Below are 82336 nucleotides of genomic sequence, written 5' to 3'. Positions count from 1 at the left end.
CCGGCCCTACTACCCGCATTAGGATGTGACCCAGCTCCTATGGGTGGCATCACATCCACGCGGCCATTTCCACGGCCTCTACAGGGCTTCGGCGACACGTGAGCCCGGGGCAGATGAGCGGAACGGCTCACTTCCCACAGTTCAGGCGGGAGCATCCCCCAGCCCGGCGGACCCGACGGCAGTCATGCAGGGACAAAGAGCGTCACCGTCCGATCCACCCCGAATGCCGAAGTTCCGGGGCCGATGCGAGCGAGCGCGACGGCCTGACCAGCAGCGAACGCGAGGAGCCGGCCGCGTTGCGGCGGGTGAACCGCCGGCTGCAGGACGACATCGACATCCTCAAGCGGGCGACAGCGTTCTTCGCGTCGACCAGGATCTCCGGCTTCCGGCCGGCGCCGTAGCAGCGGACCATCCCGTAGAAAACGTCCGCACCATGCTCCTCGACCAGCCGGTGAAAGATCCGGGTGACCGTATGCCGCTGTTCGCGCGGCGTGTCCAGATCCACCCGCAGGCTCCCGTCGTGGTTCGGCATCCGAGAGCCAACGCGGAGTACGCAGGGTCGGCGACCTGTCTTCCCTGGCTCGTCGCCCGCACGGGATCGGAGCCCATCGGCGTCTTGCTGTATCGGCGGTACTTCACCGAGGCAGCGGAGATCCACCTGACGGCGGTTGCCCCGTCATGGCATCGGCGCGATGTCGGCAAGGCGCTCGCCGAGGAGGTCGTATCGGCCTCGGCACGGGCGGCTGCCGGTCGCCCCAGGCAAGATGCCGGGAGTGGCGCACCCGGATCGCGGCTACGCCAGAATCAGAGCGTTCTACCGGTCTGTTGACTTTCTCCCACCGGAGGAGACGAGTGGCGCCTGGCCGGGAATCCCACGCCTGATCATGGTGAAGTGGCTGGCGCTCCCGTCCTGACTCTGATCCAAACCACTGAACGTTCGCATCCGGACATGAGGCGGAGTCAAGCAGGGATGGTTCGTTCACTGGACGCAGTGCCCGGCGGGGCGACGGGTTGCCCGTCGCTCAGCTCGTCAAAGTGCCCTGGTGGAAGTACATACGCCACCCCGTTTCCGTCAGACGCCAAACGGAGCTCCGCCATGCTCGGCGCCCTCTGTCGTCGGCAAAGTACGTCAGGTGAACGATGCCCGGAGCGAGTACGACTCCTGACATCTCGCTGACCTTGACAGGAGACTCCAAAACCACCGAACCGGCACTCGTCACAGTGAGGATCGATGTCGCGTCCCAGCGGCGCCCAGACGCGCCGATCTCGGTGAACTCCGGGTCCAGAAGTTCCGAGACAAGGACTGTCGAAGCACGCACGTCAGGATCGAGAAGCCGCAACTCCGCCTCAATGGCCGCTTGAACAGCCAACTCACTCTCGTCTGCCATGCGCGAATCCTACGGATAACCCCGCATCCGGTACCCCGCATCCGTTCACAGCGAATAGTTCGCACCAAGACAGTGACACCGCAGAGCCGTCGTTTCTCGGGTTCCGGCTCAGCTTCTGTGGTGCGTTCATGTCGCGTAACTGGCTGCCGTCATCAAACGAGTCCTACTCACCGCCGGATCTCGCGGTCAGCGGCGGATGCGACGATCCCCCGGGCAAGTACGCGGCGCGCCCGGCCCCCGTCGACGGCGGCCCTTTCGAAGGGCGAAGCCGCATCGTCCAACTCGGCCAGGACGGCGCACCGCCCGCTCGCGCCCGTGTCCACGGCGGCTGGATCTACACATACGTCGGCACAGACACAACCAGCAAGACCTGAAGTGCCCCAGAACCCCGCCCTCACGGACCGCCACAGCTTGACGAAAGACATAGGGCACCCCCGGGCCGGGATGCCCTTGCAGCCGGGCTGTTGTCCTCAGCCCGATGACCGGCCGTGGCTTCGACGGCCTCGGGCGTGCGTGGGCAACTGGGTCTTGGCCGACTGTCAGTCGGCTTCAACGATGAGTGTCCGGTGCAGTGCGGCGAGGCCTTCGGTGTAGATGCCGTGGAACAGGGCGATGGCCTCGTCGTCGCTGATGGCGTTTGGAGTGAAGGTGCCCGACCACTCCACGCGGGCCACGTCCTGTCCGGGCATGTCGTGCACGGTGAGGGTGGAGAGGTATCCGGTGACAGGGAAGGGGGCCCGGAGGATGGAGTAACTGTACGTGCGGGCCCTGTCGTCGAAGGATTCGAGACGTTCGACGATGACGCCGCCGTCCTCGTTGGCGAGGGTGCGGACGCGTCCGCCCTCGCTGAGTTCGCTGGTGAGGATGTAGGGCAGCCAGTCGGGAAGTGAGTCGAAGCCGCCGATGAGCTGCCAGATGCGGTCAGGCGATACGGGAATGTCAATGGATGCGGTGGTTGTGGCCACGGGATTCTCCTGAGGAACTGAGTGATGGGGAAGGGATCAGGCGGCGGGTACAGGCGCGGAGTCGGCGATCAGCTTCTCCTCGCGCAGGGCCGTCCAGAAGGCGGCCGGGATCGTCTCGTCGAGAGCGGCGAGGTCTTCCGCGATGCGGCTGGGCTTCGTGGCGCCGGGGACCGCAGCGACCGTCGCCGGGTGAGCAAGGGAGAACTGCAGTGCGGCGGCCTTGACGCCGACCCCGTGTCGCTCGGCGAGGGCCTTGATCCGCTCCACCTTGTCGACGATGGCCGCGGGCGCCTTCTGGTACTCGAAGTGCGTTCCTCCGGCGAGGATTCCCGAGCTGTAAGGTCCGCCGACGACGATGTCCGTATCCTGGGCTGCGGCGGCCGGCAGCAGGCGCTGCAGGGCCCGGTCGTGGTCGAGGAGCGTGTAGCGGCCGGCGAGGAGGAAGGCGTCGGGCTTCGGCTCGTCGAGATCGAGGGTGAGTTCCAACGGTTCTACGCGATTGACGCCCAGGCCCCAGGCCTTGATGACGCCCTCCTCGCGCAGCTTCTGCAGGACGCGGAAGGCGCCCGTGCGGGCCGTCTCGTAGGCGGCCAGCCACTCGTCTCCGTAGAAGTCCTGCGCGACGTCGTGCACCCATACGATGTCGAGGCGGTCGGTCCTGAGGCGCTTGAGGCTGTCCTCGATGGAGCGCAGGGTGGCTTCGGCGGTGTAGTCGTTGACCATCTTGTTCGGACGGCCGTGCTCGAAGAGTCCGCCCTTCTCGCCGAGGTCACGGGTGGCGGGGTCCTCAATCTCGTCGAGGACGACGCGGCCGACCTTCGTGCTGAGGACGAACTCGTCGCGCGGGTGCTGTGACAGTACGTCGCCGAGCCGGATCTCGGAGAGACCCGCGCCGTAGAAGGGTGCGGTGTCGAAGTAGCGGATGCCCTGGTCCCAGGCGGCTTCGACGGTGGCCGCTGCCTCTGCGTCGGGGATGGCGCGGAACATGTTGCCGAGCGGGGCGGTGCCGAAACCGAGCGGACCGGGCAGGAGAGACTTGATGGTCATGGAATAGTCCTCTTGATGTGATTGCGGCGGATACACGAGCGAATGTGTGATCCGTCGGCCTTGCGTGTTCGAGGTTAGGATCCATGCATGAGACTGTCCAAGACTCACTTGGACTCACTTGAGTCCTTCGAGGTCACACATGCTTGACCTGCGACAACTCCGGTACTTCGTGGCCGTCGCCGAGGCCGAACACGTCGGCCGCGCTGCCGACCGGCTGCACATCTCCCAGTCGCCTCTCAGCCGGCAGATCGCCCAGCTTGAGAAGAACCTGGGCCTCACCCTCTTCGAGCGCAGCCAGCAGCGCATCCGGCTGACCTCCGACGGCCGTGTCTTCCTGACCGAGGCACGTGCCCTGCTGCGTCACGCGGACCGGCTGGAGAACCTCGGTCGACGACTCGGCCGCGGCGAGGAGGGCGGTTTGTGCATCGGATACGTAGCCGACGCCATGCACACGGGCGTCCTGCCCACCGCCCTTCGCGCGCTGCGTGAGGAACGCCCCGGTATTCACGTTGCGCTGTACGACCAGGATTCGGCCGAGCAGTTCGAGGGCCTGCGCCAGCGCAGTCTGGACATCGCGCTGGTGCGCACACCGCCGCCCGAGGACGACCCGGACCTGAAGGCAGCCCCTCTGCTGCAGGATCCGCTGCTGCTCGCGCTGCCCGCAGATCATCTCCTCGCTGGGCAGGAGGAGTTGACGCCCGATGCCCTGAACGGGCAGCCCTGGATCGCGGTGGGTGACTCACAGGACCCGGCCTGGCGTGACACGTTCGTCGCGTCGTGCGTGGCCGCCGGCTTCACGCCGGACATCCGCCTCGATGCAGCCGATCCGCTCACCGCACTGGGCCTGGTCGCCTCCGGTCTCGGCCTCGCGCTCGTCCAGATGAGCATGGTGCGTGGCACGACCGACGGCATCGTGGTGCGTGAACTTCCCTGGTACGGAGGGTCGGTGCATCTGTGGGCGGCCTGGCACCGAATCGATCTTCGCCCCGTGGTGGCCTCATTCCGCGAAACAGTCCTCGCGGAACGGGATGCCACCTGAGCGGAGGGGAACAGCTTCCGCTGCTGCAGAATGCCGCCGGATGGCTGCGACCTGACGGTTGGCTCCTGGGCACCACCAGCCATCGAGCCTGGACCGGCGCCGATGAGGACTGACTGGGCGGCGGGACTGCCATGTGGTGGAGCCACGTGGACGCCGCCACGAACCGGACCCGAATCGCTCAAGCCGGCCTGACGGTCGAGCAGGAAGACTTCATGCCCGAACGCGAGGGCGAGCACGCTCTGTTCTGGGCCCAACGCCACTGAGACTGTCGCTCCCTGCGTCCTTCCCACGCGACCTTGCCGCTCGGATCAGCGCCTGCCCCCGCGCATCCAAACGCGCCCGCCACAACTCCAAGCGCGTCAAGAATCGTGAAGAGCCCGCCGTACCGCCGCTCCCACCAACTCTCGGGCCCGCGGGTCAACCACGCACCGCTCGACGGTCATCGGGAGATGCTCCGGACTCCACATCGCAGGCATCTTCCCGCACAGCACCTCCCGGTCCGGCAACGGCTTGCGGCCCGGATACCGGAAGCGCCGGTCGCGCTGCGGCAGCAGCGGCTCAAGGCGGTCCCACGGCTCATCCGACACGATCCACGGCGACGCCCCCACACCGGACCGAACTCTCAACTCCCCTGCCAGACATGGCCATCAAGGCCGATCCACCTCATGGCGTCAGCCGTTGCAAGCCTCAGCGCACGAGCTCGGGATCTTCCTCCTTGGGCAGTTCGCGCATGCTTCGAAGCGGTGACAGGACGTACGGGAGGATGCTCAACGTCATACCGGCGGCACCGATCCACAATGTGGCTTTTGCTCCGAATGCGGAGCCCGAGACTCCCCCCAAAAGCCCGCCGAGCGGAATGCCGCCCCAGGACACGAACCGGGCTGTCGCGCTCATCCGACCCAAGAGCCGATCTGGTGTGAGGGCCTGTTGAAAGCTTGATTGAGCCACAAAGCGGATGACTCCACCCAGGGAGAGGGACGCGAGTCCGAGCGCAGCCACGTACACGCTCCAACCCGGATGCGCCAACGGCATCAGGACTGTCAGCGGACAGGTGACAAGTGGTGCGAGCCAGATGACCGGACCCTGCCCGACCCGCTTCGAGACCCTGGTTGCCGACAGCGCACCCAGCAGGGCACCACAGCCCATTCCCGACAGAATGAGGCCGATACCGAAGGAATCGAGGTTTATCTCCCTCTCCAAGAAGACCAGCAACATGGTTTGATACATGACCAGGAAGAGGTTGAATATCGCATCTCCCAGGATGATTGCACGCAGAGTGGGATGCCTGAGAACAAACTTCAATCCCTCTTTGATGTCTCGAAGCAGTCGAGGCTGCTCACTCGGCTCCGGCTTCTGTTCGCGTTTTCGGATACTGGTCGCGAGCAGACCCGACATCGCCATCCCGACCGAACTCACCAAAAGCGTTGCAGGGGCTCCGAGCCAGCCGACCAGCGGCCCTGCCATCCCCGGTCCGCCGATACTGGTTACCGAGCGTATCGCCGAGAGTTTCGAGTTTCCTTCAACGAGATTGCCGCGTCCCACCAGGTGCGGCAGATAGCTGACGTACGCGACATCGAAGAAGACTGTCAGCATTCCATGAACCAACGCGACTGCGTAGAGCCACCAGATCGTCAGAAGGTCCGACCACCACGCCACCGGTATCGTCAAGAGGGCCACCGCCCTCGCGAGATCAGTGCTGATCATCACTGATCGCTTCCGCATACGGTCCACCCACGCGCCTGCCGGTAGCCCGACCAGGAGTGAGCCGGCCGTGGTCATCGCGGTCAGTAATCCAACCTGAAACTCGTCAGAATTCAATGCCACGATTGCAACCAGAGGCAACGCCAGGAAAATGACGCGATCGCCCAGCTGGCCGAGCGCGGTGGCGGCAAACAAACGACCGAAGTCCGGATCACGTAGGATTCCGAGCCGGGAGGGTGTTGACATTCGAGTTACCTACTGTCGGCTTTGAAATTTCGCTCTACTGGCTTCAACTGGCTACGGCTGGTCGACTCCGAACTCGTAGGCCACTTCCCGGCGCACGTCCGGAATGACGATGTCGGCGGTTTCCACCGGACGTCCGTCGGTGTCGTAGATGGTTCGCTCGATCTGGAGCACCAGGTCCCCGACGCTGATCCCCAGTAGGTTCGCCTGTGCCTGGGTGGCACGAGCCGGGCGCGGCAGCTCGACCACGGTCTCGATGTCCACGCCGATGGAGCGCATGCGCTCGACCACCCCCTTTCCCGCGAGGGGGCCCGTCTCCGGCAGTACGATCGGCGTTCCGTCCGTGATGGCCATCGGCTCCCAGGATTCGGAGAGCTGGACGGGTTGCCCATCGGCGAGGAATTCGTAGTGCGTGTTGACGCAGAGGCCTCCGGGGCTGATGGCGAGCCTCTCGGCGATTGGCTCAGGGGCGGGGACGCGCGCCTGGCTGTGCGAATCCCAGGCGCCGGCCTTGCCCCGCTCCTTCATGCCGGCACGGGAGGGGGAGCCGCCCCGGCGTTCGCGGTGCCGCGAGCGGACCATCCGCAGGCGCTCGCGCGGCATGCGGACGTAGGTGCCCGAGCCGGCGCGTCCTTCGAGGAGGCCCCTGATGATCAAACCGTCCATGGCCCTCTGCATGACGTTGCGCCCGACCTCGTACTCCTCGGCGAGCTGCGCCCGGGACGGCAGGCGCTCCCCGATCTCCCACTCTCCCGCGAGAATCCGTGCGCGCAGCGCGTCGGCTACTGCAAGGTACGGCGCCTCTCGGGGCATTTGTGACCCTCCGGTTGCTCTGCTGCGCGGCAGCTGGTGATTCCAGGCGGCGTTGGCAAGCTACTGCACCAGGTGAAAGCTACTGGAGTAGAAATACGCTCGGTGCTCTAGCGGCTACGGAGGTCCGTATGACGCGAATCGGAATCGTGCCGCCCGCGCGGCTTACAACGGCTGACATCATGAGGCGGATCCGCCGTGATGGCCGTTTCTGGCAGGGGAGTTGAGCGTTCGGTCCGATGTGGGGACGTCGCCGTGGATCGTGTCGGATGAGCTGTGGGACCGCCTTGAGCCGCTGCTGCCGCAGCGACCGGCGCTTCCGGTATCCGGGCCGCAAGCCGTTGCCGGACCGGCGTTCCTGCTGACCGGCGGGAGACGCAACGACCTCACCCAGTTACTGCCGCTGCTCGACGCGATCCCGCCGGTTCGCGGCCGGGTCGGGCATCCCCGCCAGAAACCGGACTCCTTGTTCGCCGACCGCAGCTATGACCACGACATCTACCACGGCCAGGTCCACGCCCGCAGCATCGTGCCCGCGATCGCCCGCCGCGGCACCCGGCACAAATCCAGGATGGGCACCTACCGCTGGGTGATCGAATGGACCTTCGCCTGGCTGCACGGCTTCCGGCGCCTGCGGATCCGATGAGAACGGCGAGCCGACATCCACGAAGCATTCCTCAAACTCGCCTGCTGCCTCATCACTCATCGACAACTCGGTTCATCGTGTGAGTACTGCAACTGCGTCTGACGTGATATGCCGCAGCTCTATGGGCTGTGGCCTCGTCGTTTGTAGTGGCTGTGGCTGGCTTGGTGTTGTGGTCGGCGGCGCCAGTGGGACCGATGGAGAACGAAGTCGGTGGTGTGGTGGGCAGGCCGGGTGAGACGAGTGAGGCGAATGATCAGGTGTTGGAGTTTCGGGGACGCTGAGCGGGACGAGCCCGGCTGATCCGTGATCAGTTCATTGATGCGGTGGTCGAGATGTTGGCGGGTGACGGCGGTGTCGTTGCAGCGGGTCGCCATCACATGGAAGACATCCGGTCCCGGCTCGCACCACCGGCCGCGGTAGCCCCTCTGTCGTGGTCCAGCTGACCGGTGTGGCCTTGTTGGCGGCAGCAACGCGGGTCAGGCAGCACCTTTCGGTCCAGGCCGCCAGGATGTCGTCGGCGAAGTCGTCGACGAGCCGGACCCTCGATCGGCGGAGGGTCAAGAACAAATGAGTCCAGCGGTGCGGGACACGCGCTTACGCAGGCTCACTCACGTAAGCCCGCCATTCCCCTTCGGCGCAGGCACCCAGGCTGGTGATATGGCGCTCGCGCAGCCAGCGGTCGAGCCGCATCCACTCCCGGCAGGTGGCGAGCATGTCCGGGCCCGGACGTCCGGTCCCGGGCCTGCACTCCCCCGGTCTTGCAGGTAGGTGGCCTTCCTGCCCACGACGATGGCGACCGGACCACGACCGGGTAATGCACTTGCCAAGGGATTGGCCGGGAAACGCCGGCACAGGATGCAACGGGCAGAGGCACACGAGCGGGGCGGGCCCGAGCTGTGGGGATAGCAGTGGGTAACTGTTCGAGATGCGTGGGTGTCGGGGCGCTGTTTCGCTGATGAGGCCCGCTCTTCCCGACAGATCCAGGAGTGATCATGAGCGTTGCAGGTGAATCCGGCCGTGCCCAGCAGTTGCGTGCCAAGGCGCAGGAGATTAAAGACGAGGCCGCGCGCACCAAGGACCCGAAGGAGCGTGAGCGGCTTACGGACCGGGCCCGCCGACTGCAGGAGCAGAGCGAGCAGGAGAGCCGCGGCGGCAACCAGCACATGGACCCCATGTAGCCGGCCCCGCTACCCACGCCGGCCGGTGCCTCCAGCGCTCTGAGCGCCAGAGGCACCGGCCGGACCATGTGTCACTGCCGCTGCGGGCGCCCGTATTGTGCGCCAGGCAGCTCCTCACGCTGCCGGTCGTTGGCTCCAGCGGGCGGCGTATAAGCGGGACCGCGTAACGGTCAGGCCGACGTTGCGCACCTGCAGTGAACCGCCCCGCCCCCAGCGCCGCCGTGTCGACCGCACGCGCACTGCCCCATCCTCAGCAACTCAAAGCGGCCTGGCCTATTGGGCGGGGCCCTTCGCGTTTCCACGCCCGGCCTCAACGGCGGCCGGGCTGTGGGCAAGTGAGAATCGGTGAACGGGGTTATCCAAGACGGCTCCGACGCCGTGAGCACACCAGCCACAGCGAGATCATTCCACTGGATCTGATCCTTCCAGCAGATGAGGGTGGGTTCCGGCCGCGAAAGCGAGGATGTCACGGACCGCTTCGATCAGGCTCCCGAAATGACGGTGCACGCCATCCACCGCGACAGGAGTGTTGACCCCCCACACCGTCATGCCGGCCCGAAGCCCGGACCGCACTCCCGACGGGGCGTCCTCGATGACCAGGCAATGCCCCGGCTCGGCACCAAGGCGCTCGGCGGCCTGGAGATAGGGAATGGGCGACGGCTTGCCTTCCTCGACGGCGGCCGCGTCCACGATCAAGCCCGGGACCGGCAACCCGGTCCGGACGAACCGTCCGCGCACCCGGTGCTCATAGTTCGAGGTCACCAGCGCCCACGACCCGGGCGGCAGGCCGGACAAGAGCTCCGCCGCACCGTCAAACGCCGCATAGACACCGGACCGAACATCCTCGTCCTCCAGCTCGTGCAGCACGGCCAGGCACTCCTGCGGATCGCGATCCGCAGCGACCTCGGCAAAGGTCTCCAGGGGCCTCGTCCGCAGCGCCACCTGATAGACCCAATCAGGATCCAGCCCGTATCGCTCTGCCCACGTTCGCCAGACCCGGCGCTGATTGTCCACAGCGTCGATCAACGTCCCGTCGACATCGAACAGGACATACCTCTTGGGGCCGGTCTGGCCGAGTTCGCTGGTCACGCCATGATCATGCCATCGGGCCCCGACCCACAGTGGCGGGACAACCTCCAGCCGCTCACTGCCGTGGGGAGCGCTGTGGGTGACGAGCGTCCGTTCGGTTGTCATAATCAGGTCGTGCGCTACGAACTTTGGCATGCGGAGAAAGGGGACTTCACTCCGTGCGCCGAGGGAGTGGAAGGGTTCAGCTCGGGAGCCGCTTGACGATAGCGCCTCGTTGGTAAGCGTGTTCGAAGCGGACTCCTGGGAGCTCGCGATGACCCAGTACTACTCCACTCGGCGCAGGCGGCGGCTGTAGCGCTTGGGCCGGTGCGGATTCCCGGTCCGGCGCCCGGAGTCCCGGGGCACGGGTACCGGTCCGGCGGCGGAGGCGAGGTGGCCGGCGTCGGCGTAGGCCGCCAGATCCCCTGCCGAAACAACGAATTCCGCTCCAAGGATCGGGCCCATCCCCGGGAGGGATTCGATGATCTCGGCTTGCGGATGCGTCCGGAACGCCGTCTTCATCTGGTGGTCGGTCCGCTTGATCCGGTCGTCCAGCGCCAGGATCTGGCAGGCCAGGTCCGCGACGATCTGGGCGGCGACATCCTCGCCAGGCAGCGTGGTGTGCTGGGCCTCAGCGGCTTCCATCGCCGTGGCGGCCACGGCGTCCGCGCTGCGCACGCTGCGGTTGGCCAGCCATGTGGACAGCCGGCTCCGTCCGCGGCGACGGATGGCCTGCGGGGTCTGATAGCTGGTCAGAAGCACCAGCGCACCCTTGTGACTGGAGTAGTCGAAAGCCCGCTCCAGCGCGGGGAAGACGCCGGTGAGTACATCGCGCAGTCGATTGATCATCCGCACCCGGTCGGCGACCATGTCGGAGCGGTGCGCGGTCAGCAACGCAAGGTCTGCGGCCAGCTGGGCGGGCACGCCGATGGTGGTGAAGTCGCGGCGCTGGCGGGCGGTTTCGGCGGTGACGTAGGCGTCGCGGGCGTCGGTCTTGGCCTCGCCCCGATAGGCCCCGGACATGCGGTTGACGGTGCGGCCGGGCACGTAGACGGCTTGCTGCCCGTGGGCCGCGAGCAGTGTCGGCAGAAGTGCCGAGGTAGTGCCGGAGATGTCCACCGCCCAGCGGACCTCATACGCGAGGTCGAGGATCTCGCCGATTGCGGTCAGGATCGCCGACTCGTCATTGTCGATCTTCTTGGACCACAGCGTCGCTCCGGTCTCGTCCACCACCGCTCCCCGGTGGTGGCCCTTGCCTGCGTCGATGCCGGCCCATAACCGGCCCTGCCTGCTGATGTCCACGCTCGCTCCTCGTGCCGTGAGACTCGCTCGTCGGCCCGAGGAACACCCCGCCATCAGCTCCGTAAACAGCGACAAGATCGCAGATCCCAATCAGCAGCCAGGGTGCCCCGAAGGGCCGGGCGGCCACTCCTGGCGAGCCACTGAAGACAGCTTCACGTAAGCCACACCCGGCCCTCCCTGGCCATCCAACAACTTACGGAGCTTCGCGTGCGTGTCTACCCATCGTCGATCGATCTGTCCAGCCGCACGCTGCGATTCCTGAACCGACAACTCGCCGCCCGGCAGGGGGAGATCGGGGCGCGGTGGCGGCGCCTGCCGGTTGGCCGGGACACAGCCCCACGCACCGTTGTCGAGCTGGGTCCCCCAGCACGGAGGGCTCACTGCCCAGCTGCGATGACGGCACCCGATCAGTGGGTGCGGTGGTCGTACCCGTTCAACAAGCGCCGCTCCGGCAGGTCGTACCGCCGGACGAGGTACCCCCGTACGTTGGGACGAGGACCCGACCAAATCCGCAGACCAGCCGAAACGTGGCTCGTACCGGAAGGAGGTCTCATTGAGGACGTGGAGATTCGCTGCGAACTCTCAGCCCTGTTCAACGGTTGAGCTGTTCCAAGGTCCGCACTCCTCGGTGACGCCACCGCCATGGCACGCACCTGCGGCCTCCACCCCTGCCTCCACTGCTCACGGCACAGTGGAGGCATGAACCCAGACGACAGGAACATTCTGGCCCGGGCACGCGTGGCCACCAGGCTTCCGACCAAGAACCTGGACCGAGCGCGACGTTTCTACTCCGAGCAGCTCGGTCTGGAGCCCGTCGATGAACGGCCCGGTGGGCTGCTCTATCGGTGCGGAGGCGTGGACTTCGTACTGTTCCGATCGACGGGAGCCTCTTCCGGCACCTTCACCCAGATGGCGTGGGAAGTCGACGACATCGAAACGGTCGTGTCGGAACTCAAGCGGCGCGGCGTGGTGTTCGAGGAGGTCGACGTGCCCGGGTTTCGAACGAGGGGCGGGATCGCCGAGATCGACGGGAACTACCCGAGCAAGGGCGCGCGAGGTGAACGCGGCGCCTGGTTCCGTGACAGCGAAGGAAACCTGCTGGGCATCGGCGAGCCGGTCGTCTGAACAGAGCAGGACCGCCCTCGGGGCGCGGCGACGCCCCGTGTCGAGCGCTCTGCCGCGCCCGAGGAGGCCGAGGGGGCGGTGTGGAGCCGGCGCAGGGCGAGGCCGGCCCGGGCCAGCGAGGTCGGCCGTCGGCCCGTCGCCGTGCCGGTGTCCGCTACTCGATGACGAGCTCGACCGGGATATTGCCGCGGGTCGCGTTGGAGTAGGGGCAGACCTGGTGTGCCTGCTCGACCAGCTTGCGGCCGGTGGCCTCGTCGACGGTCTCGGGCAGCTCCACGCGCAGCGTGACCGCGAGACCGAAACCCTCACCCTGCTTGCCGATGCCGACCTCGCCGGTCACGGCGGCGTCGCTGACGTCGATCTTGGCCTGACGACCGACGAGGCCCAGAGCACTGGCGAAGCAGGCTGCGTAACCGGCGGCGAACAGCTGCTCCGGATTCGTGCCCTGGCCGCTGCCGCCCATCTCCACCGGGATGGCCAGCTGCAGATCCAGCTTGCCGTCGGGGGTAACGGCGCGGCCCTCGCGGCCGTGGGTGGCGGTGGCGACGGCGGTGTAGAGCGCTTCCATGGAAACCATTCCTCTCGAAAGTCATGTTCCAGCGGCGCTGTCCGGCCGCTTCCACAAGGAAAGCACACAATTAAATTGTGCACAACTGAATGGCACGCAGGAGCTATGCTGGATCCATGACCTCCATGCCCAGCCCGAGCCGCGAGGCCCCGTCCGAGGCCGACTACCTCCGGCTCGACCAGCAGATCTGCTTTTCCTTGAACGCCGCGTCACGCGCCTTCGGCAGCGTTTACCGCGTGCTCCTCAAGGACCTCGGGCTCACCTATCCCCAGTACCTGGTGATGCTGGCGCTCTGGGAGCACGGCGAGCTGCCGGTGAAGAAGCTGGGAGAACATCTTCGGCTCGACTCCGGCACGCTGTCGCCGCTGCTGAAACGGCTGGAGGCCGCGGGCCTGGTACGGCGCGAGCGCAGCGCCCAGGACGAGCGCTCGGTGCATATCCAACTCACGGACGAGGGCACGGCACTGCGCGAGCGGGCGCTGGCCGTGCCGCGCCGGATCGCGGCGGCAACCGGCTTCGACCTGGACGAGATCAGCAGCCTGCGGGCCCGCCTCAACCGGCTCACGGCAGCGCTGGACGCGGCAGCACTGGAGGAAAACCCGAGCTGCGCCGACGTGGCGTTCGAGAAGTAGCACCGAACGGAACCTCTCGAGCATGTGCGAGAGGCGGTCCGACGGACCATGGCCGGACAGCCCGTGTAGCCAGCCACCCGGGGCGTCGGCCGGCGGTGGTACCGGCCGGAGGCCTGCGGAGGTGAGGTCGTAAACGCACTGCTGCCTGATGAATCCGGGGTAGCACGCCCAGTCCGGGTTCGCAGGCTGACCGATCAGGAGAGGCAGAAGCTGCAGCGGATCGTGCGACGGGGCAGTACCAGCACGGTGCGGTTTCGGCGGGTGATGATGCTGCTGGCCTCGGCGGGCGGGAACACCGTCCCGGTGATCGCCCGGCTCGTCCAGGCGGACGAGAACACCGTCCGTGACGTCATACACCGGTTCGACGAGGTCGGGCCGGCCTGCCTGGACCCTCGGTGGGCGGAAGGCCGTCCCCGCCTGCTCGGCGATGACGACGAGGACTTCGTCATCCAGACGGCCACCACTCGCCCCACCAAGCCCTTTACCCGCTGGTCGATCCGGAAACTCGCCGACCACCTGCGGCGCAGCGCCGTCCGTCCGGTACGGATTGGTCGCGAGGACCTGCGCGGCCTGCTCGTCCGCCGCGGCATCACCTTTCAGCGCACCAAGACCTGGAAGGAGTCGAGTGGTCCGGACTTCGACGCCAAACTCGACCGGATCGAGTATGCGCTCCATGAGCGGTCCGGGCGGACCTTCGCCTTCGACGAGAGTTCGGGTCGCTCGGCATCCGCCCCATCGCCGGCTCCTGCTGGGCCGAGCAGGGCAGGCCCGAGCGGCTGCCGGCCACCTATCACCGCACGCATGGCACTACCTATTTCCACGGCTGCTACTCGGTCGGCGACGACACCGTGTAGGGCGTCAACCGGAAATCGCCTTCGGCGCGGCTGTCGCGTGGCGAAGTCATCCCTGCTCTCGGGGTGCGTCCAACGCCGCAGCCGCGAGGGACGCAGCAGGGCCTGTTGATGATGCGTCAATGACGGGACACCGGGCCTTGCGCGTCCCGGTGTCCCAGCGACGTCAGTCAGGCGATCTCGGCCCGCTGTTGTGGTGCGATGCAGGCGTCGTGCAGCAAGCGGAGGAAGCGGGTGTGCTGCTCGGGTTGCAGCAGCATGCTGCCGATACACCACATCATCGAGAAGGCCGCCTCCATATCCTTCGCCGAGGCGCTTGGTGACTGCCCGGGAGACCCGCGAGGCCGGAGCAGCCACCAGCCCGGACGGACAGCTGCCTCGTAACGGTGTGGGCCAAACCCGGCCGCAGTCAGAGGAGCAGGTGGAGCAGATGCGCGCAGGCTACCTGTTCGCTCGGGTGGCGGGCGATGACCTCATACCTGCCGCGTTCATACACACCGGTCTCCCACGCCCCGTCGGATGCCTGTCGCAAGAACAGAAAGTCCGTGGGGGTGGGGACCGGTTCGTGGACGCCCTCGATACGGTAGTAGCCGTCGGCCACTCCCGCCTCGCTCAGCACCGCGTGCAGTTCCCGGCGTTCCACACTGAGGCTACACGCCGGCGGGCGCGAGGTAGCTATGCTCCAGCAGCCACTTGACGTTCAGCCGCTGCCCCTGGCCCGGATCGAGGAAGACCGCGTCGAGCTTGATCTGCTGACCGCCCCCCGGCTGCTCGAACCACGGGGCGATACTGCCCTGCCACACCCAGAAAGGCTTGGCCACCTTGTAGACGCGGTAGTCGCAAGCGACGTCCGCTTCACGGGTGTTGAGGTTCTGCGGTGGCAGCGCGCGCTCTGCGTACGCGTCACCGGCGGGCGCCAGATAGCCGCCGTACTCAGAACCGAAGCGGTCCAGACGCTGGCCCGGGCGCAGCTTGGTCGGCTCCTTGTCGATCTGACCGTTGACCTGACCGAAGCCGTCGTTGGGCGGGTACTTCCAGCTGCCGGAATCGGCAGGACCTTCCCAGTACTTCTTCAGAAAGGCCTGCGGAGACAGGGCTCCGGTGCGCTTGTACCCCTCCAGGAGCGGGCCCACGGGGGCCAGTCGCCTGTTCGGAAGCCACTTGGGGCCGAGCCGGGCATCGTCGCGGAATTCACCTGTGCAGGGCTCGTGCCGGGCTACGGATGCGGGCGACCGGCCCTCCGGCTTCGCTGAAGCGCTCGCGGCTGGGGCCGTGACCAGCCCGGCAGTGATGCCAAGCACGGCAAGTACGTTGCGCATACGGTTCATTCAGAAGTCCCCTCAGGTGCTGACGATCAATCACGATGGCTGACGTAGAGTAACCTTTCACTTACTCAGAGCGTCTGCGCTATGCCGTTTTTGGACACGAATCAGCACGGCATCCCGGCCTGGTTCTGTTCGGGGCGTGCCGGATACTGCGACATCTGGTGCACCTGTGCACACCAAGAGACCTTTGTCCTGACGACGAAGGAGCTTGAAGAGCGCAACGGCCAGGAGCGCGGTCCAGCACTCCTGCAGAGCGATGCACCGGCCGGCCGCGGTGCGTCGCGGCAAGCTGCTGGAAAGGCCGTTGATACGGAGCTTCGTACGTCCCCGCGTTGCCGGCCCGCAATCGGCCACGTGCTGGGCTACGACGACGGCGTGGCCACCGGCGCAGCCGACGAGGCCCGGCTGCGGCCGGGCGAGAACGAGCACACCGTTATGTCGGCGAAGGCCTGGCGGCGGGGGTTGCCATGCACATCGGCCGACTGCCGGGATGCCCCTGCCGGCGCCGAAGCCGCCTACGATCGCGACGAGTCGGCCGAATTCGATGAAGACCGCATTGTGCTCTTGCTGCACTGCGGGTCGACAAGCCTCGGCTCCACGCCAGCGGCGGTGGCTCCGCGCCGCGAGGCAGTCCCTCGGTGCAGCGGAACTCGGCCCCGCGCGAGCGGTGTGACTTCCCAGGAGCCGCGACGTCCGGTACGTGACACCGAGGTGTCTCGGCGGTGGGACGTCCTCGACCAGCGTCGCCCCCAGCACCACAACCGCGTTCACCGTCCCCGAACAGCCCGAGCGCGGCAGGTCCCACAGCGACGCGGCCCCGAGGCCCGCACCGGTCACCCCACTTGAGCGCGGTCGGACGGGACATCCCCCGGCTGAGCGGCAAACTCCGTATTGGGCGCACCATCCGAGCCCAGCAGCGGGATTCAGGCGGTACGGGACGACTGGACTCCCGCGCCCGAGCACCGCTGGGCGCGATCAGTTGTCGAGTTCACACGGAGCTGGGGATGAACGCGTGCCGTGACCGGGCTTCTATGAAGGAAGTACATCGAGGCTCGGCTCCTGCACGTGGTGTGCGCACAGTGCGGGGTGCCGACGAAGGTGGACCGCCGACAGGATGGGCAGCACCGCCCTGCGGAGGCGGCCCGGGGCGGGTACTCCCCGGCCCGCACCGGCGCCCCGGGCCGGGGAGAGGTGAGAGAAGAGATGCGCTTCCCCAAGGAGAATGAGGTGTCAGCGGCGACGCCCGCTCCCCCATATCCGCTGGCCAAGGCGATTCTGGCCATCTAGGACCAGCTCAAGGCAGCACACCCCAGCGAGCCGTGCTTCTACCTGACCCTCCAGGGCACCCACGACGAGAGTCGCGGCAAGGGGCTGGGAATGGGCCTGCCGGCCGAGAGCCCCATGCGCATCGACGCCCACGCCGCTCCCGCCTACCTGAAATCCTCCAACCCCGCAACATCCCGCTGTACGAGAGCGTCGGATCCACCGCTCGTGACCAGGTCACCATCACGACCGGCCACACCGCCACGGTCATGTGGCGCCCGGGCCGCTGACCCAGCGGCCCGCCCAGCGGCGTCTCGCAATGCTTGCAATCTCGGGCTGCTGGAGGCCGAATGGGGGTTCAATACACCCCGACCATCATCTCGGTGCCAGTGTTCTCCACCAACGTCGGCCCGGCCTGCAGATCCAGCCGCCTGCGCGGCCGGAAGCCCGGGTCCCTCCCATCAGTGAGCCCACTTCACAAACCGGCATGGGGCGTCGCCATCGGCACGCAAGTCCATGCGGGGCGATCCGCGCCGGCAGTCGGTTACCCGCCCGCGCACGGAAACCACGCTAGTGCAGCCTCCAGGTGAACTTGCCGCCGCCCACCCACCGGACCACGTCCGGGTCATCGAGGTCGTGGACCGTGATGCCTGCGGCCAGGGCGGTGAAGAGCACGTCCGTCATCGATGTTGCCGCACTGACGACCTCCCCGTCGATCTCCACAAGGCGGAAGGGCGGATCACCTGGCTGTACTCCCAGCACGGTGATCCGAGGCGTCGAGGTACGAGGGCTCGCACTTTCGGTCATGCATAGATCCATTCCACGCCACGGTCGGCAATATGCCCTGCGGCAGGATGGGTAACGCGACTTCACATGACACCACCCCAGCGGCCGGACCGGCTGCCCGTCGGAAGGCGGACCCAGCAGTCCGCAATCGGACCCAACAGTGCGCGTCGAGACCCGCCGGCTGTTCACCTGTCCCGAAACGCCGGCGGGTCAGCGGGGCAGACCGGTCAGGGCGAGGACCTCGGTGCGCGATCGGGCGTCGGTGCAGCAGGCCCCGGAGGGCGGAGGTCATGGTGGTGGTGCCGGTGGCCTGGACGCCGCGCAGGGTCATGCAGGTGTGCTCGGCTTGGATCGCGTCGCCGAAGCCTTTGGGTTCCAGCTGGGCCTGGAGCCAGCCGGCGAATGGTTCGGTGAGGCGTTCTTGTACCTGGGGACGGCAGGCGGAGTGCTCCAGGATGCGGGCGAGTTTCGGCAGGTCCAGAATCCGCTGTCCGGGTGAAGCAGCCGATGTGGCGATGGCGACGAATGGCAGGAGATGGTGCTCGCAGACGGACCTCAGGGGGATGCTGCGGGCGAGGACCAGTTCGTCGTAGCCCTCGCCATTGAGGAAGGTGGCCAGGTCGAACGGGCGGGGGGTGAACACTTCAGCGTAGGCTCGGGCGATCCGGCCGGAGTGCCTCGTGGGCTCTCGGAATCGGTGCTGATACCCAGCGCCTCAAGGAGCTGCCCGGTCGCGAGTTCTGCGGCCGCAAGTCCACCCCCCTCCGAGTCATACACCACGCGCAGGGTGGCAGGCGGCGGTATCGAGTCAGGGAGGCGTCCGGGGCTATGTGCAAGGTGCCCACTCCTTTCGGTGAATGCCTCGCGCAAGCCTGGCCTCAGCGGGCGCCGAGCCGCTATCAAGATCACTCAAACGTCGCCGTTCAGTCTTTTCACAGTGAAATGAGGCATCCATGAATTTTTGTCGTTTCTGGACTGCTGTCGCTGCTGTCACTCTCGCAATCGCCAGTAGTGTCACGGCTTCCCCCGAGGCAGGCGCAGCGGCGGGGTGCCGCGGCAATGCCTGCGATGGGAAGAACCCACACACAACCCACTGTGACCAGGACGCGCGCTACCTCGGTGATCCGATCCGCCTGAGTGGCGGTCCGGCCGTCCGGCTACGGACGTCCGCGAAGTGCAGTGCCTCCTGGGTGCTCATCGAGAAGGGAGACCACGCATGGCAGGGACGGATCGAGATCCGCGGCGGTAGGTCGTACCACGTCAACGCCACCTCCTCCCGGCCTGCGTACTCCTTGATGGTCGGGAGCAGCCACGCGTACCGTGCCTGCAAGCTGGACGTCGACGGTGCCTGGATCTGCGGCCGCTGGTACTGAGTACACGTCAACTCCGCCACTCGGGTGTGAGGCAGTGGGTGCGGACAGGATGCCAAGCGCCCCGTCCCCGGCAGCTGCGGCAGCGCTGCCGTTTGCGCATGAGAAGCTTCTCACCAGGTGGTTGGGGCGTCGCGTAGCAGTTTGGTTCAGGCGGATCTGGAGGCTCCGTCTTCTTTGGATGCACTGGATGCACTCTTCGGTGCGGTAGCGCATCTGGACGCGGTGGTGTGCAGCGTTCGCGGCCGAACTGACCGCTGTCGACGGCATCACGGAGGCACTGAACAGCCTCACCACACCCGTCTGCGTCGCATCGAACGACGACCACCACGGCATCAGGCGAAACCTGGAGATCGCAGCGCTGAGCGACCACTTCGCGGGGCACATCTTCAGCGCCGGCGACGTCCCCCGAGGCAAGCCTGCTCCCGATCTCTTCCTGCACGCTGCCCGCTCCATGGGCGTGGACCGCGGGCGGTGCGCAGTGATCGAGGACAGCGCGTACGGAGTTCAGGCAGCCCGTGCCGCCGGAATGCGGGCCTTCGGCTACTGCGGCGGTCTCACACCGGCCTCGCGGCTGAAAGGACCGGGCACCACCGTGTTCGACGACATGCGCGAACTGCCTGAACTTCTGGCGACCGCTACCCACTGAACTGCTGCAGCGCCTCGCCCTCGACCATTGAGAAAACATGCCCATCTCGTAAATGAGCAGGTCATAGCCAGCATCAGTGCCGGAGATCGAAATGACCTCGACATGCAGGACACCGTTGCACAGCAGGCTCCTTCTCAGCACGTCACTCGACCGGGGTGTGCTGTTGGGATGCCGGCAGGCCACACGGCGGCGAGCCCTTCGGCGCGTCATGGAGGAGCCGGACCACCCTCCGGGGAAACTTTCGCCATGACCAACGCGATGAAGGCAGTCCTTGAGGGCGGCCCCGACGATCTTCCTGAGCGGATCGCTTCCATCACCACGCCCGGGCTCGACCTCAAGATCCCGTTCCGTGGTGGATACGAGCACTTCAAGGCCACGACGCGCCACGAGGAAACCGCCGAGGGCCAATTGCCCGTCTACGAATGGTGGGAGCGCACAGAAGTGCCAGGGTGAGAGGTGCGTAACTGACCTGAGGTTCTGTCCTGCCACAGCATGAGTGATTGAAGGCTGCCTGGCTGAGCCGGGATGCCGTCACCGGTCCCGGCCGTTAGCGGGCAGCCCGGCTCTCGTAAGCGCGAGTCGGCGCTCCGCGGAGTCTGCACAGACGCGTCTGCAGGCGAGCCGACCGCGATGCCGGTGTCAGTGCGGCCGGCGGTCCAGGCGCCGTCCGGTCAGCGCCGGCCCCCGTGGCGAGACGCCGAGTACTCGCCGAGCGGTGGGTCATATGCCTGCCCGTCCTCGGCGGCCACCGCATGGTGATCGCTGCCCCGCGGTGCCGCTCTCGGCAGTAGCACCGAACATGCGAGAGCTCCTGCCGACGAAGGCAGCAGGAGCTGAAATCAGTGCGCCAAGAACACATCGACAGCGCGCCCGGTTTGCCTCACTTGTCACCGCTCGCGTCAGCCCAAGGGTCCGGCGGTCCGGGCGGCCGGCACGAGCCCGCGGCAAACGGCCGGCCGACGGGCCTGGCCGACGGGTGGTGCGAGTCAGTGAGGCGCAGGGTGCGGACTGCGGACGGAGCTCGGCCAGGTAGAGCGCTTCGGCTTCCCAGCGGACACGGGTGTGCGCTTCATCGGCGATCTTCATGGTGAGTGCGCGGTCAGGGCGCCGTCGCCGGCCTCGTCGAACAGATGCCTGGCGAGTTCGGCCAGGTGCCGGGAAGGTACCCGGTCGGCCCGCGTGGCAGGGGTGGCTGTGCGTGCCACGACTCGTCATCGCCACACCGCACCCTGACAGGGGAAGGGCTCACCCGCACACCCCTTGCGGCAGTCGGCAGGAGTACCGACACGCTCGCCTGAGTGCAGTAACCCGGGGCGCGCAGCGAACCTCCCACCGCAAAGCTATGGACATACGCGCTCCCGCCGTCCCCTCGGTGAAAGACAAAGAAGGTTTTCCCGTGCGTCTGTACCGAATAGCGTTGTGGTTCACGGCTCCTGTGGCAGTTCATCTCATGGCGGCACCGCCCGGAGTGACGACGGCCGGTGCCGTCGGCGATACAACGCCGGAAGGCCCCCTTTCCGTATGGCGGGCCGAAGCAGTTCCGGATTCGGCCGTCGATTCCGCGCTGCCGTTCCCGGCCCTCGGAGCGAGGTCAGTCGCATTCCCCCGTGCAACACCTCGGCCCGCCATCGTGTTGCGTACACAGTGGCGGGCAGACGAGACCAAGCGCGACCCCCGTGCCCACTACGCGCAAGGGGTGACGGCGGTCTTCATCCATCACACCGACACCCCCAACGGCTACGACTGCGCCGACGTCCCGCGTACCCTGCGCAATCTGTATACGGGCCAGACCCGTGACCGGGGATGGGGAGACCTCGGCTACAACTTCCTCGTCGACAAATGCGGCACCATCTACGAAGGCCGCGCCGGCGGTACCGACCGCCCCGTCGTCGGCTCCCACACCCTGGGGTTCAACCAGGGCACCACGGGCATCGCGGCGATCGGCACCTTCGGACGAGGCACGCCCGTCCCGGCAGCCATGGAACACGCGATCGCAGCTCTCGCCGCCTGGAAGCTCGGTTTGAGCGGCATCGACCCCACCAGCAAGGTGCGGCTCACGTCCACGAACAACAAGAGCCGCTTCGCCAAGGGAACTTCGTCCGAATTCGACGCCATCTCGGGCCATCGCGACGGCTATGCCACCAATTGCCCGGGAGATGCACTGTTTGCGCGGCTCCCCGCGATCCGGAAGATCGCTGCCGGCCTCCAGGGCAGGTCCCCACGAGCACCCTCTGGTGCCGGCCTGCCCACGAGCTTGCGGAGCCTCCAACACGCCAGTCACTGACGACTCATCAGAACGCGCACGGCTACGGACGTGGACACGATGAAAGTCAATCGCAAGGGCCGGCGATAGCGGGGCCGTCGGCCCCGCAGGCGGTGACGGTCTTCAGGCGGATCGCAACAGCGCGGCGACGGGGCCCTTGGCCGGGTCGAGGACCGCGGCCGCGATCCGGTACTCCCCTGCCAGCGACGCCCACACCTCGTCGAGCAGTTCCTCGGGAGTCCGGGCCCCCGTGACGGCCACGGCGAAGGGCGGGGCGGTGGCGACGTCCACGCCGTTGGAGCGGTAGGTCGTCAGCAGCACCACGTCTCCCGGCTCCAGGTCCTTGACCGTCAGCGTCATGACGTTGGCGGAGGTCCGGGCTCCGCTGCTGGGACGGGCGGCGCCGAACACGGCGGTGTGCGGGCCCTCCTTGCTGAGCAGAGCGGTGATCCGGGAGGTGAGGATCGGCGGGTCGGGCTCATGTGCGAGGTCGCCGAGCGAGTCGGTGGCGGACGCCCCGGTGCGCAGCCGGTCCGCGACGGTGGACACCTGCTCACCGTTGCCGAACACCAGCCAGTCAGCGGTCGTCTGTGCCGCGACGTAGTGGCGCAGCACGTCGTGTGCGGACGCGGCCGTCGGGGCCACCACCAGTTCGTCACCCCGCGGCAGCAGCGTACGGTCGCGGGAGGCGGCGCTGCGGCCGGTGAGGAAGTAGCCGCCGTACACCTCGCCCGAGAGCGTGCGGGCGCAGAACACACCCCGCCCCGGGTAAGGGTTCTCGGTGAGCAGAGTGGTGAGGTCGGTCATGGTGCCACGTCCGTTCTTGCCGTCGTCGCGGTCGATGCCGCGGCGGCCGGGCCGGGTAGTCCGGCGGCCATTCCGATCTGTTGAGGTGTCAGCAGGGTGTGCAGAGGCACGTCCAGGCGGGCCAGCCGGTCCGCGGTGCCGTTGTGCCGGTCGACGATGACCCGGGCACCGACAACATGATGCCCCATCCCCTGCAGCAGCTCCGCGCAGCGTTCCAGGCCGACGCCGGTGCCCGCCATGTCGTCGACCAGGGCGGACGAACTGCCGGGCGGGAAAAGGGTGCTGAGCAGTCCGGCCACGCCGTATTCCTTCGGTCCGCGCCGCAGCGTGGCCCGGCACCGTCTTCGTCCAGCTTTCAGCGACCAACGCAGTGGCCCCGCCCGCTCAGTAGTAGTCGGCATCAGCGTGGACGCCCACTCCGATTGCCGGACCTCGGCGCGCGGGCCGAACTCCCCTACATGCGGCTTCAAGTCGAGCACCGGTGTCCCAGCCACTGCGTCAAGTCCACTGACATGAACATCCAGGCCGTCCACAGCTGCGATCCGACAACGCGAAACGGCAAGCCTGTTGGGACGCCGTCGACTACGTTGCGCAAAGATTCCGACCACGGCTCCGCCATCCCGTCCGGGAACAGGGCGAGCACCGGAGTCAATCTCCTGGCTGTCAACCTGATCGAAGAAGAACACCACTTCAACACCGGTGGCCGAGCGCTGCAGTTGGCCAGTCCGAGCACGGTAGTTGGCCGGCCGGACCGTCCCATGGCGCGGCTCCACTGCGGCTCGAAGCCCGGGTGGACGCCCGTCATGCCGCAACTGGCGTTCCACAGCTGTGCCGCGGCGAGGGCGTCGGCGAAGTGGCCGCGGACGGGCGGTAGGAGCGCTTCGGCCGGTCGTCCGTCCTGAACTGCAGATCGTCCAGGTCCAGTCGCCCGGACCTCGCGGCAAAGCTGCCGACCGTCACGGCGCGGCCCGCCCGCGCGGCCGACAGCAGCGGCGACAGCCACCGGGGCAACGCGAAGTGCCCGAGGCGATTGTCCCGAGCCTGAGCTCGTTGCCGTCCTCGGTCTCACGACGTAGCGGAGGTCCAGCTGAAGGTGCCGCACCCGCACGCCCGGGACACGGGAACGGATCGACACCATGGCGGCTTCGGCCTTCGCGGGATCCCGGCTGCCCAGAACAACCCTGACTCAGCTCCCGGCGAGCTGTTCCGCTACGAAGTACCCGATGCCCGCGTTGCCGCCCGTGACCAGAAGGGCGCTGCCATCGGCGCGCAGCAGCCGATCAACGTCCCACGGGTGGATCTGGGACAGGGAGGGCATGAGGCCGGCTCCTTTGCTCGGGATGACGGGATGGTCGCGAACAGCACCCACGCACCTCTCGGGCGCGCCCCCTGCTCCAACCCCTGCTCCAAGGTCGCGGCAGCCATCGGCAGATCACCTACGGCTCACCGCCAACTCCGGCAGACCACCGACAACGCGACCGAAGAAGCAGTCCATCCTTGTGGTTTTCTTCCAGCGGAGATGGTGCTCTCCCATCGCTCCGCATCCTCACGCCCGGGCTGCGGAGCGAAGGCGTGCGGCTGCGATGGACCGACTGCGTGCCGCGGTGACGGCTCCCACCGCCGGCATGGCCGACACGGCCAGGCCGATGGGTCCGTAGCCGCCATCGGACGACACCGCCATCACCACCACCTCGCCCGCGGACAGCGTGGTCCCCAACACGAAGCAGGCCAGGCCGCGCACGGGGGTTGAGGCGACCAAGCGCTGGGGCGCGACAGCCAGTACCCCGCCCGTCGCCACGCCCAGCACAGCCCCCACAGCGAGGGAACCCAGCACGGCGACGGATGCCAGCACGGGCTTCTCAAACGTGCTTCCCACCGGCCCCTGAATCAGCCGCGCCAGTCCGACCACCGCCCACAATGTGGCGCTCATCCCCGCTGGGATTGCTCCGGCTCGGATGCCGAACACCAGCCCACGCCGCACCACGGCGCCCGACGCCCCCATGTTTCTCTCCCCCAGTTCATGCGCCGAACTTCTGCTGCAACCCGACGCCCAGCCCCAGACGATGCGCGTCCGTGGGGCCGCGCCATTCTCGCAGGCCGACGGGAAGCGGTCGGTCAGTGTATCCAAGCGCACCGGCCTGTTCGTCGGTACCGGTGACAACACCGGAACCGGCCCAAGAGCGACAAGGGCCCGAACGCGATACTTGGCCACTGCGGCGCTCAGTGGCTCGTGGGGTCGGTTCGGAGCCCGAAGGCGCCGCCTTCGATGAGGATGAGTAAACCGATGGCGATCAGGGCGAGCGGCTGCAGGATGTGGCCCAGGCGGCTGAGGGCCTTGGCGATGACCGGGCGGGTGGCGAAGAGCTTCCCCGTGAAGCACCACACCGCAACCAGGACGAGGAACACCACGGCGTACACGCTCATCCCGCCGACGTCGGCGGTGGCGAACACCGGGATGCAGACGCCGATGTTGTCGCCTTCGTCGGCAGAAGTGACCGCGGACGGGCGCGGGCCCTCAGGGGCAGAGATCAGATGCCGCCCGACAGTGCCGCGCGTGCGGAGGCAAGGATCTCGTCGGACAAGGGCGATTCCTTGGTGGCGCGGGCGAGGACGAGTGCGTCGGCCATGGTGCAAAGTCGGGCGATGCCGTCCTCGTCATCGGTGGCCAGCCAGCGTGCGAATTCGCTCACCCCTTCGGCGTATGCGCGGTGGGCGTCATCGTCGCCGGGGTCACGTGCCATGTCTGCGGCGAGCGCGGCAGCGGGGCAGCCTGTTGCGGCGTTGTCGCGATGCCGGGCGGAGAGGTAGTAGTCGATCAGGGCCCGCTGAGCGGCATCGCGCTGTCCACCGTGCTCTTCGAGTTCAGCCGTGCGCAATCGCTTGTGTCGGCCCCCGGCCGGCCATGGTTGCAGCCCGCCGTGATCGCTCTGGTCATCGTCGCGGCCTTCATCAGCTGCTGTGTCGGCCTGCAGCGCGACCCCTAACCGCACCGGCTGCCCATCGCGGTCACTGCACCTGCGCCACCGGTTCCGGCTGATCGCGGGCGTCTCGGCAGCCGCCGGTCTCCTCGCCGCCGTCGTCGCCGGGCCCATCCTGGGCGTGGTGTCCGTCCCGGTCATCCCGCTGGCGTTCACGCTGACGCTGCCGGCGGCTGCCGCAGCGTTCACCATCAAGCTTCTGGGCACCTACCTCGCCTCTGTCGGCGTCCCCGTCGCGACGTCCTGCTACCGCGTGGCACGTGCGTTCGCGCGGGACACGCGCGGCACGGAAGCGCGCGGCACCCGTGGCCTGCCACTGGGGGCAGCCATGCTTCTCCCATGGCTCCGAGGCGTACGCCGCGCAAGAGGGCCATCCCCCGGAAGCAAAGACTTTGACTCTGAAGGAGACGCACCGATGGTTACCAGCGACCTTGTTCTCGTCACGGGAGCCGGTGGCGGCACGGGCGGCGTGAGCCGCATCGTCCTCGACTTGCTCCTGGCCCAGGCAGTGCCGGTGCGCGCGATGGTGCACCGCAACGACCATCGCGCGGATGAGCTGCGCGCACTCGGCGCCGAGGTGGTCGTCGGCGACCTCACCCGGCCCGCCGATGTCGCGGCTGCCCTCGACGGTGCCGGCCGAATGTACTTCAGCATGAGTGTGTCGCCGGACTACTTGCTGGCGGCGACCGTGGTGGCCACCGTCGCACGCGAACGCGGCGAACTCGACTGCCTGGTGGACATCTCGCAGATGACGGTGTCCCAGATGACCGCCACCAGTACTACCGAGTCGCACCAGCAGCGGCTGCACTGGCTCTCCGAGCAGGTGCTGAACTGGTCGGGCCTGCCAGTGGTACACGTACGGCCCACGATGTTCCTCGACAACCCGCTCTTCACCACGCTCGCCGCGCACTCGATCCGGGAGAACGGCACGCTCGCCCTGCCGTTCGGCACCGGCCGCACGTCACCCGTTTCGGCGGACGACGTGGCACGGGTGGTCGTGACCGTGCTTCGCGACCCGGCCCCACACCTGGGTCACGTCTACGAGCTGACCGGGCCGCGCTCGATGGACATGAACGGCGTAGCAGAGGAGTTCTCCCGGGGGCTGGGCCGCCCGGTGTCCTATGCGGACGTCCCGCTGGACCAGTGGACGGCTGCGGTGCTCTCAAAAGCAGGACTTTCGCCGCACACCGAGCAGCACATCGAGACCATGGCCCGATTGCACCAGGAGAACCGTTACGACCGCGCGACCCACGACGTCGAACGCATCACCGGTCAACCGGCGCAGACGATCGAGTCGTTCGTGGCCGCGCGCCGGGACCTCTACCTCGACTGAGCCGACCCGACGAATTCCCCGAACACCCCGCAAAGAAAGGTGGGGCCCCATGACAGAGGCGAGCGAGCACTCCGGAGCGTACTCGCGCAGGCTCGGGTGGAGATCGCACGGATCCGAGCACGGGAGGATCGGGCTGCCAAGCGCCGCTGACGACGAGCGATTCACCCACACAAGCCTTCCCTACCACCGACGTTGAGCCCACTACCACGCGCGGGGACAGGAACCGTTGGACTCGCAGGCGGCAGGTGCAGGTGTCGAGGTTCCGGATCGGTTGGTCACGGTCTGCGTCGCCGCTCAACGTTCCTCGTTCCGGAGGGTGGGAAGGCCGAGGTCGACCGTAGCGCCGTTGTGGGATCTCCGGTCGATCCGGGCATGCTTGTCGTTGGCCCCGGCCAGGCTGGTCTGTACGCCCTCGACCTGGCCGAGCCAGCCTTCACATTCGGCTTCGGCGATGCGCGCGACGAGGTTGTCGCGGATCTCCACGGTACGGAACCGCTGAGCCGGGCCGGGCCGGTGCATCGAGCAGCGCAGGCAGGCTTCTCTGAACTAACGGAATGCCACCGTGGTGTGTGCTGGCTCCGGGAGGACTCGCGTCAGCCAGTCGGCGATGTCAGTGACGACTGCCGGATCCACGTGTTGCGCCGGTGCGTACTCCGCAGGCGTCGACGGGCCGGTGCCGGGGAAGAACAGATGGTTGTCGGGGTCGTAGACGCGGATCGCCACGTCCGGGCGACCGGCGAGGCCGGCCTCCCACCGTGCCAGGTCGTCGGCGACGGTCACTTGGTAGTCACGGCCGCCCTGGAGAATGAACATTGGCTTGTCCAGGGCCGCCGCGACGTCGACTGGGTCGTAGTCGCGCAGGTCCAGCCAGTACGGGGCAGCTATGCCGAGCGGCAGCTCGCTGGTCGGCGTCGACGAGGAGAGGTCGGGACTGTCCACCATCCTCGCCTGCCTGGTGAACGCCTCGATGGCGGGCTCGGCCAGGGCGGCCGTCTCGGGATGCGACGCGAGGTAGCGGACCACCCGGACGGCGGCCCAGTGCATCGGCTGCGCTTCGCCAGCCAGGAGGACCAGCCCCGCAACGGACAACTCGGCGGCCGCCACGCGCGGGGCCACGGTGGCGCCCATGCTATGGCCCAGGACGAAGACCATGGCGGGGTCCACAGCCGGGTGCTGCCGGAGCAAGTGGACGGCCGCGATCGCGTGCGGCAGGTACTCATCGGCCATAGTGAAGTCGCGAACCTTTGCAATCTCGCTCCGATGGGCGTGCGTAACTTTGTCGAACCGCAGTACCGTCACGCCGCGGCTCGCCAGCCCCCAAGCGAGATCCTTGCCCAGCTTGTTCCGCCCCATCGTCATATCGCGGTCGAACGGTCCCCCACCGCCGAGCAGCACGACAGCGGGCCGAGGCCCCGACCGCCGCGGCAGGCTCAGTGTGCCAGGCACCGCGAGTGGACCCGAGCCGACTGTCACGTCTTGCTCATCGAACTTCTCGGGGTCCGCGTAGTCGGGCGGCTCCCATGGTTCGACGGCAGGCACGACCTGGAGGTTGACGAGCCGGCCCGCGTCGTCGACCGACACCACCACCGTCAGCTTCTGGCGCTCGCATGTCACGGGAATCTTCACAGCGACCACCCCCGCCCCAGCCGGCTCGCTCACGGGTACACCGGTGGAGGAGATCGGGCCGTACTGGCCGAACGCGGCTGCCCAGCCGACCCGGAGCGCATCGGCCGTGACTTTTGCGCGCAGTGGCGGCGCGAACAGGTCGCGGATATCCGCGAAGCGTCCCTTCTGCGCCATGTCGAGGACAGCTATGCCTGTCGGCACCGGCTCGGTTCGCATCGTCAATGCCCCCACATCTACTGTTCTTAAGTTTGAGAACGGTATCACGAGTGAGATAGTAGGGCGGTGGACACTCTGGAACTGCTTGCACATCCCGTACGGCTGCGGATCGCGCACGCCATGCGCGGCGGGCGGACGCTGACGACCTCCCAGCTGTGCGCCCGGATGCCCGACGTCTCGAAGGCCACCGTGTACCGGCACGTCGGCCTGCTCGCCGACGGGGGTGTCCTGGAGGTGGAGGGCGAGCAGCGGGTGCGTGGTGCTGTGGAACGCCGGTACCGGCTGCGTCAGGAGCGGGCGGTGATCGACGCCGACACGGTCGCGTCGGTGCCGCTGGAGGACCACCGCCGTGTGTTCGCCGTGGCGATGGCCGCCCTGCTCGCCGAGTTCAACGCCTACCTCGACCGAGATCACGCCGACCCGATGGCCGACTCCGTGGGCTATCGGCAGCATGCGCTTTGGCTCAGCCAGGACGAGCTTGCCGAGATGATCAGCGAGTTGCGCAGCGTGATCGTGCCCCGGCTGAAAAATGAGCCCGCGCCGGACCGTGCGCAGTACCTGCTCAGCCCGATTCTGTTCCCGATCGAGGAAGGCGCCGTCTGACGGGATGGGCCATGGGGCGGGCTCCTGGGTGCCGTTGGCGCGGGCGGCGATCTGGGGGAAGGCGGGCAGACCGAGGTGGAGCACCGTTGACCTGCGTTCCTGCTGGGCGTCGAGTGGGGTGAGCTTCCCCTCTGCGCCGGCGAGGCTGACTTTGAGTCCTTCGACCTCGCCGAGCCAGCCCTCGCGCGCGGCTTCGGAAGTACGGGCGATGAGGTTGTCGCGGATTGGGAAGAGATGCTGTCCTGGACAGCAACGAGTTGTTTCTCGTCGCACTCCAGCCATCCTCTGACCGAGACGTAGATACCCATCAGCATGTCCTCTCTCATCGAACCCGGATATGGCGGTCAGGCTGTCCTGCGGCAGGGCGTCGATCCCCGTGTGGCGGCCGGCGGCTGACGTCGGCGGCGTAGGCGGCCCAGTCTCCTGATGCGGCTCGCTGCCATTTGACGGCGACAGTGATGTGGATGCCGAGAGTGCGGGCGAGGACCGCGGCGGACAGTTCGGTGGCGAGTTGAAACAGGGCAGACGGTCACGGGGCTGCCGATCCCGCTTCTCATAGGTGCGCTTCCGGCGGCGGCCGGGTCACCGGCGCCCCAAGTGCGAGCGGGCCGCACCCCGCCCGCCGGTCGTACCGCCCGCGCCCGGCTTGCTGCCACCGTCCTGGGCCGCAACCGGTCACCAGCAGCCCGAAGGTGTCGCAGGCACCGACTGGCCACAGACCCTCGGCCTGTACGGCCTGCTCGGACAGGTGGCGAGCAGCCCGGTGGTCACCCTCAACCGTGCGGTCGCGGCGGCGACGGCGCGGCCGCAGGGCTCGCGCTGTTCGACGATCGACACCGGCAGCGGCCCGCTCGTCGACCACCACCGCGTGCGCGCCGTGCGGGCGCACCTGCTGGAGCCGGCGGGCGACATCCCGTCCGCACTCGTCCATTGACGTGCCGCGGCGACCCGGACCACCAGCGCGCCCGGTGCAGGGCCTCACCCGTCGTCAAGGTCAAGCAGCGCATCGCCCCCGTGCCGCCTCAGAGCCGCCGCTTGGGATCCAGCAACTGTTCCCGCAACGCGGTGAGCTGGTGCGAGGACTCCACCGCCCGGGTCTCGTCGAGCGTGGCCAGCGCGAGCAGTAGGGCGTCCGCGACGAGCAGCCCCGTCAGCGACTCCGCTGTGATCCCGGTCGGGGTGTGCGGCGCGGTCAGGACCGCCTCGACACGGTCCGCATACGCCTCCCCCAGCTCGTCCGTCACCAGTACGACCTTGGCGCCGACCGCACGGGCCCGCTCCATCATGACGGTCAGCTCCACCAGCCGGCGCCCCGGCTGGAAAATCACCACGCTGTCGCCCTGCCCCAGAGCCAGCAGCTGGTCCGCGAGGGCGAAGCCCGTTTCGGAGACGAAGCGGGCCCGGCGGCCGATCCGGCCGAGCGCCAACGCCAGGTGGCGGGCGCCTGGTTCAGAGGCGGCGATTCCGTAACAGAACACCTCGTGCGCCTCGGCGAGGGCGGTCACCGAGCGCTTCAATGCCTCCGGTTCGGTGAGGCGCCTGGTGTGGTCGATGCGGTCCTGCGCCTCGTCGAAGACATCGGTCCAGATGGACTCCAGATCCCGGCCCACATGCGCGATGCGCTGCTTGAGGCGCTCCTCGGGGGCGACGGCAGCGGTGAAGTCGTTGGCCAGCTCGCGCTTCAGGGCGGGCAGCCCCGCGTATCCGAGGCGTTGCAGGGCTCGTACGACGGTGGCGTTGCTGGTGGAGCTGGCTGCCCCCAGCTCCTGGGCGCTGGCGAAGAGCAACTGCTCGACGGGGGCGCTGACCAAGTGCTGCGCGACGGCTCGTTCAGATGCAGACAGACCCTCCCATTGATCACGAATCGCGGCGCGCAGCCGAGTCACTCCGGTCCCGTTCTCTGGAATTTCCATTACAACCATTGACTTCCGTGTGACCGACGTTACTGTTCCTGGGCAGTACGTTCCAAAGGGAACGCGTCTTGAAATCGACGTTACAGGATTCCCGTGATCCTTCGGCGCCGTTCGGAGTGCGTTCCAGAGCGAGGAGAAGCATGGCACCCCGTCCCACGGACCCCGGCCACTCCCGGGTCCTCCCGGTCATCGAGATCTCCGGCAGCCCGCTGCAGCGCGGGCGCCAGTACGGCGAGGCCGTGCGGCCCCAACTGCACGCCGCGCTCGGCTACTACGAGGAGGCCTTCGGTCAGTCCGCCGGGCTCGCCTGGGACCGGGTCACCGCCCGAGCCTCCCACTGGCTGGAGCCGGTACGCGACTACGCACCCCACCTCGTCGACGAGATGCAGGGCATCGCGGACGGTGCCGGGGTCGGCCTGCTGGACGTCCTCGCCCTGAACGCCCGCGGCGAGGTCATCTACGACAAGTCCTTCGCGCAGATGGAAGCCGACGGCCGGGCGAGCGAGGAAGAGCCCGCCGAGGGCTGCACCTCCTTCGCCGTCCACGGCGAGGCCAGCGGCGACGGGCACGTCTACGCCGGGCAGAACTGGGACTGGCGGGCCGGCGTCGCCGACACCGTCGTCATGATCAGGATCGTCCAGCCTCCCAAGCCGACCCTGATCATGCAGGTCGAGGCCGGACAGATCGGCCGGCAGGGCGCCAACTCCGCCGGGCTCGCCTTCAATGCCAACGGCCTCGGCGGCCGGTTCAACGATGCGATCGGGCTGCCCCAGACCGTCGTACGCCGAAGTGTCCTGGACCAGAACAACATCACCGACGCCCTCGACGTGCTCTGCCGCACCCGGGCCCATATCGCCAGCAACGCCCTGCTCACCTGTCGCGAGGGCTTCGCCATCGACCTGGAGACCACCCCGGCCGGGCACGGCTGGATGTATCCGACCGATGGCCTGCTGGTGCACGGCAACCACTACCAGGCAGGCATTCCCGCCCCGCTGGCCGCCGCCGGCTACCGGCCCATGTCGTCCGATTCCCTGGTCCGTGTCCCGCGCGCCGCGGAAGGACTGAAGGCGCTGCGCGGCTCCACCGGCCCCGACGAGTCGCGCAAGATCATCCGTCAGGCGATGTCGGATCACCTCGGCCACCCCGAATCCCTCTGCACCCACCCCGATCCGCGCCGGCCGGTGATCGAGCAGTGGACCACCCTCGTCTCCTCCCTGGCCGACCTCACCTCCGGTGACTACCACGTGACCGCGGGCACCCCCTGCGACCGCGAGTACCAGCACCTGCCCTGGAACCTCTACGACGGCCCGTACGGCCAGAACTGACAGGAATTCAGTGATGACCCACACCTCTTCAAGAAGGACGGCCCTGGCCGCGGGCCTTGTCGCGGCGACGATCGTCGCGGCCGCAGGCTGTAGCGGAGCCACCCAGAACACCGCGGGCGGCGCCGGGGCCGCCGACGCCGCCACGCTCGACCTCACCCCGACCACCACCCCGGCCACGGGCGAACTCACCAACGCCAACTGGCTCCTGGAGGACGAGCCGGACTCGCTCGACCTGGACACTCAGGGCTCCAGCGCGGGCCGCGTCGTCCTCACCAACGTCTGCGAGCGGCTGTACCAGCTCCAGCCGGACATGTCGACGAAGCCCTTCCTCGCCGAGAAGGCCGAAACCCCGGACGACAAAACCCTCGTACTGACCCTGCGCTCCGATGTCACCTTCCATGACGGCACCCCGATGACCGCCGACGACGTGCTGTGGAGCCTGAAGCGGCACGCCGACCCGGACATGGAACAGGGCGACGAGTTCGGCAACATCGCCGCGATGAAGAAGACCGGCGACCGCCGGATCACGATCACCTTCAAGGCGCCGGACGCCATGTTCTTCAAGGCACTTGCCGGTGACGCGGGCATCGTCTGGAACAAGGAGCAGGTCGAGAAGTCGGGCAAGGACTTCGGTACGCCGGGACAACCCGACGCCTGCACCGGCCCGTACAGACTGAGCAGTTGGAAGTCCGGCGACTCGATCACTATCGAGCGCTACGACACCTACTGGGGCAAGAGGCCTCTGACGAAGCAGGTCACCTTCCGCTGGGCCGCCGACAGCGCCCTCGTCAACGCCCTGACGACCGGCGCGGCCGACGGCGCGTACGCCGAATCACCCAACACCGCGGCGGCCCTCCGGGGCAAGAAGGGCATCGAGCAGCACTACGGTCCCTCCACCGCCTCCCTCGTCCTCATCCCGACCGGACGCGGCGGACTCAAGGACCCGAAGATCCGCCGAGCGCTCTCGCTCGCGCTGGACCGCAAGGGCATCGCCGCATCCGGCTACGGCGGCATGGTTCAGGCCTGGGGCACCCCGGTCGGCTCCGGCGCCTGGGGCTACGAGAAGCCCGTCTTCGAGGCCGCCCAGAAGGCCGTCGCCTACGCCCCCGCGGACCCGACCGCCGAGGATCTCGCCGCGGCCAAGAACCTGGTCAAGGAGGCGGGCACCGATCGCACCGAGCCGGTCGTGATCGGTACGGACGCCAGTCAGGGCCGTACCGTCGTCGCCAATGCCGTGCGCGCCGCGCTCCAGCGGATCGGCCTCAAGGGGCAGATCAAGACCGTGCCGACCTCGCAGTTCGAGCAGTTCTACAGCGATCCGCAGGCCCGCGCGGACATCGATGTGCTGGTCGGTGACTGGTACATCTCCAAGGCCGATCCGATGGGCTTCTACGACAACGCGCTCTCCGGCTCCTCCAACAACTGGGTCGGCTTCAAGGACGCCGCGTACGACGCCAAGGTGAAGAAGGCGCTCGCCACGCTCGACGACGCCGAGCGCGCGAAGCTCACGGTCGACATCCAGAAGACGTTCACCGACGCCGCCGTCTGGATCTCGGTCGCCCAAGTGCCGTCCGTCCTCGTCCTCAACGAGAAACTGACCGGGCCGCCCGCCTCCATGGCCTACCTCTACTACCCGTGGGCCGCCGAACTCGGCTCGAAGAAGGGCTGATTGCGCGTGCTCGCCCGGATCTCCCGGCGTCTGGCCGGACTGCTGGCCACACTCCTCGCCGCCTCCTTCGTCATCTTCGCCGCCGTGTACGCGGCACCCGGCGACCCCGCCGTCTTCCTTGCCGGGGGCCGCGACAAGCTCACCCCGGAAAAGCTGGAACTGGTCCGGGCCCAGTACCACCTCGACGAGCCCCTCGTCGTGCAGTACGGGCGCTGGCTCGGCGACTGTCTCCAGCTCGACCTCGGCCGCTCCTTCAAGTACAGCGACCAGGTCGCCGATCTGCTGGCCGCCCGCTTCCCGACGACGCTCGCCCTCGTGGCGTACGCGACCGTGCTCTTCGCCGTCCTCGGGGTCGGCGCCGGCGTGCTCGCCGCCGTCCGCCGCGGCACCTGGATCGATTCGGCGGTCGTCGGCGGCACGACCCTGGCTGCCTCCGTTCCCTCCTTCGTCTCCGCCATCGCCCTGGTCGCGGTCTTCGGTGTCCAGCTCGGCTGGTTCCCGGTGACCGGCAGCGGCGAGGGATTCGCGGACACCGTGCACCATCTGACGCTGCCCGCCCTGTCCCTGGCGCTCGGCGCGCTCGCCCTGATCAGCCGTGTGACCAGGCAGTCGATGGTCGACGCGGGCGCGGCCGACCATGTCGAGGTCGCCCGCGCGTCCGGTATCCGCGAGCGGGAGATCGTGGTCCGGCACGTCCTGCGCAACGCGCTCGGCCCGATCGTCACCATGTGCGGTCTCGTCATGGCGGGCATGCTGGCCGGCACGGTCGTTGTGGAGACCGCCTTCGGAATCAGCGGCATCGGCTCGCTGCTCGTCGGCGCGATCAACACCCACGACTTCCCCGTCGCGCAGGCCGTACTCCTGCTCATGGTCACCGGATACATCGTCGTGACCACCCTCGTCGACCTGGTGCACCCCCTGCTCGACCCGCGGGTGAAGGAGGCCACCGCATGAGCGCGCTCACCCTTGATCGCGTCAGGCCGAAGACCGGCAAGGACCGGCGCCCGGTGGGTGTCGTGATCGCCGGCGGGACGCTCGTCATGGTCGTCCTGGCGGCGCTCCTCGCACCGCTTCTCGCGCCGTACGCCCCCGATGCCATCGACCTCTCCGCGTCGCTGGCCGGCACAGGTCCGGAGCATCTGCTCGGCACCGACTCCTCCGGACAGGACCTGCTCTCGCGGGTGCTGTACGGGGCCCGCACCAGCCTTGTCGCCCCGATCCTCCTGCTGGCCATCGCCGCTGTCCTCGGCGTCACCCTCGGCACACTCGCCGCATGGCGCGGCGGCTGGGTCGACACGGTGGTCTCCCGGCTCACCGACGTCATGTACGCCTTTCCGGGGCTGCTGTTCACCGTTCTGATCATTGCCGTCTTCGGCGCCGGAATGACGACCTCCGTGCTCGCGCTCGGTCTCGCCTACACACCGACCGTCGCCAAATACACCCGCTCGGTGGCGCTCTCCGAATGCCGCAAGCCCTACATCGACGCCTACAGCGTCCAGGGCATGGGCGGAGCCCGGATCTGCGCCCGCTATCTCGTCCCCAACCTCGGCCGGTCGATCATCGGCTATCTGGTGGTGCTGTTCGGCGAGGCTCTGATGTCCCTGGCCACGCTCTCCTATTTGGGCTTCGGCGCCCAGCCGCCCAGCTCCGACTGGGGTCTGATGGTGCAGGAGGGGCAGGCTGCCGTCGTCCAGGGCGCGCTCCTGCCGGCCCTGGTGCCCGGTGTCGCCATCGCCCTCGTCGTGGTGTCCTTCAACGTCGTCGGGGTCTGGGCCGCCGACCGACTCGGCAGCAGGAGGTAGCCGCATGCTCCTCGACATCGAGAACCTCACCCTCGAACTCCCCGGCACCGCCCGGCCCATCCTCAACCGTGTCTCCCTACAGGTGGCGAGTGGCGAAGTGGTCGGCCTGGTCGGCGAGTCCGGATCGGGCAAGTCGACGACCGCCAAAGCGGCGCTGCGTACGCTCCCCGACAAAACGGCCGTCTCCGGTTCGATACGCGTCGACGGCGCGGACGTCCTCGCGCTCACCGGTGAAGCCCTGCGCCGGCACCGGGCCCGTACGGTCGCGATGGTCCACCAGGACCCGCGCTCCGCTCTCAACCCGGTCCGCCGCATCGGCGACTTCCTGGTCGAACGGCTGGCGGGGACCGGACTCGACAGGAAGGCGGCCCGCACCCGGGCTGTCGAACTCCTCGACACGGTCGGCCTCCCCGACCCGGAACGACGGTCCCGCCAACGCCCGCACGAGCTCTCCGGCGGCATGCTCCAGCGCGTCGTGATCGCGGGCGCTCTGGCCGTCGAGCCCAGGCTGCTGCTCGCCGACGAAGCGACCAGCGCCCTGGACGTCACCACCCAGGCCGAGATCCTCGCCCTCCTGCGCACCCTGCGGGCCGATCGGAGCCTGGGCCTTCTGTTCATCACGCACGATCTCCAACTGGCCGCCGCGTACTGCGACCGGGTGTACGTGATGTACGCGGGCCGGGTCGTCGAGGAGCAGCCCGCCGGGGTCCTCTTCGACCGGCCCCGCCACCCGTACACGAAGGGACTGCTGGCCTGCTCCCCCACGCTTGGGGAGGGGCGGCGGGAGATCCGCCCGATCCCGGGGCGCCCGCCCTCGCTGGCGGACGCGTTCGGCGGCTGCGAGTTCGCCGACCGCTGCCCGGACGCCGAACCGGAGTGTTCGACCTGGCGGCCCGAGCCGGTGCCGCTGGACGGCGAGGGCGCCGCGACCTGCCGCCGCCTGCCCGTGCTGACGGGCCCGGGCACGGAGAAGAGGAGTGACCGATGACCACCGCAATGCCGGCGGCCGCACCACTGCTGGCCGTGGACGGACTGCACAAGACATACGGGCTGCCCGGCGGAGGCCGCCTCACCGCCGCAGACGGCATCACCTTCACCGTCCCGGCGGGCGGCTCACTCGGAATCGTCGGCGAGTCCGGGTCCGGCAAGACAACCGTGGCCCGGATGCTGGTAGGTCTCGTACGCCCCGACGCGGGCACCGTCTCCGTCTCCGGGCGGCCCCGCGCGCTGCGCACCCCGCGCGGCCGGGAGGCCCGGTTGGCACGGGCCCGGGAGATCCAGATGGTCTTCCAGGATCCATATGTCTCCCTGGACCCCCGGCTCACCGCCCGCCAGTGCCTGACCACACCCCTGCGCCTGCACGGCCGGGAGGAGACCGTGGCCGATGGGCTGCTCGACCAGGTGGGGCTCGGCGTCCGGGAGGCGGAGGCCAGGCCACACGGTCTCTCCGGCGGCCAGCGGCAGCGGCTGGCCATCGCACGGGCGCTGGCGGTAGGCCCGAAGGTGCTGGTCCTCGACGAGGCAGTGGCCGCGCTGGACGTCTCGATCCAAGCGCAGATCCTTCAGCTCCTGAGCGAGATCCGCCGGGACACCGGGGTGGCCCTGGTCTTCGTCAGCCACGACCTGGCGGTCGTCCACCACATCACGGACGAGGTCTTGGTGATGCGCCGCGGCACGGTGGTGGAGCAAGGACCGACGGCCGGGGTGCTGGCCGGTCCGCAGGACCCGTACACCCGGCTGCTGCTGGCCTCGGTGCCACGAGCCGGCTGGGATCCGGCGGATGCGGTCACTGCCCGGGCCGCCGTGGCCTGAGCCACTGAACCAACTCAGCGGATGACGTGGGACCAGCCGGATACGCCGTCACCGCCCGTACGGCTACGGATCGGCCGCACAGCCACACCACTCGACCGTGCCGCCGTCACCGGACTCCACACGGTCCTCGGGGCCTGACTACGGCTGAACAGGCCCTGACTCGTCGGTACCCGCATGACAGTGAAAGGGGGACCTGCCGGCAGCAGGAACTCAGCCCAGTAGCGGATGATGTAGGGCTCCTCACGCCCCATCCCCGTCGAAAGGGATGCGTCATCTTCGACCGACATCCGGTCATACCTGTACGGGGAGCGATGCGCCCGAAGCCACGGGCGCTCTGCTCAGGCCTGGCCTCGCTCGTCAACGGCACCGACGACACCTCGGCCGTACCGGCCTGCCCGACGGCGGCCGGAGCATCAGGTGCTGGATCCGGTCGCCGGTAGCTGGGCGGGAAGAGGAGGGTGTGCCCGTAACCACATATTCGAATAAACATGGCATTTACATGTGCCCGCGTACGACTCCCCCGGGACCTGCGCGACGCCCGGCTCGCCCTTGAACCGGAGCCGTGCCGCCTACGAGCAGTGCGCAAAGACGCGTGGTCGACTGAGTCGGCACCTGGCTGGGAGTCCGAGAAGCAACTGCGCTCCAGCTACCGGTCGGGCAAGGACGACAGCCCGGCTACACGGAGGAACAGGGCCGCTGAGGTCGCCCGCTTCCAGGCGCGGCTGCTGAAGCTCAGCATCACCGTGCCCACACCCCCGTACTCGGCGATGGACAGGAGCAGGAGTGTCGGCACTCATGCCGACACCCGCTTCTGCCGGGATATGCGCTCCCCCAGCGGGCCGGAGCGATCAGAGCGGGATGCAGTTGCCGTCCGTGCTCCGTAAGCTGGTGAACGGCGCCGGGCCGGCCGGACTTCACGCCCGCCGGCTACGCGCAGCAATTCCGTGGAGCAATCGCGGCGGCCACCGATATCGACAGCTGACCTTGCCATTCGGCGTCACGCCGGGCGCCGGACCAACTGCTCAGCGACGCATCGCTACTGATGCCCCTGACGTGGAGCCATTCATGACCACACCGCGGGACCTGTTGATCGCCGCCATGGACATGGCGGCCAGTCGTCCTCTGGAACGAGGCGATCTGTCGCTTGCGCTCGCGGGAGCCGAGGTGATCGACCTCCTGGGTGCCCAGGCCATCAGACTGGACGGCGATCAGATCGTGCCGAGCCACCCGCCGGCCATAGCTGATCGCTTGTTGGACGAGGCCGCGTCGTCGCTCATCCGAGAAGCGCCGTACGAGTCGCTCGAAGACTGGCTGTGGCGCAGAGGTCGCGGTCTGTCCTCGGCCTATCTGGCCGCCCTTGAGGCGGAAGGGCAGCTCACCCGGCCACACCGCCCCCGCTGGATGCCTTCCCGGGCCAGTCGGACGGTGTTGGTCGATTCGCCCGCTCGCCGCGAGGCGGCTGACCGCTGGACATCGGATGAGCCCATCCTCGCCGCCCTTGCAGCGGCCGTCGGAATCCGCGACAAGCCAACTGGTGACTCCCCTGGCGTGGCCGACGACGCGGTGGCGACGGTGCTCGCCGCCGTCGATGACGCGTTGAGGGATCTGGAGTTCCAACGGCAACGGCGAGCCCTCGACGAGGCGGCCTTCGACAACATCTGGCGAGGCGAATGACGAAGGCGCACCCGGTGTCGCCGGCCCTGTGGCCTCTCTTCGATGCCGCCGTCGAGGTCCGGATACAGGCTCCGGACGGCGCCCGGACGTATCACGTCAGTAGGCGGCACCCGCCGGTCCAGCTCATGCGACACCAGCAGCTCAGCGATCTGCCCACCATGTGCTCCGCGTGCCGAAGTACGAGGAACAACTCCTCCGCGGCGGGGAAACCGGTCGAAAACCGGGTCCTCACCAGCCTCGTACAGCTCCCGCAGCCGTAGCACCAACGGTCCTCTCGGCCGCATCCAACGGTCGGACTGCCGTCTTCGGGAAGGACCCGCTCGAACTCGGTGTCCTCGGCCGTCGGCTTGCTGCTCGGCCGATCGTCTGCCCAGTAACATCCCCGGATGCGAACCATCGAGACGCTGGTCCCGGGCGCCGCGCGGGCCGACACAGCCGGCCTGCGTAAGCTCGACGCGGACGAACTCGCGCGGTACGTGGCCGATTCGGCGCACCCGTGGTGGCGCCGCAGGGCCTGTGCGGTCGCACTGGCCGGGCGCGTGCCGGAGCGGCGTGTCGCCGACTTGGCGGCGCGCGTCCGTGATCCCGGTGACGTGGGCGAAGTACGCATAGCGCTCCTGGACCTCCTCGCAGGCCGAGCGGAACTCCTGCCCTGGCTGCAGCACGAGGACCGCCGGCATGAGCGTTCGTTCGGCGTGCCCGAAGCGATCCTCAAGGCGCGCGGCTCGCTCGGCGACCGCTCGGCCGCGGGTGAATTGGCAACACTCGCGGCCTCTCCCTGGCCGCGCAGCCGGGTGGTCGGCGAGGCCGGGCTGGACGCGCTGGTCGCCCGGTACGGGGTCGAGGCGGTCGTGCGCGACATCGGCGTCGCACGGCCCGAGGACCGCGCCTTCCGCGTCCGTATGCAGCACCGCGCCGGGCAGGACGTGACCCACACGCTCGCGGACCCCGACCGGGAAGTCGCGTACCTCGCCCAGTCGCTCCTGACCGACCCGAAGCGGCTCCGCTGCTACCTCGACGAAGCCCCGCCGACCGAGGCGAAGTTGTGGGCCGCATACGCGCTGCACCGGCTCACTGATGACGCCGCCGAGACCCGGGCGATCTACGACAGGCTGGGGCGTCCCCGGGTCGAGGTCGCCGGTCTGGACGGCGAACTCCGCAGCGCGATCCTGCACGAGTACGCACGCGGCTGCGAGCGGCAGAGCGATCCGCGGTGGCGGGTCGAGGCCCTCTGCACCGAACCGCCCGTCCGCCCCGACGAGGAAACGCAGCTCCGCCGGGCAACGGCCACGCTCGCCACGGCGGCCTCGCACCGAAGCCCCCGGTCTCCTGCGGCGAGGACAACCGACAGGGCGGCGGCACGTACCACGTGATCAGGTGCGGCGAGCGCGAGCTCTTCATCAGCACGCTCGGACGGTTCGCCACCGGGGACGACGCCGGTCTTGTCGCCCGCCAGGCCCTCGAAGCGGCCGGCTTCCGTTGGATCGACGAAACCACCGGCGCGATCCGGGTCACCGATCTCTGCGTGTACTACTTCGGCGAACGCGAACCCCTCGGAGTCGGCGCCCTGTTGTTCTACTGGCAGGACTAGCGACTCTCCTGAGGTCCGGTGTTCGGCAGTCCCGCATCAGATCGGCGACGGGCTCCCGGAGCGGGGAGAGCGGACAGGGAGATCTGCTGCCGTCGGCCCGTCGTCGTGGCGGTCGGTGAGGTGCAATCGTTGTGGTCAGATGTCGGAGGCCGGCAGCGGGGCTGGGGTGCTCGGGGCGGGAACGATTCTCAAGGGCGTGAGTCGTGTTCGGTGGCACGAACTGCGGCATGCCTACGGGTCCGCTGCCGGTGTTCCCGGCATGCTGGCGCGGATCGCCCGGGGCGACGCCGGGACGAGTGAGGTCGCCCTGAGCGATCTCGCGCCATGGATCGGTGAACTGGCCGTCTTCGACGCAACGGTCGCCGCCGTGCCCTTTCTGTGGGAGCTTGCGGTCACCGACACCGTTGCATGCCGGACCGGCGTGATCGAGTTGTTGCAGGCAGTCCTTGAGCATGCCAACCCTCCACAGGCAGAGGTGCAGCTGCAGGCCCACCGGACCGTGCTGCTCGGCCGGCTCACGGCCGACCTGCCCACACGGGATGCTGACCCTGCTGTGAGGACAGCCGCCCAGGGCCTCCTGGACGCCATCGACCACCACAGGTGCGGTACGTGCCGCCCGGCGTGAAGCCGGGCGTGCCTGCGGATCGGCGTGGGTCATCTGTTCTGGTTCAGAGAAGCCACCAGGCCAAACTGATGGCACCGGTCCACAGAGGCTGCGGCAGCCCTGCTTCCAGGCCCTCCGGAAGCATCGGCTGAGCGGCAGCGGGCAGTCCCCGGCGGCGCAGAGCAGGGCACCCCGAGACATACCACGGCCGGTGAAGCGCGGGCTTCACCGGCCGTGGTATGTCTGTGGGCGCGGCGCGGGACGGTCAGGCCCGGGTGGCGCAGATGGTGTTGTACGGCCTGCCCGGGCTCGGGAACAGGTCCATGGGACGGTCGGTCCCCGACGGACACTCCTCGGCCGTCTTGGTCAGGCCGAGCACCTTGCTCACGCCGCTGCCCCCGCCGCCGCAGGCGACTTCCTCGGCCGAGTCGTCCACGCAGTCGCCCTTCACCAACTGCCCGCCGCCGGCGCCGGCATCACCGGGGTGGTCGCCGGACAGATTGCGGCCGCAGATGGTCTTGCTGGGGATACCGTCACTGGCGTCGCCGGAGCCGAGGGAGAATTTCACCGAGATGATCGCATCCGTCCCGGGCGGGCACTGAACGGAATCGGTGAAGATGGCACCGTCCTTGACTTCGAGAGCCTTGATCGTCGCCTTGGGGTCGTCGCAGTCGAGGCCCTGGTAACCGTCCTTCGACTCGCTGTGGTCGGGCCCGGCACAGTCACCGGCCTTCCAGTCCCTGGCCTCGTGGTCATCACTGGATGACTGGCTGCAGGCAGTGGTGGCCCCCACGACAAGTGCGAGAAGCAGTACCGCCTTCGAGCAACCGAGGAAAGTCGTACGAGGGCTGCCCGGCGGTAAGGAAACGCTGCTGCTCCAGGGTCGCGTGCTGCCGTGAACGCTCATGCTGCTCCTTGGGTATGTGGCGTGGCCCGCACGGCACTCGGCTCGGCCCGCACGGTGGCTCGCGCGCGTGAGGACGACAGGAGGGAGCGCTGCGGTTCCTGGGCTGTGCCGGTTGGCCCGGTTGCCGATACGGATCCTGCACCGGTTGGCACCCTGTTGCATGTACGGATGGTGCTCCGGTCGCACTCCGCAAATGCGTTGCTCCGCCGTGCAGACAGGCGCGAGACCCAGAGCATGTTCGAGCACGATGGGCCTGCCCGGATACCACAGGACACCCTCGGCCCCGTGCGTGCTGTGGCTGCGCAAAAAAGCAGGTTGTCCTGCCCCGTGACGGGACAGGACAACCTGCTCGGGCAGTAGCGGGCCGGTCAGGCCTTGACCTCGGCCCCGGATACCTCGGAAGCGGCGTGCTGCGAAACGGCGGACTCCGGCTGTGCACCTGCCCTCACGGGGATGAGGGAAGCAACGACCGCAGCCGCGAGACCCACGCCGCAGCCGATCAGCATGGCGATGCGGAAGCCGTCCTCGGAAGGGAGGGCATATCCGCCGAAGTCGGTGGTCAACTGGGCCAGGACCACACCGATCACGGCGGCCGAAACCGAGCTGCCGATCGAACGCATCAGTGTGTTGAAGCTGTTGGCGGAGGCGGTCTCCGACTGGGGCACCGCACCCATGATGAGGGCCGGCATCGCGCCGTAGGCGAAGCCGACGCCTGTGTTGCAGACGATGGTCACCACCAGCAGGCTCCAGGTGGAGCCAGAGCTGATGAGCGGCACGGAGATGCCATAGCCGACGGCAATGACCAGGCTGCCCACAGCCAGGGTGACCTTGGGGCCCTTGGCGGCAGAGAGCTTGGCACCGATCGGCGACATGACCATCATCATCAGGCCCGCCGGCGCCATCCACAGGCCCATGGCGAGCATCGACTGACCCAGGCCGTAGCCGGTGGCCTTGGGCAGCTGGAGCAGCTGGGGCACGACCAGGGACTGGGCGTACATCGCGAACCCGACCAGGATCGAGGCCGCGTTGGTCGTCAGTACCTGGGGCCGGGCGGTCACCCGCAGGTCGACCAGCGGATCGCTGAGGCGCAGCTCCCACCAGCCCCAGGCCAGCAGCACGATGACAGCGGCGGCGAACAGACCGAGTGTGGTGCCGCTCCCCCAGCCCCAGTCGGCGCCCTTGGAGACGGCGAGCAGCATGCAGACCAGCGCGCTGCCCAGGCCGATGGCACCGAGCAGGTCGAAGCTGCCCGAGACGTTGTTCTCGCGGTCCCCGGGCACGAAGATCCAGATCAGGGTGCCGACGGCCAGGGCGAGGGCGGCGACCACCCAGAACAACACGCGCCAGCTGGCGTTCTCGGCGATCGCGGCGGAGAAGGGCAGACCGAGCGCGCCGCCCACCCCCATGGATGCACTCATGATCGCGATGGACGAGCCGAGCTTCTCCGGCGGCACAACGTCGCGCAGGAGGCTGATGCCCAGGGGTACTACGCCCATGCCCAGGCCCTGCAGACCGCGACCGGCGATCATCGGGATGACGGAGGAGGACACGGCGCAGACCACTGAGCCCGCGATAAGTGGGATCAGGGAGGACAGCAGCATGCGCCGCTTGCCGTACATGTCGCCGAGGCGCCCGGCGACGGGCGTCGCCACGGCGGCTGCCAGCAGCGTGGCAGTGATCACCCATGAGGCGTTCGACACGGAGGTGTCGAACAGCTTCGGCAGTTCCGCGATCAGCGGCACTACCAGAGTCTGCGTGATCGCGGCCACGATGCCCGCGAAGGCGAGGATGCCGACAACACCGCCTGAGCGGGCTGCGGGCTGGGGACTGTCCACGGGGTACTCCCTCTTGCTCTTCGGGGCCACGGCGAGATGCACCATGCAATCGATGTGCACCATACACTGAATGTGCATCATGCACTTTGCATGCATCATGCATACAATCTGTGATATATCTACTGGAAGGTGACCTTCCCGAAGGGAAGGCAAGCCCGCAGCCGAAGGAAACCTTGCGTGGACATGCCCCTTGACCGGATCGAGTTCGAGACCATGCTTCTCGGCCGGCACATGAATCTGCGCACCTACCGGGGCAACAAGCGACTCGACCGCAGCGCCTACATTCTCCTCAGCCGCATCCAGGCCGAGGGCCCGCTGTCCATCAGCCAGCTCAGCGACGCTTTCGGCCTGGACACCTCCACCCTCAACCGGCAGACCGCCGCCATGTTGCGAGCCGGCGTCGTCGAGCGCATCCCCGACCCCGAGGGAGGCATCGCCCGAAAGTTCGCCATCACCGCCGAAGGCAAGCGCCGCCTGGACAGCGACCGGGCCGAGAACGTGAACGGCCTGGCCCACGTGCTGGCCAACTGGACACCCGAGGAAGCAGCCCAGCTCGCAGACTGCCTCGGGCGGCTCAACCGCGACATCGAACGCCTCGACGGCCGCCCCTGGCCCCGCGACTGAACCCGCCCCCGTCCCTGATCGAAGACTGAAGGATGACGCAGGCGGCAGTGCGGGCGTGAAATGACGAGGCCACCCCGGCTCACCAGGTCGAGAACCATTAACGGATCTATCGGGATGAGCCGGTTGCCGGCTCGCAGGGTTCCCTGACCCCGGCCCAGCAGGTGATCGTGCATTGTCTGTACTCCCGGCACAGTGACGGCCTGGTCCGCCAGCGCCACCTCGAACAGATCCTGGAGTCGAGCGAGCCGTGGGTTGTCCCGTTCGTCGTGCAATTGGCCGGCGAGTACGTTCTGGAGATCCTTGAGGCGATCGGACAGGGGCTTCCCGGGCTCGCTGTCCCGGGCTCGGACCAGCGCAGGCTCTACGGTGAATTCATCGCGCGGAACCCTGCTTTCTTCGTACGCACGGAGCGGCGCGTGGTCAGCTACTGGTCGTGCTATTACCGCTGGAAGTACGGACCGTTCGGGACATACCCGGGGTGTGCCCTGCTGGACGCGTTCCGGGCGGCCGCATCGGAACTGGCGGGCACACAGTGGCCGCGCCACACTCCGCCCTCACTGGCGGTGAGCGACTTCCGGTCACCCCTTCACACAGCCCCAGCACTGCGTTCATACCGCCGTGGGGTGACATCAGAACTCGTGCCGTCCGGGCAAGTCACCGCTCAGCGGGAGTCGAAAGCCGAGGTCGCGCAGCATCCCGGTGACCAGGAAGCCCGCAACTCCCAGGCCCATCAAGGCCAGTGAGGCCCCGCTCGCCCATACGCCGAGTACTTCATGACCCCGGCCTGTCCCTGCCGCCACCGCCGGGCGGCAGGGTATTGACCCCGCCGCGCACGGCTGGGTCTGGGGTCACGCGGGGAGGGTGTCGACGGTGGGGACGACGGTGCCGAACAGGTCGGTGATGGCGGTCAGGGCGGCGGCCTGGAGGGTAACGGCGGGCAGGACGGCGCCGTCGGGGGTGGTGAGGGCGCGAGTGGCGGTGGTCTCGGCGACGACGGTGGGGCGGTAGCCGAGGTTGAAGGCGCCCTGGGATGTGTAGTTGACGCACATGTGGGTCATGAAGCCGCCAATGACCAGGTCCTTGCCGCTGCCCGGGGCGGCGCCCAGGTCGGTCAGGGTCTTCTCCAGTTCGGTGAGGTGGAAGGAGTTGGGGAACTGCTTGACCACGACCGCCTCGCCGTCCGCCGGGGCGACTTCGTCGCTGATGGCGCCGATGTGGGCGTGGATGTCGTAGGGGGTGTTCTCGCCGCCGTCGTTGATGATGTGGATGACCGGGGTGCCCGCGGCGCGGGCGCGCTCCAGCAGGCGGGCGCCGGCTGCGAGGGCTTCCTCTGCGCCTTCCAGGGCCATGACGCCGGTGCGGTAGGTGTTCTGGAAGTCGATCATGACCAGGATCGAGTCGCTCAGTCTGGGCGGCTGGTTGTCCAGGCCGATGACGTCGCGCAGGGTCGTGGAGGGCTGGTCCGTGCTCATCAGGTGCCTTTCGTTGGGGGAATGAGGCATGGCGGAGCTGCCTGCCTTGCCTGCGTACTGGGGGATATCGGTGCGTGGAGGGGGTCAGGTGGTCTGGGTGCGGAAGCGGCGGCGGTAGGCCGCCGGGGTGGTGGCGAGCTGCCGCTTGAACGCCCGGTGCAGGGTCTCCGCCGAGCCGAGCCCGGCCGCGGCCGCGACCTGGTCGAGCGGGCCGTCGGTGGTCTCCAGCAGGCGACGGGCCACCTCGACCCGGGCGGCTTCGACGTAGGCGGCGGGACTGGCGCCGGTCTCCTGTTTGAAGACACGGGCGAAGTGCCGCTCGCTCAGGCACATCCGGGCCGCCAGCACCTCCGCGGGCAGGTCCTCGTCAAGGTGGTCGGCGATCCACAGCCGCAGCTCGTCGATGTCACGGCGAGCGGAGGCGGGCCGACTGAGTGGCACGGAGAACTGGCTCTGCCCACCCTGCCGCTTGAGGTACATCACCAGCTGCCGGGCCACCGCCAGGGCGACGTCCTCGCCCTGGTCCTCGGCCACCAGGGCAAGCGCGAGGTCCAGGCAGGCGCTGATCCCGGCGCCCGTCCACAGCCGACCGCGGTCGGTGCGGACGAAGATCGGATCCGGGTCGACCGTGACGGCCGGATGGTCGGCGGCGAGCTGGGCGGCGGTCGACCAGTGCGTGGTCGCCGTCCTCCCGTCCAGCAGCCCGGCCGCCGCCAGCACGTGCGCACCCACACACACCGACGCGACCCGCCGGGCGTGCGGGGCGGTCTCCTTCACCCATGCCACGACATCGGTGTCGATCCGGGCCAGGGGGCCGTCGTCAGTCATGTCGACCGCGCCGGGCACCAGCAGCGTGTCCACTTGCCCGCCGACCTCATCGAAGGCCAGATCGGCCAGCAGTCGCACACCCGCCGACGTCCGCACCTCGCCGGCAGCCGGCCCGGCGAGGCGGACCTGGTACCCGGCGCGGCCCACGGTCTCCCGGTTGGCCAGCGCGAAGACCTCGGCCGGGCCGGTGACGTCGAGGAGATCGACATCGGGGAAGACCGCGATGACGACACGGTGCGAAAGGGGCATGCACCCATCCTCACCGCGACCACCCATGACCGCAATGACGGCTAACTGTCACATCCAGACATGCGGCCGAGCCCCCGGCGCCGACGTTCCCGCATACGACGGGAGCAGCCTTGCCCTCCGCCAGGGCGAATTGATCGTGCTGGTCCGGGAGAACCGCTCGGGCGAGACCAGACTGTCGGCCCTGCTCACCCGGCTACGCGTCGCCGCGTCGCCGACAGCGGCACGGTGACCACCGAGGCGTTGCGGCGTTCACCGGCATCCCATGCCTGCGCACGATCCGGCACGGGTTCTCGGGCATCGGTTCCGCTCGTTCTCCGGCCGGCAACCACCACGCCGCCCTCGTCCCGCCGACCGCCTGCTCCTCACCGGACAGCGGACCTGCCCAAAAAGCCCCTGCCAGGGCCTGACCCTCTACCAACAAGGCACAGCGCAGTGCGCATTCGACCGCGGGCCCGGAAAGGGGAATCGGCTGCCTGGCCATACGGCTGGGCGGTTCCTGGGCGGCCGGGATGTGGGGCGGTGTCTGCCGCGCCGTTGTCACGTTGTCCGCCCAGGTCGCCGGGTCCTGCTGAGGGCTGCTGCGCACGGTGGGGCTGTTCCGGCTGGGCTGGCAGTGGCGCGCCGTCCGGCTTTCGTACGGCGTGGCAGGTGTGTGGGTTGTCGGGCGTTGGTCGGGTGTGGGCATCCCGTGCCGGGGTGTCCCGGCCGGGGTACGCAGACCGGAACCCCGGCCCGATACCGGCGGGCCGGGGTTCTGTGTCAGGCGGTGAATCGATCACCGGCCTTTGTAGTGGTGCTCGATCACCGGCCGCCTCCTTCGCCGCCGCCGAAGCCGCCTCCTTCGCCGCCGCCGAAGCCGCCTTCGTCGCCGCCGCCGTAGCCGCCACCGTCGTGGTGGCGCTCGATCACTCGGAAGCTGCCCACGACTCCGTCGCGGACCTTCACGCCGCCCCGGACACGGCCCGGGAAGACGCCGTCGCTGGAGCTCCAGGGACCGACGGTCGCCAGCGGGGCGCCGTTGTCGCAGGTCGCCCCGCGGAAGACCTCGACGGTCCTGCGGCTGTCGTTGCGGATGTTGAGGCTCCTGGAACCGAGGCCGCTGACCACGGTGACGCAGCCGCCCGCTTCGGCGGTGTAGGTGCGCTCGTTGATCTGGATCCGGCCCTCGTAGTGGCGCCGGTCGCCGTGGCCCCTGTCGTTGCCCCGGTCCTCATTGCCCCTGCCTTCATTGCCCCTGCCCTCGTCGCCCTTGCCGGCGTCGCCGCCATTGAGGGCCGAAACGGGGGCGGTGGCCTGCTGGACGACCGGGGCTGCCTGGGCCGGCTCGGAGGAGGCGGCCGAGGCGTAGGTGATGCCGGTGGCGGCCAGGGCCGCGGCGGCCGCGAGAGCGGCGGTAACGACGGTGGAACGCGTAACCATGTCACTTCTCCTGTCTCAGAGAGGTCGGCTGATCAGCCGGCCCGTGATTGAACGTACTTACGGTCCCGATAGCTGTCATATCGGACACGTTGAAGGGTTGGCGCCGGGCCGCCGATCGGGGTACACAAGACACCCATATGCTATTTCTAGATAATCTGATTAGACGTCAATTATCTTTATAGATAGGTAAGTTGATGTGCCGTTAGCCCATCCAGGCGACTTCCTGATGCTCGCTCACCCCTAATGCCAGCGTGTCTTTGTTGACAAGGACCGGGTCGGAGGTGCACACCGTCGTCCTGAATGCCCGTCAATCATGGTCCCGCCCGTCCTGACCTGCGGTGACGGCCCGTACAGCCGTTGGATGGCCCCGGCGCGCAACCGATCGAGGCGGACGGACACCCTGCGGCCCGGCCACGGCACAGCAGGCTCGCCCGTGCCTACGACGTGGCCAGTAAGCGGGCGCAGCCAGCACGCAGCGAGCCCCACCCTCTGACGCCGGCGATGCCGTCGCCATGCGACGGGTTCTGGTGAGTACGAGCCCGAGAACCCACGAACCCGAGCACTTCCCCCACACCGAAGTGGCACCATCCCCTCCTGGAAGTCCTGGACAGCATCCAGACCGCGCATGCAGCCACTCCCCGCTACCGACGGCCCCGGCAACGCGCTGGGCTGGTTCGACGCACTCCAGACCCGGGCAAATCGAGAACCACATCGCGGCACGGACAGGCACGACCTACCGGGCCACGGCCGAACCGGGCGGCGAGCACGGCTCACACACTCACGGTCGGACCACCGACAACGGGAAGACTGGGCCGAAGCGCCACCGACCACGACGCAGCAGCGGGCCGGCCGACTGGTCCAGTACGGCTCTCCACGACCGTCTCGACCTCCCCACAGAACAGCCTCCCGACCACGAACGACAGCAAGGCGCAGTCCGACAACACGGACCACTGTCAGGGCAACCGCGACGGAGACGCGAACAGCCACACACGCCAGGTGCTGTCGTCGGCCGCCCCACTCGTCGGATACCTCACCGCTGACTCCGAGGCCCTCGTTGACTCCGTCCAGCGGGTGGCTGGCCGGATGTGGGTGCCGAGACGCCTGATCACAATCGTCGACAGTTCGGCGGTGAGGCCCTGGAAGGACGGTGTTTGCGGGCCGGCCGCGCGGATGCCGAGGCAGTGGACCCGCCGCATCAATTGCTTGGAAAGCCGCCGTGGGTGCCGCGGTGCTGTCCTTACGAGCAGCTGCCGACGGTATCCCTCTCCTGGTGCAGCCCGGCCAGCACCTCGCAGATCCTCAACGGCTCTGATGCCGCGCCGAGTGTCGGCTTACGACCCTGGCTCCCCAGCCGCGTGCGCTCAAACGTTCTCGGTTGTTGGGCCACTCGGCGCGCCGGGGTCAGCAGCGAAGTCCGACGATGCCCCAGCCACGGCGGTCGGCTTCCACGACGACTTCGCCCCACCCCACGAGGAACTCGGCGAACGATTCAAAGTCGCAGATCCAGCCCCTCGGTACTGCGGCGTGCTCTGCGAACGGCTCCCGCAGGGTGTCGAGTTCAGGCTGCGCCTGAGCCCAGGAACGACTGATCGTGGAGACATCGCCCGGTGAGCACCACAACAGCTGTTCCACGCCCCAGGGACACTCCTGCGCGGGTATGTCTTTGACGTCCTCCCCAGCCACATACGCAAGACCCTGCCAGAACAACAGAGACGCAAAGTGGTCCAAAGCGGTGCGCAGGCCTGGATCAGCGAAGTCCCGGACGTCTTCCCACCGCTCACCTGCCCAGAAATGCGGCTTGTAGGAGCCGAGGGTATTGCGGAAGGCGTACCTGCCGTACCAGCCGGCATCTGCCGCTGAAGGCCAGATCCACCCCGCCTCGTCGAGGCCACCCGATGACTCGTCCCCGAACGCAGCCTCGTGCAACAGATCGCCCCGCCGGCTCGCCGGTGCTGCCTCGACCCGCTCCCAGTCGACGATCAGAACTTCGATATCCACTCCCATTTCCACAAGGATAGGCCCGGCCGTGCCGAAGGTGAGGAGGTGGATGGCAGCGGGCACGGGTCAATAGGCCATTCAAACCAACGCAACTGGGGAGCCGGGTCCGTAAGCCGACCAGGTCATCGGCGATCGGCTGGTACGGCCCGTCAGCCTCCCAGGAACGGGAAGGCAAACTCGGTCACCGACCGCCTCGGCCACCGCGCCGGCCCTCTGCCCGCTACCTGCTCTCGTTCCGCGCGTCCTGTTCGGGAAGGACTGTCCGCCGGGGCTTTCGGGCCACTACGCCTCCCCGCGCCCGCCACCCGCCCTTTGCCGCCATCGCTCGGCTGCAACGCTGTTCTCCCGGGCGACCCAGCAGTCGAAATCCTCCACCGGATAAGCCGGGTCGACCGGCTTGAGCCGAATCTGTTCCCGCTGATCCATCCAGCAGATCTCGAAGTCGGCCACAGTCCCCTCGGCCGGCCACCGGGCGGGGTCGCGCCTCGGCAGAAGGACGACATCGACGAACCTGCCCACAGAAAGGCCTGGATCAACGAAGATCCCGATGGCACCGGGCTACGGCGCCGCCACATTCGCTGGCGGCGTCCTGCGATGTGGGGCCGCTTGGGGGTGCTCCGCGTGATCGGCAGCCAGCCGCGGGAGCCGTCAGCCCCTGATGTGCGCGCCCCCTGGGAGGTCAGCCGGTCGGGTCGAGGCACTCCGCCAGGAAGCCTCGCAACCCCGACCAGGCCCGCTCGGCGGATCGGGCGCTGTACGCGATCCCCAGCTCGGGCCGGTTCGCGCGTTCCGCCATGAAGGAGTGCGCGGTCTGGCCGAATGCGTGGAACTGCCAGTCGGCCCCGGATTCGGTGAGTTCCGCCGCCAGCGCGACGACGTCTTCCGGTCGCGCGAACGGGTCGTCCCAGCCGTGGTACACCGCAACCTTGCAGTCGATCTTCCGCGGAGTCCGTCCGGGCGGCGGGGTCAGCATGCCGTGGAAGGCGGCGACCCCGGTGACGGGTGCCCCCGTCCGGGCCATGTCGAGCATGCACAGTCCACCGAAGCAGAACCCGATGGCCGCGATGCGGGCGGCATCCACCTCGGGCAGCCCCGCGACGGTGGCGACCACGGCGGACAGCCGGTCCGCCAACATGTCACGGTCCTCCAGGAACGGCCGCATCAGAGCGTCGAGCTCCTGCCGTGTGGTGCCGCTGACACCCTTCCCGAAGAGATCCATGACGAACGCCTGGTATCCCCAGGGCAGTACGCGTTCGGACATCTCCGCCAGTACGTCGCTGCGGCCCTCTGCCCCGTGGCACACCATGACCGTCGGTACGGGACCGGCCGATGCGGCGTCGCGTACGAGGATCCCCTCCAAGGAGTCGGACCCGTGTCGGTAGGCAACTGTCTTGCGGGACGCCTCGATCTTCGGCACGGCAGACATCCTAGGGGAAGGCCTCCCATCGGAAAATGGGGCGTCGGTCGCTCGCAGCCAGGTCGGCATACCGCAGTGGGCGTACGCCGAAGCCCTCACCGGTCGTGGTGAGAGCCTCGGAGTACCACCGTCGGGACGCGGACCAGAGGCCGGCGTCGGACGCCCCTGGAGAGGGGGCCCGGTCCGGACTCGTCGGTCAGCCGACGTTCACATCGATGCAGGCGTAGAAGGCGTTGGCGGTGTCCGCGATGTTCCAGACCGCGAGGACCTTCTGCTTGCCCGTCAGGCCGCCGAAGTTCACCTGGTGGGTGACCGTGGCACCGGGCTGCGCACCGTTGTCATTGAACTCGGCGATCTTCTGCCCGCCGGCGAAGTACTGCCATGTGCTTGTGGCGTGCCGGGCTGTCAGAACCCATTGGAAGGACGTGGTCCGGCTCACCGGGGTGACTTTCCATCCCTTGGAGTCGTCATCGAGTTCGGCGAACCGGCTGTTGCCACCGCTACAGCTGGTCAGCCCCTTGGGACCTTCCACGCTCTGCGGCTCGTACTTGATGTCTCCGCAGCTCACGGTCCCGGCGGCACACTGAGCCTGGCGACTCAAAGGTGACGAGATGTATCCGTGGGCGCTGGCAGAACCGGCCGGAAGGCTCAGGGCCAGTACGGGTGCGAGTAAGGCACCGATGGCTGCGGCTGTCTTCCTTTTCGCGTGCATGCTTCTCCTTCACATGAGGCGTCGCTGCACACGTTCGGGCTGTGGGGGCCCGGCAGTGGCAGGCCGGCCTCTCCAGTGTGGGGGCCAAGAGGCGCGAAGGGCACGGCAAGATCCGCCACCGCGTACGCCGTGAAGTTGCAGGCGTCCGGAGGGCGGCCTTGCACTTGGACTAGACCATACCTATCGACGCGTCCACGTCAAGGGCGCCGACTTCAGCCCGAGTTGGCGACAGAAGCGATTTTCGGACGGGCCTCGACGGGCCCAACCACGCATATTCTCGGGGTTCACGCCAAGATCGCATGCGACAGGAGAGATCATGACCGCACGTCCCCCGGTTCCGCCATTCACGCGCGAGTCGGCGATCGAGAAGGTCCGGCTGGCCGAGGACGGCTGGAACTCCCGGACGCCCGAGAAGGTGGCACTCGCCTACACCGAGGACTCCCGGTGGCGAAATCGCGCGGAATGGGTCACCGGACGCGATGAAATCGTCGCCTTCCTGGCCCGGAAATGGGCCAAGGAGCTCGACTACCGGCTCATCAAGGAGCTCTGGGCATTCGACGGCAACCGGATCGCGGTGCGGTTCGCGTACGAATGGCATGACGACTCGGGCAACTGGTACCGCTCGTACGGCAACGAGAACTGGGAGTTCGACGCGAACGGGCTCATGAGTGCGCGGCACGCGTCCATCAATGACGCACCCATCCGGGAATCCGACCGGAAGTACCACTGGCCGCTGGGCCGCCGGCCGGACGGTCACCCCGGACTGAGCGATCTCGCCCTCTGACGCGCCGACCCGGCGGGGACAGCCGGCCGCGGGCGGCAGGAAGGGGCGTCCTTTGCGGGATATGCGCGCGCCCCATCGGGTGCCCCTTCCCGCCGGAGTGACGCGTTTCAGCCGGCGTCCGGAGCCGGGACGAGGCCGTCCTCGACCAGACCCGCCAGGACCGCCACACCCAGGGCCTGCACCGCGGACTGCGGGCGGACCATCACGGTGAACTCCTTGATCAGGCCCGCCTCGTCGAACTGCAGCAGGTCGATGCCATGGATCTGCTTGCCGTTCACGTTCGCCCGGAAGAGCAGGATCTCGGACGGGGCCTGCGCCCCGTCCGTGCTGGTCTCGGCCGATCCGTCGAAGCGGCCGACGTAGCGGAAGTCCTCGAACGTACGCAGCAGGACCCCGAACAGCCCAAGCACCATGGGTCGCCCCTCGAACGGAGTGAACTTCACCGGGCTGTAGAAGCGAACGTCCTCGGTGAACAGACCGTCCAGTGCGGCGAGATCGCGCTTCTCGACAGCGGCGCGGAAACGGTCCGCGGTCTCGGCAGACATCATTGACCTCCATGCTCAATAATCTGACTATTCACTTTCATGAGTATCATGAAGGGGCAGACAGCTAAAGGGAAGGGTGGTCCGGGCCGTGGCCTTGCGACATGCGGTGCTGGCGGCACTGCTGGACGGGGAGTACAGCGGGTATCAGCTGGCCAAGGCGTTCGATGTCGGCGTGGCGAACTTCTGGCACGCACTGCCTCAGCAGCTGTACGCCGAACTGGCCAAGCTGGAGAAGGACGGGCTGGTCGCAGGCCGGCAGGTGGTACAGGAGACCCGTCCCAACAAGCGGCTGTTCCATGTCACCGACGCCGGGCTCGCCGAGCTGGAGCAATTCGCCGCGGCCAGTGCGAAGCCGGGGTTCATCCGCGATGACCTGGTCGTCAAGGTCCAGGCGGTCGATCGCATCGGCACCGGTCCGGTCATCGATCAACTGGACGAACGGGCGGCTGCCGCCTCGGCCAAGGTCGAGCTCTTCGGCACGTTGCTGCGGCAGCTGCGCGGCGAGATGAACGAGGACGAGTTTCTGCTCAGGGGCGAGCGGATCGGACCGTATCTGACCTGTCTGCGGGGTCTCGCCTTCGAGGAGGAGAACAGGGACTGGTGCCTCCGGATCGCCGCGCTGCTGCGCCGACGGCAGGCTGTTGCGATGAAGGGCGATGGCGCCTGACCAGTACCAGGCTGTTCTGATCCCCTCGCTTGTCCGTCGTTACGTCGGTGGACGGCGCACTCCCCGGCGTCACCGTGCCGGAATCACGGCGCCGTCGTTGCCACACCGCGAGAATCCGTACAGCGGCACAGACCGTGCCCGCCCCGACGAGCAGGAATAGCATGGCCTCCCACGCCACTCCCCCGCCCGGCCGAACCGCATCCACCGGCCGCGACGACTTCCACCCCGATCTGCCCGACCACGACAACGGCCCTGGCGGCGCCGTCGGCAGCGAAGTCCCGCTGCACGCCCGGCTCCACCACATCCGTGCCGATGCGCTCGACGGTGACACCGCACAGACGGGCGGCATGCGGCGGTTCGCCGCGATCAGCGGAAGCAGGGTCGGCTCGCGGCGCATCTGGATGGGGCAGACTCATGTGGCGGCGCGGACCGCTTCGTCGAATCATCACCACGGCGCCTCGGAGACGGCGATCCATGTGGTGAAGGGGCACCCGGAGTTCGTGTTCCTCGACGATTCGAGCGGTGCACCCGAGGAGGTACGGATCCGCACCTCGCCCGGTGACTACATCTTCGTACCGCCGTTCGTTCCGCACCGCGAGGAGAATCCGAGCGCCGACGAAGAGGCGGTGGTGGTGATCGCCCGCAGCACCCAGGAGGCGATCGTCTTCAATCTGCCCGAGCTGTACGTGCTGGGGGACGAGCCCGACGCCAACTGACGGGCCAAAGGACTGACAGGATCAACGCGGCTCCCCTCCGGGACGTTTGGCGCAGATCCCGGGGCCGTCTCGGGGCCCACCCTGATTCAGCGGGCCCCCTCGCATCGCACGGTGGAGGCCTGAACCACTCCAGCCGCCATCGACGACCCGCAGCATCCGTCGACGACCGGGAGCGCTTCACCGCGGCGCTCTTCACCGGCGGACTGCTGCGGCACGTGTTCACGTTGCCGCCCGAGCATGTGACGGAGCGGATCGTGACCGCGCTCACCCGACTTGGCCGATGGTTCAGCCCGGCTGATGGACGAACCGGACGGTGAGCGCGACCGTGGCCGGGCCCTTGATCATGCCGCCCTTGTTCCATGTGAGCCCGTAGTCGGCGCGGTCCACGTCGATCTCCGCGCTCAGTGTGACCGCGGTCGGGGTGGACTCAGTGGTACGGGCCGAGAAGGCGAGCGGCCGGGCTTTGCCCACGACGGTGAGCAGGCCTGTGACGTCCGCGCGGCCTTCGGCATCGGGGATGACACTGTCCGCGGTGAACTCGAGCGACGGAAACCGGTCCGTGTCGAAGAAGTCGGGCGCCCGCAGGTGTGCGTCGCGCTTGGCGTTGCCGGTGTCGAGGGAGGCCGCACCCAAGGTGACGGAGCCCCGTGCCGACCCGTCGGCACTGACTTCGCCTTCGCCACTGACATCGTTGAAAGCGCCCTTGACCGTGACGAGACCCCAAATCGTCTTGTGCCGCAGAGCGACGGTCGTACCGGCCCTGTCGAGTATCCAGCGTCCCGCGGCGACGGCATCCGGGCCTGTCGAGCGGGTGGTGTCAGAGGGGTTGGGCATACGAATCACAGCTCTCTCGGTCGGTCGAGTCGTGCAGTGCCGGTGCGTCGACAGCACATGCTTGAAGCATAAACCTAACGCTGGCGATTAGGTAGCCAGCGAGATATTTACGCCTTCGCGTACTCTTGAACGAAGATCACCGCACGTCGGAAGGGTGGGGAGGGCGGGCCCATGGCACACAGCGCACGGCCGGAGAGTGCCGAGGGCTGTCCCAAGGCGGAGGACGCGGCACTTCTGCTGCAGTGGCACACCATGCACAGCGGTGTGCGGCGCTTGAACGAACAGCTCCTCGCGGACGTGGAACGGGCCTCGCACTCGGCGTCCTCGTCGCTCCAGGTCCTCTGGTACCTGCTGACGGTGCCGGATCACGCCGCCCCGATGAACCAGCTCTCCCAGCTGATGGGATTCTCCACCGCCGGGACCACCAAGGTCGTCGACCGGCTCAGCGAGGCGGGCCTGCTGGAGCGGCGGGCCTCGCGGTCCGACCGCCGGGTCACCTATGCCGCCCTGACTCCCGCCGGGCTGTCCGCCGCCGCCGACGCCTCGTCGGCGCTGGCCGCCGCCCTGCGTCGTCGCGTGGCGGCGGCCGGAGTCGGTACGGAGCGTTTCGCCGCCCTCGCGGCGGGCATCGCCCTGCTCGACCCGGCTCCGGGGCCTTGCACGGCCGGCCCCGGGCCGGAACTCCCCGGCGTCTGAGCAGATACCGGGCCGAGCCTCTCTCAGTGGCGCATCACCACCCCGTCACACCGTCGATGCGCTCGCGCAGCAGGTCGGCGTGGCCGATGTGGCGCGCGTACTCCCCGATCATGTGGACGTGGACCAGGCGCAATGAGTACACCTCGTCGGCATGGGTGAAGGTGTCGTCCAACGAGGCATCGGCGACGATCTCGTCCGCGAGCCGGCATTCCTCGACGAGACGCGCGTAGTCCTCGGCCGCGCGGGCCGGGTCCAGGTCCTCGAAGTCCGCGTCCTTGCCCTTCCCGGGGTCGTACATGGGGTCCAGCGTCTGACCGGCGAACCGCTGCCGGAACCAGACGCGTTCGACCTTCGCCATATGGCGGATCAATCCGAGGAGTGTGAGGTTCGACGGCGATACCGTCTGTTCGGCGAGCTGCTCGCCGGTCAGACCGGCGCACTTGTGCAACAGACTGCTGCGGAACCATGCAAGATAGCCGGTGAGCATCTCCCGCTCACCGGCTACGAGTGAACCGGGTGTGCGCTTCACATCAGGTGCTGTCCATGTCATCCCATGATCTTGCCTCGTACGCGCCGGATCGGGACAGGGTTTTCACATGCCGTCGGTGGGCTCGGTCGACCAGGTGGTCGTGGTGGATGCGGTGATGCCGGCGGCCACCCCGAGCACCAGGAACAGAACGAGCAGCCCCTTCCCCGCTCCACTCATGATCAGCGGCCGCGTGGCGGAACGTACTTGCTGCTGCGGTACGGAGAGCTCGTCGTCACCGAAGAAGCCCTTGGGGTACGCCGGGGTGAGCATCAGGAAGTATGCGAAGAAGCGCATCTCGTAGCGGAGTACGGCGGCCGTGGCCTCGAAGAGGGGGCGGGGCATACGCCCCAGGATCAGGGTGATCAGCCACCAGACGACCGATACTGCCCACCAACCGGACATGGCGAGGCTCTGCACGACCGCCGCCGGAATCATCAGGATCAGGCGGAAGAAGACGGCCGGCCGATTGAGGTCCGTGGGCCGGACTTCGATCTGGACCGGGTAGTCCGGAGGCGGGGCCAGGGCGAACGGCGGATAGCGGTCCACGAGCAGCATGCCGCTCGCGCCGACCCGCACGCGGTAGCCGAGATATCCGGCGAGGAAGCGGAAGACCGGTTCGGGCAGCCGTCCCAGGACCAGCGCTGCGAACCAGCCCGCGATGACGGTCACCACAGCGGCGATGTACAGGAAGAACAGCACGATGAAGTGCGGGATCAGCAGGAGCAGTCGTACGAGAACGGTCAGCCGGCGCTGTCGCGGCGGCTCGATGATGTCCAGCACCGGCTGCCACTCGCCGGTGGTCCACGCCCTCGGGCCCGGACTCCACTGCGCGTCGGCCATGTCGCTCCTCGTCGGCGAGTGATCCGTACGCCATCGGCGCACAACGACGTCACCCCACGTTGGGCCGGAGGGGAGCGGCACGCAATCGGCCACGGGCCGATCGGGTATCGCGGTCCAGGTCCAGGAGCTCCTGCGGAACTCGGGACCTGGACCGGCTGCCCTGCTGGGCGAGCAGACACAAGAACAGGCCCGCGAGAACCGTCTTCGCGGGCCTGCACGCGCCGGCTCAGGCGCTCCCGACAGTCCTGCCGCGTGCGGCCGGCCGGTCCTCCCCGGCGGGTTCGAGGAGGTTTCTGCGCAGTGCGGCCACCAATTTCTCGTCAGTTCCCAGGAGTTCGGCGGCGTAGTCACGGACGGAGCCGTGGGCCGCGGCGAGATCCGCCAGGAAGAACCGCATGACGTCGGCGGGCGCCCGGCCGTACCCGGGCCAGACCGGGTCCTGGTCGGCGTGGTCCGCCCGCCAGTCGGCCAGGAGCCGTTCGGTGGCGAGCTCGGTGAGGGTGAAGTCGGCGACGATGTCCTCCTCGGCCACACCGAGCAGGGACAGAACGAGTGCGGCAAGCAGCCCGGTGCGGTCCTTGCCCGATGCGCAGTGGAAGACGACGGGTCCGCTGCCCTCGGCCGCGAGCACGTCCAGGGCGCGGCGGAGCTCGGCGACACCGTCGTGGGCGACCTCCGCGTACCGGTCGGCCAGGAAGCGTCCGGTCTCCACATCCGGGCCCAGTGCTGCCTGGTCGTAGGGCCGGTGCTCGATGCTGAGGTGGTGGTAGCGCAGTCCCGGGGCGTCGGGTACTCGGCCCTTGGCGACGATCTCCCAGTCGTAGCGCAGGTCGATGACCGTGCGGACGCCCAGGGTCAGGAAGCGGTCCCAGTCCTCGCCGCGGAGCTTGCCCAGCGAGTCGGATCGATAGAGCCTCCCCCAGCGGACCGTGCGGCCGCCGTCCCCCCGATATCCGCCTACGTCCCGGAAGTTGTGCAGTCGCTCGAACGCTATATGTCTGTTCACGATGCAGAACTCTAGAGTGGCGTCGCCGTGCATGTCGGCGCGGTGCCGGTGCTCGGCCGTGGCCGGCTCGCCGCGCCGTACTGGCTGCGAGTCGGCGCCTTCGGCGGGGCCGAGCCGAGAATGCAGGCGTGTCTACTCCTGCCCTCCCCACCGGACGCGATCCACGGGGCGAATGGGCCCTACTGCTTCTGTCGGCCGCTTCCGGGGCTGCCGACGCGTTCGTCTTCATCTGTGTCGGCCAGGTCTTCGCCGGGGTGATGACCGGGAATCTGGTGCTGCTGGGCGCTTCCGCCGCAGGTGTCGGGGAGCACGGGGTGGCCCTGCGTGTGATCACCGCGCTGCTTTCGTACGGCTTCGGGGTCATGTGCGGCGCGTGGATGAGCGAGCGGTTGCGGTGGCCTCTGCCGGTGATGCTGCTGATCGAGGTGGTACTGCTCGCGGCGGGGGCCGTGCTGTGGGCGCTGGATCTGATCACCTCCGACGGTGACCGGCTCGGGCTGCTGGTGCTCATTGCCATGGCCATGGGGATTCAGGGCCGTATCCGCGCGACGCCCACCAATTACTTCACAGGCACGCTCACGTCTCTCGTCAGCCGCGTGACGCTGCGGTCGCGGAACCAGGGGGACTGCTGGGTGGCCGGTCGGCTGATCGCGGTCGTGGCGGGGGCGGCAGTGACCGCGCTGGCGGTTCGGTTCTGGCCGGGCGCCGCAGCTGTGGCGGCCGTGGTGCCGGCAGTGGGTGCACTGTTGGTCGAGTCGGTCCCCAGGAGACTGTCCCGGGGCTGACCACGCCCGGGTAAGCGGAAGCCCCGGCCGGATCGGGGGAATCCAGCCGGGGCAGCTCAGATGTGGGCGCGATGCGCGACATCCACACATAGGTGAACGATAAACCATCGCGCCCCGTTCCCAAGAATCCGCACCCCGGACTGTGATTCACGGCACGGATTCGGGTCTTCCGGTGGTACGGATCAGCCTCCGGCGGTTGCCTGGCTGCCGTAGCGGCGATTGAACTGTTCGATACGGCCGGCCGTGTCCAGCACCTGCTTCGTCCCGGTATAGAACGGGTGGCTCGCCGACGAGGTCTCCACGTCGATGACGGGGTAACTCCGGCCGTCCTCCCACGTCACCTGCTCATCCGCGTTCGCGGTCGAGCGGGTCAGGAACGCAGCCCCCGCGGCACGGTCACGGAAGACCACCGGACGGGAGACGGGGTGAATACGGGGCTTCATGCGCATTCCTTCCTTACTGCTGCGGGGGGATGGATGGGGTCGAGGGGCCCGACAGGGTGCAGCGGTCAGCGTTCCTCGCGGAAGAGGACGTGCTGCCCCACTACGGGGTCGAACTTGCGCAGGACCAGCCGGTCGGGATTGTTCCGGCGACTCTTGCGCGTCACGTAGCTCTGCCCCGTTCCGGCTGTCGACCGGAGCGTCACGACGGGTCGGGTCTCACTGCGCGCCATGGGCGCCTCCACTCTCTTGCGTCGACCCCACTCCACACTGATGGGAATGGGTATCGTTTTCGTTCTGGTGCTGTAACACGAGAGGGTCCAGCCGCATTCCCGTCCGCACATCGCTTCGCGCCCCCACCCGCGGCGGGGGTTCTCCCGCATATGCCCCGCTCCGGCCGGGCGCGCCACACAGGAACGGCGCGCGCGGGCGCGCAACCGTCTGCGCGCGCCGGGTGACTTGCGTCAACGTCCGTCGACAGTAAGGCTGTTCGACGGGCCGGAGCCCTGCGCAGCCTGTGGCATATGCCAGAAGCAACAACGCATCGAGTGTTGCCAAATCCCTTACGGGCTCCCGCAGCCTGTGCAACAGTCGTCTACGGTCCACCTTTCAGACCTGGTCGTGCCGCGCCTGTATCGGAGTACGAGATGCCGTCCCATCTGTTCGCGGACCGCCCCACCCCACAGCCACCCGAACGCGATGCCGTCGATGCGTTGATCAACCGGACCCGTCGGCTGCGTGGCGATGTGGATGCCGTTCGGCGGGACGCGGTACTGATCGACGAGGAAGACCCGCAGATGCGCTGGCAGCGCGCGCTCTGTGATCTGGCGGTCCATCATCTCGACGATCTCGGCGCACATCTGGGACAGCTCAGGGAGGGCCTTCCGTCGGATCCTCCGGAACAGCCCACGGGGACTTCGACGCAGGACGCCGCGGAGGAGACCTTCGACGAGCCGCAGCCCGGTTCGCTGATCGGCCGGGTGGGCAGCGCCGAGTGGAATCTGCTGACCGACGAGGTCACCTGGTCCGAGGAGCTGTTCCAGATCTTCGGCAGGTCCCCCGACGCGGGACCTCTTTCGCTGGACGACCTCCCATCCATGCTCCTCCCCGAGGATCAGCCCCTGCTCACCACTCTGGTGACGGGCTGTCTGGTCGACGGAAAGCCGATCGACGGCGAGTTTCGCATCCTGCGGACCGACGGCCGGATGCGCACGCTCCACATGATGGGCGAACCCGTCCTCGACGCGGACGGGTGCACGGCCTCCATGTGGGCGGTCCTGCGCGATGTCAGCGAACTGCGGCGCAGCCAGCAGGTGGTGCGCACGACCCATGACTCGCTGCGGCACCGTCAGCACATGGCGCGGACCGAGCACCGGATGGCGGTCGAGCTTCAGGAGGCCGTGCTTCCCCCGTGGCGGGGCTCGCTGCGGCTTCCTTCGCAGGGAGCGGTCGCACTGGACATCGCGGCCCACTACCTTCCGTCGGAGTCGAGCTCCCTGATCGGCGGTGACTGGTACGACGCGCTGGAACTGCCGGACGGCAGGACCGTCCTCACGGTCGGCGATCTGACCGGCCATGGCATCCAGGCCACCTCGGCCATGGCGATGCTGCTGGGCGCGCTGCGCGGGATGGCCATGGCCGGCATCGAGCCGGGGGCCTTGATGGGGCATCTCAATCAGTTACTGGAATCCTCCGTCCAACCCGCTCTCGGCAGTGCGGTGTGCTGCCGTTTCGATCCGGCCACCGGCACCCTCGTCTGGGCGCAGGCGGGGCACCCCGCACCGCTGCTGTTCCGCGACGGAGAGGGGCGCCCGCTGCTGCCACCGGACGGCGTCCTGCTCGGCGCGGCTTCCGGGGTCGCGTACGAGCAGGACGAAGTACACCTGCTGCCCGGCGATGTGCTGGTACTGCACACCGACGGGCTGAACCGTCACAGCGACCGGAGTGCGGGCCCGGACGCGCTGCTTGCTCTCGCGCCGCACTTCGCACAGGCCCGTACGGCACAGGAGTGCGTACGGACGGTCGTCGCGGAGTTCGGTGGCACCGAGCGCCTGGACGACGCGTGTGTGCTGATCGCCCGCATCGGGGCGTAGGGCACAGCGACACGCGCGCAGTGACACGGACACGCGGAACACCGGACACGGCGCAGTACGCAGGAGGGCGAGCCGCCTACGGGTGCCAGTGCTCGGACAGCCGGTGGCCGGACTGTGGTTGGCTGGACAGGTGATGGTCTGGGCGGCGCCTTCATCGCGGCGCCCGCATGTCAGATCTCCGACGAGCGCCTTGGCCGCTTGATGATGGAGCTCTGCGGCAGGGCGAGCTTGATCTCCTCGCGCAGGTCCTCGATCCTCGCGTAACCCGCGAACTGGCCCGTCAGCCGGTACATCTCACGCAGCCGGTCCCAGGTGCGGTGCGAGGAGGTCTCCCCCATCGTCACCAGGGCGAGCCGCGCATAGCGGTCGGCCTGCTCGGGATCGTCGGCGATGAAGCACGCCGAGGCGAGTGAGATGTAGTCGAAGATCTTGGACCGCTGGCGTCCGTTGGCCCGAAGCTCCAGTGCCTGCTTGGCGTGGCGCTGAGCCACGACCGCCGCCGACGGGTCGTGTTCGGCGAGCGTACGGAACGCCAGGGCCTGCATGCCGTGCAGATCCGCCTCGTCGAACAGCTGCATCCAACTGGGCGGCGGCACATCGCTCTTGTCCGATACGAAGAGCTCCTCGGCCATGCCGAGGGTGCGGCGCATGGCCTGGCCGCGGCCCATGGACGCCTGTGCCCATGCCTCGATGGTGTGCAGCATGGCCTGAGTTCTCGGCAGCACCATGTCTCCGGAGCCGGACTTGGCGAGCTTCATCAGGTCCAGGGCGTCGTCGGGACGGCCCAGGTGGACCATCTGACGGGCCGCCCTGGAGAGCGCCTCGCCCGCGCGCGGGCGGTCGCCGCCCTCGCGCGCCGCATGGGCGGCGATGACGAAGTACTTCTGGGCCGTTGGTTCGAGGCCGATGTCGTGGGACATCCATCCCGCGAGTACGGCGAGATTGGCCGCGACGCCCCAGAGACGGCGCTGCAGATGTTCGGGGTGGCGGAAGGTGAGCATGCCGCCCACCTCGTTGAGCTGGCCCACCACAGCCTTGCGCTGGAGTCCGCCGCCCCGGGACGCGTCCCAGGCGCGGAACACCTCGACGGACCGTTCGAGCGCCTCGATCTCCTCCGACCCGATGGGCGCGGCCTCGTACCGGTCGAAACCGGCTGGGTCCGCATGCAGAGGGTCGTCGATCCTTGGGGCATCGGCCGCCAGCACAGGGTCGGTGTGCAGCCAGTCGTGCATGGGGCCGGTGATGGTCGATCCTGCGGCGAGCGCGGCGCCCGCGCTCACCAAGCCGCGTCGGTTGAGCATGAGGTCCATTCCCGTGAATTCGGTGAGGACCGCTGCCGTCCGCTCGGGCGCCCACGGCAGTCCGTCGGGATTGTGCTGCTTCCCGACCTCCCGCTGTTTCCCCACACGCCCGCGTCGGCCGAACCCGAGGTCCTCGATGGTCACGACACGACCGAGCCGCTCGGTGAACAGGGCAGCCAGCACTTTGGGCACGGGATCGCGGGGGGACTCCCCCATGTCGATCCAACGCCTCACCCGCGAGGTGTCGGTGGCCAACTGCGGGTGGCCCATGGCCGCCGCCTGCCGGTTCACCATTCTCGCGAGTTCGCCCTTGGACCAGCCGGCAAGGCCGAACAGGTCGGACAGACGGGTGTTGGGTTCTCCGGTCACGTCAAGCCCCCAGGTTCTCGGCTGTGTTGACAGTAACCCCCTGTCAGATGCGTTGCGACTATTCGCCAGGGTTCGCCAGGGTGCGCCAGATGGTCTGCCACCCGCGGTCCGGTGTCAGGTAGGAAAGCGCCACCCCGCCCGGCAGCCCTAGGTACTCCCCAGGGTGCCGAACGGCCGCCGGCCGGGGCGGTGCACGCAACTTGTCGGCGCACGAAGGGATCTGTCTCGCCCATGTACACAGCATCGTCCTCCGTGACCGCCCCGCCCCGGCCGCTTCGTCCTCTGGGGGCGGGCGGCGGGCCGTACCTCGCTCCGCATGCCGCTCCGTCGGCACCCGGCACAGTTCGACCGCGGCGGCCGGCGGGGCTGGGCGGCCCGCCGCTCAGCGGGCGACTGGACCTGTCCGGCCCGCAGGGCGCCCAGCTGAGGATGGCGATCGCCTCGGTGCACCGGATCTGCCCGGAGTTCAACCCGGTGCAGGTGCTGCGCCGCAGCGGCCGTTCGGTACTCCTTGTCGGCACCACCGGCCGCACCACCGCGGTCGCCAAGTGTTTACTGGACCACTCCCCCGCGTGGTCGGAGCGGTTCCGTCACGAAATAGCTGCATATCGTGCGTTCGTCCGGCATCGCCCGCCGGTGCGGGTGCCTCGGCTCATCGCGGCCGATCCGGAGAACTGCACTCTGGTGATCGAGCGGATGCCCGGCCGGGTGGCGGCGCTGACCCGGCATCCCTCGGAGGCGCCGCCCCGTGCCGATGTGCGGGCCGCGCTCGGCGCGATCAGCCGGGTCAACGCCTGGCGGCCTGCTCCGGGTCTCTTCGACGCGCCGCTGGACTACGCCTCGCGAATCGCCCGCTATCACGAGCTGGGGCTGTTCACCGACCGCGATCTGGGCGATCTGCAGAAGCTGCTGCACGGTCTGGCGCATGCGGGCGGCCGTCAGGGGATGGGGCAGTTCTGTCACGGTGACGCGCTGCTGTCCAACATCCTGCTGTCGCCCACAGGTCCGGTGCTGGTGGACTGGGAGCACGCGGGCTGGTACCTGCCGGGCTACGACCTGGCGACGCTCTGGGCGGTCCTGGGCGACGCACCGGCGGCGCGGCGTCAGATCAGCCAGCTGGCGCAGGCTACGGGGCCTGCGGCGCGGGATGCGTTCCTGGTGAACCTGATGCTGGTGCTGACGCGGGAGATCCGTACGTACGAGACGGCTGTCCAGCGGGCCATGCGGGAGCCGGTGCCGCCGGGCGCCGGTCAGGACCGGCCGGGTGCGCTCTCGTCGAGCGAGGAGCAGCGGCTGCTGCTGCGCCGGCTCCACGACGACTGCGCGATGGCCCGCCGGGCCGTGCGTGCCGCGGTCGGCACTCGCTGACCCTGCCCCGGGGGACGCGCGCTGCGGGTCCGGTGCCGACACACCGGGCCCGCAGCGCACAGTTGTACGCACCGGCCCCACGTCTCAAGATCCTGCGGGGCCGGTGCTTCCTCAGTGCTCGCGCACGATGTCCACGTCGGATGCCTTCACAAAGGCGACCCGGTGGCCGATCTGCACCGTCACGTACTTCTCCTTGCCGCGGAAGTACGAATGGTCGAGCGGGTACGAGGCGTCGATCGTCGGGGCGTAGAAGAAGCCCGTGGGCGCCTCACCGCCGCCGGGGTAGGACTGGCCGGCCTTGATGGTGTATTGCAGCGGCGAGCCCACCCGCTGGTCCGCGAAGTCCGCGGGGTACTCGGACTTCTCGGGGTATGCCACCCCGTACACCGGCACCTCCGTACGGCCCGCCTTCGGCTTGACCACGTAGCCGGAGGTGGGTGTGGTGGTCCGCGTGTGGGCCGGGGTCTGGAACCAGGCCTTCTGGCCGTACCACCAGATCGCCGTCCAGCCGGGGGCGTGGTCCGCGACGACAGCCTGCTGGGTGGCGCTGATCTTGCTGCCCCAGTCGGCGGCGCAGTTCGTGCCGGGCGAGCCGTCGGTGTGCAGGCCGGGGTCGGAGAAGAGCGGTGCGTCGGTGGACGGTTCGGTGTGGAGCGGGACGGCGCTGGAGCCCTGGACCGGCAGGTCGACGCCCTTTTCGCAGTCGCGGAACGCCTGCTGGTTCTTCTTGAAGTCCGGGTTGACGGTGATGAGTTCGCTGCTCCTGGGGGCGGTCGGCACGGTGGGCTTGCCGAGCAGCGCCATGAAGTGGTTCCAGTCCCAGTACGTGCCCGGGTCCCAGTGCATGCTCTTGGTGCCGGACGCGCTGGTGGGCGGCACACCGTCGTGGCCGATGATGTGCTGACGGTCGAGCGGGATGTCGTACTTGGCGGCGAGGTAGCGCACCAGCTTGGCGGTCGAGCGGTACATCTCGGGGGTGTACCACTTGGCGCCCTCGACGGCGACGCCCTCCTGCTCGATGCCGATGGAGTGGCTGTTGACGTACCAGTTGCCCGCCTGCCAGGCGACGTCCTTGCCCTTGACCATCTGAGTGACATGGCCGTCGCCCGAGCGCACCACGTAGTGGGCGGAGGTCTGCTTCAGCGGGTTCTGGAAGATCTTCAGGGTGGTGTCGAAGTCTTCCTCGGTGTCATGCAGAACAATGAATCTGATCTTGTTGGTGTGCGGCCGGTCCGAGGTGTCGTAGTTCCCGTACGTCTCCTTGTCGGCCGGATCACCCGTCTGCTGGTAGGCCGCCGGTACCCAGTCGCATTCGAGGCCGCGCGGGCATTCCGGCCGCACCCCGTCCGCACCGGCCTGCGCCGCGGGACTGAGCAGCGCCATGCTCAGTGCGCCGACCGTGGTCAACGCGAGTGCGAGTCCGGTCCTCTGCTTGGACGTCATGACAACCCTTCTTGGAGCCGTGCGTGATGGAGCCGTGCGTGATCCGATCTCACTGTTCCGCTGTGCGCGCACACTCTCTGACCTGAGGTGATAGCGCGTCAAGAGTTCAGTGGGGGTCATGAGTCGAGCCAGTGGACCAGACCACTGGCAGGGCGCCTGACCTGCGGTCGGAAAGAAGCAACTGGTTGCTGACAGCGTCTCGTTACCTGGGTTTTACGGAGCGGCCGGCCGACCGGCGGCATGCGCTCGCATGTCACCAACGAGCGCACTTTTTGTGTGACTAATCCCGGATGTGCGTGCCCCGAACGGCCGAAGGGTAGTGCTCGCGCGGACACGACCGGTCCGTGCGACGTACGCATGGAGATCTCGGAAAGGCCGGACGCACATGGCACAGCCCTTCACCCTGCCGGACTTCTACGTTCCGTATCCGGCGCGGCTCAACGTCCATGTCGAGGAGGCACGACAGCACACCAAGAAGTGGGCGCGCAGCATAGGGATGCTGGAGGGTTCGGGTATCTGGGAGGAGAAGGACCTCGATTCCCATGACTACGCGCTGCTGTGCGCGTACACCCACCCCGACTGCTCGTCCGAGGCGCTTTCGCTGGTCACCGACTGGTATGTGTGGGTCTTCTTCTTCGACGACCATTTCCTGGAGCTGTTCAAACGCACCCCCGACCGTGAGGGCGGCAAACGGTATCTGGACCGGTTGCCCGCGTTCATGCCGATGGACCGTGGGGCTCAGCTGCCGGAGCCGACGAATCCGGTCGAGGCGGGGCTGGCCGATCTGTGGGCGCGGACGGTGCCGAGCATGTCCGACGCCTGGCGGGTCCGGTTCGCCCAGGCGACGAAGAACCTGCTCAACGAGTCACTGTGGGAGCTCGCCAACATCAACGAGGGACGTATCGCGAACCCCGTCGAGTACATCGAGATGCGCCGCAAGGTGGGCGGCGCCCCGTGGTCGGCGGGTCTCGTGGAGTACGCGGCGGGCGCGGAGGTCCCCGATTCGGTGGCCGGCGAGCGTGCGCTGCAGGTGCTGCGGGATGCCTTCTCCGACGGCGTACATCTGCGCAACGACCTCTTCTCGTACCAGCGGGAGGTCGAGGACGAGGGGGAGAACAGCAATGGTGTGCTGGTCCTTGAGCACTTCCTCGGCTGTTCCACGCAGGAGGCCGCCGATGCGGTGAACGATCTGCTGACGTCGCGGCTGCAGCAGTTCGAGAACACGGCGCTCACCGAACTCGGTCCGCTCTGCGCGGAGAAGGGGCTTGACCCGGCGGACACGGCGGCGGTTCTGGCGTACGTCAAGGGGCTGCAGGACTGGCAGTCGGGCGGTCATGAGTGGCACATGCGCTCCAGCCGCTACATGAACGACGGCGGTGCCGGTGAGGCCCGGCTCGGCTTCGGTATGGCCGCGGCGTCGGTCCGGTTCACTCCCCGCTCGGAAACGGCCCGGCTGCGCAGCCACACCCATGTGCCGTACCAGCATGTCGGCCCGTCCCTGCTGCCCGACTTCGAGCTGCCGTTCGGTACGACGCTCAGCCCGCATCTGGACGGGGCGCGGGTACGGATCGTCGACTGGGCGAACCGTATGGGAATCCTGGAGGCACAACCAGAGGTGCCGGGATCACACATCTGGGACGAGGAGCGGCTCGTCGCGATCGACCTGCCACTGTGTGCGGCGGGGCTGCACCCGGATGCGACACCGGAGGAGCTGGATCTGTCCTCGCAGTGGCTGACGTGGGGGACGTACGGCGACGACTGGTTCCCGGTGGTGCACGGGCGGGCGCGCGACCTGGCGGGGGCCAAGCTCGCCAATGAGCGTCTGTCGCTGTTCATGCCCCTGGACGGGTCCGGGACGCCCGAGCCGGTCAATGCTCTGGAGCGCGCTCTGGCCGATCTCTGGGCGAAGACCTCCGCCGCGATGGACGCGAGCGGGCGCCGTGCCTTCCGGACGGCGGTCGAGGACATGACCGCGAGCTGGGTGTGGGAACTGGCGAACCAGGTGCAGAACCGTATTCCGGACCCGGTGGACTACATCGAGATGCGACGGAAGACCTTCGGCTCGGATCTCACGATGAGTCTGTGCCGGCTGGGGCACGGCAGGAAGGTACCGGAGGAGATCTACCACAGCGGTCCGCTGCGCTCGCTGGAGAACGCGGCGTCGGACTACGCGTGTCTGCTCAACGACCTGTTCTCGTACCAGAAGGAGATCGAGTACGAGGGCGAGGTGCACAATGGCGTCCTGGTGGTGCAGAACTTCTTCGGGGTGGACTATCCGACCGGGGTGGCTATCGTGCACGACCTGATGAAATCGCGGCTGCGGCAGTTTCTGCACGTCGCCGAGCAGGAACTGCCAGTGCTGTACGACGACTTCGAACTGGACTCGGAGGCCAGAGAGATCCTGGCCGGGTACGTGCAGGAGCTCAAGCACTGGATCGCGGGCATCCTGATCTGGCACCGGGGCTGCCGGCGCTACCGTGAGCAGGATCTGCGGCGGGGCACCGGCACCCCGTGGCACCTCAGCGGTCCCACGGGGCTCGGTGTCTCGGCGGCGCGGGTGACCGCGCTGTTCGCTCAGGCCTCGGCCACCAGCGTGTAGCGTCCGCCCGCCCGTGCCTTGAAGACCTTCTCGCCGCCCGCGAACAGCGAGCTGCGGACGGTCACTTCGCGGCTGCGGCTCGCCGTGATCACCACACGGCGGGCCTGCCCCGCGGCCCACTCGATATCGACGGTGAAACCGCCCCGGGCGCGCAGTCCGCGTACCGATCCGTCCGGCCAGCTCGCCGGGAGTGCCGGGAGGATCTCGACGGAGTCGTGCTGGCTCTGCAGCAGCATCTCGGCGATGCCGGAGGTTGCACCGAAGTTGCCGTCGATCTGGAACGGCGGGTGGGTGTCCCAGAGGTTGGGCAGGGTGGAGTTCTTCAGCTGTTCGGCGAGCATCTTGTGGGCGTGGTTGCCGTCGCGCAGCCGCGCCCAGAAGTTGATCTTCCATGCCTTGGACCAGCCGGTGCCGCCGTCGCCGCGTGCTCCGAGGGAGACCTTGGCGGCCTCGGCCCACTCGGTGCCCGGTTCGATCTGCCGGCCGGGGTGCAGAGCGAAGAGGTGCGAGACATGTCGGTGATCGTCGGCCGGGTCGTCGCGGTCGGTCTTCCACTCCTGGAGCTGGCCCCAGGAGCCGATCCGCAGTCCGGGGTCGAGCCGGTCGAGGGCCGTCTCCAGGCGGCTGCGGAAAGCGGGGGCGTCGCCGAGAGTGCGGGCGGCCTCCAGGGTGTTGGTGAGGAGGTCGTGGACGATCTGCTGGGACATCGCGGCACCGGCGGTGAAGTCGCCGTGCTCGGGAGAGTAGCTGGGGGTGACGACGAGCAGTCCGTCGCGAGGGTCGATGCGCAGATTGGCCAGCCAGAATTCGGCGGCCTCCTTCATCGCCGGGTAGGCGGTGGAGCGCAGGTAGTCGGTGGAGCCGCTGAACCGGTAGTGCTCGTACATCTGCTGGGTGAGCCAGGCGGCGGCCTCCGGGAACCAGAAGGCGGTGGACCAGTCGTGGACCCCGGTGAAGCCGTACGGGTTGGTCTCGTTGTGCACCACCCAGCCGGCGGTCCCGAACATCTCCTTCGCCGTCTTCCGGCCGGGGGCGCGCATCGCCTCGATGTAGCGGTCGTACGGTGCGGTGGTCTCGGCGAGGTTGGTGACCTCGGCGAGCCAGTAGTTCATCTGCAGATTGATGTTGCTGTGGTAGTCGGCGGACCACGGCGGGGTGGTGGAGTTGTTCCAGACGCCCTGGAGGTTGGCGGGCAGCGAGCCGGCCCGTGAGGAGGCGATCAGGAGGTAGCGGCCGTACTGGAAGAACAGCGCCTCCAGGGCACGGTCGGCGGGGCTCGTACCGTCCGTGTACTGGGCGAGCAGCTGATCGGTGGGCAGGTCGGGCAGTTGCTGGCCGATGTCGAGGGCGACCCGGTCGAAGAGGGCGCGGTGGTCGCGTACGTGGGTGTCGCGGACCTTCTCGTACGAGGACCGGGCGGCAACGTCCACAGCGGCGGTGACCGCCCTGTGCGGGTCGTCGCCGCGGTAGGAGGGGTAGTGGTCGGCGTAGTCGGTGGCTGCGGCGAGGGCGAACCAGGCGCTGTCGGCGCCGGTCACGGTGAGGGTGCCGTCCGCACCGGCGGTGACGGTGCCGCCGCTGGTCCGGATGCGGATCTGGGCCTCGAAGCGCAGGCCGTTGTCCTTCAGCGCGCCACGTACGGTGAGCCGGTCCTTGTCGGCGGTGGCGGTGTAGTCACTGCGGGGTGAGGTGTAGCGCAGGGTGAAGGACACCTGTCCCGGACGGTCCGCGGCGAGGCGCCCCGCAATGACCTTGCCCGGGTGGGAGACGAAGAACTCCCGTGTGTGGACGGCCTCTTGATGGGTGTACGTGACGGAGGCGAGAGCGCTTCGCAGATCGAGTGTGCGTCGGTAGGAGGCGTCGGGGGCGGCCGGGACGTTCGGCAGGTCCAGCCGCAGGTCGCCGAAGACCTGGTAGGCGCCGTAGCCGCGGCGTGCCTGGCCGAGCTCGGCGGCAACGGCATCCGGGCCGAGAGCGCCCTGGCTGTCGAGGCGTTGCTGTACGTCGGCGAGGGCCCCGGGCCTGGGGGCGGTCCAGTTCCCGAAGTCGTAGCCCTCGGCGGAACCGGGGCCCCCGGTCCACAACGTCTTCTCGTTGAAGGTGAGCCGCTCGGAGGCCAGTGTTCCGTACACGCTCGCGCCGAGGGCGCCGCTTCCGATGGGCAGCGACTCGCGCTCCCAGTCCGCAGCCGGGGTGTTGTACCGGAGCGTCGGTTCCGCCGATCCCTTCGAGTGGGCGGAGCCTTTCGCCTCCTTTGATTCATCGGAGGTACTGGCGGCCGACGCCGTACCGGAAAGGGCAGGGATTCCCAGCGCCAAAACGCCGGTTGCGCCAATCGCTGTCTTCACTGTGGTGCGTCGCGTCATCCCGGATGTCATGCGGCCGACGGTAAAGGTCCGACGACTGACCCGACAAGGCATATGACAAAGCGGCCCCTTGGACAGAGGCCGCAAACACTTGGACAGATGGGTGATGTGTGCGTCCCGCAGCCGCCCGATGCGTAGGGGCGGCCGACGGAAGGGACGTTTCAGCCCTGCGGGAAGAGCTTTCAGCCCTGCTGGAAGAGCTCGGCGGGCAGGGGCTTCAGCAGGGTGTACAGATCGTCGGTGATCGGCCGGTCCCAGCTGGCGATGGTGACGAGCACGCCGTCGCTGCGGTCGAACTGGACGCAGGAGATCCGGCTCTCGGAGAGCTTGACGCGGCGGACGATCAGCAGGTTGTCGCCCTGCATCACGGGCATGTCCTCGGTGCCGGTGACCTCGACCGGCTCGTCGTTCTCGAGCGCGAGCAACAGCTGGGCGACCTCGAACGGAACCTGGCCCTCCTCGGTCTCGCGGGCGGGCGAGCCCTCCGGGAGATTGCCGATGATCATCGCGGGGCCGCGGCCGCCGAAAAGGTCGTAGCGCAGAAAGACGCCCTGACAGCTCCCGTCGGGCGCGGGCAGCAGGCCGGCGCCGAGGTTTCCGGGCCAGTCGCCCGGGTCCATGGCCAGGACGTCGAAGTCGGGGCCCGCGGGTGTGGCGGCGCTACGGCGGCGGAGGAAGGACATGCAGACATGTTACGTGTCCGGGCTCACGTTGCGGAGCCGGGTCTGCACCGGCCGGGGCGCGGCCGGGTCCGCCGCGCGGGCCCCATCGGCCCGACGGCCGCGCTGCGGCGGGTCTGCGGCTCGGACTCCGGCCCTACCCCTGGCCGGATTCCGCGGCCAGCGCCTCCAGCACGTCGACGGCCTCGGCGGCCCGGTCATGCGGAACGAACAGGTGGTCGTGGTGGAAGCCGGCCACCACATTGCAGCTCAGCCCGGCATCGGTGAGCGCCAGGGACACTGCGGCGGTGAGCCCCACCGCGTCCAGGGCGGAGTGGACACGGAGGGTGATCCAGCCCGCCACGTAGTCGTATCGCAGCCCGGCCGAGACGGCCTCCGCCTCCGGCAGCACCAGGGTGAGCCCTTCGGGCTCGGCGACCGTGACGACCGGGTTGACGCCCTCGGGCATCAGACCGTCGGGCGTGGTGGTGAAGACGTAGCGGCCCGGGTGCAGCTCCGGCCGCATGCCGCTCAGCAGGGTTCGAAGGTCGCGCTCGCCTGTCACGATCACCACGCTACGTGGTGCGGTGGCGCTCGTGGTGGCGTGCGACCCGGGCGCGGTTTCCGCAGGACGGCTTGCACCACTCCTGGCGGGGGTGCTCCTTGATGAAGTAGCGCACGCAGCGAGGGGCGTGGCAGGCGCGCAGGGCTGTGCGGTCCGGTCCGGAGAGGAAGCCGATGGCCGCGCGGGCGAGTGCGGCGGGCAGAGCGTTCCGTTCCGCCGCTGCGCCGGTCGGGTGGTCATGGGCGACGGGGTCTTGGTCCGGCGCCCAGTCGAGGCGTGGCACGGTCGGGACTGCGGCAGCGGCGGCATTGAGGCGGCGGAGCGCCTCCTCGAAGGGCAGCAGCCGTCCGGCATCGGCGGGGCTCGGCTCGCCAGGGCGGACGGCGTGGGCGAAGAGCGCCCGAACGGCGGCGCGCAGCGACCGTACGGCTTCGAGGCTCTGTTCGTCGGCCGCCCAGGTTTCGCCGTCCGACGCGTCGCCGAGAAGACCGCGCCGCTCGTGCACCCAGTGGGTCAGCCCGTCCGGGGTATCGAGGTCGTCGGCGACACCACCCCGCCCGTCGTGGCGGATGGTGAGGGCGAGGTCGAGTGCAAGCCGGATGTCGGACACAGTGCTAATGGTATCTCCGGCTCGGACCGTTACCTACAGCGGAGAGCGCCGAGCGGAGCGCGGCGGACTTCCTGGCCCGGGGTGCGCAGGCCAGGGCCGAGTCGCTGCTCGGGCGGCAGAGCGGCCCGCTCGGCGACCTCGCGAAGCGCGACGCGGCGGTACGGGAATCGCCGGCGCTCCTGGAGCGGGAGCCGGATCTCGTACCGCCGGGCTGGACGCTGCACACGGTGCGTCCGCAGAGTGTGGAGTTCTGACAGGGCGACAAGCAGCGCAGGCACACACGACTCAACTACCGTGCGACTGACGACGGTTGGGCGCGCGAGCTGCTGTGGCCCTGAACAGAGGCGTCGGGCGTCCGAGGCTCAGGTGAGGTCGAACTCGCCGTCGCGGGCGTTCACCACGAAGGCGCGCCATTCGGCCGGGGTGAAGATCAGCGACGGGTTGCCGGGTTTTCCGGCGTTGCGCATCGCGATGAATCCCTCAACAAAGGCGATCTGGACGTCGCCCGCGCCCTGACTGCCCGAACGCCAGTCCGCGTTGCTGAGATCGAGGTCCGGCTTGTCCCAGCCCGCAAAGGGCTGCCGGCTGGTGGTGCTCTCCGCCACGTCCGCTCCTCCCGCTTGTCGTCCCGGGCCAAAGACTAGCCATCGTCGGCGGCCTGGGACAGGCCGCGGGTCGGGCTTCCTCCGGTCCGGGACGGCCTGCGGTCACCGGGTGGGAGGTTCGGCTCCGACCAGCCACATGGAGAAGAACTGCGCCCCGCCGCCGTACGCATGACCGAGTGCCTTTCGCGCCCCCGCCACCTGGTGCTCGCCCGCCTGTCCCCGTACCTGCAGCGCAGCTTCGGCGAAGCGGATCATGCCGGAGGCGCCGATGGGATTGGTGGAGAGCACTCCGCCCGAGGGATTCACGGGCAGATCTCCGTCGAGTTCGGTGACGCCGGACTCGGTGAGCTTCCAGCCCTCGCCCTCGTCGGCGAAGCCGAGGTTCTCCAGCCACATCGGCTCGTACCAGGAGAACGGCACGTACATCTCGACGGCGTCGATCTCCCTTCGGGGGTCGCCGATCCCCGCCTGCCGGTACACATCGGCGGCGCAGTCCTTGCCTGCCTGCGGCGAGACGAAGTCCTTGCCGGCGAAGAGCGTCGGTTCGCTGCGCATCGCGCCGCCGTGCACCCAGGCGGGCGGATGCGGCGAACGGTCCGCGCCGGCACGGTCGGTGAGGATCATCGCGCAGGCCCCGTCGGAGGACGGGCAGGTCTCCGAGTAGCGGATCGGGTCCCAGAGCATCGGTGCGGACTGAACCTTCTCCAGGGTGATGTCCGGGTCATGGATGTGCGCGTACGGATTCTTGAGCGCGTTGCGGCGGTCCTTGTACGCGACGAGGGAGCCGACCGTGTCGGGGGCCCCGGTGCGGCGCATGTATGCCCGGACGTGCGGGGCGAAGAAGCCGCCGGCTCCGGCCAGCAGCGGTTGCTGGAACGGGATGGGCAGTGAGAGGCCCCACATGGCGTTGGACTCGGACTGCTTCTCGAAGGCGAGTGTGAGGACGGTGCGGTGCACCCGTGCGGAGACCAGGTTGGCGGCGACGAGTGCGGTGGAGCCGCCGACCGAGCCCGCGGTGTGCACCCGGAGCATCGGTTTGCCGACCGCGCCGAGGGCGTCGGCGAGATAGAGCTCCGGCATCATCAGGCCCTCGAAGAAGTCGGGGGCCTTGCCGATGACGACGGCGTCGATGTCCGCCCAGGTGAGTCCGGCGTCGTCCAGCGCGCGGACGGCGGCCTCGCGGACGAGTCCGGCGATGGAGACGTCCCGGCGGGCGGAGACATGCTTGGTCTGGCCGATGCCGACGACGGCCACGGGCTCCTTAGACATGAGCACTCTCCCCTTCGAGGACGGCGACCAGGTTCTGTTGCAGACAGGGCCCGGAGGTGGCGTGGGCGAGTGCCCGGTCGGACTCGCCGCGGTGGATGCGGGCCGCGGCCTCGCCGAGGCGGATCAGCCCGGCGACCATGACGGGGTTGGCGGCGAGCGCACCTCCGGACGGGTTGACGGTGACGCTGTCATCGAGCCCGAGCGCCTTGCGCAGCACCACCTCCTGGGAGGTGAACGGGGCGTGCAACTCGGCGGTGTCCACGGGCCGTTCGAAGACCCCGGCGCGTGTCGCGGCGAGCCGGGTGGACGGCGATTCGGTCAGTGCGCGGGCCCCGAGGCTGTGGGCCTCGATGCGGTGGTCGATACCGCGGATCCAGGCGGGTCGAGGGCACAGGGCCCGCGCGGTGTCGTCGGCGGCGAGGATCACGGCGGCCGCGCCGTCACCGACCGGTGGGCAGTCGCCGGTCCGCAGCGGCTGTACGACGTATTCGCCGGCCGGAACCGGGCCACTGAGCTGGGCGTGCGGGTTGTCCGCGGCGGCGGCGCGGCTGCGGGTGGCGATCGCTGCGAGGGCGGCCTCGTCGGTGTCACCCGCGTCGATCAGCGCCTGCGCCTGCAGTGCGGCGAGTGCGACGGAGTCCGGCCAGAGCGGGCCGACGTAGTACGGGTCGAGCTGGCGGGTGAGGACGTCACGCACCTCACCGGGCGAGGACTTTCCGTAGGCGTAGACGAGCGCGGTGTCGGCCTCGCCCGTCTGGATCTTCACCCAGGCCTCGTACAGAGCCCAGGCGCCGTCCATCTCCACATGGGACTCGGAGATCGGCGGGTACGCGCCGACGCCGTCGAGCGCCATGGTGAAGGAGAAGGCGCGGCCCGCGAGGTAGTCGCTGGATCCGGAGCAGGTGAAGCCGATGTCGCCGGCCCTGAGACCGGTCGCGTCCAGGACCTGATGGAGGACGGGCATCAGCATCTCGACTTCGGAGAGTTCGTCGGTGCGCCTCAGGTGGTCCGTCTGAGCGAAGGTGACGATCGCTACGTCTCGCATCTACAGCAGCTCCTTGTACGCGTCGTAGCCGGCGTCCGGCTCCCCGGTCGGCCGGTAGTGATCGGGGTGACGCCCGCCCTCGGTCCAGACGGGTTCGACCCGCAGGCCCATGCGCACCTGGTCGTACGGGATACCGCCGATCCGCGCATGCAGTGCGAGGTCCGCGCCGTCGAGTGCGATGTGCGCGTAGACGTACGGGACTTCGATATCGAGGTTCTTGGCCTTGATGTTGACGATGCAATACGTGGTCACGGTGCCGCGCGGGCCGACCTCGACCTGTTCCGCGGTGGCGACACCGCAGGTGGGGCAGGCGCCGCGGGGCGGTACGTAGACCTTGGTGCAGGACGGGCAGCGCTCGCCGACGATGCGCTGCTCGGAGAGTGCGCTGATGTACGCGCCCTGGGCGCGGCCGGGGGTGTACCGGTAGTCGAGGCGGGCCGGGGTGACGATGCCGTGGACGGGGTCGGTGAACTCACCGCTGTGCGGGGCCGGTTGACCGGCCTTACCGCCGTACGGTTCGAAGCAGGCGATGTCTGTGATGGCGCCGGTCCGTTCGGGGGCCCAGCGGATCCGTACCCGCATGCCGGTGCGGACGGCCTCCGGGCCGGGCGCGGCGAGGACATGCAGCAGGGCCGTGTCGGCGCCGTCGAGCCGGACGAGCACCCAGGCGAAGGGGATACCGAGGGGCTGGTCGGGGCGCGGGGCGGGGTTCCAGGCCCAGGTGGTGACGGTGCCGGTGGCGGCGACCTCGGTCAGTTCGCGGATCTCCTCCGCGGTGACGGGGTCGTACTCGACGGGTGGGACAAGGACCTTTCCCTCGCTGGTACGGACGCCGAGGACGGTGCGTTCGCGCAGCCCGGTGAGGAAGGCGCTCTGCACCGGTCCGAGGGAGCGGGTGAAGGGGAATTCGACCACCAGCGGTGCGCTGAGGATGTCGGACACGGTTGGCCTCCTTGGCTCAGGCACGCCGGTAGACGGGCGGGCGCTTCTCGGCGAAGGCACGGGCGCCTTCCTTGGCGTCGTCGGTGGCGAAGACGGGCCAGCCGCGTTTCAGCTCCGCGGCGAGGCCCTCGGTCTCGGTCAGCTCGGCGGTCTCGTACACGGAGGCCTTGACGGCTTCGACGGCGAGCGGTCCGCAGGCGTTGATCTGCTCGGCGACGGCAAGGGCCTGCTCCAGCGCGGTGCCGTCGGGGACGACCCGGCCGATCAGCCCGATGCGAGCCGCCTCCTCGGCGCTGTACGGCCGTCCGGTGAGGAGCATTTCGAGCGCGTGGGTACGGGCGATCTGGCGCGGCAGCCGTACCGTCGACCCCCCGATGGGGAAGAGGCCGCGCTTGACCTCGAAGAGCCCGAAGGTGGCGCTCGCCCCGGCGATACGTATGTCGGTGCCCTGCAGGATCTCGGTGCCGCCGGCCACGCAGTGGCCCTCGACGGCGGCGATGACCGGTTTTCGGGGGCGGTGGTGGCGCAGCATCGCCTTCCAGTGCAGATCGGGATCGGCGGTCATCCGGTCGCGGTACTGCTCGCCCTCCATCCCCTTGCCCGCCAGGGCTTTGAGGTCCATGCCGGCGCAGAAGCAGCCGCCCGCGCCGGTGAGGACGACCGAGCGGACGGTGTCGTCCTCGTCCGCCGCCAGCCAGCCGTCGTACAGACCGACCAGCATCGGCAGCGAGAGGGCGTTCTTCGCCTCCGGCCTGTTCAAGGTGAGCACCAGCGTGGCGCCCTCGCGCTGCGCGGTGAGGTGTTCCGTACCACCCATTGCCTGCCTCCCGTCTCAAGACCTAGAACAGGTTGCAGTAGGTGGGGGTCCAGTTCAATAGTTTTCTGACAGTCAGTCAGATTTCTTCGACGGCACCCCTTCCCACTTGCGCCTCCCGGCGCTCTAATGACCGCCGAGCCAGTCAGCATCCGGGGTCAGGAGGAACGGTGGAGTACAACCTTGCCGACCTGTTCGAGTCGGTCGTCGACGCGGTCCCGGAACGCGAGGCGCTCGTCTACCTCGACCATCCCGGCACGGGCGCGGAGCGCCGGCTGACGTACGCGGAGCTGGACGCGGCCGCCAACCGCATCGCCCACCATCTGATCGAGGCGGGCATCGCCCCCGGCGAGCATCTGGGGCTGCACCTCTACAACGGAGTCGAGTACCTCCAGACAGTGCTGGCGTGCCTCAAGGCCCGCATTGTCCCCGTCAATGTCAACTACCGTTACGTGGAAGAGGAGTTGGCTTATCTCTACCGTGACGCGGATCTGGCGGCGCTGACCTTCGACGCCGAGTTCGACGAACGGGTCGCGGCCGCCGCGCCGAAGGCCCCGACCCTCCGTCATCTGATCAAGGTGGGGGCGTCGGTGGCGGGTGTACGCGGTCCGGACGCGGTGGCGTTCACGGACGCCGAGGCGGCCGGGAGCCCGGAGCGCGGCTTCCCACCGCGTTCGGCCGACGACCAGTTCATCATCTACACCGGTGGCACGACCGGAATGCCCAAGGGTGTGATGTGGCGTCAGGAGGACCTCTTCTTCTCCGGCCTCGGCGGCGGTGCGCCGACCGGTGAGCCGGTGAAGACCCCGCAGGAGCTGGCCGAGCGGGTGGCCGCGGGCGGCGACGGAATCACCTTCTTCCCCACTCCCCCGCTGATGCACGGCACCTCGACGCTCACCGCGTTCATCGGTTTCAACTTCGGGCAGCGGGTCGTGATCCACCGCAAGTTCGTGCCCCAGGAGGTGCTCCGTACGATCGAGAAGGAGAAGGTCACCAGCGTGTCCCTGGTGGGCGATGCGATGCTGCGGCCGTTGATCGACGCATTGAAGGGCCCACTGAAGGGCACCGACTGTTCGTCGATGTTCTCCATCTCCAGCTCGGGCGCGATCATGTCGGACTCGGTGCGCGCGGAGTTCCAGGCACTGGTGCCCACGGTGATGCTGCTGAACAACTTCGGCTCGTCGGAGTCCGGTTTCAACGGCACGGCGACGGCGGATTCGGGCCCGGAGAAGGGGTTCCGGCTCCAGGTCAACTCCCGTACAGCGGTGGTCGATCCGGCGACGTGCGAGCCGGTTGCCCCGGGCGAGCCGGGGCGGATCGCCCAGCGCGGCCATGTGCCGCTCGGGTACTACAACGACCCGCAGAAGACCGCGGAGACGTTCTTCCGCCGGGGCGACGAGCACTGGGTCCTGCTCGGCGACATGGCGACCGTCGACGCGGACGGCATCGTCACGGTCCTCGGCCGGGGCTCGCAGTGCATCAACACCGGGGGCGAGAAGGTGTACCCCGAGGAGGTCGAGCAGGCGCTGAAAGCCCATCCGGATGTGTACGACGCACTGGTCGCCGGGGTGCCCGACGAACGGTGGGGAAACCATGTCGCGGCGGTGGTGCAGCTGCGCGAAGGGGCGGCCGAGCCCTCGCTCGACGACGTCCAGGCACACTGCAGGACCCGTCTGGCCGGCTACAAGATCCCCCGCCGGCTGGTGATCACCCCGCAGATCCAGCGCTCACCGAGCGGCAAGGCCGACTACCGGTGGGCCCGCTCGGTCGTCGCGCCCCGGCGCGGACCCGAGGACTGAGACCGGAGACCTGGAGCCGAGGACCGAAAGTCACCCCGGCCCGGATCACCCGAGTGCACCGTCGCGCGTCCGCCCCGGACACCGGGCCGCAGACCCCGGAGTAAGCCATTCGGGCACGCCCTGTACCCATCCGCTCACTTTATGTGGCAATAGGGGGAAATCGCCCATAGCTTCGGCTCATGAGGAAACGACACATCAAGAGCCTTGTCGCGGTCGCGGTCGTCTCGGCCGCGGGAATCGGCGCGGTCGCGGTCATTCAGTCCGCCTCCGCCACCGACACCGCCACCGCCACGAGCCCGCGTGTGGTGCACCCCGGCGAGTCGATCCAGAAGGCGGTGAACGCCGCCAAGCCGGGTGACACGGTCGTCGTCCTGCCCGGCACGTACCGGGAGACCGTCCTGATCGACAAGCCGGACCTGACCCTGCGCGGCCTCGGCGGCCGCACCGTCATCAAGCCCCCGGCGAAGAGCACGAAGACCGCCGACGCCTGTGCGAAGGCCGGCAGCGGAGTCTGCGTCCTGGGTAAAAAGGGCCGGACCGTCGACGGCGTGAGCATCGACTCGCTCACCGTCTCCGGATTCAAGAAGAACGGCATCTGGGCCTCCTGGACGGACCGGCTGACCGTCCGGCGGGTGACCTCCGAGCACAACGGCGTCTGGGGCATCGCCCAGGAGCGCTCCACCCGCGGCCGTTTCATGGGCAACACCGCCCGTGCCAACGGCGACGCGGGCATCTTCGTCGCGAACACTGTCAACGAGGAGGGCGGCGCCACCGACACCCGCGGCACCGAGCTCCAGGACAACTCACTGACGGACAACCGGATCGGGTTCACCGCCAGGCGCGTCAGAAACCTGTCGGTCCACGACAACACCCTCACCGGCAACTGCAGCGGTGTGTTCGTCGTGGGCGACGAGGGCAGGCCGCAGGCCGGAGCCATGACGATCCAGTCCAACCAGATCACCGACAACAACAAGTCCTGCGCCAAGACCGAACGGCTGCCCGCCATCCAGGGTT

General features: G+C 68.5%; 83 protein-coding genes and 11 pseudogenes (1 of these 94 cut by a window edge). 39 read left to right on the top strand and 55 right to left on the bottom strand.

Features of this window, described 5'->3' with window-relative positions; genetic code table 11:
* Positions 1–202 precede the first annotated feature (202 nt).
* Positions 203–505 carry a hypothetical protein gene (locus ACGFU7_RS18525; RefSeq protein ID WP_393697066.1) on the bottom strand — a complete coding sequence of 101 codons (303 nt, stop codon included), beginning with the start codon at positions 503–505 and terminating at the stop codon, positions 203–205.
* On the opposite strand from ACGFU7_RS18525, the gene ACGFU7_RS18520 reads away from it, so the two are divergent.
* Positions 434–829, top strand: a complete 396-nt coding sequence (locus ACGFU7_RS18520; RefSeq protein ID WP_393697050.1) for a GNAT family N-acetyltransferase — start codon at positions 434–436, stop codon at positions 827–829. The genes ACGFU7_RS18525 and ACGFU7_RS18520 overlap by 72 nt on opposite strands.
* A 193-nt stretch (positions 830–1022) precedes the next feature.
* Here ACGFU7_RS18520 and ACGFU7_RS18515 read toward each other — a convergent pair whose 3' ends face one another.
* Positions 1023–1388, bottom strand: a complete 366-nt coding sequence (locus tag ACGFU7_RS18515; protein WP_393697048.1) for a DUF4440 domain-containing protein — start codon at positions 1386–1388, stop codon at positions 1023–1025.
* A 128-nt stretch (positions 1389–1516) separates the two neighbouring features.
* Between ACGFU7_RS18515 and ACGFU7_RS18510 the strand changes: the two genes are divergently transcribed.
* Positions 1517–1762: a hypothetical protein gene (locus ACGFU7_RS18510; RefSeq protein WP_393697046.1), complete on the top strand. Its 246-nt coding sequence runs from the start codon at positions 1517–1519 to the stop codon at positions 1760–1762.
* 165 nt (positions 1763–1927) lie between these two features.
* On the opposite strand, the gene ACGFU7_RS18505 is transcribed toward ACGFU7_RS18510, so the two are convergent.
* Positions 1928–2353 carry an SRPBCC family protein gene (locus ACGFU7_RS18505; protein WP_393697044.1) on the bottom strand — a complete coding sequence of 142 codons (426 nt, stop codon included), beginning with the start codon at positions 2351–2353 and terminating at the stop codon, positions 1928–1930.
* Between the two features lie 36 nt (positions 2354–2389).
* Positions 2390–3400 carry an aldo/keto reductase gene (locus ACGFU7_RS18500; RefSeq protein ID WP_393697042.1) on the bottom strand — a complete coding sequence of 337 codons (1011 nt, stop codon included), beginning with the start codon at positions 3398–3400 and terminating at the stop codon, positions 2390–2392.
* A 139-nt stretch (positions 3401–3539) separates the two neighbouring features.
* Here ACGFU7_RS18500 and ACGFU7_RS18495 point away from each other — a divergent pair, with 139 nt between their 5' ends.
* Positions 3540–4439 carry a LysR substrate-binding domain-containing protein gene (locus ACGFU7_RS18495; RefSeq protein WP_393697040.1) on the top strand — a complete coding sequence of 300 codons (900 nt, stop codon included), beginning with the start codon at positions 3540–3542 and terminating at the stop codon, positions 4437–4439.
* 475 nt (positions 4440–4914) lie between these two features.
* On the opposite strand, the pseudogene ACGFU7_RS18490 reads toward ACGFU7_RS18495, so the two are convergent.
* From ACGFU7_RS18490 to ACGFU7_RS18480, 3 genes and pseudogenes are all read right to left on the bottom strand, one after another.
* A pseudogene (locus tag ACGFU7_RS18490) lies at positions 4915–5077 on the bottom strand (IS5/IS1182 family transposase); the annotation flags it as partial.
* 49 nt (positions 5078–5126) lie between these two features.
* Positions 5127–6386 carry an MFS transporter gene (locus ACGFU7_RS18485; RefSeq protein WP_393697038.1) on the bottom strand — a complete coding sequence of 420 codons (1260 nt, stop codon included), beginning with the start codon at positions 6384–6386 and terminating at the stop codon, positions 5127–5129.
* 51 nt (positions 6387–6437) lie between these two features.
* Entirely contained in the window at positions 6438–7196 is a 759-nt protein-coding gene (locus ACGFU7_RS18480) for a GntR family transcriptional regulator (RefSeq protein WP_393697036.1), read from the bottom strand.
* 349 nt (positions 7197–7545) lie between these two features.
* Between ACGFU7_RS18480 and ACGFU7_RS18475 the strand changes: the two are divergent.
* Together ACGFU7_RS18475 and ACGFU7_RS18470 are read left to right on the top strand one after the other, a co-directional pair.
* Positions 7546–7941: pseudogene (locus tag ACGFU7_RS18475) on the top strand (transposase); the annotation flags it as partial.
* Between the two features lie 890 nt (positions 7942–8831).
* Complete coding sequence (locus ACGFU7_RS18470; RefSeq protein ID WP_393697034.1) at positions 8832–9017, top strand: DUF6381 family protein; 186 nt, start codon at positions 8832–8834, stop codon at positions 9015–9017.
* Between the two features lie 402 nt (positions 9018–9419).
* On the opposite strand, the gene ACGFU7_RS18465 is transcribed toward ACGFU7_RS18470, so the two are convergent.
* On the bottom strand, positions 9420–10106 hold the full coding sequence (locus ACGFU7_RS18465; protein WP_393697032.1) for an HAD family hydrolase: 687 nt from the start codon (positions 10104–10106) through the stop codon (positions 9420–9422).
* Positions 10107–10376: 270 nt separating this feature from the next.
* Positions 10377–11381, bottom strand: a pseudogene (locus ACGFU7_RS18460) (IS110 family transposase); the annotation flags it as partial.
* 213 nt (positions 11382–11594) lie between these two features.
* Here ACGFU7_RS18460 and ACGFU7_RS18455 point away from each other — a divergent pair.
* Positions 11595–11714 (top strand): annotated as a pseudogene (locus ACGFU7_RS18455) (IS5/IS1182 family transposase); the annotation flags it as partial.
* Between the two features lie 372 nt (positions 11715–12086).
* Positions 12087–12512, top strand: a complete 426-nt coding sequence (locus ACGFU7_RS18450) for a VOC family protein (RefSeq protein ID WP_393697030.1) — start codon at positions 12087–12089, stop codon at positions 12510–12512.
* Between the two features lie 154 nt (positions 12513–12666).
* On the opposite strand, the gene ACGFU7_RS18445 is transcribed toward ACGFU7_RS18450, so the two are convergent.
* The gene (locus tag ACGFU7_RS18445; RefSeq protein WP_383964266.1) at positions 12667–13080 is read right to left on the bottom strand and encodes an organic hydroperoxide resistance protein; all 414 of its coding nucleotides are present in this window, start codon (positions 13078–13080) and stop codon (positions 12667–12669) included.
* A gap of 116 nt (positions 13081–13196) precedes the next feature.
* Here ACGFU7_RS18445 and ACGFU7_RS18440 point away from each other — a divergent pair, with 116 nt between their 5' ends.
* Positions 13197–13712, top strand: coding sequence for a MarR family winged helix-turn-helix transcriptional regulator (locus ACGFU7_RS18440; protein ID WP_393697028.1), 516 nt, complete (start codon positions 13197–13199; stop codon positions 13710–13712).
* A 264-nt stretch (positions 13713–13976) separates the two neighbouring features.
* A pseudogene (locus tag ACGFU7_RS18435) lies at positions 13977–14557 on the top strand (helix-turn-helix domain-containing protein); the annotation flags it as partial.
* A 176-nt stretch (positions 14558–14733) separates the two neighbouring features.
* Here ACGFU7_RS18435 and ACGFU7_RS18430 read toward each other — a convergent pair.
* From ACGFU7_RS18430 to folE, 5 genes and pseudogenes are all read right to left on the bottom strand, one after another.
* Positions 14734–14862 carry a hypothetical protein gene (locus tag ACGFU7_RS18430; protein WP_393697026.1) on the bottom strand — a complete coding sequence of 43 codons (129 nt, stop codon included), beginning with the start codon at positions 14860–14862 and terminating at the stop codon, positions 14734–14736.
* Positions 14863–14972: 110 nt separating this feature from the next.
* Positions 14973–15206, bottom strand: a complete 234-nt coding sequence (locus ACGFU7_RS18425) for a hypothetical protein (protein WP_393697024.1) — start codon at positions 15204–15206, stop codon at positions 14973–14975.
* A 7-nt stretch (positions 15207–15213) separates the two neighbouring features.
* On the bottom strand, positions 15214–15891 hold the full coding sequence (locus ACGFU7_RS18420) for a TNT domain-containing protein (protein WP_393697022.1): 678 nt from the start codon (positions 15889–15891) through the stop codon (positions 15214–15216).
* A gap of 1830 nt (positions 15892–17721) precedes the next feature.
* Positions 17722–17958, bottom strand: coding sequence for a hypothetical protein (locus tag ACGFU7_RS18415; RefSeq protein ID WP_393697020.1), 237 nt, complete (start codon positions 17956–17958; stop codon positions 17722–17724).
* Between the two features lie 189 nt (positions 17959–18147).
* Positions 18148–18741, bottom strand: a pseudogene (folE, locus tag ACGFU7_RS18410) (GTP cyclohydrolase I).
* Between the two features lie 149 nt (positions 18742–18890).
* Here folE and ACGFU7_RS18405 point away from each other — a divergent pair.
* The 3 genes and pseudogenes from ACGFU7_RS18405 to ACGFU7_RS18395 all read left to right on the top strand — a co-directional run bounded on the left by ACGFU7_RS18405 (position 18891) and on the right by ACGFU7_RS18395 (position 20409).
* Positions 18891–19310 carry a DUF2690 domain-containing protein gene (locus ACGFU7_RS18405; protein ID WP_393697018.1) on the top strand — a complete coding sequence of 140 codons (420 nt, stop codon included), beginning with the start codon at positions 18891–18893 and terminating at the stop codon, positions 19308–19310.
* Between the two features lie 229 nt (positions 19311–19539).
* Positions 19540–19956: pseudogene (locus ACGFU7_RS18400) on the top strand (HAD-IA family hydrolase); the annotation flags it as partial.
* A 246-nt stretch (positions 19957–20202) separates the two neighbouring features.
* A complete protein-coding gene (locus tag ACGFU7_RS18395; protein ID WP_393697016.1) occupies positions 20203–20409 on the top strand; it encodes a DUF5988 family protein in 207 nt (68 codons plus the stop codon).
* A gap of 629 nt (positions 20410–21038) precedes the next feature.
* Here ACGFU7_RS18395 and ACGFU7_RS18390 read toward each other — a convergent pair.
* Positions 21039–21161, bottom strand: coding sequence for a hypothetical protein (locus ACGFU7_RS18390; RefSeq protein WP_393697014.1), 123 nt, complete (start codon positions 21159–21161; stop codon positions 21039–21041).
* 425 nt (positions 21162–21586) lie between these two features.
* Here ACGFU7_RS18390 and ACGFU7_RS18385 point away from each other — a divergent pair, with 425 nt between their 5' ends.
* Positions 21587–22240 (top strand): peptidoglycan recognition protein, encoded by a 654-nt coding sequence (locus tag ACGFU7_RS18385; protein WP_393697012.1) that lies wholly within the window; start codon positions 21587–21589, stop codon positions 22238–22240.
* 102 nt (positions 22241–22342) lie between these two features.
* Here the strand turns inward: ACGFU7_RS18385 and ACGFU7_RS18380 are convergent, their stop codons facing one another.
* From ACGFU7_RS18380 to ACGFU7_RS18350, 7 genes and pseudogenes are all read right to left on the bottom strand, one after another.
* Positions 22343–23026: an IMP cyclohydrolase gene (locus tag ACGFU7_RS18380; RefSeq protein WP_393697010.1), complete on the bottom strand. Its 684-nt coding sequence runs from the start codon at positions 23024–23026 to the stop codon at positions 22343–22345.
* Positions 23023–23325, bottom strand: a complete 303-nt coding sequence (locus ACGFU7_RS18375) for a hypothetical protein (protein WP_393697064.1) — start codon at positions 23323–23325, stop codon at positions 23023–23025. Before ACGFU7_RS18375 ends, ACGFU7_RS18380 begins: the two co-directional genes overlap by 4 nt.
* A 210-nt stretch (positions 23326–23535) precedes the next feature.
* Positions 23536–23712, bottom strand: a pseudogene (locus ACGFU7_RS18370) (TrmO family methyltransferase); the annotation flags it as partial.
* Positions 23713–23896: 184 nt separating this feature from the next.
* Positions 23897–24344, bottom strand: a pseudogene (locus ACGFU7_RS18365) (SDR family NAD(P)-dependent oxidoreductase); the annotation flags it as partial.
* A gap of 228 nt (positions 24345–24572) precedes the next feature.
* Positions 24573–24956, bottom strand: a complete 384-nt coding sequence (locus ACGFU7_RS18360; protein ID WP_393697008.1) for a hypothetical protein — start codon at positions 24954–24956, stop codon at positions 24573–24575.
* 290 nt (positions 24957–25246) lie between these two features.
* Positions 25247–25660, bottom strand: coding sequence for a cadmium resistance transporter (locus tag ACGFU7_RS18355; protein ID WP_393697006.1), 414 nt, complete (start codon positions 25658–25660; stop codon positions 25247–25249).
* A pseudogene (locus ACGFU7_RS18350) lies at positions 25555–25887 on the bottom strand (TetR/AcrR family transcriptional regulator); the annotation flags it as partial. The gene ACGFU7_RS18355 and the pseudogene ACGFU7_RS18350, both read right to left, overlap by 106 nt.
* Before the next feature lie 532 nt (positions 25888–26419).
* On the opposite strand from ACGFU7_RS18350, the gene ACGFU7_RS18345 reads away from it, so the two are divergent.
* On the top strand, positions 26420–27337 hold the full coding sequence (locus ACGFU7_RS18345) for an NAD(P)H-binding protein (RefSeq protein WP_393697004.1): 918 nt from the start codon (positions 26420–26422) through the stop codon (positions 27335–27337).
* Positions 27338–27631: 294 nt separating this feature from the next.
* On the opposite strand, the gene ACGFU7_RS18340 is transcribed toward ACGFU7_RS18345, so the two are convergent.
* Together ACGFU7_RS18340 and ACGFU7_RS18335 are read right to left on the bottom strand one after the other, a co-directional pair.
* Positions 27632–27820: a hypothetical protein gene (locus ACGFU7_RS18340; protein ID WP_393697002.1), complete on the bottom strand. Its 189-nt coding sequence runs from the start codon at positions 27818–27820 to the stop codon at positions 27632–27634.
* Positions 27821–27883: 63 nt separating this feature from the next.
* Positions 27884–29227 (bottom strand): alpha/beta hydrolase family protein, encoded by a 1344-nt coding sequence (locus ACGFU7_RS18335; RefSeq protein ID WP_393697000.1) that lies wholly within the window; start codon positions 29225–29227, stop codon positions 27884–27886.
* 18 nt (positions 29228–29245) lie between these two features.
* Here ACGFU7_RS18335 and ACGFU7_RS18330 point away from each other — a divergent pair, with 18 nt between their 5' ends.
* Together ACGFU7_RS18330 and ACGFU7_RS18325 are read left to right on the top strand one after the other, a co-directional pair.
* On the top strand, positions 29246–29782 hold the full coding sequence (locus ACGFU7_RS18330) for a helix-turn-helix domain-containing protein (RefSeq protein WP_393696998.1): 537 nt from the start codon (positions 29246–29248) through the stop codon (positions 29780–29782).
* Between the two features lie 559 nt (positions 29783–30341).
* Positions 30342–30716 (top strand): hypothetical protein, encoded by a 375-nt coding sequence (locus tag ACGFU7_RS18325; RefSeq protein ID WP_393696996.1) that lies wholly within the window; start codon positions 30342–30344, stop codon positions 30714–30716.
* Positions 30717–30804: 88 nt separating this feature from the next.
* Here ACGFU7_RS18325 and ACGFU7_RS18320 read toward each other — a convergent pair whose 3' ends face one another.
* A complete protein-coding gene (locus tag ACGFU7_RS18320; protein WP_393696994.1) occupies positions 30805–31704 on the bottom strand; it encodes a MurR/RpiR family transcriptional regulator in 900 nt (299 codons plus the stop codon).
* 131 nt (positions 31705–31835) lie between these two features.
* Between ACGFU7_RS18320 and ACGFU7_RS18315 the strand changes: the two genes are divergently transcribed.
* Genes ACGFU7_RS18315 through ACGFU7_RS18290 form a run of 6 tightly spaced genes read left to right on the top strand, consistent with a single transcriptional unit; the run spans position 31836 to position 38303 of the window.
* On the top strand, positions 31836–33020 hold the full coding sequence (locus ACGFU7_RS18315; protein WP_393696992.1) for a C45 family autoproteolytic acyltransferase/hydolase: 1185 nt from the start codon (positions 31836–31838) through the stop codon (positions 33018–33020).
* A gap of 13 nt (positions 33021–33033) precedes the next feature.
* A complete protein-coding gene (locus tag ACGFU7_RS18310) occupies positions 33034–34689 on the top strand; it encodes an ABC transporter substrate-binding protein (RefSeq protein ID WP_393696990.1) in 1656 nt (551 codons plus the stop codon).
* A 6-nt stretch (positions 34690–34695) separates the two neighbouring features.
* The gene (locus ACGFU7_RS18305) at positions 34696–35643 is read left to right on the top strand and encodes an ABC transporter permease (RefSeq protein ID WP_393697060.1); all 948 of its coding nucleotides are present in this window, start codon (positions 34696–34698) and stop codon (positions 35641–35643) included.
* A complete protein-coding gene (locus tag ACGFU7_RS18300) occupies positions 35640–36491 on the top strand; it encodes an ABC transporter permease (RefSeq protein ID WP_393696989.1) in 852 nt (283 codons plus the stop codon). Before ACGFU7_RS18305 ends, ACGFU7_RS18300 begins: the two co-directional genes overlap by 4 nt.
* Positions 36492–36495: 4 nt before the next feature.
* Positions 36496–37479, top strand: coding sequence for an ABC transporter ATP-binding protein (locus ACGFU7_RS18295; protein WP_393696987.1), 984 nt, complete (start codon positions 36496–36498; stop codon positions 37477–37479).
* Entirely contained in the window at positions 37476–38303 is an 828-nt protein-coding gene (locus ACGFU7_RS18290; RefSeq protein WP_393696986.1) for an ABC transporter ATP-binding protein, read from the top strand. The genes ACGFU7_RS18295 and ACGFU7_RS18290 overlap by 4 nt, the downstream gene beginning before the upstream one ends.
* 646 nt (positions 38304–38949) lie before the next feature.
* Here the strand turns inward: ACGFU7_RS18290 and ACGFU7_RS18285 are convergent.
* Positions 38950–39096 (bottom strand): hypothetical protein, encoded by a 147-nt coding sequence (locus tag ACGFU7_RS18285; RefSeq protein WP_393696984.1) that lies wholly within the window; start codon positions 39094–39096, stop codon positions 38950–38952.
* 272 nt (positions 39097–39368) lie between these two features.
* On the opposite strand from ACGFU7_RS18285, the gene ACGFU7_RS18280 reads away from it, so the two are divergent.
* The 4 genes from ACGFU7_RS18280 (at position 39369) to ACGFU7_RS18265 (ending at position 42193) form a co-directional block, all read left to right on the top strand.
* Complete coding sequence (locus tag ACGFU7_RS18280; protein ID WP_393696982.1) at positions 39369–39977, top strand: GPP34 family phosphoprotein; 609 nt, start codon at positions 39369–39371, stop codon at positions 39975–39977.
* A gap of 386 nt (positions 39978–40363) precedes the next feature.
* A complete protein-coding gene (locus ACGFU7_RS18275) occupies positions 40364–41350 on the top strand; it encodes a hypothetical protein (RefSeq protein WP_393696980.1) in 987 nt (328 codons plus the stop codon).
* Positions 41347–41568, top strand: a complete 222-nt coding sequence (locus tag ACGFU7_RS18270) for a hypothetical protein (protein WP_393696978.1) — start codon at positions 41347–41349, stop codon at positions 41566–41568. The genes ACGFU7_RS18275 and ACGFU7_RS18270 overlap by 4 nt, the downstream gene beginning before the upstream one ends.
* 196 nt (positions 41569–41764) lie before the next feature.
* Positions 41765–42193 carry a hypothetical protein gene (locus ACGFU7_RS18265; RefSeq protein WP_393696976.1) on the top strand — a complete coding sequence of 143 codons (429 nt, stop codon included), beginning with the start codon at positions 41765–41767 and terminating at the stop codon, positions 42191–42193.
* Positions 42194–42437: 244 nt separating this feature from the next.
* On the opposite strand, the gene ACGFU7_RS18260 is transcribed toward ACGFU7_RS18265, so the two are convergent.
* Positions 42438–42965 carry a hypothetical protein gene (locus ACGFU7_RS18260; RefSeq protein WP_393696974.1) on the bottom strand — a complete coding sequence of 176 codons (528 nt, stop codon included), beginning with the start codon at positions 42963–42965 and terminating at the stop codon, positions 42438–42440.
* A gap of 482 nt (positions 42966–43447) precedes the next feature.
* Complete coding sequence (locus ACGFU7_RS18255; RefSeq protein ID WP_393697058.1) at positions 43448–44959, bottom strand: MFS transporter; 1512 nt, start codon at positions 44957–44959, stop codon at positions 43448–43450.
* Positions 44960–45091: 132 nt separating this feature from the next.
* Here ACGFU7_RS18255 and ACGFU7_RS18250 point away from each other — a divergent pair, with 132 nt between their 5' ends.
* Both ACGFU7_RS18250 and ACGFU7_RS18245 read left to right on the top strand, forming a co-directional pair.
* Positions 45092–45538, top strand: a complete 447-nt coding sequence (locus ACGFU7_RS18250) for a MarR family winged helix-turn-helix transcriptional regulator (RefSeq protein ID WP_393696972.1) — start codon at positions 45092–45094, stop codon at positions 45536–45538.
* 161 nt (positions 45539–45699) lie between these two features.
* Complete coding sequence (locus tag ACGFU7_RS18245; RefSeq protein ID WP_393696970.1) at positions 45700–46281, top strand: hypothetical protein; 582 nt, start codon at positions 45700–45702, stop codon at positions 46279–46281.
* Between the two features lie 105 nt (positions 46282–46386).
* Here ACGFU7_RS18245 and ACGFU7_RS18240 read toward each other — a convergent pair whose 3' ends face one another.
* The 7 genes from ACGFU7_RS18240 to ACGFU7_RS18210 form a co-directional block, all read right to left on the bottom strand.
* Positions 46387–47010, bottom strand: a complete 624-nt coding sequence (locus tag ACGFU7_RS18240; protein WP_393696968.1) for an isochorismatase family protein — start codon at positions 47008–47010, stop codon at positions 46387–46389.
* An 84-nt stretch (positions 47011–47094) separates the two neighbouring features.
* On the bottom strand, positions 47095–48087 hold the full coding sequence (locus tag ACGFU7_RS18235) for a GlxA family transcriptional regulator (RefSeq protein WP_393696966.1): 993 nt from the start codon (positions 48085–48087) through the stop codon (positions 47095–47097).
* An 801-nt stretch (positions 48088–48888) separates the two neighbouring features.
* Complete coding sequence (locus tag ACGFU7_RS18230) at positions 48889–49506, bottom strand: hypothetical protein (RefSeq protein WP_393696964.1); 618 nt, start codon at positions 49504–49506, stop codon at positions 48889–48891.
* A gap of 1401 nt (positions 49507–50907) precedes the next feature.
* A complete protein-coding gene (locus ACGFU7_RS18225; protein WP_393696962.1) occupies positions 50908–51567 on the bottom strand; it encodes a hypothetical protein in 660 nt (219 codons plus the stop codon).
* A 219-nt stretch (positions 51568–51786) separates the two neighbouring features.
* Complete coding sequence (locus ACGFU7_RS18220) at positions 51787–51954, bottom strand: hypothetical protein (protein WP_393696960.1); 168 nt, start codon at positions 51952–51954, stop codon at positions 51787–51789.
* A 229-nt stretch (positions 51955–52183) separates the two neighbouring features.
* Complete coding sequence (locus tag ACGFU7_RS18215) at positions 52184–52921, bottom strand: dienelactone hydrolase family protein (RefSeq protein WP_393696958.1); 738 nt, start codon at positions 52919–52921, stop codon at positions 52184–52186.
* Between the two features lie 196 nt (positions 52922–53117).
* The gene (locus tag ACGFU7_RS18210) at positions 53118–53633 is read right to left on the bottom strand and encodes a lytic polysaccharide monooxygenase auxiliary activity family 9 protein (RefSeq protein ID WP_393696956.1); all 516 of its coding nucleotides are present in this window, start codon (positions 53631–53633) and stop codon (positions 53118–53120) included.
* Between the two features lie 316 nt (positions 53634–53949).
* Here ACGFU7_RS18210 and ACGFU7_RS18205 point away from each other — a divergent pair, with 316 nt between their 5' ends.
* Entirely contained in the window at positions 53950–54417 is a 468-nt protein-coding gene (locus tag ACGFU7_RS18205; protein ID WP_393696954.1) for a DUF1348 family protein, read from the top strand.
* A 107-nt stretch (positions 54418–54524) separates the two neighbouring features.
* Here the strand turns inward: ACGFU7_RS18205 and ACGFU7_RS18200 are convergent, their stop codons facing one another.
* Complete coding sequence (locus ACGFU7_RS18200) at positions 54525–54965, bottom strand: nuclear transport factor 2 family protein (protein ID WP_393696952.1); 441 nt, start codon at positions 54963–54965, stop codon at positions 54525–54527.
* Positions 54966–55050: 85 nt separating this feature from the next.
* Here ACGFU7_RS18200 and ACGFU7_RS18195 point away from each other — a divergent pair, with 85 nt between their 5' ends.
* Together ACGFU7_RS18195 and ACGFU7_RS18190 are read left to right on the top strand one after the other, a co-directional pair.
* Positions 55051–55629: a PadR family transcriptional regulator gene (locus tag ACGFU7_RS18195; RefSeq protein WP_393696950.1), complete on the top strand. Its 579-nt coding sequence runs from the start codon at positions 55051–55053 to the stop codon at positions 55627–55629.
* A 161-nt stretch (positions 55630–55790) separates the two neighbouring features.
* A complete protein-coding gene (locus tag ACGFU7_RS18190; RefSeq protein ID WP_393696948.1) occupies positions 55791–56345 on the top strand; it encodes a cupin domain-containing protein in 555 nt (184 codons plus the stop codon).
* 285 nt (positions 56346–56630) lie between these two features.
* Here ACGFU7_RS18190 and ACGFU7_RS18185 read toward each other — a convergent pair whose 3' ends face one another.
* Positions 56631–57179, bottom strand: a complete 549-nt coding sequence (locus ACGFU7_RS18185) for a YceI family protein (protein ID WP_393696946.1) — start codon at positions 57177–57179, stop codon at positions 56631–56633.
* A 171-nt stretch (positions 57180–57350) separates the two neighbouring features.
* On the opposite strand from ACGFU7_RS18185, the gene ACGFU7_RS18180 reads away from it, so the two are divergent.
* Complete coding sequence (locus ACGFU7_RS18180) at positions 57351–57875, top strand: MarR family winged helix-turn-helix transcriptional regulator (protein WP_393696944.1); 525 nt, start codon at positions 57351–57353, stop codon at positions 57873–57875.
* Between the two features lie 34 nt (positions 57876–57909).
* Here the strand turns inward: ACGFU7_RS18180 and ACGFU7_RS18175 are convergent, their stop codons facing one another.
* From ACGFU7_RS18175 to ACGFU7_RS18165, 3 genes are all read right to left on the bottom strand, one after another.
* Entirely contained in the window at positions 57910–58425 is a 516-nt protein-coding gene (locus tag ACGFU7_RS18175; RefSeq protein WP_393696943.1) for a DinB family protein, read from the bottom strand.
* A gap of 42 nt (positions 58426–58467) precedes the next feature.
* Entirely contained in the window at positions 58468–59244 is a 777-nt protein-coding gene (locus ACGFU7_RS18170; RefSeq protein WP_393696941.1) for a DUF4389 domain-containing protein, read from the bottom strand.
* Between the two features lie 226 nt (positions 59245–59470).
* A complete protein-coding gene (locus tag ACGFU7_RS18165; protein WP_393696939.1) occupies positions 59471–60250 on the bottom strand; it encodes a tyrosine-protein phosphatase in 780 nt (259 codons plus the stop codon).
* 182 nt (positions 60251–60432) lie between these two features.
* Between ACGFU7_RS18165 and ACGFU7_RS18160 the strand changes: the two genes are divergently transcribed.
* Positions 60433–61035 carry a YoaK family protein gene (locus ACGFU7_RS18160; RefSeq protein WP_393697056.1) on the top strand — a complete coding sequence of 201 codons (603 nt, stop codon included), beginning with the start codon at positions 60433–60435 and terminating at the stop codon, positions 61033–61035.
* Positions 61036–61217: 182 nt separating this feature from the next.
* On the opposite strand, the gene ACGFU7_RS18155 is transcribed toward ACGFU7_RS18160, so the two are convergent.
* Positions 61218–61478, bottom strand: coding sequence for a type B 50S ribosomal protein L31 (locus ACGFU7_RS18155; RefSeq protein WP_393696937.1), 261 nt, complete (start codon positions 61476–61478; stop codon positions 61218–61220).
* Between the two features lie 65 nt (positions 61479–61543).
* Positions 61544–61708: a 50S ribosomal protein L33 gene (gene rpmG, locus ACGFU7_RS18150; protein WP_124721937.1), complete on the bottom strand. Its 165-nt coding sequence runs from the start codon at positions 61706–61708 to the stop codon at positions 61544–61546.
* Positions 61709–62122: 414 nt separating this feature from the next.
* Between rpmG and ACGFU7_RS18145 the strand changes: the two genes are divergently transcribed.
* Complete coding sequence (locus ACGFU7_RS18145) at positions 62123–63568, top strand: PP2C family protein-serine/threonine phosphatase (protein ID WP_393696935.1); 1446 nt, start codon at positions 62123–62125, stop codon at positions 63566–63568.
* 170 nt (positions 63569–63738) lie between these two features.
* Here the strand turns inward: ACGFU7_RS18145 and ACGFU7_RS18140 are convergent, their stop codons facing one another.
* Positions 63739–65238 (bottom strand): hypothetical protein, encoded by a 1500-nt coding sequence (locus tag ACGFU7_RS18140; RefSeq protein WP_393696933.1) that lies wholly within the window; start codon positions 65236–65238, stop codon positions 63739–63741.
* Positions 65239–65469: 231 nt separating this feature from the next.
* Between ACGFU7_RS18140 and ACGFU7_RS18135 the strand changes: the two genes are divergently transcribed.
* A complete protein-coding gene (locus ACGFU7_RS18135) occupies positions 65470–66606 on the top strand; it encodes an aminoglycoside phosphotransferase family protein (RefSeq protein WP_393696931.1) in 1137 nt (378 codons plus the stop codon).
* A 111-nt stretch (positions 66607–66717) separates the two neighbouring features.
* On the opposite strand, the gene ACGFU7_RS18130 is transcribed toward ACGFU7_RS18135, so the two are convergent.
* Entirely contained in the window at positions 66718–68049 is a 1332-nt protein-coding gene (locus ACGFU7_RS18130; protein ID WP_393696929.1) for an N-acetylmuramoyl-L-alanine amidase, read from the bottom strand.
* 385 nt (positions 68050–68434) lie between these two features.
* On the opposite strand from ACGFU7_RS18130, the gene ACGFU7_RS18125 reads away from it, so the two are divergent.
* Positions 68435–70648 (top strand): germacradienol/geosmin synthase, encoded by a 2214-nt coding sequence (locus tag ACGFU7_RS18125; protein ID WP_393696927.1) that lies wholly within the window; start codon positions 68435–68437, stop codon positions 70646–70648.
* Here the strand turns inward: ACGFU7_RS18125 and ACGFU7_RS18120 are convergent.
* The 5 genes from ACGFU7_RS18120 to ACGFU7_RS18100 form a co-directional block, all read right to left on the bottom strand.
* A complete protein-coding gene (locus ACGFU7_RS18120) occupies positions 70624–73026 on the bottom strand; it encodes a glycoside hydrolase N-terminal domain-containing protein (protein ID WP_393696925.1) in 2403 nt (800 codons plus the stop codon). The two genes, ACGFU7_RS18125 and ACGFU7_RS18120, sit on opposite strands and share 25 nt — an antisense overlap.
* Positions 73027–73196: 170 nt before the next feature.
* Positions 73197–73697: a hypothetical protein gene (locus ACGFU7_RS18115; RefSeq protein ID WP_018550733.1), complete on the bottom strand. Its 501-nt coding sequence runs from the start codon at positions 73695–73697 to the stop codon at positions 73197–73199.
* Positions 73698–73830: 133 nt separating this feature from the next.
* Positions 73831–74238, bottom strand: a complete 408-nt coding sequence (locus ACGFU7_RS18110; protein WP_393696923.1) for an ACT domain-containing protein — start codon at positions 74236–74238, stop codon at positions 73831–73833.
* Positions 74239–74248: 10 nt separating this feature from the next.
* Positions 74249–74848: a CGNR zinc finger domain-containing protein gene (locus ACGFU7_RS18105; protein ID WP_393696921.1), complete on the bottom strand. Its 600-nt coding sequence runs from the start codon at positions 74846–74848 to the stop codon at positions 74249–74251.
* 29 nt (positions 74849–74877) lie between these two features.
* A complete protein-coding gene (locus ACGFU7_RS18100) occupies positions 74878–75072 on the bottom strand; it encodes a hypothetical protein (RefSeq protein WP_393696919.1) in 195 nt (64 codons plus the stop codon).
* 42 nt (positions 75073–75114) lie between these two features.
* Between ACGFU7_RS18100 and ACGFU7_RS18095 the strand changes: the two are divergent.
* A pseudogene (locus tag ACGFU7_RS18095) lies at positions 75115–75186 on the top strand (oxidase); the annotation flags it as partial.
* 24 nt (positions 75187–75210) lie between these two features.
* Here the strand turns inward: ACGFU7_RS18095 and ACGFU7_RS18090 are convergent.
* From ACGFU7_RS18090 to ACGFU7_RS18070, 5 genes are all read right to left on the bottom strand, one after another.
* Entirely contained in the window at positions 75211–75453 is a 243-nt protein-coding gene (locus tag ACGFU7_RS18090; RefSeq protein ID WP_393696917.1) for a DUF397 domain-containing protein, read from the bottom strand.
* Positions 75454–75555: 102 nt separating this feature from the next.
* Complete coding sequence (locus ACGFU7_RS18085) at positions 75556–76722, bottom strand: thiolase domain-containing protein (protein WP_393696916.1); 1167 nt, start codon at positions 76720–76722, stop codon at positions 75556–75558.
* The gene (locus ACGFU7_RS18080; RefSeq protein ID WP_393696914.1) at positions 76715–77767 is read right to left on the bottom strand and encodes a thiolase domain-containing protein; all 1053 of its coding nucleotides are present in this window, start codon (positions 77765–77767) and stop codon (positions 76715–76717) included. The genes ACGFU7_RS18085 and ACGFU7_RS18080 overlap by 8 nt, the downstream gene beginning before the upstream one ends.
* Positions 77768–78709 (bottom strand): Zn-ribbon domain-containing OB-fold protein, encoded by a 942-nt coding sequence (locus ACGFU7_RS18075; RefSeq protein WP_393696912.1) that lies wholly within the window; start codon positions 78707–78709, stop codon positions 77768–77770.
* A gap of 16 nt (positions 78710–78725) precedes the next feature.
* Positions 78726–79526, bottom strand: coding sequence for a crotonase/enoyl-CoA hydratase family protein (locus ACGFU7_RS18070; protein ID WP_393696910.1), 801 nt, complete (start codon positions 79524–79526; stop codon positions 78726–78728).
* 167 nt (positions 79527–79693) lie between these two features.
* Here ACGFU7_RS18070 and ACGFU7_RS18065 point away from each other — a divergent pair, with 167 nt between their 5' ends.
* The gene (locus ACGFU7_RS18065; protein ID WP_393696908.1) at positions 79694–81322 is read left to right on the top strand and encodes an acyl-CoA synthetase; all 1629 of its coding nucleotides are present in this window, start codon (positions 79694–79696) and stop codon (positions 81320–81322) included.
* Positions 81323–81501: 179 nt separating this feature from the next.
* Positions 81502–82336, top strand: partial view of a nitrous oxide reductase family maturation protein NosD gene (locus tag ACGFU7_RS18060; protein ID WP_393696906.1) — the 5' portion only. The gene runs 257 nt beyond the window's last position; only the first 835 of its 1092 coding nucleotides appear in the window; the start codon lies at positions 81502–81504; its stop codon lies off the right edge, out of view.

This window comes from Streptomyces sp. NPDC048473 (assembly GCF_043200155.1).
GTDB lineage: Bacteria > Actinomycetota > Actinomycetes > Streptomycetales > Streptomycetaceae > Streptomyces.
Note: the sequence above shows the minus strand (reverse complement) of the source record. Positions and strands in the feature narration are given on the sequence as shown.

Coding starts and splice junctions, on each gene's coding strand:
- ACGFU7_RS18210 (WP_393696956.1), bottom strand. CDS start 53,633: ATGCACGCGAAAAGGAAGACAGCCGCAGCCATCGGTGCCTTACTCGCA.
- ACGFU7_RS18180 (WP_393696944.1), top strand. CDS start 57,351: ATGGCACACAGCGCACGGCCGGAGAGTGCCGAGGGCTGTCCCAAGGCG.
- ACGFU7_RS18440 (WP_393697028.1), top strand. CDS start 13,197: ATGACCTCCATGCCCAGCCCGAGCCGCGAGGCCCCGTCCGAGGCCGAC.
- ACGFU7_RS18115 (WP_018550733.1), bottom strand. CDS start 73,697: ATGTCCTTCCTCCGCCGCCGTAGCGCCGCCACACCCGCGGGCCCCGAC.
- ACGFU7_RS18130 (WP_393696929.1), bottom strand. CDS start 68,049: ATGACGTCCAAGCAGAGGACCGGACTCGCACTCGCGTTGACCACGGTC.
- ACGFU7_RS18420 (WP_393697022.1), bottom strand. CDS start 15,891: ATGAACCGTATGCGCAACGTACTTGCCGTGCTTGGCATCACTGCCGGG.
- ACGFU7_RS18415 (WP_393697020.1), bottom strand. CDS start 17,958: ATGACCGAAAGTGCGAGCCCTCGTACCTCGACGCCTCGGATCACCGTG.
- ACGFU7_RS18200 (WP_393696952.1), bottom strand. CDS start 54,965: ATGATGTCTGCCGAGACCGCGGACCGTTTCCGCGCCGCTGTCGAGAAG.
- ACGFU7_RS18145 (WP_393696935.1), top strand. CDS start 62,123: ATGCCGTCCCATCTGTTCGCGGACCGCCCCACCCCACAGCCACCCGAA.
- ACGFU7_RS18085 (WP_393696916.1), bottom strand. CDS start 76,722: ATGTCTAAGGAGCCCGTGGCCGTCGTCGGCATCGGCCAGACCAAGCAT.
- ACGFU7_RS18155 (WP_393696937.1), bottom strand. CDS start 61,478: ATGAAGCCCCGTATTCACCCCGTCTCCCGTCCGGTGGTCTTCCGTGAC.
- ACGFU7_RS18515 (WP_393697048.1), bottom strand. CDS start 1,388: ATGGCAGACGAGAGTGAGTTGGCTGTTCAAGCGGCCATTGAGGCGGAG.
- ACGFU7_RS18405 (WP_393697018.1), top strand. CDS start 18,891: ATGAATTTTTGTCGTTTCTGGACTGCTGTCGCTGCTGTCACTCTCGCA.
- ACGFU7_RS18450 (WP_393697030.1), top strand. CDS start 12,087: ATGAACCCAGACGACAGGAACATTCTGGCCCGGGCACGCGTGGCCACC.
- ACGFU7_RS18445 (WP_383964266.1), bottom strand. CDS start 13,080: ATGGAAGCGCTCTACACCGCCGTCGCCACCGCCACCCACGGCCGCGAG.
- ACGFU7_RS18320 (WP_393696994.1), bottom strand. CDS start 31,704: ATGGTTGTAATGGAAATTCCAGAGAACGGGACCGGAGTGACTCGGCTG.
- ACGFU7_RS18255 (WP_393697058.1), bottom strand. CDS start 44,959: ATGGTGCATCTCGCCGTGGCCCCGAAGAGCAAGAGGGAGTACCCCGTG.
- ACGFU7_RS18510 (WP_393697046.1), top strand. CDS start 1,517: ATGTCGCGTAACTGGCTGCCGTCATCAAACGAGTCCTACTCACCGCCG.
- ACGFU7_RS18495 (WP_393697040.1), top strand. CDS start 3,540: ATGCTTGACCTGCGACAACTCCGGTACTTCGTGGCCGTCGCCGAGGCC.
- ACGFU7_RS18205 (WP_393696954.1), top strand. CDS start 53,950: ATGACCGCACGTCCCCCGGTTCCGCCATTCACGCGCGAGTCGGCGATC.
- ACGFU7_RS18300 (WP_393696989.1), top strand. CDS start 35,640: ATGAGCGCGCTCACCCTTGATCGCGTCAGGCCGAAGACCGGCAAGGAC.
- ACGFU7_RS18380 (WP_393697010.1), bottom strand. CDS start 23,026: ATGACCGACCTCACCACTCTGCTCACCGAGAACCCTTACCCGGGGCGG.
- ACGFU7_RS18070 (WP_393696910.1), bottom strand. CDS start 79,526: ATGGGTGGTACGGAACACCTCACCGCGCAGCGCGAGGGCGCCACGCTG.
- ACGFU7_RS18175 (WP_393696943.1), bottom strand. CDS start 58,425: ATGACATGGACAGCACCTGATGTGAAGCGCACACCCGGTTCACTCGTA.
- ACGFU7_RS18080 (WP_393696914.1), bottom strand. CDS start 77,767: ATGCGAGACGTAGCGATCGTCACCTTCGCTCAGACGGACCACCTGAGG.
- ACGFU7_RS18190 (WP_393696948.1), top strand. CDS start 55,791: ATGGCCTCCCACGCCACTCCCCCGCCCGGCCGAACCGCATCCACCGGC.
- ACGFU7_RS18520 (WP_393697050.1), top strand. CDS start 434: ATGCTCCTCGACCAGCCGGTGAAAGATCCGGGTGACCGTATGCCGCTG.
- ACGFU7_RS18290 (WP_393696986.1), top strand. CDS start 37,476: ATGACCACCGCAATGCCGGCGGCCGCACCACTGCTGGCCGTGGACGGA.
- ACGFU7_RS18315 (WP_393696992.1), top strand. CDS start 31,836: ATGGCACCCCGTCCCACGGACCCCGGCCACTCCCGGGTCCTCCCGGTC.
- ACGFU7_RS18240 (WP_393696968.1), bottom strand. CDS start 47,010: ATGAGCACGGACCAGCCCTCCACGACCCTGCGCGACGTCATCGGCCTG.
- ACGFU7_RS18485 (WP_393697038.1), bottom strand. CDS start 6,386: ATGTCAACACCCTCCCGGCTCGGAATCCTACGTGATCCGGACTTCGGT.
- ACGFU7_RS18395 (WP_393697016.1), top strand. CDS start 20,203: ATGACCAACGCGATGAAGGCAGTCCTTGAGGGCGGCCCCGACGATCTT.
- ACGFU7_RS18500 (WP_393697042.1), bottom strand. CDS start 3,400: ATGACCATCAAGTCTCTCCTGCCCGGTCCGCTCGGTTTCGGCACCGCC.
- ACGFU7_RS18125 (WP_393696927.1), top strand. CDS start 68,435: ATGGCACAGCCCTTCACCCTGCCGGACTTCTACGTTCCGTATCCGGCG.
- ACGFU7_RS18135 (WP_393696931.1), top strand. CDS start 65,470: ATGTACACAGCATCGTCCTCCGTGACCGCCCCGCCCCGGCCGCTTCGT.
- ACGFU7_RS18170 (WP_393696941.1), bottom strand. CDS start 59,244: ATGGCCGACGCGCAGTGGAGTCCGGGCCCGAGGGCGTGGACCACCGGC.
- ACGFU7_RS18230 (WP_393696964.1), bottom strand. CDS start 49,506: ATGGTTACGCGTTCCACCGTCGTTACCGCCGCTCTCGCGGCCGCCGCG.
- ACGFU7_RS18470 (WP_393697034.1), top strand. CDS start 8,832: ATGAGCGTTGCAGGTGAATCCGGCCGTGCCCAGCAGTTGCGTGCCAAG.
- rpmG (WP_124721937.1), bottom strand. CDS start 61,708: ATGGCGCGCAGTGAGACCCGACCCGTCGTGACGCTCCGGTCGACAGCC.
- ACGFU7_RS18275 (WP_393696980.1), top strand. CDS start 40,364: ATGCGAACCATCGAGACGCTGGTCCCGGGCGCCGCGCGGGCCGACACA.
- ACGFU7_RS18295 (WP_393696987.1), top strand. CDS start 36,496: ATGCTCCTCGACATCGAGAACCTCACCCTCGAACTCCCCGGCACCGCC.
- ACGFU7_RS18345 (WP_393697004.1), top strand. CDS start 26,420: ATGGTTACCAGCGACCTTGTTCTCGTCACGGGAGCCGGTGGCGGCACG.
- ACGFU7_RS18185 (WP_393696946.1), bottom strand. CDS start 57,179: ATGCCCAACCCCTCTGACACCACCCGCTCGACAGGCCCGGATGCCGTC.
- ACGFU7_RS18430 (WP_393697026.1), bottom strand. CDS start 14,862: ATGGAGGCGGCCTTCTCGATGATGTGGTGTATCGGCAGCATGCTGCTG.
- ACGFU7_RS18120 (WP_393696925.1), bottom strand. CDS start 73,026: ATGACATCCGGGATGACGCGACGCACCACAGTGAAGACAGCGATTGGC.
- ACGFU7_RS18480 (WP_393697036.1), bottom strand. CDS start 7,196: ATGCCCCGAGAGGCGCCGTACCTTGCAGTAGCCGACGCGCTGCGCGCA.
- ACGFU7_RS18310 (WP_393696990.1), top strand. CDS start 33,034: ATGACCCACACCTCTTCAAGAAGGACGGCCCTGGCCGCGGGCCTTGTC.
- ACGFU7_RS18360 (WP_393697008.1), bottom strand. CDS start 24,956: ATGAGCGCCACATTGTGGGCGGTGGTCGGACTGGCGCGGCTGATTCAG.
- ACGFU7_RS18280 (WP_393696982.1), top strand. CDS start 39,369: ATGACCACACCGCGGGACCTGTTGATCGCCGCCATGGACATGGCGGCC.
- ACGFU7_RS18235 (WP_393696966.1), bottom strand. CDS start 48,087: ATGCCCCTTTCGCACCGTGTCGTCATCGCGGTCTTCCCCGATGTCGAT.